Here is a 115,343-nt window from a genome sequence, read left to right on the forward strand (position 1 = left end):
CGTCGCGGGCGGGAATTGTTGGGATAACGCACCAATGGAGCGTTTCTTTAGAAGTTTGAAATCTGAGTGGATCCCCGCCAGTGGTTATGGGAATTTTACAGAAGCAGATAAAGAGATCACAAATTACATCACTGGATATTACAGTGAGACCAGACCCCATCAATATAATGGTGGGTTAACGCCAAATGAGTCAGAACGTTTATATTGGAATGACTCTAAAATCGTGGCCAATTTTACTTGACCACTACAGTTGTATTCGCCATTAACCGCGAGGGTTCGCGGCTACTTATCCATATGTGCATAGTATTTATCGAGTGAAATGGATAAACCGCTATCGAGCACAATTCGGACATGTGAGGGTTTGAGTTGTCTTGGTTCTGTCACTCCGCAAGAGTGCGCAATTAAGGCTAAGTCATGGTGTAAATTATGATTATAGCTAGCAACACGAGCCGATTTATCCCTAGGATCGAGTCCTTGTTGTAGCTTGGGATTGTGCGTTGTGATGCCCGTTGGGCAGGTATCTCTATTGCACTGTAAGGCTTGAATACAACCGAGGGCGAACATATTGCCACGGGCCGATGCGATGAAGTCGGCACCTAATGCCAAAGCCCAAGCGACTCTTGATGGCACAATAAGTTTACCCGAAGCGATGACTTTGATGCGTTTACGCAAGCCTCGTTGGATCAAGACATTAACTAGGATAGGTAAGCTTTCCTTCAGTGGTAATCCGACATAATCCATTAAAGGTTGTGGTGCAGCGCCTGTGCCGCCATCGGCACTGTCTAAGGTAAAGAAGTCGGGGGCAGAGTCTTCGCCACGACGTTCAATTTCATCACATAAATCTTCGAGCCACTGCACGTCACCGAGTACGGCCTTAATGCCCGTTGGTTTACCGGTAACTTCACGTACTCGTTCAACCATATCCAAAATATCGTTCACGGATTTGAATTCAATATGACCATTAGGGCTAATAGAGTCATAACCCTGAGGAATACCGCGAATATGGGCAATTTCAGCTGTGACTTTGATCCCTGGTAAAATGCCGCCTTTGCCCGGTTTAGCTCCTTGACTCATTTTAATTTCAAACATTTTGACTTCGGGATGAATGGCTATCGACTTGAGCTTTTCATCGTCTAAATGTCCGTGCTCATTACGTACACCGTATTTGGCCGTTCCAATTTGAAAGACGATATCGCAGCCACCTTTTAGATGATAAGGGCTCAAGCCGCCTTCACCTGTGTTAAGCCAGCAACCCGCCTGCGCTGCACCGTGGGAAAGGGCGGTAATTGCTGGGCGCGATAGAGCCCCAAAGCTCATGGCTGAAATATGACAAATGGCTTGAGTCGTATAGGGTTGGCGGCAATTGGTGCCAATTGTCAGTGGATGAATGGGTGTGATCTCTTCATCTTGGGTTGGGAAGGCGGTATTCATAAACATAACAGTACCGGCAGTATCCAAGGGGCGAGTCGAACCAAAGGCGATAGTTCTATCGACATTTTTAGCGGCGCGGTACACCCAGCTGCGTTCAGCACGGTTGAAGGGCAGTTCTTCTCTGTCTTGGGCGAAAAAGTATTGTCTGAAAAACTCACCTTGTTTTTCAAACAAATATCGAAAGCGACCAATCACGGGATAGTTATGTCTTACCGCTTGTTTGGTCTGCATTTTATCTGCGATATACATGTAAATAACCGCGAGTACTGCGAGTCCTATTACAATCAAAAACAGCCCTGAAAATAGATCGAGTCCCCACATAAACCAATTGAGTTCACTCATGTTATTTATCCTTATTCTTGTCCGTAACGGGTGGCGATCAAGCTCGCAGGTTGGTCATCATTAAGAGAGAGTAAAAACAGCTGGCTATAGTCATCTTCACTGATCGCTTGGATCTCAGGTCCACCAAGGGCTTTAATGATCTGTGGGACAGTATTTGAATGCCCAACGATGAGTGTATTGCCCTTTACAGCATGCACTTGTTCAACAATGTGTTGGATATGTCCTTCGATAGGTTTGGCAGCTTCTACTATCGTCACAGGTAAATGGCGATCCTCGGCGATGGGCGCGAGTGTTTGCTGGGTTCTTAGGTATTGAGTCGCAATAAGTTGCGACAGCGGCGTGCGGCTCAAGGCAGTGATCAGTGATGCTGCGCGTATTTCTCCCTTGGGTGATAACTGCGGGTTATTGGCTGGCGTGTCGGCTTTCTCGGCATGTCTGACTAAAATAATTAGTCTACTTTCAGCATGAGCTTGGCTAATGGGAGCAAAGCCGAGGCAAGTGAATATGACGAGGCTTGTTAGCAGGCTAAAGCGTTTTATATTGATACCCAGATTATGCTTAAAATAGTGCTTAAGGATTAGTGTAAACCCGTGAAAGCGGAAATGACTCAAACTGCGGCCTGCTGCCATGGTGTAACATCCTTTTCTATTGGCTTATGTCTAAGCTCAGCGATAGTAATGATCTGCATTGCGGTGGGTTGGCGCTTTATGCACCTTATTAAAGAATGAACCCACTTAATTTATGTGGGCCTTATCATGGCCTTGTGGTCAGATGGTACTTCAATTCTAAAAATTACTAAAGCTGGTTAAATTTTGGTCGATAATTAAGTCGACCCGAATTGAATGGATAGTCATCATGGAAATCAATAAACCCCCTCAAGTGCAAAGTACCCCTTTGCCACAGAAAAAATATGCTGAAAACGCGGCGTCTAAGGGCACCGAAGTGAGTGATTCGAAGGACGCGAAAGCCACAGAAGTAACCTCGAAGCAAACTGCGCAGCAAACGAGCAAGCAGCTGATGAATCAAGCGATTTTATCGGCACAGCAAGATGTGAATATCAAGTCAGGCGATCAGTCTATGGCCTTGCTTTATCGCGCAGCGATAGAGTCGATTAATAAAGAGTTAGCGCCCACTATGGGCGAGAACGCGATTCAGACGGCTTATGATAATGGCGTAGATACTTCTCCAGAAGCGACTGCAGATCGTATCGTGAGTTTTGCGACGCAGTTTTTTAGCATTCACCAACAACAAAATTCGGGTATGAGTCTAAGTGATCAACTCGATAGCTTTATGGGGATTATTGGCGGTGCCATTGACAATGGCTTTAAAGAGGCTAAAGATATTCTGTCCGGCCTTAAAGTATTGCAGGGTGATATTGCCGATGGTGTCGATAAAACCTACAGCTTAGTGCAAGAGGGGCTGCAAGCCTTTAGAGATAGCTTTAACAAGAAGACTGATGAGACAGTATCGAGTCCGAGTTAATACCTCAGTATTTTCAGTTCTATATTCAGCGTTATAGTCATAAGCCCCTTATATAAGGGGTTTTTGTTGTGCAGAAAAAAGTCTATGCTGGAAGCCTATTTAACGTTTCGCTTGAGGGCAAGTTATGTGGATTAGGGGACAAGTGATAGAACGTATTGATTGGAGTGATAAGTTATTCTCATTGCGCATTGCTGCCGAGTTAGCTCCATTTATTCCTGGTCAGTTTATCAAGTTAAGTCAAATGCAAGATGATAAGCGTGTGGCTAGAGCCTACTCCTTAGTAAATTCTCCCGATAAACCCTATGCCGAGGTGCTCGCCGTTGCAGTAGAGGATGGCCTGTTATCGCCTCAATTACACAACCTTGCAATAGGCGATGAAATTGAAATTACCTCAACCGCGACCGGTTTTATGACCTTAGCTGAAATTCCTAAGGGTGAACTCCAAGGGAAGCATTTGTGGTTTTTAGCCACAGGAACAGCAGTAGGGCCATTTTTGTCTATGCTCGACACCGATGAACCTTGGGAGCGTTTTGAAAAAGTCGTGCTTGTGTATGGCGTGCGCGAAGCACAGGATTTGGCATATCTTGATAAGCTGCGTAATTTAGAACGCAAATACCCTGAACAATTTACATTAGTCTTGAGTGTGACCCGTAAACCCTTTGCCGATGCTTTGCAGTGTCGCATTCCCGAGGGGATAGTCTCGGGTGAAATCGAAAAAAAGGCAGGATTAACCTTAAACGCAGCTGACTCTCAAGTTATGATCTGCGGCAATCCGGGTATGATTAATGGTGCGCAAGCCCCTTTACTCGATAAAGGGTTAGTGAAGAATTTACGCCGTGCTCCTGGGCAAATTACCGTTGAAAAATACTGGTAATCTCAATTTTACATAGAAGGCGAGAGTAAACTTGTTGCCGTTCTTGCCCCTAAAAAGCCATAGCGTTTAATGCAAACAAAAGGAAATTTTTGATGAAGTTGTTAAGTTCTCAAGCTTCGCCCTATGCCCGTTGTGTAAGAGCCTTAATCCAGTATCTAGGGATTAACAATATTGAAGAGCAGTTAGTTAATCCCTTTGAAAACAGCGCAGAATTACTCGATGCTAACCCGTTAGGACAGATCCCGTGTCTTATTACCAACGATGGTGTTGCACTATTCGATAGTGAAGTGATCATGCGTTACCTAGATACAGAGCTTGGCGATCGTAAGATGTTTGGGATCTCAAATAATAACTGGGTGCTGGAGTGTCAGTATTCTTTAGTCAAAGGCTTAATCGATAGCGCGGTGAAATTACGCCAAGAGCAAATGCGTGAAGAAGAAGGCGTGAGGTCAATATTTTGGACTGCACGTTTTGAACAAGCACTGCTGCGCGGCCTTATGCAGATTGAGCTTCAAACTGTGATCACCCAAACCACGATTCAAGCACCGCAATTAGCCTTGATTTGCTTACTCGATTATGTGGATTTTAGACATCCAGAGCTAGATTGGCGTAAGGTTGCACCTGCGACAGCACTTTGGTTCAGTGAAATGCGTGATTTACCTGCATTTATTCAAACTCGTCCCCAATAATCCGCAGAGGATGCTCAACCGTCGGTTGCGCGTCTTCCTTTTGGCCTATCACGGCGATTTTGTTCACCAAAAGCGCCGAATAACTCACGAGTAACCCCATATTCTACTCTGCGATCATTGCCTAGTTGGCGCCTGTCTTCATGGTGTTGATAGCGGCATTGGCAGTTTGCCATAGTGCATTCTTCCATCGGAATTTCGGGCGCATCTTTTGATAAAAATCGTTTTCCAGAAAGCGCTTCAATCTGCTCACAGCAACTGCCGTTATTCACTATGCTCACACTGTGAAAACTGTGAGTCTTATTAATGCTGGGATCAGCAGCTTGAGAAGAGTGTTTATGTCTTTTGGGACGACTATTGAGTTTGAATAAGCCAAATAGCGCAATTGCGGCTACGCCTAGCAGCAAAACAGTTAACATAACGCCTCCTGAAAGCATTTTTATCAAATTAAGGTTCAGTTTAGTTTGATTTGAGATAATCTCAAATTTTCAGATTAATACCATTAAAAACATGAAGTTAATTAGCTGCTTGCTCTCAAGTTCTGTATCTATTACTCTTGCGAAACTGATAAGCATTATCATTAATGCGTTAGTGTTCAAATTTTACTGAACACGTCATCACTTTGGGGAGAATTCGGTAATGAAATGGGTAACTTGCGCGGCTGTTTTTGGGTTAATGTCGGTTGGGCATTCAGCGAATGCAGATGATAAATTAACCGTTTATTCTTATCGTCAAGCTTTCTTGGTGGAGCCTATACTGACGCGTTTCACCGAAGAAACTGGCATAGGTGTGAATTTGGTATTTGCTAAAGACGGTATTGCCGAGCGTCTCGTCCGTGAAGGCCGTTTATCCCCTGCGGATCTTGTGCTGACGTCTGATTTTTCACGTTTAGTTGAATTAGTGGATAAAGATCTAACCTCTCCAGTCAAAAATCCCCTGCTAGAGAGTAATATTCCTGCGCAGTATCGCGATCCCGACGGCCAGTGGTATGCCCTGACTATGCGGGTGCGAAATCTCTATACAGCCAAGGATCGTTTAGGCCAGCAGCAATTGACCTATGAAGAATTAGCCGATCCCAAATATAAAGGAAAGATTTGTACTCGCAGTGGTAAGCATCCATACAACATAGCGTTAGTCGCATCTATGATTGCTCATCACGGTGAAGCTGAGGCAAAAACTTGGTTACAAGGCGTGAAAACTAATTTAGCCCGCAAACCTCAGGGGAACGACAGGGGGCAAATTGCCGCAGTAAAAGAAGGTGTGTGTGAGATCGCCATTGGTAATAGCTACTATTACGGCAATATGTTGCAGGATCCTGAGCAAAAGGCGATCGCCGAAGCTGTGACGCTCAACTTCCCGAACCAAGCTGACCGCGGTGCCCATGTGAATGTGTCTGGCATGGTATTAACTCGCCATGCGCCTAATAAAGCCAATGCGATTAAATTGATGGAGTTCTTATCCGCCGATGTGGCTCAGAAGGCTTATGCCGATGTGAATATGGAATATCCAGTGAAAGCCGATGTGGCACCTTCATCTTTAGTGGCTTCATGGGGTAAGTTTAAGTCAGATCAATTGCCCATTTTTAAGTTGGCAGAATATCACCAAGCGGCGGTTAAGCTATTAGATGAAGTGCAGTTTGATCTCTAGCTCCAGTGCTAGCGACAAAATGCAGATTTAGGTTATCAGCGCCAGTGATTGGCGCTGTGACGTTTTAAGGATTGACATGATTTTAGGATTAGCCAGAAGCTGGTCGCTTGCTGGTTATGCCGTGGCCGCCTTGCTGGTATTGCCACTATTTGCGTTGATATTTCAAGCTTTTCAGCCTGACGAAGCCGTGTTTGGGCACTTGATGGCAACGGTTCTGCCGACATATATCATTAATAGTTTATTGCTGATTTTCTGGGTGAGTCTGGGGGCGTTATTACTTGCGTTACCCTGCGCTTGGTTGATGGCTCGTTGTGACTTTGTCGGCAGGCGATATTTGCAATGGGCGCTATTATTGCCCCTTGCTATGCCTGCGTATATTGTTGCCTACGTCTATACCGATTTACTCGATTATGCGGGGCCAGTGCAGCGCGGTCTTCGTTCGATATTTGGCTGGGACTCACCGCAGGATTATTTCTTCCCCGATATTCGTACCTTAGGCGGTGCGGCGTGTATGTTGTCGCTGGTATTGTTTCCCTATATTTATCTCTTGGCACGTACCGCTTTTATGGAGCAATCCTTAAGTTTGGCGCATGCTTCGCGCATTATGGGCTGTTCACCGTGGCAAAGTTTTTGGCGTTTATCTTTGCCTATGGCAAGGCCTGCGCTCGCCGTTGGGGTGGCTTTAGTGGCGATGGAGACGGCCGCTGATTTTGCAACGGTTAACTATTTTGCCGTGCCTACCTTAACGACAGCCGTGTACGACACTTGGTTGGGTTATGGCAATTTGACCGCCGCCGCTAAGTTATCGGCGATTATCTTGCTGGTAGTGTTTAGCCTGATTGGATTTGAGCGTTTTGCCCGTCGTAAACAGCAGTTATTCCAAAAACAATCACGTATACAAGTCACTGACTTGTATCGACTCTCGATGACTCAAACCTTGGTCGCACTGAGCTTTTGCGGCATGCTATTGCTATTAGCCTTTCTGTTACCTTTCGGGATTTTATTATCCTATGCGATTGGTTACTTTGAACAAAGCTGGGATAAGAGTTTTTGGCAATTGAGTCTTAACAGCCTCAGTCTTGCGCTGATCACCAGTTTACTCTGTTGCTTAATCGCCTTACTGCTTATGTTCGTTCGCCGGATAAGCCCAAGACAGAGTGATGCTTTGCCCTCACGGTTAGCTTCGACGGGCTACGCCTTACCAGGCACTGTGCTGGCTATTGGGGTATTAGTGCCTTTAACTATGCTAGATTTTGCGATTAACGATCTGGCGGATCTTGTCGGCATAGCAGGTCCTGGTCTTATCCTTACAGGCAGTGTGATTGCATTGATTTTTGCTTTTTGTGTACGTTTCGTGGCAATTGCGATTGGCAGTGTTGAAAGCAGTTATAAACGCATCTCGCCATCGCTAGACATGGTGAGCCTGACCATGGGGCAAACTCCTCGGCAACTTTTGCGGCGGGTGCATTTGCCTTTACTTGCTAAGGGATTGTTTGCGGGCGCTTTATTGGTGTTTATCGAAAGCATGAAGGAACTGCCCGCTGCGTTATTGCTGCGGCCTATCGGCTTTGAGAATCTTGCAACTTATGTATTCCAGTTTGCGTCCGATGAAAAACTCGAGCACGGCGCATTAGCTGCTATTGTGATTGTACTAGTGGGTTTAGTGCCGCTTATTTATTTAAACCGTTCATTGGAGCATCACAGCTGATGACAAGTACGCTCAAGCTTAAGCAAATTCATAGCGATTATCAGGGCCAGCAAGTACTTAAAGGTTTGAGTTTAACGCTCGCCCAAGGGGAAATCCTGGCGTTGTTAGGCCCAAGCGGTTGTGGCAAGACGACCTTATTACGTGCGGTTGCTGGATTACAGGCCATAAGCCAAGGTGAAATCCAGATTAATGGCCGCATAGTGAGTGGCAATAGCCAGTTTGTACCTAGTGAGCAGCGCGGCATCGGCATGATTTTTCAAGACTATGCGCTTTTCCCTCATTTGACTGTGGCGGAAAATATCCTCTTTGGGGTGGCTAGATTGTCGGGCGCAGAACGTCAGGCACGTTTGGATGAAATGCTAGCCTTGGTCAAACTTGAAGGGTTGGCACAGCGTTATCCCCATGAATTATCTGGCGGTCAGCAGCAGCGAGTTTCGATTGCGCGGGCACTTGCCTATGAGCCGCAATTATTGCTGCTCGATGAGCCTTTTTCTAATATTGATGCCCAAGTGCGTTACGAGATGATGGCGGAAATTCGCAGCATCTTAAAACAGCGTAATGTCAGCGCGGTGTTTGTTACTCATAGCAAGGATGAAGCCTTTGTATTTGCAGATACTTTAGCCATCTTTAATCAAGGCATCATAGTGCAGCATGGTAGTGCCGAAGCTTTATATGCCGCCCCAAACAGCCGCTATGTGGCGGACTTTTTAGGTAGCGGTAATTACTTACCTGCAGCAGTGTTTGATGGGCACAGTGTTGTCACTCCCATAGGTCATTTAACGAGCCTCACGCCATTAAATTTGCCGAGCGAGTTCAGCGGAACAGTATTCTTGCGACCACAGCAATTGACGCTCAGCGCCGATGAACAGGGCGTTGGTACTATCACTGAGCGACGTTTCTTAGGCGCCTTTTGTCATTATTGGGTCAAAATTGAGGCCGCTTCCCATGCTTATTATGTGGAGGTGCGTAGCCAAATGATGCAGCTAAGTATCGGTCAAAAGGTTGGGGTAACGACTGAGCCGCATTCGCTTGTGCTGTTTGAATCTTCAGCATATTCAAACTGTGGGGACCCAATCTAAGCGATGAGTATTTATTCAATGCTGATATAGCATAGCCAACTAAAGTACGACATTTTTGCTTACGTTTAACTTGGGTCTATACGGTATTGGTTGGTGATATTTTAGACCATCCTTGCTACTTTTATCCTCCGGTTTTGGAGGAATTATGATAAAAACAATAAATTCAATTTGCACCCTCGTTATTGTAGCAACGGCAATATCGTCTTCAGGAGTGATGGCCATGGATAGGATCACAGGTAAAGCCTTCGCAACGCGATCAGAAGTGTATGCAACCCAAGGGATGGCGGCGACCAGTCAGCCTTTAGCCACGCAAGTCGCTATTGATATACTCAAGCAGGGCGGCAGTGCGGTCGATGCAGCGATTGCCGCTAACGCTATGTTAGGATTAGTCGAGCCAACGGGCTCGGGTGTCGGCGGGGACTTATTTGCTATCGTTTGGAGCGCAAAAGATAAACGCCTCTATGGTCTAAATGCATCGGGGCGCAGTCCCAAATCCTTAAGTTTTGAAAAGCTTAAATCCCTCGGATTAGACTATTTACCGCCGCTTGGACCTTTGCCGGTTTCTGTACCGGGCACTGTGGACGGTTGGTATGAGCTGCATAATAAGTTTGGTAAATTAGCTATGGCTGATAACCTCGCGCCTGCAATTCATTACGCCCGTGATGGTTTCCCAGTGTCAGAGTTGATTGCCTATTACCTTGATGGCAGTGGTAAAAAACTGGCTAAATTCCCCGGTTTTAAAGAAACCTATATGCCTAATGGTAAGATGCCTACCGTAGGGGAAATCTTTAAAAATCTCGCGCTTGCTAACACCTATGAGAAAATTGCCAAGGGCGGCCGCGATGCTTTCTATAAAGGTGATATTGCCAAAAGTATTGATAAGTACATGAAATCCCAAGGTGGTTATTTAAGTTATGATGACTTAGCCAGCCATACTAGCGACTGGATAGATCCCGTTTCGGTGAACTACCGTGGTTACGATGTGTGGGAACTGCCACCTAATGGTCAAGGCATTGCGGCGCTACAAATCTTAAAAACCATGGAGCCCTTTAATGTGGCTGCCATGGGCTTTAATAGTCCTGAATATGTGCATTTATTTGTCGAAGCAAAGAAACTCGCCTTTGCCGACAGAGCTAAGTTTTATGCCGACATGGCCTTTAATAAAGTGCCCGTTACCGAGCTTATCTCACAGAAATATAACTATGATCGCGCTAAGTTGATTGACCCTACAAAAACCGCCAAGAGTGTCGATGCGGGTAATCCAGCGTTGCAACATGGCGATACTGTGTACCTGACTACCGCTGACAAAGATGGCAACATGGTGTCACTCATTCAGAGTAATTACCGTGGTATGGGGTCAGGGATGACACCACCGGATCTCGGCTTTGTGCTGCAAGACCGCGGGCAAATGTTTGATTTAACGGAAGGGCGTTTTAATACCTACGCACCGGGCAAGCGTCCATTCCATACCATTATTCCGGCTTTTGTGACCAAAGACGGTAAACCTTGGCTGAGCTTTGGGGTGATGGGCGGCGCGACTCAGCCACAAATGCACGCGCAGATTGTAATGAATCTGATTGATTTTAAAATGAACTTGCAAGAAGCGGGCGATGCCCCCAGAATTTTGCATATGGGGTCAACCGAGCCCACAGGCGAAGTGATGAAGGATGGCGGCTACGTCAGTTTGGAATCAGGTTTTCCGGTAGAAACCCGTCGTGAGTTGATTAAGAAAGGCCATGTACTGCGTGATGGACTTGGGGAGTTTGGTGGCTATCAAGCCATTGGATTTAATGCCGAAACCGGCGTATATCGTGCGGCTTCTGAGAGTCGCAAGGATGGTCACGCCGCAGGCTATTAACACTAAGATAAATGCTAAGGTAAACTCAACACTGAGTGAACCTGACGTCATTGATTCGATTTAACTGATTGGCGAGACTTTAATGGTCTCGTCAATTTTTATGTTTAAGGGTCTGGGGTGGGATAATGCTCCGCTATTGGCATTATCATAAACAGATCAGAGCAAACTGTGCGTTAGTTAATGTCATTTTTAGGTAAAGTTGCGGATAATATTGCCGAAAATGAATTTAGAAAAAGGGTGATAACCAAATGGATATTCAAAATATGCCGCGTGAACAGTTGGGTGTGTGTGCAGAGGGGAACTTACACAGTGTCTATTTGATGTTTAATGCCAATGACAATGTCGAGTCGCAATTACGTCCCTGTCTTGCCAACGTTGCGCAGTATATTTATGAGCTGACAGATCAATATTCCGACAGTGCATTCAATGGTTTTGTTGGTATTGGTGCTAATTATTGGGATAGCCTCTATCCTACTGCTCGCCCTGAACTGCTTAAACCTTTCCCTGCGATGCAAGTGGGCAGTCGTGAAGCGCCTGCAATTGAATATGATTTATTCGTGCATATTCGCAGTGATCGTTACGACATTCTGCATTTAGTGGCTAATGAAATCAGCCAAATGTTTGAAGACTTAGTGGAGTTAGTTGAAGAAGAGCGTGGCTTTAGATTTATGGATAGCCGTGATTTAACCGGCTTTGTCGATGGCACCGAAAACCCTAAGGGGCGCCACCGCCAGGAAGTGGCACTTGTGGGTGATGAGGATCCTGAGTTTAAGGGTGGCAGCTATATTCATGTGCAAAAATATGCCCATAACTTGAGTAAGTGGCATAGATTACCAGTTAAAAAACAAGAGGATATAATCGGTCGAACTAAGCAAGATAATATCGAGTATGAATCTGAAGATAAGCCACTGACCAGCCATATCAAGCGCGTTAATCTTAAAGATGCCGATGGTAAGTCAATGGAGATCCTGCGTCAGAGTATGCCCTATGGTTCGCTGAAGGAGCAGGGATTAATGTTTATCTCTAACTGCCGCACGCCAGAACATTTTGAAAAGATGCTGCATAGCATGATGTTTGGTGATGGCGCAGGCAATCATGATCACTTGATGCATTTTACTAAGGCGATGACAGGTTCATCTTTCTTTGCCCCTGCATTGGATTTTATGCTGCAGTTCGACGAATAAGCTTTCTATAATCAAGCCGAATTAGTATCAATCGAGACGCACTTAAGCTAACGCCTAAGTGCGTTTTTTTATGCTAATGCGCGGGAACCCATTTTTTGATATCGAGCTGCCATTGCAGGGCGGTGAAATCGATAAAGGCGCGCACTAGATTTTGCTGATAACTGCGGGACAAATATACCGCCCACAGGGTTTGGCCTGGTGTCGTAAATTCGGGTAAGACTTCTTTGAGCTGACCACTGGCAAGGTATTGGTTAGCCAAGTCACAGGGTAACCGCACTATGCCATGTCCACGTAGCGCCGCACTGACCAACACTCCCATATCGTTAGCCTTAAGATTCCCTGTAACTTTGACGTGCTCGGCTTGCAGTTCTTTTAGAAAAGGCCAGTTTTGTTGCGCTGAGTGTATGAGGCAGTTGTGGGCTAGCAGATCAATGGGTTCGAGGAGTGGCGTTGCGCTATCAAGATAGCTCGGCGCCGCGCAAAGTACCGCATCTATGGTCATCAAACGCCGAGCAATGAGATTCTCATCGGGTTGCTCGGTATAGCGTAGCGCCACGTCGACTCTCTCATCTACCAATTGCGCAAAACTGTCCGACATCACCAGTTGAATGTTGACCTTAGGATGAATTTTAATAAAGCGATCAACGACATAAAACAGACTGTGCTGCCCAAGGCCAATAGGCGTAGCGATACGAATACTGCCTACCAGTTCACTGTTATGGCTGTGGGCACGACTCTCCATGGCAGCAACTTCACTTAAGATCCGCTGGCAAAATTGTAGCGCTTCCTCACCCTGCAAAGTCAAGCTGGCGCTGCGCGTGGTGCGGTGTAATAAGCGTAAACTCAACCACTGCTCCACTTCTTGAATATGACGGGAAACCTGCAGGCGGCTGAGGTCTAAATGTTCGGCAGCTTTGGTAAAGCTGCCACAGTTTGCGACTTCGACGAAACTGCGTATAGCGGCAATTTTATCCACATTAGTATCCTATATTGAAACAATCATGCTCAATTATTGATGTTTATTAGGTGAAAAACTGCAAGTAAACTGGATCCAATGTAAATCATCTGAGTGAGACAATGAAATGAAAATCGCAATTTTAGGTGCAACGGGTTGGATCGGTGGTGCAATTTTAAAAGAAGCACAGAGTCGTGGACATCAAGTGACAGCGTTAGTGCGTGATCCAAGTAAGTTATCCGTGGCTGACGTGGCAGTACGTGCCGTGGATTTAGAGCAGCCATTGGTCGCCGATACCTTTGCTGGCGTAGATGTCGTGATTGCCGCCGTTGGTGGCCGCGCCCAACAAAATCATGGTCTAGTGGCGAGTACGGTTCAGCATTTACTGGATGTGCTGCCTAACGCTAACGTGTCACGTTTATTGTGGGTCGGTGGTGCTGGGAGTTTAGAAGTGGCGCCGGGTGTGACGCTGGTCTCTAGTCCAGATTTCCCAGCAGCATATAAAGATGAGGCGTTAGCTCAGGGTGAAGCTTTGCAGGTATTCCGTGCGGCGCAAACGGCAATCAATTGGACCTTTGTGAGCCCAGCCGCTGAGATTTATCCCGGTGAGAGTGAAGGCCCGTACCGTCTTGGTGGCGACAGCTTCTTTACCGATGCTAATGGTCAAAGCCGTATCTCTGTAACCGATTACGCAAAAGCCATGGTAGATGAAGCCGAAAAGGGCACTCACCCAAACCAGCGCATCAGTGTGGCTTACTGATATCGTTATAGTTGAGTTAGATATTGTGAGTTAGATATTGTGCTGGAATGTGTAACGTAATCGGGACAATGGCCAAATAACCAGCGCGGTATTGCACTTCAAAATGTACAGATAAAATAGAACAGGTCAGCTCACTGACCTGTTTTTTTATTCTGCGTAATTGAATAAAGATTTGATGGTTTCTAAGGTATCGGCGATATCTTGGATGCTCGATGGGCAAATAAAGATAGTGTCATCACCGGCAATCGTACCCAAAATGCCTTCTGGTTTACCGATAGAATCCAATAAACGGGCAATCAGCTGCGCGGCACCTGGGCTAGTTCGCACGACGATCATAGCTTGATTGTGATCGACGTCGAGTACCAAATTCTTCAGTGGGCTACCCGCGGTGGGTACGCCTAATTCGGCTGGTAAGCAATACACCATCTCTTGCTTAGCGTTGCGAGTCCGCACTGCGCCGAACTTGCTGAGCATGCGTGACACTTTCGATTGGTTAATATTACCAAAGCCTTCAGCTTGCAAGGCGGTGACGATTTCACTCTGAGAGCCAAAGCGCTCTTCTTTTAAAATCGACTTAAAAATTCTAACAAGGTCATCCTGATTCTTGGTCGTTTGCATAATATTATTATTCGTTATTCAAAAAAACAGGCCCATTTTGAATATTTTTAGAAAAATTGTCAACAAATAACCAGATTGGTTGAATAAAAATTCACTAAGCCCCAGTGGTTAAGCGTTTGTAGGGGGCGTAAAAATCCCAATTTGAGTAATTGTTCTACATTGCTTCTACGTTATTCCGGAATTCTTTTGTCCCACGACTAAGGGATAATTGAAATTGTTGTGACATTCCAGTAATGTGACGCCAACGCAAATTAGATCCATGTCACACATATCCGAGAAATAACGGAGATAACTATGAAAGTTGCTGTACTTGGTGCTGCTGGTGGTATCGGCCAGGCTCTTGCCCTACTGTTAAAAACTCAATTGCCTGCGGGTTCACAATTGTCTCTATATGATATCGCACCGGTAACTCCGGGTGTTGCGGTTGACTTGAGCCACATTCCAACTGCTGTTGAAATCAAAGGTTTTGCTGGTGAAGATCCAACGCCTGCCCTCGTGGGTGCTGACGTTGTTCTAATTTCTGCTGGTGTTGCGCGTAAGCCTGGTATGGATCGTTCTGATCTGTTCAATATCAATGCGGGTATCGTTCGCAACCTGATCGAAAAAGTAGCGGCAACTTGCCCTACGGCTTTGGTTGGCATTATCACTAACCCAGTCAACACGACCGTAGCTATCGCTGCAGAAGTGATGAAAAAAGCGGGTGTTTACGATAAGAACCGTCTGTTCGGTATCACGACATTAGACGTGATCCGCTCTGAAACTTTCATCGCCGAATTAAAAGGCCTGAACGTTGCTGACGTTAAAGTGAATGTGATCGGCGGCCACAGCGGCGTGACTATTCTGCCATTACTGTCTCAAGTTGAAGGCGCGACTTTCACTGACGAAGAAGTGGCAAGTTTGACGACTCGCATCCAAAACGCGGGTACAGAAGTGGTTGAAGCTAAAGCCGGTGGCGGAAGCGCGACTCTGTCTATGGGTCAAGCGGCTTGCCGTTTCGGTCTGTCTCTGGTTCGTGGTCTGCAAGGCGAAGCTAACATCGTTGAATGCGCCTATGTTGACGGCGGCAGCGAGCATGCTGAATTCTTCGCACAACCTGTGCTGTTAGGCAAAAACGGTATTGAAAAAGTACTGCCTTACGGTGAAGTGAGTGCATTCGAAGCTAACGCTCGTGATTCTATGTTAGATACGCTGAAAGGCGATATCAAACTAGGCGTTGATTTCGTTAAATAATCTTTCGGATAATCTTTTTAGATTATGACGAATTAAAAACGGAGCCATTGAGCTCCGTTTTTTTATGCCTGGGTTTTACATTTTACCAGGCGAATTCAGTCGATCAGCGGCGCTTAGTGGGAATTTGGCAGTTATCATCGCAGCGGGCTTTGCCCGTCAGTAAATAAGAGATGCGATATCTGTTTTTTGCGAATCTGAGATAGCACCAATCGGCCACAGTTTTAATCACGGGCAGGCGTAATAGTTGGATCCAAGCGCGTGTTCCTGTCAGTGCCCACGCTTTGCAAGTGACATCTAACCCGAGTAACACTTCGCCCGTTGCGGTTTCGCCATGGAGAATCGTATTAGCGTAGTCTCTATCGATATGGCTGAAGCGCTTACTAAAGTCTGGCGCATTTAAATCCTCAAGCGCAATCAAGTTCTTCGGATCGCGCGCTTTCAGTTGACGCATTTCGGCGCTACATAATGGACAATTTCCATCGTAAAAAATCCGCAGTTCCATCGGTATTACCTCTGATGACTTGATCACAATACTTGAAGTGAGTACTCAAGCTTGGTTTTCTTCTACCCTATACGCAGAATAAAGGGTTTTAGATCGAAGCGATTGTAGAACGGATCAGCATCTCATTGGGCTTTTTGTTAGGTTAAATTCAAATGAGTGCAGTAACATCTTGGTTATTCATCAGTTTAACTTGATTGCTGATTTTTAAGCGAACAAGGTAAAGCCTGACCAATAACGACTCAAAAGGATAGGTATGACATCTCCCATCATAATCACAGGCGTGGGTAAGCGTATCGGTTACGCCTTAGCCAAACATTTTCTCGCCCAAGGTCAGCAGGTGATTGGTACCTATCGCAGCCATTACGCTAGCATAGATGAGCTGAACGCCTTAGGTGCGACTCTGTATCCCTGTGATTTTTATGACGATACTCAAGTGCGATCCTTGATTGATGAGTTAGCTAAGCTGCCGCAAATTCGCGCCATTATTCACAATGCCTCGGACTGGCTGCCGGATCCTGTGCTTACAAAGAATGAGCCTTTCAAGAGTGCCACTTTTGCACCGAGCCAAGTGCTGCAGCGGATGATGCAAGTGCATGTGAGCGTGCCCTATCAGTTGAACTTGGCCTTAGAGGCGCAGCTACGTGCCGCTGCTGGCGATGAAATCGGTGCGAGCGATGTGATTCATATTACTGACTATGTGGCAGAGAAGGGCAGTCAGAAGCATATCGCCTATGCCGCCAGTAAAGCCGCGCTGCACAATATGACGCTATCCTTTGCCGCCAAATTTGCGCCCGAGGTGAAAGTGAATTCGATTGCGCCGGCGATGATCCTATTTAATGCAGGAGATGACGTTGCCTATCAGCAAAAAACCTTAGCCAAAGCGCTGTTGCCGAAAGAGGCGGGGAATGAGGAGATTATCGACTTAGTCGAATATCTGCTGAATAGCCGCTACGTCAGCGGTCGTTGCCATAATGTCGATGGTGGCCGTCATTTAAAATAGTGGATGGTGGCCAATAGTGATTTGATTTTTCGAAAACAACCAATGGCTTAAAATGTCAGTACCCGACTTGGAGTGATGATAAATGGCAAAGGCACATCCCAATACTCGCAGGGTAAACTCGTCACTTGCTGACAGTTGTGGGCGTAACCCATAGGCAAAGGTTTACCTTTAAGCTGCCAGTTTGCCAGCGTCCTATCGTAATAGCCGCCGCCCATGCCCATGCGATTCCCCATTAAATCAAAAGCCACTAAGGGCGTGATAACCACATCTAACTCTGTCACTGGGATAATGGTGCGCACATCTAATTTAGGTTCTAAGATGCCGAATTGATTGGGTTGCATGGGGGTGTCTGCGGTGTAATGCAGGAATAATAATTGTCCGGCATTGAAGGGATGTAACCTAGGCAGATAGGTGTTTATGCCCATTTGCCACAGCGCAGCGATAAGCGGTGGCGTGGCGAGTTCGCCATCATGGGTGAGATATAATGCCACATGTTGCGCTTTGTTGGCCTGCAATGCATCGAGCATTCGCTGGCAGGCGTTTAAACTTGCTTGGGTTTGTTCTATTTCGGAGAGAGATTTACGGGCGGTGCGAATGGCTTTGCGTAACAGATTGCGGCTTTCTTTTGTATGGAGTGCGATATTTGCCGCATAGCTTGCAACATCTACGGCATCAGCGACTTCTACGGCAAGGTTCGCCGTGTCGCTTTGGGCATTCAAATGAGAAAGTTTGGAAGATGTAGACATAGAATTAAGATGCTCCCCAGAATGCCGCTACCGGTGTAGCCCTTGAACCGTAGGTTCAAGGCGGGTAAATGATTACCTCCTAAGGCTTCTCGGTACAAGCCGAGCATGCACAATGTCAGTAAAGCATTCACCCTAATTTCAAAATTATCGGCACAGGGACATTACCAGTTGGCATGCATCCCAGGGAGCAAAACGGTATTGAATCGCTAAAGCATTGGTTTATTTAAATAAGCCAGTTTAGCCATTCACTGTGCGTCAGTTGGTTTAACTCAATGAGTGTTAAATCACTAAGGTGCACAGTTTAAATCTATTTAGTTGAACGCTCAACTAAGGCACTTTCGAGGGTCGACTGCAGCAAGCTGATCCTGTCGTCCATCTGTTGCATGTAGTGCTTATTTTTTTGCTTTTCTTGGAACAACTCGTGTCCAATATTCAGCGCCGCCATAATCGCAATTTCTTCACGGCTTAGGCTATTGGTTCGGGTTTTTAACGCACTGAGTTGTTGTTCAACTCCCAACGCTACCGTACGTAAGGCATCCTCTTGACCTTTCGGGCAAGCGATAGAGTAGGTGCGCCCAAGTAGGGTAATTTCAACAGCACTGTTACTCATGTCGCGGGTGATCCTTTCGTTAGCCTCTTAGGGCGGACTATATAGGGCTGATCTTAAAAGTGCAAGGTAAGCCGCAAATGGATTGGTCTTTGACGGTTTTGTTTGCTGTTTGTGTGAGCAGTTGGATAGTTTTTTATCAGGGCGTGGCCGATTTCGCCATTATTGGGATTCAGTATTGGTTCAAGTCTTTATCTCTGCTAGCATTGCTGCTGGAAAAATCTTATTGGGATCTGATATGGCAACCCCTCCTTCGTTACGTATCGACAGCTTAAAACTCGCCTTAGATGCGGCTGAAATCGGCCAGCATCCGGTAGAAGTTCACGGTGCTTTAGTCGGTTTAATCTGCGGTGGTGTAGAGCAAACTGGCGACACTTGGATCAAGCCTTTATTCGACCTGATGAACGATGGTCAACCTTTGCCAGCGCAGTTGCACCAATTAGTGTGTGATTTGTTTAACGATTCAGTGACGCGTTTAGTGGATTTTGAATTTGGTTTCATGCCGCTGTTGCCCGAAGAAGAAGAGCCGCTCAGCCAACGTGTTGAAGCCTTGTCCCTGTGGACCCAGAGTTTTTTGACTGGCATGGCGATTATTCAGCCGAAACTGAATCAAGCCTCGGCAGAAGTACGTGAAGTGATCAAAGACTTGGCGGAAATTGCCCAAGTGGAATTTGATGTTGCCGACGATGAAGAATCCGAAGCCGCTTACACTGAATTACTCGAGTTTGTACGTATTGCAGCCATCATGTGTTACTCGGAGTTTGGTCCTGAGCTTCCCCATGGCGAGGCTGACGATACTGCGGTGGTGCATTAATTTACCGCGGTTGTTTAATGTTCAATAAGTTAACACAGTAGTGGCTTAATTAGATGTCAAAGGTGGGCAAACCTGCCTTTGAGTCCATAGCACTGGTATTTTTGAGTGCATAGCATTGATGTTTACATCTTTTATGTTTACATGCCTTAGTGTTATGCCAAAGCTTGAATGAGATCCCCATGACGGCCACAAATCACATGGATACTTCAGTTCAACACGTCGACATCGCGATTGTAGGCGGTGCGATGGCGGGGGCGACCCTAGCGTTAGCTCTCGCGCGTCTTTCTTTATCCGCAGCTCGGCCACTTTCTATCGCCTTAATCGAAGCGCACCTTCCCGATAAGCAACACCCCGGATTCGATGCCCGCTCTATTGCTATCGCCCATGGTTCTATTTTCGAATTATCCCGTTTAGGTTTATGGCAAAAGCTCGCCCATTTGGGCACGGCGATTGAAAATATCCATGTGTCGGATCGCGGCCACTTTGGCATGACAGAACTCAATGCGGCGCAGTTTCATTTAGATGCCCTAGGCCAAGTGGTTGAGCTTGAACGGGTTGGCCAAGTGCTGTTTAACGAGTTGAATAAGAGTAGTGTCAAACTCTATTGCCCCGCCAAGCTTGCCCAAGTAGAACCCGCCGTTGAAGGTCACACCTTAGTGCTCGATACGGGCGAGCGAATTCAAGCCAAACTTGTGGTCGCAGCCGATGGTTTGCAATCCAAAGTGCGCAGCAGTTTTAATTTGCCCGTGACTCAAGTGGCCTTCGAACAAACGGCCATTATTGCCAATATTCAAACCGCCGATTTGCCAACCAATAGGCCTCACAAACATTGGGCCTATGAGCGCTTTACCCAAACGGGTCCATTAGCGTTATTGCCTATGGCTGATAGCCAAGGTCAACCTCGCTTTTCTCTCGTGTGGGCGCTCGATGATGTGCGGGCTAAACAGATGCAAGACGCGCCTAAGGCTGAGTTTTTAGCGGCGCTGCAACAGGCCTTTGGTTATCGTGCGGGCACGTTTATCGATGTCAGCGCGCGCCATGCGTATCCGCTTAATTTGTCCTATATGCCAAGGCCAATTCATCACAGATGTGTGTTTATCGGCAATGCGGCGCAGACACTGCATCCGATTGCGGGACAAGGGTTTAACCTAGGGTTGAGGGATGTGGTGAGTTTGCTTGAGGTGATCCAAACGGCGCTAGCTCAGGGCGAAGATATCGGCTCCGCCGCTGTGACCCATGCGTACCTTAATGCCCGCGAGCACGACAGAAACAGCACTATCCGAAATATCGAATTTTTAGTCCGTGGCTTTTCAAACCAATATTGGCCGATGGCGCTGGGGCGTAACTTAGGATTACGGCTTTTGTCTTGGTTTCCGCCACTGAAAACCCCCGTCGCTCAAAAGGCAATGGGCTGGAAATAACTCAGTAATTTACTGGTATCGCAACGCGAAAAGGATGTACCCATGTTAAGTTCACAAGCCTATGACATCGCCATTGTGGGTGGCGGCATGGTGGGACTCGCCACCGCGATTGGATTGGCGCAGGCCGATCTGAATGTTGTCGTTATCGATGCGGGCCACACTGAGGCCGTGAGCGGCGAGCCGCGTTTACGGGTGAGTGCAATCAATAAGGCGAGCCAGCGCTTGTTAGAAAACTTAGGGGCATGGAGTTATTTAGACACCTCCCGCGCCACGCCTTATCAAAAAATGTCGGTATGGGATAAAGATGGTTTCGGTAAAATTGCCTTTGATGCCAACAGCATCAGCGAAACCAGTCTCGGCGCGATTATCGAAAACGATGCCATTAGCTTTGCCCTCGCCAAACGCGCCAGTGAGTTTGACAATATCACCCATATTCAAAACCAACGCATAGAGCGCATTGCTTTTGGTGAGCGCGAAGCTTGGTTGACCCTTGCCAATGGCGGCGATTCTGACATAGAAAGTGTCAGTGCTGCACTTGTGATAGCCGCCGATGGCGCCAACTCTTGGGTGCGCGAGCAATGCAAGATCCCGCTGACATTCTGGGATTACGGCCACCACGCAATCGTCGCAACTATTCGTACCGAAATGCCACACCTTGCCACCGCCCGCCAAGTGTTTTTGCAGGACGGCCCGCTAGCATTTTTACCTCTGTATGAAGACAATCTCTGCTCTATCGTCTGGTCGGTGCCGCCTGAGCGCGCCACTGAATTATTGGCGATGGACAAAGTGCAATTTGAGCGCAACTTAACTGCGGCTTTCGACGGTCGTTTAGGGATTTGCAAGCTGGAAAGCGAGCGCCACGCTTTTCCATTACGGATGCGCTACGCCCGCCATTTTGCCCGTCACCGTTTAGTATTAGCAGGCGATGCTGCCCATACTATTCATCCGCTGGCTGGCCAAGGGGTGAACCTCGGCTTTTTAGATGCGGCCAGCATTATCGAAGTGATCAGCGAATTACAGCAAGCGGGTAAAGATATCGGCGATTATGCGCAGCTGCGTGCACTGGAACGTTGGCGCAAAGCCGATGCAATGGAGATGATCGCGGCGATGGAGGGCTTTAAACGCCTATTCGAAGGTTCAAACCCAGTCAAAAAGGCGATTCGCGATCTGGGATTAAATCTCGTTGATAATGTCGCTGGGCTGAAAACAGTGTTCATACAACAGGCCATGGGCAATAAGTCGGCACTGCCTAAGTTGTGCCGTTAGCCTAGGTTGCGCTAATGTGATCAGAATTGCTGAAAATATCAGCGCATTGGTACTATAGTGCGCAAATCTGGCCTTCGCATGTAAAAAAATTACATGTTGAAGATGAGAAAATCTAATGACAATGGCTTCGGATTAGAAAAATCTCCTGTATACAAATTTGTGACGCAAGGTATAATTTCGCCGCATTTTAGACCCTAGTATCTACACCCTACACTAGGCAGAGACCTGAAAAAGGCCGCAAAAAGGGATAACAATGGCTAACAAAACTATTCTGTTTAACAAGCACTTAGAATCAAACGCTAAGATGGTCGACTTCCACGGTTGGGATATGCCCCTCAACTATGGTTCACAAATCGAAGAACACAACGCTGTGCGTCAAGACGCGGGTATGTTCGACGTATCCCACATGACTGTGGTTGATGTGATAGGTAGCGACGCTGGTGCATTTCTACGTAAGTTGCTGGCGAACGATGTGGCTAGACTTAAAGTGCCAGGTAAAGCCTTATACAGCGGCATGTTAGATGATAATGCCGGTATCATCGACGACCTCATCACTTATTATCTCACTGACACTAACTACCGCGTGGTAGTGAACTCAGCGACCCGCGAAAAAGATCTCGCTTGGATCGCCAAGCAATCCCAAGGTTTTGATGTCACTGTGACTGAGCGTCCTGAGCTGGCGATGATTGCCGTTCAAGGTCCTAACGCAAAAGCGAAAGCCGCTGCCGTGTTCAGTGCCGAGCAAAACGCCGCCATCGAAGGTATGAAACCTTTCTTCGGTAAGCAAGCTGGCTCACTGTTTATTGCGACTACGGGTTACACTGGCGAAGCGGGCTACGAAATTATCGTCCCAGAAGATGAAGCCCAAGCCTTGTGGCAAGCATTGTTAGATCAAGGGGTTAAACCTTGTGGTCTCGGTGCCCGTGACACGCTGCGTCTCGAAGCCGGTATGAACCTTTACGGCTTAGACATGGACGAAACCATCAACCCATTAGCCGCCAACATGGGCTGGACTATTGCATGGGAACCAAACGACCGTGACTTCATCGGCCGTAAAGCCCTCGAAACACTTCGCGATGCCGGAACCAGCAAACTTGTTGGTCTAGTGATGGAAGAAAAGGGCGTGTTACGCCATGATATGCCAGTATTTTTCACCGACGCAGCCGGTGTAGAGCAACAAGGCGTGATCACCAGCGGGACTTTCTCGCCAACATTGGGCTATTCTATTGCGATGGCACGTGTTCCTAGCTCGATTGGGGATACTGCGGAAGTCGAAATGCGTAAAAAACGTGTGGCTGTTAGAGTAGTGGCGCCAAACTTTGTGCGCAACGGTAAACAAGCATTTTAAAAAAACGGAACAAGGAACAAGAACAATGAGCAATATTCCGACAGAACTGAAATACGCCTCTTCACACGAATGGATCCGCAAGGAAGAAGACGGTAGCTACACAGTAGGTATCACTGAGCACGCCCAAGAGCTGTTAGGTGACATGGTTTTCGTTGAACTCCCAGAAGTTGGCGACACTGTGACTGCGGGTGAAGACTGTGCTGTAGCTGAATCAGTAAAAGCGGCGTCTGACATTTATGCCCCCATTTCTGGTGAAGTGATTGCCGTGAACGAAGCGCTGGAAGATTCGCCAGAACTCGTTAACAGCAGTGCTTACGGCGAAGGCTGGTTCTTCCGCGTAATGCCTTCTGACGAATCAGAAGTCGACGCTCTGCTGGATGCTGAAGGCTACCAAGCTGTCATCGACGAAGAATAATCGTCGACGCTAACGAAGCCCTAAGGGGCTTCGTTTGTTTTAGCGCAAGATTGACATAACAACAGTCCGTTAATCAGTACCCTACAGTTCTGAATTTCGGCAAATCTGGAACAAGGTTTATCATGACCAAGCAAACCCTCACTCAGTTAGAACAGCACGATTTATTCCTACGTCGTCATATCGGCCCAGATAGCAGCCAACAGCAAGCCATGCTGAACTATGTTGGTGCTGAGTCTCTGGACGATCTGACCGCGCAAATTGTGCCTGAGTCGATCCGTTTAAGCCAAGATCTGAGCATTGGTGATTCCTGCGGCGAAGCCGAAGGCATTGCTTACATTCGTGGTTTAGCGAAACAAAACCAAGTATTTAAGAGCTATATCGGCATGGGTTACTACGGCACTCAAGTGCCAAACGTGATCCTGCGTAACGTATTTGAAAACCCAGGTTGGTACACGGCTTACACGCCATATCAGCCAGAAATCGCCCAAGGCCGTTTAGAAGCCATTCTAAACTTCCAACAAGTGTCGATGGACTTAACGGGTTTAGATTTGGCTTCTGCTTCTTTATTAGATGAAGCAACTGCTGCTGCCGAAGCAATGGCGCTGGCAAAGCGCGTTTCTAAAGCGAAAAAAGCCAATATTTTCTTCGTTGCTGATGATGTGTTCCCGCAAACCTTAGACGTAGTGAAAACCCGCGCTGAGTGTTTTGGTTTTGAAGTGGTGGTTGGCCCTGCATCTGAGGCCGTTAACCATGAGCTGTTTGGTGCTTTGTTCCAATATACTAACCGTTTCGGTCAAATCACTGACTTCACTGAATTATTCGCAACTCTGCGTGCGAAGAATGTGGTTGTGACTGTCGCCGCCGACATTATGTCTTTGGTATTACTGAAATCACCGGGCGCTATGGGTGCCGATGTGGTATTTGGTAGTGCACAGCGTTTTGGCGTGCCAATGGGCTTTGGTGGTCCACACGCGGCCTTCTTCGTTGCCCGTGACGAGCACAAACGTTCTATGCCTGGCCGTATCATTGGTGTGTCAAAAGACGCCCGTGGTAACCGCGCACTGCGTATGGCAATGCAAACTCGTGAGCAACATATCCGCCGCGAAAAAGCCAACTCAAACATTTGTACTGCACAAATTCTGTTGGCGAATATGGCGTCTTTCTACGCCGTATTCCACGGCCCAGATGGCCTGAAAACTATCGCATCACGCATTCACCGTTTCGCCGACATTTTAGCGGCAGGCTTAAAAGCGAAGGGCGTGAACTTAGTCAACAGCACTTGGTTTGATACTGTTAGCATCAAAGGCTTAGATGTTGCTGCCGTCAATGCACGCGCACTGGCTGCTGAAATGAATCTACGTTTCGATGCCGATGGTATTGTGGGCGTGAGCTTAGACGAAACCACATTACGCACAGATATCGAAGCCCTGTTCGATGTGATCTTAGGTGCTGGCCATGGTTTAGATGTTGCCGCGTTAGACGCGCAAATCGTGAGCCAAGGTAGCCCATCGATTCCGGCGGCACTCGTGCGCCAAGATGCGATTTTAAGTCACCCAACCTTCAATCGCTATCAAAGCGAAACCGAGATGATGCGTTATATCAAACGTCTCGAAAGCAAAGATTTAGCTCTTAACTACTCGATGATTTCACTGGGCTCATGCACCATGAAGTTAAACGCAGCGGTTGAAATGCTCCCTGTGAGCTGGCCTGAATTTGCCAACATGCACCCATTCAGCCCACTGGATCAAGCCAAAGGCTTTACTCAGTTGATTGAAGAGTTGTCGACTTGGTTAGTGAACATTACAGGCTACGACGCTGTGTGTATCCAACCTAACTCTGGCGCTCAAGGTGAATACGCTGGCTTGTTAGCCATCAAGAAATACCATGAGTCACGCGGCGATGCGCACAGAAACATCTGTTTGATCCCGCAATCTGCCCACGGTACTAACCCAGCATCGGCACAATTAGCCGGTATGCAAGTGGTGGTGACGGCCTGTGATAAGCAAGGTAACGTCGATTTAGAAGATCTGAAGACGAAAGCTGCCGAAGTGGCTGAAAACCTGTCTTGCATCATGATCACTTACCCATCGACCCACGGTGTGTATGAAGAATCTATCCGCGAAATCTGCAACATAGTGCATCAGCACGGCGGTCAAGTGTATTTAGATGGCGCCAACATGAACGCTCAGGTCGGCTTAACGTCTCCTGGCTTTATCGGTGCCGACGTATCACACCTTAACCTGCACAAAACCTTCGCGATTCCACACGGCGGTGGTGGTCCAGGTATGGGCCCAATCGGCGTGAAATCACACTTAGCCCCATTCGTTGCGGGTCACGTTGTGGTTAAACCGGGCCGCGTGAGCGACAACAACGGCGCCGTATCGGCTGCACCTTACGGTAGCGCGGGCATTCTGCCGATCAGCTGGATGTACATTAAGCTGCTTGGTTCAAAGGGCCTGAAAAAGTCGACCCAAACTGCGCTGTTAAACGCTAACTATGTGATGAAGAAGCTGTCTGAACACTACCCAGTATTGTTCCGTGGCCGTAACGATCGCGTCGCGCACGAATGTATTATCGACCTACGTCCACTGAAAGAAGCCTCAGGCGTGACCGAAATGGATATCGCTAAGCGTTTGAATGACTACGGTTTCCATGCGCCAACCATGAGCTTCCCCGTTGCGGGAACCCTGATGATTGAGCCAACGGAATCTGAGTCTAAGGTGGAACTCGATCGTTTCATCGACGCTATGGTGTCAATCCGCGCTGAAATCGCCAAAGTGGAATCGGGCGAATGGCCTGCGGACAACAACCCGCTGCACAACGCACCGCACACTATGGCCGATATCATGGATCCAGAGTTCGATACGCGTCCATACAGCCGCGAAGTGGCCGTGTTCCCAAGTGCAGCTGTACGTACTAACAAGTTCTGGCCAACCGTGAATCGTATTGATGATGTGTACGGCGACCGTAATTTGATGTGTTCGTGTGCACCATTATCAGACTACGAGTAATTACTGGTTTGGGCTTGCGACAGCAAGCCCTTGCTAAGAGTTAGCTTCGGCAGCAACGCAATTATGAACGTTAAAAAGCGACCTTGGGGTCGCTTTTTTATTACCTAAAATCTTGTTGTGGATTGTCATAAGGCGCTAATTAACTTTTAAGTCGCTGATAGCACTGTGCTGCTAATTGCCTGCCGCAGGCTCTCGCACTGTTACACCAGTGACTCGCTGTAAATACATCCCTGTAAGCTCTACTAAAACATCCATGTTTTAGAAGGTCACTGGTGTAACAATGCCTGATCTGGTGTAACAGTTGAGGGGAGAGTTATGCCAGTCCTGTCTTTTAGCAAATAATGTTTAGCGAGGCTAACTTTTTTTCATAAAAGCTGAATATATTTTTCTCTCCTTGTGTTACTTCTATCTACTCTGCATTAAATTGACCCGATAAAGGTAGGTTGTGTATCCAAATTGGTTGAAGTAAAATTAAAATGCTCTTTAGCTTAAGACGTATTTCGTCTAGTCGGGTGATTAGCCAGACTCAAATTTATTGAACGGTTTTCGATGCGAGGTCTACGCATCCCAAACTCGTTCCTCCTTTGGGATGCGTAGACCTCGCATACCTTATAGTAAAGAGTTAAGCCCAAGGGTTTTTTACCTTGGGCTTTTTTATGAGGATAAGATGACATTCACTGAACGATTAGCGCAAGAACTTGGAAGCTCTAGGAGTGAGGTTGAGAGCTTTTTATACTCAGCTCCAGAGCGGTATAAGGTTTACCGTATTCCAAAGCGAAAGCATGGTTTTCGGGTTATAGCGCAGCCTTCCAAAGAATTAAAAGAATATCAACGACAGTTTGAGTCACTTTTACCCCTACCAGTGCACGATAGTGCAACGGCATACAGAAGAGGAAAAAGTATTAAAGATAATGCTTTAGCTCATCGAAAGCACTCTTACTTATTAAAGCTTGATTTAGAAAATTTTTTTAATAGTATTACACCATCATTATTTTGGAATGTTTGTTCAAAAGCAGGTGATTTACCTTGTAAAACAGATCAAATATGGATTGAAAAGCTACTTTTTTGGAATTTAAAAGGCAGGTTAGTACTCAGTGTTGGGGCTCCAACTTCACCTCTGGTATCTAATTTTTGCATGTTCTATTTTGATGAAGCTCTTACTAAATACTGTAAAGGGGAAAGAATTTCTTATACCAGGTATGCCGACGATTTAACTTTCTCTACTAATTCGAAAGATATTCTGTTCTCGCTTCCCTCAAAAGTCGAACATTTACTACAAGAGCATTTCTCTGGCGATTTTTCAATTAATCAAAGTAAGACTGCATTTTCTTCAAAAGCTCATAATCGTCATGTTACGGGTATAACTATCACTAATAATGGAACTTTATCTCTCGGACGTGAGCGTAAAAGGTATATCAAACATAAAGTTCACCAATTTAAGCTTAAAAAATTGGATGATGACGAGATAAAGCATTTACAAGGCCTTCTGTCATTTGCAAAACATGTAGAGCCACTTTTTTTAGATTCATTAAGTAAAAAATATTCAAACTCTGTGATGAAAGAAATTTTCGAGGCGAAAAATGAACAAAGAAGCTAAAGAAGCTAAAGAAGTCAGAGATAATAAAGTTAATAAAAGTAAGAAAGATATTACTGATTTGGAAAGAAGATTTAATAAGGGCGATGTCTCAGCTGGTTATAAGTTATATTTATTGTTTGAGAATGGAGTCAGTGAAAAGAGTGCTGATGGGAGTTTAGATTATATAATCGAAAATAATCCGGAATTAGCTAGTAAATATTTGTTAGAGTGTGAGCGTGAGATTAATAAGTCATCCTCACTTGGTAATAGTAGGTCTGTAGATAATAAAGTTCATTTAGCAAATTTAACATTTTCTGACTTTAGGAAATTTAAACATTTAAAAGTTAAATTTGATAATAAGTTAACCGTAATCATTGGTGACAATGGCTCTGGTAAAACAACAATAATTGATGGAATATCAAAAGCTATTAGTTGGGTTGCTAGTAATATTGTTAAAAAAGGTGGTCGAGGAAAACTCGTCACTGATCTCGATGTTAATATTAGTTCACGGACATATTCTGAGGTTAACGTTCAAATTAAAATTGGTGAACATTCAGAATATATAGCTTCTCTGTGTAAGACAGCGAAGGGCGCAAAGGACTCTAAAAACAGTGAGTTAGAAGCACTAGAAGAATTAGGTGGGTTGTATAGAATTATAAACGATTACAATCTAACTCATAATAAATCGGAGCAAAATCTTCCAATTTTAGTTAGCTACTCTGTAAATAGAACTAATATTAAGTCTAATAAAACATTTGCTCCCGAAAAAATATCTTCTGTTTCTACAGGCTCTAGGTTTGATGCATATGAAAACTCTATAGATGGAACAGGGAATTTTAGCGATTTTTCTGAATGGTTTATGATGCTTAATAACCTTGCCGGAGACGGTTTGAAGGCGTTACTAGAAACAGCTAAAAAGAGGCTTGATGCATTAACTGTAGCGGGAGCAGATAAAGAAGATAGTGATCTTTTAGATATATTCCTTACTGCAAAATTAGAATATGAAAAGCACTATTCTGACTTCCTGAATAGGGAAGTTCATATCAAAAATTTAGATGTAGTAAAAAGTGCAATAATTTCAACTATTCCAGGGTTTACGGATATATTTGTGGACAAAAGTTCTGGTAGAGTAGAACTAAAAGTTGAAACTGATGGGGTCGTCGTAAATATATTCCAAACATCTCAAGGGCAACATGTTCTACTCTCTGTTATCGCTGATATAGCTCGTCGACTGATTATGTTAAATCCTTCCTTAGAGGATCCTTTGTTGGGGCAGGGTATAGTATTGATAGATGAAGTGGAATTACATCTTCACCCCAAGTGGCAACAGGAAATAATTATTTCTCTTACGAAGACGTTTCCAAATATTCAATTTATTTTAACAACTCATAGCCCGCAAATTTTGTCAACTGTGGATAAATCATGTATCAGACAATTTATCCAGGATGAATACGGGAACATACAATCTGTACCGCCTAAATTTCAAACTAAGGGGGTCAGAAGTGCGGATATCTTAGGTAACATCATGGGGACTGACTCTGTACCTGATATAGAAGAAGCTCGTCAAGTTGACCATTTTGCTGAACTCTTATTGTTAGGTCGAAAAAGCGAAGCAGAATTGTTATTAATAAAACTAAACTCTCATTTTGGAGAGGAGCATCCAGTTATTCTTGATTGCGTGAATAAAATAAAAATCTTTGAAATGAAAGAACGAGTTCAACTAAAGAAGAATGAAAGGAAGGGTACATGAAGAGACTCGATCGCTCTTTAGCAAGCTCTCCTGTTTGTTTAACCACCCTTTCACCTACCATTCATACATGGGAGGATATGAATAAGAAGAGACGAAAAGCTCAAGTCTGGACAGAAATTTATAAGTTTCAAGACAAGTTCTGTGCGTATTGTGAATCAGATGCATTTCAAGGAGAAGCCTCTGGTCATATTGAGCACTTTTACCACAAAGGAGAGCCTAGATATAGGGGGTTAACATTTACATGGAGCAACTTATTTGGATGCTGCTCTTCAACAACTCACTGCGGGCATTATAAAGATCAAATTTTAGAAGGAGGGATAGCACGCCAATATGATCCAAATTTGATTTTAAAACCAGATATTGATGACCCAGAGGAGTACTTCCAATTTTTACCTAGTGGTAAAATAAAAACTAAAGATGGTCTCGATGACGTTAAGATTAATAGGGCTGAAGAGACTATTCGAGCCTTGAACCTAAATGCTTCGGAACTTAAGCTTGCTAGGGAAACCCAAATTAACTTGTTTCAAGCACGTATAATGCCATTCTTAGAGCTATTAGATACTCTTGATGAAGATGTATTAGAAGAATATTACTATGTTAAAGATGAGGCGAGGACAGTGGCACATAGAACGGCGGTTAAGCAAGCTATTATCTGGCTTTAGATGTTGTGGTTTATAGTCGCGTAAATCATGCCACCCATTAACCCGCTCTATACGGTTTAATCAATGCGCTTTATCACAAAAACGTATTTTAAATAACAACTTGTATACAAGTTACTCTGGGGAAAAGATCTGATAGGCATCATTTCTCGCGTCGCATTTTTAGATGCTGCTCTTTTTACTTACTAAACTTGCAGATCTACACAAGTGTTAAACAAGATTAATCACTTAATGTAAATAACTGCCCGTAGTAAGGATATTTTATACTTCCTCATCGGACCAGTTTTAAGTGTCAACATACTAATTATAATATTTTTTTGAGTTTTTTATCATTATTCTCCCATACTTAATATTTATTCTGATATTGGCTGTGAAAAAACTTATTAGTCTGTTGAATGACTAGGTTTCTCAATTTTAACTTTATGGCCAATTTATATGTGTTGATTTTATTTTTGTTAAGGAAATGTATGAATAAGGCTTTATTATTTTTTTCATTAACCCTACCTTTTTCAGCTGCTTGGGCTGCTAATGAAACGTTTAAGGATGATATGGAGAGCCAAACTAGCATATTGGAAACGCTTAGATCTGCGGATATCGATGAGATAGATGATATAGATGAGACAGATGGTCCAGATAACCATTTGGAAGCTGGTCACAGTCATACTTATATTCGTTGTTGGTATAGATTAGATCAAACGCATAATAATCCTGCAACTGAACATAGATGGGCAAAGCAAAAGGACAGTGATGAATATTATTCTATTCAAGGCGCTTGGAGACATAAGCTTTCGGGTAAAAATATGTTTTATACAGAGACGTCACAAGATGAAATCATGCAACGGTGTGTCGATACATTAGGCGTTTCAAGCAACGAAGTCGCAGACATTACCTTCTTTGCTGCTAATGAAAAATTGTCATTTAATCAGACTATCTGGACGCAAGATAAGGCGGATCAAGGGAATAAAATTAACAAAATTATCGCATTTGGGGATAGTTTGTCTGATACGGGAAATCTATTTAATGGTTCTGAGTGGCGATTTCCAAATCCTAACTCTTGGTTTTTAGGTCATTTTTCTAATGGATTTGTATGGCCGGAATATTTAGCTAAATCGCAGAATATTCCTCTGTATAATTGGTCTGTTGGCGGGGCAGCAGGTATTGATGAATATAAGATTATTCCCGGTTTAGGTCATCAAATACAATCCTATTTTCATTATTTAAAAAAGGCTGAAAATTACCAGCCTGCAAATACGTTATTTACACTTGAAATTGGACTTAATGATTTTATGAATTATGATCGTGAGGTTAAAGATGTGAGTCAGAATTTAAGTGATGGGTTAAAACGTTTAGTTGATGAAGGCGGAGCTCTGCATATTATTTTATTCACGTTGCCCGATGCTACGCGCGCACCACAGTTCAAGTATTCTACTCAAGAAAACATTGTAAAAATAAAATCAAAAATTGAAGAGTTCAATGGTTTTATTAAACAGCAGGCTCTGTTGTATCAAGCAAAAGGTATAGATCTAGTGTTGTTTGATGCTCATTCTATCTTCGATGAAATTATTCAAAATCCTAAAGAGTATGGTTTTGTTAATGTCACAGATGCTTGCTTAGATATCAATAGAGATAGTAGTAAGGATTATTTGTTGTCACACAGCTTAACAAAAGATTGTGCCTACTATGGCTCTGATAAGTATCTGTTTTGGGGGATCACTCATCCAACGACTGCCGTGCATAAAGTTTTTGCGGATAAGATTATTGAAACAGGTTTTTTTAATCGTCATTAACAGGCGAATAGTCGGCGAGTAAGATATTTTGGTTAAATATATCTCTAAATAATCAATAATATGGAGGTAAGCCAGTCAAAGCTGCTTTACCTCCATGAGTAAATTGAGTCAGTTATAATTTAAGCCAGTAAAGCCACATCTTTTTGCATTTTTTAGCACCGCTTTTAAATTGCCCGAATAATGCTGATACTTTGAACTGTGGTGAAATCATGTTACTTGACGTGTTGCTCGCCGAGTAGAATGAGCTGCTAAGTAGTATTAGCTAGCTTATGCTTTGTTTTATTGAAGGAATTGCTCACAAGGCCAATCGTTAAGACAAGTATTAAAGGTGCGTTTGGGGAAGGCCGCTTTAAATCTCAAGCGCTGTTAGACGAGTAAGCGCTGCCCGCTTACATGATGTACATGAATTCAAAAAGCAGCATAAGGGTAAAAAATCGAGTCAAGCTTAACATCCTCAAACTCAGGATGTGTAGTGTTCATGGATTTAGTTTATGTTTAGTCCGCGGTCAGTATGATTGGCGACTCTTCAGCTGCGTGAGTTTTTGCTGGTAAGGCTGCATGTATAGTGCTGCGAATAAGCTCTAGCTGATAGCTGCGTTTGGCATTGAAGCGGATTAATGGCAGTTTGGCGCTTTCGCAGGCTTGCTCGATGAGGAGGTCGCGTTGCTGATTACGTGTTTGCTTATGGCTTTTATCGTCGAGTTCGATGGCGGCGATAACTTCAAGTGTATTTTTGTCGCAGAGTAAGTAATCGAAGTGCTTGGCTGAAATTCTATTAAAGGCAATTTGCCAGTGTTTGCGGTTCATGCCTTTTTCTGGGGTGATAACGTCGGCGATACGTACTTTGCCCAAAACTCGGAATTGTTCGCCTACAGCTTGATCTAATATCCCGAGAAAGGAGCGTTCAGCACTGGAAAATAGGGCGTCTTGTTTACGGTAGCGATAGTTATTATCTGAAGATGGGATAAGCAGATTAGTGAAAATGCGTAAGAGTAGCGGCACGAAAATGATAATCGCCAAACCCAGCCCGATAAGTATTAATTGATTCGAATTCATCATTACATCCTTGTTTAGTATTGTCATTGTAACTTGCTAAGTACATATCCGTTAGCTGCTAGTACTTTTATGCCAAAAATAATGAGTCTCTGAGTGTAGTGATCACATCTTGTTAGCCACTACATCAACAGTCGTACCGATATTATCAGTACGCATACATCTTAACGATAAAACGTTTCAACTGTACCTTTTACTGCGAGTAAAAGAGGTTGGCCGCGACGGTCTAAGGATTCATTATGGATGGCCATTTATTTTAATGTTTTATGCACTTTAGTTTTCGATTTTTTGAGTTATGCTAAATGCAACATATAAATTTGCGGGTATCTCTATGTATTTTAAAAGTATCCTTGTTTCGTTGCCTTCTGTTTACGCAATTTTGTGTGTACTTGGTTGTGGTTTTTTTGCGGGCATCATTGTCGCCGCTGAGGTGCAATCGGCTACTTTTTCTAACGTGTTGCGTGCCGATTTTCGGCATCGTCCTCCTGAGATGGTGCTTGATGAGCGAACTAATACTATGACGAGTCCGTTAAAGGATATTCTTGAGGAAGCGGCGGCTAAGGTCGGTTATCGCGTCGAATGGAGCGCGCGTCCTTTTGCTCGCAGCATTCATGAGTTGCGGGTAGGCACGGTCGACATTGTGCCGCGCACGATACGAGACGAAGAGCGAGAGGCATTTGTACGGTTTCTTGGTCCTATCGGCACTCAGACTCGCGATATTTTGTTTCTCGTAAAAGCCGGCGAGGAAGGACGGATTAAGTCCTATGAGGATTTGTATCAGCTTACTGTAGGGGTTAAACGGGGCACAGTTTATTTTGAGCGTTTTAATACGGATCCCGCGCTACGTAAAATTGAGTCTACCGATGATGAAAACATGGCTCGCATGTTTATCATGGGGCGTTTTGACACTATGGTGGTGCTCGATCGTGCCGCCATTGAGAATGCCTTCAAGCAGCTCGGTTACGATCGTTTTAGCTATGCCGATTACCGTCAGTCGAATCGGATCGAACATTATTTTGGTATGTCCCGTAACTCTACCCATGCTGCTATTTTCGATGAACTTAATCGGGCGCTGCTTGATATGGCTGCATCGGGCCGTGTAAAACAGATTTACCAGGCCTATGGTTTAGCCGCAGAAGTAGAATAGGCAAACAAAAACGGCCAATATTAATTGGCCGTTGTTATGATCCCGCTCTTTGCGCTACAGCTTAACGATAAAAGGCTTCAACTGTGCCTTTTACTGTGAGCAAAAGAGGTTGGCCGCGACGGTCTAATAATTCATTATGGATGGCCATTTATTTTGTCTTTATTTTGTCTGCCATTTATTTTTTTATAAACAAAATGCTTGCTGCGATAGGGATGATTTGTTATTACTGGCGCATGAAAAAAATATACGTAAGCGCAATTAACACCACCACTACCACCACGAGAATTCTCGGGGGGTAGTTTTTTGCGTCTTTAAAAAAACCCTCTGAGCGAAATCGCCAGAGGGTTTTTTTATACCTTGGTTTTGTATTTCGCTCAGATTTTACTCAGATTTTACTCAGGAGAGAATGATGAAAACACATCGCGAAATTGCAGAACAACTTGACCTATTTCACTCTGAACCACAGGCGCCGGGCATGATTTTTTGGCACCCTAATGGCTGGGCATTATTTCGAGATATTCAAGAGCACATGAGGCGCGTGTACCGTAGAAATGGTTTTGAAGAGGTGAACACGCCTGTTTTTATGAAGAAGGAGTTATGGCAAACGTCTGGGCATATGGACATGTTTGCAGAGAACATGTTTTTCGGTGGCGGAAAGGAAAACATCGATGAATATGTTTTAAAACCCATGTCTTGTCCTGCCCATATTTTGCTGTTTAAGCGCGGAGTACATAGCCATAGAGATTTGCCTCTGCGGCTATTTGAGTTTGGCTTGGTGCACCGTAATGAATCCTCCGGTTCGTTAAATGGTTGCCTGCGCGCACGCCAGTTCACTCAGGATGATGCCCATGTTTTTTGCTGTTGGTCTCAGGCAGAGGAGGAGATACGTGGTTTTCTCCAGCGTGCAAAGCAGGTTTATGGTGATTACGGCTACCATAATTTAGACGTAAAAATATCGACTAAACCTGAGAAGGCATTAGGCAGCGATGAGCAATGGTGCCGAGCACAAAAGCTATTGGATTCAGCCTGCCAGATTGAGGGCTTTGATGCTGAGTATCAAGCTGGTGAAGGGGCTTTTTATGGTCCCAAAATTGAACTGTCACTGACAGATTCTATGGGAAGACGCTGGCAGTGTGGCACTATCCAGTTTGATTTTAATTTGCCTGAAAGATTCGATGTTCAGTACACAAATGAGCAAGGTGAATTCGAACGGCCAGTGATTATGCACCAAGCTATGTATGGCTCTATCGAGCGTTGGTTGGGGATTCTCTTGGAAGTCTCACAGGGTAACCTTCCTGTTTGGTTACATCCTGTACCTGTTGCTATTGCCTCTGTAAATGAGTCAAACAGCCAATTTGTCCGTCAGTTAGCCGCACTATGTTTAGCACGAGACATGCGAGTGTTGGTTGATATCAGTCAAAACTCAGTTGCCCGCAAAATGAAACGCTTTCACAAGCAAAAAGTGCCTTATATCTTAACGGTTGGGGATAAAGAAGAGGCCGAGAAGTGTGTGTCAGTTAAGTGCCGCAAAGACGGTGTGATGACTCATATCCCTCTTGCTGAATTAGCTGACTATCTTGCGGATAAACTAGTGCGCAAACAATAACCTAAGGAAGACTGTGTTTGTTATCTAAGGCTAGCTAGGGTTCCCACGGCTAGCCTTTACTCATTTTATGATCCGGCTCTTTGCGCTAAGGCTTAACGATAAAAGGCTTCAACTGTGCCTTTTACTGTGAGTAGCAGTGGTTGGCCGTGGCGGTCCATGATTTATTGCGGATGACCATTTATTTTTTGTTTAAATTTTTTCAAAGGTAACATTTTTAGGAGGGAAACTATTAGGTAATGATCCTGATCTTATTTTTCTTAACAATAAACCAGTCAATAGAGAGGTTATATTTTCATCAAAATATTCTACATCTGGCGATCTAGATGCGATTATTGCAGTGCCCCATGTCTCACTGTCTTTTAGATCGGAAACAACCCAAAATATGCAATCACCATTATCCGTTACGCCTATTGGTAAAAGGCCATTAATTTCTGGATAGAGGTTATATTTAAAATACTCTGGGTCTTCATTATTAAGGTAATTGAAATCCTCAATGATTGATTTCTTCTGCTCAAAAAAATCAAGGTCACAATTCGTAGTAAATGGATTGAATATCGCTATAAAATCGGCAATTCTTCCTGTGCCATAACGATTAATAAACGCAATGTAATCCCTGGGAAAACTAAGACCTTCATCTATAGAAGGCCAAACTTTACCAATCCCAGATTCATTAGGGAAGTTAGGGGGAGTTAAAATGCTATTTAATACTGATAGGGTCATGATCTACATTCCACGAGGATTAAGAAGAGCAATGCTTTCAAAGAAACCATCACTATCTTGAGCATTTACTGTTATACCTGCCGATATTCTGGAAGGACCTTTATATATTGGAGTTACCGAGACATCAACTATTTCTCCTCTCTCTAACGCTTTCTCTAGCGAATCCCCAAATAAACTTGATGATATTCAAATAAGTAGGCATGCATAATGCTATTTGATTTAATCCATTTCGCCAAAAATCGACTAAATAGCTGTTCCGAATAGTAGGCCAGTACACTGGTGCAGTTTCAGCAAGTAGTATTGAGTTAGTATCACTTGCTGCTGGGCAAACAAAAACGGCCAATTAGATTGGCCGTTGTTATGATCCTGCTCTTTGCGCTAAAGCTTAACGATAAAAGGCTTCAACTGTGCCTTTTACTGTGAGCAAAAGAGGTTGGCCGCGACGGTCTAAGGATTTGCTTGGCACTTTTACCCAACCTTCACTGATGCAATATTCTTCGACATCAAAACGCTCTTTGCCGTTGAGCTTAATACCGATATCGTGCTCGAAAATTTCTGCCACATGGTGTGGGCTGCGTGGGTTAACGGAAAGGCGATCCGGTAAAGCAGGTAATGATGTTGTGTCGGTCATGGTCGTGATCTGTCGTTGTCTATAGTGAAAAAGCGTGCGCTATTGTAGGCAATCCCAGCGCAACGCTCAAGACTTTAACAGTGACTGATTACGCGCCTTGCGTTACAAGGTTAGGTTGTCCTGTTAGGACACTGCTGTTAGGACACTGCTGTTAAGACACTGTGCCGCAGCTGGAAAAGGCTTTCAGCACTCGGCCGTTTTCTCTGCCCATGACTGAGCGCAAATAAACCTTGGCTAATATGTCGGCATTGATTGCACTAAAACCGGGAAAATAGTCCTGATAGCTCGCTAATGACTCGCTTAATACCGTTGGGCTGACAATGTTTATCCGCTGCTGCGCAGGTAATTCACCCGCGACGGCGGTAACAAAATGCTCAAGTGCGCCATTGATTGTGGCGGCACTGATGCCATCTTTTACTGGGACATCGGCAATAATGCCACTGGTCAGTGTAAAACTGCCCCCAGCGTTGAGGTATTGGCTACCTATTTGCACTAACTGTATTTGCCCCAATAACTTACTTTGGAGCCCTGTATACCAGTCTGCTTGAGTCATAGCGTTAAAGGGTTTAAACACGACATCACCCATGGCCGAAATCATTGCATCGACTTTACCGATTTTTTCTAGCCCTTGATGGAGTGAATGTTCATCCCGAATGTCTATCAGGACATCCCCCGTTGTTCGCCCTACCTGAATAACTTCATGCTGAGTTGAATGAAATAAGCGGACTATGGCTTGTCCGATTGTGCCTGATGCACCCACTACGACTATTTTCATGACATGCTCCTAAATTGAATACGAATTGAGGATAGTCTGGTTAATTAAATAGAAAAAGCGCATATAATCACTACATTGTTTCGTTAATAGGCTTAATTGATGAATCTCACTCATCTGCAGTCATTTATGCTGGTTGCCAAAATGCACAGTTTTAGCGCTGCGTCTGAACAACTCGGCGCATCTAAAGGCTTAGTGTCGCGCCATGTTAAATCCCTTGAAGATGAAATGGGTTGTCAATTACTCCACCGAACCACGCGGCGAGTATCAATGACCGAAGCAGGGCAAGCGTTATATGGTAAAGCCTGCGAAATCGAGAGGCTGGCCAATGAAGCTGGACGTTTAGTGCAGGATTTAACGCAGGACTCCTGTGGCACTTTAAAATTCACAGCTCCAACGGAACTGGGCAAAAAATTGCTGAGTCCTATGCTGCTTCAGTTTATTGCTGCGTATCCTCAAGTGAAACTCGAACTGTGTTTTGAGCAGAATGTTCAAGATGTTGAGTTCGGTAAGTTTGATCTCGCCTTAAGAACAAGCATTGCGCACAGCGATAATCTGATCGCCAGATATCTTGGCAGAATTCGTCATGTCTTAGTGGTTTCGCCCGCACATTCCGCAGCCGCAGAAGTTCGTCACCCTGATGATTTACGCCATTATCGTCTATTGTCTTCGGGCGAAACACAGTGGGTGTTTGAACCACTCGCGGGGGACAGTCTCACGCTCACTTTTGAGCCTGCACTGTGCAGTTCAAACTATGCCACTACACATCTTCTTACTTTGAGTGGTACAGGTATCGCTAGCCTGCCTTATTATTTGGTAGAGGAGGATATCGCTCAGCACAAACTCACTTTGCTCGTTCCCCAATGGCAATGCTATCCACATGAGTTGTATATGGTTTATGCCAAGCAGAGCCATTACCCAAAGAAGCTGCGCGATTTACAACATAAGCTACAAACTTGGTGCGAAACTCACTCAAAATATGTGGGTTAATGAGTCATACCAATCACATTAAATATCTAATCAGTTCAGAGCCTCACAGGCATTTCAATCCAAGGCGCATTGACGCAGAAATGGTCATTCCCTTTTAAGTCAATGCAACACGGGAGTGGGATGCCTGTGAGGCTCCCGAAGGGCGGGTTTCAACACGCTTTATACTGCGTTTAAGGCTTTCGACAGAGCACCACTATGCCTTCAAGCCTTCGCCTTGTCTAAAGCGCGTTGAACTCCCGCTGAATGAACAGATATTTAATACGATTGGTATCAAAGCGTCATCGCATCAAATCTTATCCGGCAGGGGGCGGAGCTTTTAGAATAAAGTGAGTCAGAGTACACTGCCGTGCATTGAATTTTTGTATTTGAATGTAAAGTCGAGCAGGCTTTTCCCATGCAGGCATAAAAGAGCGGCGATGAACCAAGCGTTATGAACGACGACATTAGTATCTCGCTGCCCTCGCTGATTCATCGAATTGGGCGGGAGGCGGTTAAACAAGCTCAAGCGATTGCAGCTCAATATGATTGCGAGCTTAAGCGTGTGCGGCGTTCGAGAAATTGGTGCATGGTTGGCGCGGCGATCAAGATCCAATCCTGCTGTGCGCATTTACAAAGTGAGCCATTGCTGGCGCAGCAGTTAACAGCTAAAGATGGCCAGTTTGGTTATCTTATCAAAAAGTTGGAGTCAGCCTTGCTGCAACATGCGGACAAACTTGAACCATTAGACGCTAAGCTGATTCGGCTTATCACAGACAATCCTGCGATTACCTTAGGTGAGTTGATGCAATTGACTCAATGCACAGTCACAGAGGCCAGATTGGCACGTTTTCAAGCTGACTCTTGGTAGTTTGTCTGCTGAGTGTTTTTGCTTTGAAGGTTTATTTATGGCTTGTTGTTTCTAACACTTTTATTTGATTTTCGATTTGCTCGGCTTCAGCGGTCAGCATTGAGTAGGATCTAATATCGCCTTTTCTCTGGGCATGCATAGCTTGTTCAAGCTTGGCGTTATATTGCTGAGTTAATTTTTTTAAGGGATTTTTCTTAAATATTGAGAACATGGCCATTTCTATTGGATTGGGTATTTGGGCTTATATACGTAGGCAATGGGATTTAGGTTTTACTTTTTGAAATTAAAAGCTGTGCCTTCAACTTCCAATCCACAATCCTTCAATTCCACTGCCATCCGGCCTCAGCAAGGCTGAGACCTTATCTTACATTTTCAGCAAACCAATGGGTTGCGATGTCTTATTTAGCTTGCAACCCATTGAAAATATTTTTAAATCTTAAACTGACCGACGAGCTTACCTAAGTTAATTCCTTCCTGCGACACGGTCTGGCTGACTCTGGCAGCATCTTCGCTGGAATGGAGTAACTCATTCACAATCTCTTGGATGGCGAACACATTACGGTTGATTTCTTCGGTTACAGAGCTTTGTTCCGTGGCAGCAGTCGCAATTTGGGTGCTCATGTCGTTAATTGCCGTGACCGCCGATGTCACTGAGCCTAGGCTTTCAGAAATTGCACGGGAAGAGTCTACCGAGCGTACGCAGCTTTGCTGACTTTCTTCCATCGTTTTCACCGCTAGCGCCACAAGCTTGTGCAGTTCAGTTAGCATCTCGTTGATTTCTAAAGTGCTTGATTGCGTTCGGCTCGCTAAGTTACGCACTTCATCGGCCACCACGGCAAAGCCTCGGCCCTGTTCTCCGGCGCGGGCAGCTTCGATGGCGGCATTTAATGCCAATAGGTTAGTTTGCTCAGCAATACCGCCAATCACTGACAGCACGTTGTTGATTTTTTTAGACTGTTCGCTCAAGGATTGAATACTGCCCGCCGCATTGTTGATTTGCGCCATGAGTGCCGAAATTTCTTCTAAAGAAGCATCGACGCAGCGCTGAGCATTGGCTACATCGCCAGTGGCAGCGTGAGTCGCTTCAGCCACTTGCGTGGTATTTTGCGCTACTTCGCTGGCGGTGGCTGACATTTCAGTAATAGCGGTAACCACTTGATCAGTTTCATTGTTATGGCTGATGAGTTGGCTCGACATGACTTTGGTTTGATCGTGAATCGCGTTGGCGGCGGTTTTAACTTTAGCCGTCGCGTTTGCCACATCGCCTATGATGGTTTGGAGTTTATCGACAAACAGGTTAAAGGATTGACCTAATTGTGCAATTTCATCTTCACCTTTAACAATAAGACGTTTGGTTAAATCGCCTTCGCCTTTAGCGATATCGTTTAAGTTATTCGCCATATTTTTAATGGGCGCGACCATACGTTGGGCAGTGATCAGAATAACAGCGACAGTAATCGCGGCGAGTAACAGCGCAATTAACAGAATGGCATAGGATTTTTCGATCATCTGCTCAGTGACCGTCGCACGATAATCCTCAACGACAGTGTCGATATCATCGATATAGACTCCCGTGCCTAGCATCCAGTCTGTGCCAGGGATCATCATGGAGTAACCGATTTTTTCAATTTGCTCATTGGTATTGGGTTTTTGAAAGTAGAACGAGAAGTTACCGTCCCCTTTTTTAGCGGCATCGAGTAAACCGACAATGATTTTAGTGCCGCGGGGATCTGTCATATCAATTTTATTTTGCCCTTCGAGGTTGGGCATGACGGCATGGAACAGGTTTTTACCTTGGGAGTCGTAAATAAAGAAGTAACCAGAACTGCCAAAACGGATATCACGTAGCGCTTGGTTTACATTGCCATTTTCTTTTAAAGACAATTGATACTGCACTATTCCTGCGGCAATTTCGGTGGCTTCTTTTATTTGTGTTTTACGTTCACCGATGAGCTTAGTTCTAAAGGTCGTCACCTCATCTGCAAGGGCGTCTTTTTCGACATAGTAAGAAACTGTCATGAGTACGAACAAAGTAAAAATTAAAGGGAATAACGACAACAGCAGTAATTTATTACGTAGGCTGAAATTAGACATGCTTGACGACTCCATGATGAACATCTCTTTTATTGCAGGGCAGTATAGCTAATTTCCCGCATTCTTAAGTGTTTAAGTTAACAAAAATGTAATGGAAATCGATAAAATGCGCGCTGTTGATTTATTCCAAAGTCGTTAACTATGCTGTGAATCTAGGCCTTTCTTTTGATCTTTATCAACACTATACGGGCCCAATGAGTTCACTATATTAGCTTAAATTGATGCAAAATTAGCTAGAGTTGGTGCAGGCTGATGTGCTGGTGGAGATAGTGGCGAACAGTAAGGGCAGGGTTGTGACGAATGAAAAGTTGATCCTAACGCTGAAAATCTGCATTACTGTAGGCATTTGTCTTATTGCGTTGGGCATCTACTTACATAACTTTAATGAAACTGTTGAGGCGATGGGCGTGCAAGGGATTATTATCAGCGCTATGTGTGTCGCCTTTGGCATGGCCTTGTCATTACCGACTAAGATGTATTTAACCTTTCTGTTGGTTAAGCGAGAAACTGAAAAACATCCATAATGTGTTTTTGCACAGAGTGTTACTCTGCGACTCATTGGTTTCCTCGCCTTCTTGAGACTCAATCTAAGTACTCGCTTAACCCTGCTATTCAAACCGTCAAGCTCAGCCGTAAATGCCCTGATTATGGTTTTTAACATAATTAACCCAAGACTAATGGGCCAAAAACACCGATAATTCACCCTTAATGACTCATTACCAATGACGCGACTTGGTCGATGGGCTGCTACAGACTCGCATATTTAGTGGAAATCATATTCAATGGAAATCAAAGTTAATTTTCTCGACAATCTTAGACTTGAAGCCAAGTTTGATGATTTTACCGTGACCGCCGATCAGCCAATCCGCTACAAAGGTGATGGTTCTGCCCCTAGTCCGTTTGACTATTTCTTAGCGTCGTCAGCCCTGTGTGCGGCCTATTTCGTGAAGGTATATTGCAAAGCCCGTGATATTCCAACGGATAACATTAGACTGTCGCAGAACAATATTGTCGATCCAGAAGATCGCTACAACCAGATTTTCCAAATTCAAGTTGAGTTACCCGAAGATATTTCGGAGAAAGATCGCGAAGGTATTTTGCGCTCGATTGACCGTTGTACCGTTAAAAAAGTGGTGCAAACTGGCCCAGAATTTAAAATTGAAACCGTTGAGAACCTAGATTCAGACGCCAATGCCATGTTGATGGGTCAGCCTAATGGCGCATCGAGCACCTTTATTCTGGGTAAAGATCTGCCGCTGGAGCAAACCATTGCCAATATGACGGGCATGCTCGCCGATCTTGGAATGAAGATAGAGATCTCATCATGGCGTAACATAGTGCCGAACGTGTGGTCACTGCACATTCGTGACGCCGCTTCGCCAATGTGTTTCACCAATGGTAAAGGCGCGACCAAAGAAAGCGCGCTGTGCTCGGCACTCGGCGAGTTTATTGAGCGTCTGAATAACAACTTTTTCTATAATGATCAATTCTTTGGTACCGAAATCGCCAATAGCGAATTTGTGCATTATCCCAATGAAAAGTGGTTTGCGTTAGAGGAAGACGATGCGCTGCCAGCGGGTATTCTCGATGACTATTGCTTAGAGATTTATAACCCAGACGACGAGCTGTGCGGCTCGCACTTGATTGATACTAATTCGGGCAATATTAAGCGCGGTATCTGTGCGATTCCTTATACTCGTAAATCTGACGGTGAAACGGTTTACTTCCCGTCGAACCTGATTGAAAACTTGTTCTTAAGCAATGGCATGAGTGCGGGTAATAACCTGCAAGAAGCCCATGTGCAGTGCTTATCAGAGATTTTTGAGCGCGCTGTAAAACGCCAAATCATTGAGCAAGAAATTGTCCTGCCCGATGTGCCCATGTCTGTACTAGAAAAGTACCCAAGCATCCTCGCAGGCATTAACGGCTTAGAAGAGCAAGGTTTCCCGGTTGTGGTCAAAGATGCCTCACTCGGCGGCCAGTTCCCTGTGATGTGCGTCACCCTGATGAACCCGAAAACGGGTGGCGTATTTGCCTCCTTTGGCGCGCACCCAAGCTTTGAAGTGGCGTTAGAGCGCAGCCTAACTGAATTGCTGCAAGGCCGTAGCTTTGAAGGCTTAAACGATGTGCCAAAACCGACCTTTAACAGCATGGCGGTCAGCGAGCCAGAAAACTTTGTTGAGCACTTTATTGATTCAACAGGAGTGATTTCATGGCGCTTCTTTAGCAGTAAATTTGATTATGAATTCTGCGAATGGGATTTTTCTGGCACCAGCGAAGAAGAAGCCGACGGCCTGTTTGGGATCTTAGAAGCGTTAGGTAAAGAGGTGTATATCGCCGAGTTTACCGATTTAGGCGCATCGGCGTGTCGTATTTTAGTTCCTGATTATTCTGAGATTTATCCAGTTGATGACTTGATTTGGGATAACACCAATAAGGCGCTGGCGTACCGTGAAGATATCTTAAATCTACATTCGTTAAGCACTAAGCAATTGGCTAATTTGGTCAACCGTTTAGAAGAAAGCCAACTCGATAACTACACGGATATTCGCACCTTAATCGGCATTGTATTTGATGAAAATACCGTGTGGGGAAAACTGACGATTATTGAGCTTAAGATCCTGATTTATTTGGCACTCGGTGCACACGAAGACGCGATTGAGCTGGTCGGTGAGTTCCTACAGTTTAACGACAATACCGTTAAACGTGGCCTGTTCTACCAAGCCATGAATGCTGTGCTGGAAGTGACCTTAGATGAAGAGTTAGAACTTGATGATTTTATCCATAACTTCAACCGTATGTTCGGTAAAGAAGTGATGGACAACGTCGTTGGCTCAATCACAGGTAAAGTGCGTTTTTATGGTTTAACTAAGACCAGCATGCAGCTCGAAGGCATTGAGCCGCATTTAAGATTGATTGAAAGCTATAAGAAGCTGCATCAAGCCCGTAAAGCTGCGAAAAACCTGAATTAATTCTGTTATTTGGCATTAGCTTAATGTGTTTAAAAGCGAACCTTTTGGTTCGCTTTTTTGTTTGTTGCTCTTTTGATTCTCGCTTCTTATGAGCACTTGTGGCTATCACTTATTAAGGACGCTTGTTATTGCTATGTGTGGTTTGAAATGTTCAGCCCGCTTAGGCTGTATTTGATATAACTCGATTTTTGCCGTTACGTTTAGCTTGATACAAGGCGGCATCAGCCCGCTTAAGCGTTTCTTCATAGGACTTATCCAATGGTTCGATAGAAGCGACTCCAATGCTTACGGTAGCAAACAAGCCATTGACCGCATATTTTTGCAGCTCAGTGTAAAAGCAATCGCAGAGGTATTCTGCAAATTCAACCGCTTGCGAATGCTCTACCCCAGGTAGGGCAATCACAAATTCATCGCCACCAAAACGATACGCGCTATCGGTTTTTCTAAATTGAGTTCGGCAGGTTTCGGCAACCGCGATGATGATTTGATCGCCAGCATAATGACCCAACTGATCATTGATGGACTTTAAATGGTCTAAATCGAGGATCAAGATTGAGGTGGGAATACGGTGGCGCTGAAATATATCGAATTGAAAGGTTAAATCACGTTCTAAGCGGCGACGGTTATACAGCCCTGTCAGCTGATCGGTATCGCTTAGCTGACGTAGTTGCAGTTCAAGCTCATGCCGTTTGGAAATATTACTGGCGACCCAAAGCACCACAGGCTCATTATCAACCAGAAAGTCTAGTGCTTGAATGCGTCCCTCAAACCAAATGGGTTGTTCAGGGCCTATATCGGGTAAGCCTTTGACATCTTTATTGCTCAATTCATATTCTTCGATCAGTAATTTTCGGCTGGTTAATGCACTTTCGATAACCTGTAAAAAGTAATTGAGTTTGTCAGCCTTTAACACATCGCTAAGATACAAGCCGATTAGACCACTACCATCGTGGTAATAACGGTCATCTTTACCACCGAAGACGGCAATGTATTTACCACTTTTTGACAGAACAAAAGTAGGATCAGGAAGTGCATCAAGGACTAAAGCCATTTCTTCTATTTTGATCATCGATTAAAATCCCTGTGGAAAATCACCCAACCTTAAGTCCGCGTGTCCAAGTTATCATAGATAAACTACTCTTTGGCGCTTTAGCCGCGAATGCATCCTGCGAACTCATTACAATTTAGCCGCTTTTGTGGGTAACAACAAACCATAACAATATGCCGTACAATTTATTTGTCGTCGCGATTTTACCAAGGCATCAGAGCGTTCGATGGCGCAGAGTTGTATCCCTGTTGAGGCTTAAAACCTAAGTCCTGCGATCGTATCGAGTCAGTCGTGATGTCTTGAACTTTAGCGTTTGTGCTTATGTTCAAAAAGCTTCATTGCGGTGTTTAGTGGACAGATGATTTTCGAGTAGAATCTAGGGCCTTAATTGTGGTTTTAATTTTACACAGGGATTTATAATGCATACTGCAGATGATTTTATTGAACATTTAGCGCTAGAGCAGCATGTTGAAGGCGGTTATTACCGCTCATCCTATCGTTCAGAAACGGTATTTGATCAGACTCGGGCATTATGGAGCAGTATCTATTTTTTGCTGCGTACGGGAGAGGTTTCCCATTTCCATCGTCTGACAGCTGATGAAATGTGGTATTTCCATGCGGGGCAATCGCTGACGATTTACATGATTGATCCTGATGGGGTGCTCACGACGGCGCAATTAGGGCTTAATTTAGCTGCGGGCGAGCGGCCACAGTTTTTAGTCCCTAAGGGCTGTATCTTTGGTTCAGCCATGAATCAAGATGGTTTTTCATTAGTGGGCTGCATGGTATCGCCTGGTTTTACCTTTGATGATTTTGAGCTGTTTAGCCAACAAACTTTGTTAGCCCAATATCCACAGCATAGTGACATCATCCAACGTCTGAGCCGTTAGGGGGGGGCTAAAGTCAGTTAAATTTAGCTAGTTGATTTGTTAAATGGTAACTTGGTTGGCATTGCCTCATTCGGCAAAACCAAGGTCGCTCTGAGTCATTAAATTTGACTCAATAGTAAGATATCCCCGCGACAAGGCTTGTCTATTGGCGTTTAACCACGTAAAACATGCTTTTTGGCGTACCTCTATGTACCAAGTGTTATGGAGTAATTGAATTTGGAACACTTAGTGTGGGAGCTCGATCCTGTATTAATCTCGTTTATGGGACTAAAAATACATTGGTATGGAGTCCTGTTTGCTCTTGCTATTACTGCTGGTTTTCAGGTGATGAAGCGGATTTATATCAAGGAAAATCTCGATCTTGAGTCCCTTGATAATTTACTGATTTATTGTGTGGTTGGCATTATTGTGGGCGCGCGTTTGGCCCATTGTATGTTCTACGATCCGACTTATTACTTTGCTCATCCGCTTAAGATCTTGGCGATTTGGGAAGGCGGACTTGCCAGCCACGGTGGTGGTTTAGGCGCGATTCTGGCCTTGTATTATTACCAACGTAAAGTGAAGCTACCCTTCCTGTTTTTGTTGGACAGACTCGCTATCGCCACCGCCATTTTTGGCTTTTTTGTGCGTATGGCAAACTTTGCCAACTCAGAAATTTTAGGCGATCCTACGGCTCAACCTTGGGGCATTATATTTGCCCGTGTCGACATGTTGCCAAGACATCCAGCACAGCTCTATGAGGCTTTCGCTTATTTAGCTATCTTTATTGGTCTGTATGCTTTGTATCAATACACGCAGATTAAACAAAGACATGGGGCTATTTTCGGCCTGTTTCTGGTATCGGTGTTTAGTGCGCGAATTGCGATTGAGTCGATTAAAGTTAGCCAAGCGGCTTACTCTGAAACTTTCTTAAGTGCGGGACAACTTCTGAGCTTACCGTTTTTAGCCGTAGGTATAGTCTTGTTGTTCTTGGCGTATCGAAAGAAAACCGTTTAAATTTAAATATCAAACGGTTAAAAAAGGCTTTCTATCTTGATAGAAAGCCTTTTTTATGAATGAATTAATCATCAAGTATGACGTTAGGCTCTCTTCACTATATTAGTCACCTGCACCATGGCATCCCGAGCGGAACGGCTCACGCCCGAGAGTTGGAAGAAACCATGGATGACGCCAAGATAACGACGGCAGTGGGCATTGACGCCAGCCTCTAATAGATTCCTAAATAGCTGTTCACCTTCATCGACGAGCGGATCGAATTCGGCGGTGATGATATGGGTTTCGGGTAAGCCTGCTAAGTCATCACGGCGTAGTGGACTGGCTTCTGCATCGGTTCTGGGGTGCCAATCTAAATACAGATCGAAACCTGTGAGCAAGGTGTCGCGGGTGATGATGTATTTCTCGCCATTGTCGCTATAGCTTTGGCTCTTCGCGGTGGCATCGAGCATAGGATAGATAAGCACTTGTTTGTGTGGCAACCATTGCCCTTTGGCTTTTAAACGCAGGCAAGTGACTAGGGCTAAATGGCCGCCGGCGCTGTCGCCCATTAGGGTGATTTTGGTGTTATCACCGCCCCATTGGTGGCAATGTTGATAGATGACTTCTGCGGCATGGCAGGCATCGTCGTGGGCTGCGGGATAAACATGTTCTGGGGCGAGGCGATAGCGAACGGCGATCACCAGTGCGCCAGAATCATTGGCGAGTTTTCGCAGTTGTTGATTGTGGGTTTCAACGCCGCCACTGATAAAACAGCCACCATGGTAGTAAATGACGATAGGTAAATTGTCTGCCGCCGAGGGTTTAAACAGAGTTAATTCTGCCCCCTCGATGGAAATAGATCTAACCTCGAACACCTCTTCAGGCTCACCTGCGAGTACAGTGCTGGCGATATAACCTTGCCTACGTTGCTCAATGGTTTGCTCTCGCACCGATGGGCAACCCGCCGCGATAAACTCGCTAACCAATTGTTTAATTCCCTCTTCTAAATAGAGTTGGCTCATTTAATACTCCCTCAATTTTTAGTGCGCTCGGCTGTTCTGCAATGGGCTGAGTTTATCGGCAGCTTAATTGAATTGGTAGCCTAGATTCACACTCAGCCATGAGCTCTATCATGATTGCGGAAATTAACTTTGGTATTAACTCAGTAATGAATACGGTTGCAGTCGGCATCTTTTTCACTATTACAGATTGAGTTGTAGGGTGTCTTGTAAGAAAATTACCAACTTAATTGACTGTCAGGCTTAATGCGCTTAAATGTCCGCCTGATTGTGCGTTCGATAGCACTTTGATGTCTATTTGTGAAAGTGGGTTTCAGTCTCTTGGCTAAAATATAGGTTGCCAAGATGCTGTTTGAGCGACACATTGAGCCAGCGACCACACTCGTTATTCGTTCTCTATTTGCAGGAATCTTTCGTGGCAAAAGCACCCAAAACATTGCAACAGCGTATGGGCATAGTTGCCCTGACGTGGCCGATTTTTATCGAGACCTTGCTGCAATCTCTGCTTGGGATCAGCGATATCTTTATGCTGAGCCATTATTCCGATAATGCGGTTGCCGCAGTGGGACTCACGACTCAGTTGATGTTCTTCATGATGGTCATGTCCATGATGGTGAGTACGGGCGCAAGTATTTTGATTAGCCAAAGCAATGGGGCAGGCCAACCGCAGCAGGCTGTCGATATCGGGGTGGCGAGTGTCGTATTGAGTTTGGTATTAGCCTTGGTCATGGGCGCATCTATGTTCTTTGGTGCTAAGGGCATTATCGGCTTATTTGCACTTGAGCACGATGTGGCTGGTTTTGGATATGACTATTTGGTGATTTGCGGCAGCTTGAGCATAGGGCTAGTGATGAACATTGCCTTCGCCGCTATTTTGCGTAGTTACGGTTTTACCCGCTCGGCCATGTTAGTGACCTCGAGCACGGGCTTAATGAACGTGATCGGTAATTATATTGCCCTGTATTCACCCTTTGGTTTACCTGTTTATGGGGTAACAGGAGTGGCGATATCGACAGTGACCAGCCAGATCATCGGTGCGTTTATCATGCTGATGGTGATCCGGCATAAGCAAATCCCGCTGCCACTGCAAAGACTTAAGCTCTTACCGCGCAGCACTTATTGGAGTGTGATGCGTATTGGCCTGCTCAATGCTGGCGAGATGCTGTCTTACAATGTGGCTCAGATGACCATCATCTACTTTATCAGCCAGATGGGCACTTTATCGCTCACGGCCTACACCTATGGCTTGAACATTAGCCGTTTTATCTATTGTTTTGCAGTCGCACTTGGGCAGGCGACGCAAATCCAGACCGGATATTATGTGGGTAAACAATGGTTCGATGAAATCACCACTCGGGTGCAGCGTTACTGTTTGGTGGGCTTTATGGTTTCCCTTGGTATCGTCTTAGTATTCTACTGGCAGCGATTCACTATTGTTGGCTGGCTAAGTGAAAACGAAGAAGTCATCCAACTAACAGCGTTATTGCTGGCAGGTTCAATCGCGCTCGAAACAGGGCGAGTATTTAATCTGGTGATAATTTCGGCATTAAAAGGCGCGGGTGATGTGGCGTTCCCTGTGCGGGTTGGCCTCTTTAGCATGTGGGGCATTGGCGTGCTATTGGCATGGTTCTTTGGCTTGCATTTAGGTTACGGCGTGCTTGCAGCATGGCTTGCCGTTGCGGCAGATGAATGGATCCGCGGCCTGATTATGGTGTATCGCTGGCGCTCGTGCCGCTGGCAGCGTTTTACGCGTATTCCGCCAGTAACCCCAGCTTAAACTGTTCTGATATCAAAAGATCAACGCTTATTGTTTGCCCCATTTACCCGATTTCAGCAGTTCATTTTTAAATTGTAGATACCTTGGGTGCCCTTCATAGGTTTCGATTTCCATAGTGCTATAAGGGGCAAAAATAGCCCCTGGAATTTGGCATCCTCTAGTAAGAACGTCTTCTAATGAGGGCATAAAACATTCTTTAATCGGGTCAAAATGGATTTTATAACTGGCATAGCCGCGCGCAACAAATCTATCGGTTATGGTTTTGAATAGCTGTCCAAAAGGTGTATCGAGCGTCTCTGGCGTGGAGTAATAAAAGCCTTGTCCGTACCAGTAGAGTAATAAGGCGGTACCTGCGTCGCAGAGTGGATGTTCGATAATCGCCCTGACCATGTCGGGATCATCGTTATCCCAATTCAAGTTGGCCGCGACAAAATGCAATTCCTCCATACTTTGTAAGTCACTGATACAGGTGATTTGTGTCGCCGCTTTGCCAAAGTAGGTACTGTCTTGATGTAAAAAGTCGTAATCGGGATTGGCGAGTAATTTGGCGAGTTGTTGTTGATTGGCAAAACAGCCAAATTCTGCGCATTCATAGGCGCGAATAAATTGTTCCTGGGAGAGTAATTTAGCCAAGGGAATCCTTTCTTTTATAGAAAATACAGTTTATAAAAAATACAACGCCAGCCTTTACGTAGTAAAAGGCTGACATAGAATAAAAGGAGCGTAAAACGTTACGCTTGCTGTTGCAGCAGGGTACGGCACAGCTTAATAAAGTCGGATGAAGTGACGATACCGAGTACCTTTTTATCAACATCGACAACGGGCAAGCAGCCGAGTTTGTTTTCGATAAAATATTCCACCACCACAGTTAAGGGCTCGTCGGCGGTAAGATGCTGAAAGTCTTGGTCCATCACGGTTTTGATCGGCGTGTATCGCTCCTTACGATCGAGCGCGCCTTGGCCGTATTTATTCAACATAGTCATCACGCTGGCGATCATCTTTTTATGGGTGAGTACGCCAACGAGGGTGCCATCCATTTCAGATATCACAGGTAAGTGGCGTACGCCACGGGTTTGCATCAGATGGTGGGCATCTTTCAAGCTGGCGCCATCGCTGATGCAAATGACTTGATCACTCATAATATCGCTGACTTTCATTGTTAAATTCCTTTTCTTGCCATTCTTAGGCGTGCATTTAACACGCTGCGTTAGCCTGCACCGATGTTAGCAGCTTCCTTGTTCGCTGCGCTAGCCCTGCTTAAATAAAGTACGCCATTCAGTATAAGTATTTGAATTGATAGAAATCATAAAAGGCTGACAAAGGTGTCACAAATGTGTAACAGTGATGTCTCACAATCGGGGTCTCATTAGACCTCATACCAGTGAAGCCTTTTCTAACAAGGAATAATAATAATGAATCGTACCGTAACTCGTCGTGACTTTTTGGCTATGTCGGCCAAAGGTGTTGGCGTTGCTGTGATCTCTTACGGCTTGATGGGCTGTAGTGATAGTAATGATGATAATTCTGTACCCGCGCAATTTTTACATGGGATTGCCAGTGGCGATCCGGCAGTCGATGCCGTGATCCTCTGGACTCGTGTCACGCCTGAGTCTGAGAGCGATGTAAAAGTGAGTTGGCAAGTGGCAAGCGATGCGGCCTTTAGTCAATTAGTGACTACAGGTGAGACTGTCACTAATGCAAGCCGTGACTACACGGTTAAGATTGATGCCCGTGGTTTACGTGCCGGGCAAACCTACTTTTATCGCTTTATGACGGGTGATAAAACCTCAGTTGTGGGTAAAACCCGCACTCTGCCTGAGGGTGACGTTAGCTCAGTCAAATTAGCCGTGATGTCCTGTGCTAACTTTCCTGCCGGTTATTTTAACGTCTATGAGTTAGCGGCGGCGCAGGATGATTTAGATGCTGTGGTGCATTTAGGCGATTACATCTATGAATATGCCCGCGGTGGTTATGCCAGTGAGCATGCTGCCGAATTGGGCCGTGAAGTGTTACCCGCCAATGAGTTGCTGACGTTGAGTGATTACCGCACTCGCCATGGTCAGTACCATACCGATGCGAGTCTGCAAAAGTTACACGCAAAAGTGCCTTTTATCACAGTGTGGGATGACCATGAAGTGGCCAATGATACTTGGCGTGATAGTGCCGAGAATCACAACGAAGGCGAAGGGGATTTTGCCGTTCGTAAAGAAGCGGCACTACAAGCTTATTTCGAGTGGTTACCGATTCGCCCATGGCGTGAAGGGAACCATGAAGAGATTTACCGCAGCTTCAGTTACGGCAATCTCGTCGATCTGCATATGTTGGATACTCGCGTATTAGCCCGTGATAAACAGCTCGATTATGCCGATTATATGGATCCTACCACGGGTTCGTTTGCGGGAGAGCGTTTCCTTGCTGATGTCACTTCGACCACTCGCACTATGCTGGGGCTGACGCAATTATTATGGCTGCAGGGCACATTGCTACAGTCGACAGGCAAGTGGCAAGTACTGGGACAGCAGGTATTAATGGGTAAGATGTCATTGCCTGCTGCGATTGCCACTCAGCAGATGAGCATTCCTCAATTTGCTATGTTAGGGGCTTTAGCTAAGTTAGCGGCCCGTGCGGCGGCAAATGATCCCACGCTTACTGCCCAAGAGCTGCAATATCTTCAAGCCAATCAAGCCTTACTCACGCCAGAAGTTATCGGACTGCTGCAATTACCTGCAATCCCGTACAACTTAGATGCTTGGGATGGTTATGCCTATGAGCGTGAAGTGATTTTAGGTACGGCTAAATCGAAAAATCTTAACCTAGTTGTGATCGCGGGTGACACCCATAATGCATGGGCAAACGAGCTTAAAGACGTGCAAGGCGATACTGTGGGTGTTGAGTTTGCGACTAGCTCAGTATCATCGCCAGGCCTTGAATATTACTTGAATCTGCCAGCGGAACAGATCCCCGCGACCGAGGCGGCAATCGTCGAGTTAGTGCCAGATCTTAAGTACGCTAACTTAAAAGACCGAGGCTTTATGACGCTCACCTTTACCGCTGATGAGGTGCGCAGCGACTGGCATTATGTGGATACCATTTTGTCGAAGGATTTCCAAGTCGCAACGGCCCGTGGTTATAGCGCTAAGGTAAAAGTAGGCGAGCATGTGATTACGCCTATCGTTTAATGCGGTATTGTTCGCTTGTTTATCGGCCACCTTAGGGTGGCCTTTTTGTTGCTTTTGGCTTTAAAAGGCAAAATAAATGTCTGTTGTCACGCAAGTTCTTACTATTACTGCAGCACATCGCATTTTTTTGGTATAAAATTCGCTCCCAAAATTCGGCGGCTGCCTACACTTGCTAAGGCAAAGCTGTTCTAGTGTTTTGGGAACCTTTACCCGCCGAACAGACCTTACAGGGGTCATAAGCTTTAACGACCTAAGAATAAAATCAATGTGATGGGGACTGTGTCATGTCAGAAAAGTATTTTGTTACCGCGCAGCAATTGCTGGAAGATTCATTTTTATTAGCTTCGCAAGTGTATGAGAGTGGCTTTCGTCCGCAATTTATCGTGGGTATTTGGCGTGGCGGTGCTCCAATCGGGATCGCGGTACAGGAGTTTTTCGATTTTAAACAAGTTGAAACCGATCACATTGCCGTGCGTACCTCTTCTTATTATGGGATTGGCACCGACAAACAAAGCAAAGAAATCAAAGTTCATGGTCTGCATTACATCGTTGAAAATGCGAACGCGAGTGACGGTTTGTTGATTGTGGATGACGTGTTTGACTCTGGCCGTAGTATTCATGCATTAAAAGAAAAACTCAGCCAACTGATGCGCCTAAATATGCCAACCGATATCCGTATCGCTTGCCCTTATTACAAGCCAAAAAATACCGCAGTGCCTTTAAAACCCGACTATTACATTCATGCCTCTGAAGACTGGTTAGTTTTCCCGCACGAAGTCACAGGTTTAACGCCTGAAGAAATTGCCGAAGGTAAGGGCGATTTAAAGAATATCCAGCACCTGTTTAAATAGCTCGCGGCGAGATATAGATTATTTTCGCAATAAAAAAAATGCGTTAACGATTAATCGTTAACGCATTTTTTGTTTTCTATATCGATGACTTATAAATCCATACAGTTAGCATAGTAAGTCACAGTGGCGGGCCAGTCGGAGAACACTCCAATCACGCCGACATCTTTCGCAAGTACATCAAGTAATTCAAAGGTATCGCCTTCATTATCTATCGCTTCGGTAATGCTTTGAAAGTAAAAGCCGCCGCCATTTTTTAATAAACCAGATCGCTCCAGCGACCAAGTGATGATCTTAAGCCCAGCGCCTTTAGCGGCCTTAGCGTATTCCGAAGGAATGATTTTCTTATCCGCATCTAAGGCGACTAATACCCAGAGTGGCGGCGCAATAATTTCGACGCCTTGGGTCTTTAAATCCGCCATTGATGGTGACCAAGTGGCAGAATTCTGCGGATCAAAGGCGCTGTTATAATCGTATCTGTCATCGAGAAACACGGCTTGCTTCGCAAATTCAGGGGCGTTGGCGACCCAATATTTGATGTCATCCAAAATAAATGACTGGGGGAATACCTGCGAAACATCGACGCCCGCCGCCGTGTATTCATCTAACATTTTTTGCGCGTAATCCTGCTGAGTAAAACCATCGAAGGGCATAGATACGCTGGCGGCTTTTAGCTCAGGCGTCATCTTTACACCAGCTTTTTTAAACATTTCAATACTTTCAGCGTGGGTCATCAAGGTGCCATTGTCAGCATAAAGATCGGTGCGCCAGCTTGGGGTACCATTGATGAATTCGGCCGCAGTGGTCGCTTTCGGATTGTTGCCTTCCATCTTACCCTTGAGAGTTTTAAATTCGGCGAGGGTGATATCGCTAGTGCAACAGGTTGCCGATGCGCTGATACCATTGGCGGCATCAGCGGGAGTGAATGGGCTCGAACATTTATTGGCAAGTTCGGGTATGGCTAAAATGTTGGTCGTGCTGGCAAGATCGCACTGTGAGTGGCGGCAAACTAAAGCTTTATCGGCGGTGAAGGTGACATCACATTCGACTATGCCTGCGCCCGAATCGATAGCCGCTTGGTAGGATTCCTTTGTATGCTCAGGGAATTTCATTGGCGCGCCACGGTGACCTATGGAAAATTCGCTGCGATAAAAACTGTCAGTGGTGCATTGTTCTAAGCGGGTTTTAAGTGTGCTGTCTTGCATCTGACGTACGAGGAATAAGGGTCTTTCTCCCACTTGAGCAGGAACGGGTTTGCTGGTGGGTGGCGTGATAGCGGCGTTATCATCGTCATTATTGCAACCAGCTAATAAAGCGCTCGTGGCAATTAATAGGCCGAGTGAGAGCAACGAAATAGGGTGTAGTTTCATCAGATTTACCTATGAGTAATGATGTAAATTATTAATATTAATCAGAAACTCTAAAGTGTTAATGTGACTGAAAAAGCCTATTTGTATGACATAAACAAGAATATATACCGTTTGCACGACGATTATCTAAGGCACGCTAGCTTGCGATAAACTGCCTTCGACAGAGGACGGTCGGGATATATGCACAGTGTTGCTTTAGATGTGAGCATTGACTCCACTGAGCGAGTCGATGAAACTGGCATGAATATTTTCATCTGGGCGATCTTTCTGGGCCGAAATCAAGTACACTGCGCTCCTTTTGTTTTATGATGAGCGTTTGGTTCGCTTGATAAGACAAACGTGACAAGCATCATTTAGGAAATAGAGCAGAATGAGCAAGGGCAAAAAATACGATTTTCGCGTGACACAGGGCGACAACGGTTGGAAAACTGAAATCACTCGTCGCATGACATCAACTAAAACAGTTGTGTCTAAGAGCCACGATGGCTTTGCGACTGAAGCCGAAGCGCAAGCTTGGGGCTTAACTGAATTACAAGTGTTTTTAGGCACGTTAACTGAGCGCAATAAACGTCGCTCAGAGAAACAAGCTAAAGCAAAATTAGCCGCAGCATTAGCGGCTGAAGCGGCAACTGATGCCGAAGATCTTGATGAAGATGATTTCGACGAAGAGTAACACTCATTCGTTTAACCTTGTCTTATCAAGCCTGTGTGACTGTTAGGGCGCGCATAACGGGTTCTGAAACGTCACTCTGGCGATGAACAGCAGAAGGCAGATCTTAAGATCTGCCTTTTGTGTTTTTGTCGCTCGCGAAACTGCGCATATCAATTCATTTCATTCTATTTCCTCGTTTATCTTCATACACACTGTTCGGCTGGACTGATCTGTTGATGCTGTCATTAGCTTGTTTTTATCGTATTTAGCCGGGATTACGTACTCTATACCATTAATAATTAACGATAACTATTATCATTTGATTTACTTAGATGCTGCTCTGTGCTCATATGTAAGGAATTCGAACGCACGTTTAACTTTATCAAGGTAAGGGAACTCCTATGAAACTACTTCAATCCAGTTTATTGCTGTGTTTGTCGGCTTCGGCAACCCTGAGTTATGGCCAAGCCTTAGATGGAGAGGCGTTACGCTTACTACAAGCGTCGCTAAAGGATTCGACTTTGGATGCACAAGCGCAGTTAACCAATACTAAACGGGCATTGGCGTTAGATTTAAGCCATCAATATGCGCAGCTCGCGCCTATCTTACAGACTGAAATAAACCAGTATCAGTTGGCAGTAAATGCCGATGACATTCTGTCCCAACATAGGCTCAATGATCATGTGATCACCAAAGCCGATGCATCAATTCGCCGAGTGAAGGGCTTAAGTGCTAAAGCGGATTCTCTGGTGCAAGTGCGTCTGGCGGATGAAACCATGTTAACCCCATGGCAGCAAGGTGAGTCTCCTTTATTTGCCTATGAGCCCGATGGTGACGAGAGTCAGTGGGATTATATTGAAGCCTTTGATATTCATGGGCAAGTGCATCAATTAGACGTGTATAACCTGCCGCAGCAGCCAGTGTTTGTGGTCGGTATCGATAGCAAAAAAGCCTTTGTGGCTGGCTTAGAGGTGATGCGGGCGACATTTGCCGAGGCGCAGTCAGCGAAAAAAGAGGGCGCGCTACTGAGCCGTGCGCAAACACAGGCGGTGGCAGACAAGCCGATTTCAACCACAGTGATCAAACAAATATCCTTGAAGGATGACCATGAGCCGTGGATTTCTGGTCGTGCCGAAATTTACGGTATAGTGACAGGGGTTGCCCCGAGCCGTGAAGAGCCTGTGCTCGATATCGTCGAAATGCCCTATTTAGATTATGCGGATACGACCTATTATCCGAATCAAATCATCATCCATTGGGAGCGTTATCGTTGGGCGGCTGCGGACATGATCTTAATGGAGCATGACGATGGTACTAACTATAAAGTGTTGGCCACTAAGCTGTTGGAAGCGGCGGAGCAGATCTTAAAGTCGATCCCCGATCCTGAAGCTCAGGGTTATGCGCTGATCCCGCAAATCACCAATGGTATTTTAAGTGTGATGCCGGATGCTTGGTTCACCAATGACGATGACTTTGTCGACGTGTATTACACCTTACAGGAAGGGGTTGAATATCCTAACTTGAACGGAGCTAACGGCAATGCGATGACGAGCTTTGCGCCATTAGTCATCCAACCAAGACCATGATGGATTAGTGCGGCTAAATGCAATGGCTGAAATGTAAAAGCGGATCCTAAGATCCGCTTTTTATTGGCTAACTTAAGGTGAGGCTAAGCCATTCCTTTAAGCTTTTAACTTGAAACTGCCTTGCATAATCGCCCAGTGACCTGGGAAGCTGCAGAAGAATTGGTAGGCTTCGGTGGCGCTCATACCGGCAGTGCTAAAGGTGATCGACGTTGATTCGCCACCGCCCACTAAATCTGTGTGTGCGATAACGCGCGTATCACCGGCTTTGACATAGGCTGCATCAGGACCGGCACTCATGCCTTCAGTTGCTACTGCTGACATATCGGCTGCCTTAGTTAATACCCAGTTATGGCCCATGGCTGCTTTTGGCAAGGTGCCTGAGTGGGTTAAGGTTAAGGTCACTTCTTTACAGCTTGCAGGTACAGACAGCTCTTTAGTGTCAAATTGCATTGCATCAGTGGCGGCAATTTTCAGTTCACATTCGTTGGCACTCGCTTGGCTAGCGAATAATAATCCTAGGCCGATTAGGCTAGTGCTGGTCACGTTACGTAAAGCTGTGCTTTTTGCTTTCATCTGGTACTTCCTTATTTGAACAAGGGTAGCCGAGCCGTTTTGACTCGGACATGCACCTGCTAGCATAAGCAATCTTCATTAAATGGGAATGAAATCAGCGTGTAAATTATGTATATGCAACTTTAGGTTGAAAGCTTGCATCGTTATTGGCGGCAAAATTGTTAGCGGTAAACATAGGTGAGTACTTATTTGGAGTGAACTAAGTACTCAGGAACTATTATTTATGTGTTTGATTTATAAATTATAATTTTTTGTTCTAACGCAGGGCGTCTACTTCAGAACGTCTTACGTTTTTAGTACGAAAGCTCCTGTCGATAGGGAATCGCACGTTGTGCGCCTGGGCGAGTGACAGTAATGGCACTGGCTGCATTGGCAAATCCCACGGCTGCAGCAATCGACATGCCCTCGCTTAAGCCCACAACTAAGGCGCCATTGAAGGTATCCCCTGCGGCGACTGTGTCTATGGCCTGCACTTCAAACGCAGGTATTAGCCCATTAAAACCTGGGCTGCTGATAAATGCGCCACGGCTACCTAAGGTAATGACCACAATCTTTACTCCCTGCTGGTGGAGAAGTTGCGCTGCCATGTGTGCATCATCAATATGGTTGATCTCAACTCCCGTTAAGGCTTCTGCTTCGGTTTCATTGGGGGTAATAATATCTACCCACTTGAGTACATCTTGGCCAAGTGCCGTCGCTGGAGCAGGATTTAGTACAGTCGTCACGCCAAGATTCTTGGCTATTTGCAGCGCCTTTGCCACTGTGGCAGCGGGCGTTTCCAATTGTGTTAACAAGTACTCCGCATTAGCAAACAGGGCGTAATGAGCTTCTAAGTCATCGGGTGAAAGGCTGGCGTTGGCACCTGCGGCAACGCCAATCGTATTCTCACCGTTATCACCGATAAAAATCATGGCAGTGCCAGTGCTCAGTCCGGTTATTTGGCGGATCCCTTCTGCACTGATGCCATCTTTCATCCAGCTTTGACGCATATCATCGCCGATACTGTCTTGGCCGAGATGGCAGATAAAATCAGTGCGTGAACCTGATTTGGCTAAGCGCGCGCAGGCGACGGCTTGATTGGCCCCTTTGCCGCCCTGTTCGAGGCGGTAATCTCGGCTCATTAAGGTTTGCCCTGCAGCGGGCAGGTACTCAAATTTCATCACATGGTCGGCATTTGCACTGCCGATAACGAGTATCTGGCTCATAGAAGACTCACTGTCATTTTTATCTGCGATTGAGATAAGTTGCATCATAGACGCGTAAACTGTCTACCAGTAAATCGACAAAGCCTTGCCTATCGATCCCAAACAGCACAGTCGCATTGGCGGCTTTACCTGTTAGCTGATAGCGATCAACCACTGTCATGCCTAAGGTCAACTCACTTTGGGTTTCAATGCTTACCCAGCAATCTTGCGCCTCAAATAGCTCAGGTTTAAGCAACCAAGCGATCGTGCAGGGGTCGTGCAATGGCGCACCAATAAAGCCCCATTTAGGATCTCTGTGGTAAATCATAAAGAAATCCAATAATTCGGCGACGCACTGAGCAATTGGATTTTGAATCGCGCGAATGCGTTCTATGTCTTCATCCATGATTTGCGCCTGATGAGTCACATCGAGCCCACACATAGTGATGGGAATACCGGATTTAAAGACGATATCGGCAGCTTCCGGGTCGACAAAAATATTAAACTCGGCGGCTGGTGTCCAATTGCCGACACCGGCTGCACCGCCCATTAGCACTATGCGTTCGATCTTGGCGTGTAATTCGTGGTGGCTGGCGAGCAAAAGCGCGATATTGGTGAGTGGTCCTGTGGGAATTAAGGTTACTGGCTGATGACTTTGGCGAATTTGCTGCGCCATTAATTCAACTGCGGTAATGGCTTGAGGACTAAAACTTGGATTAGGCAATGCAGGGCCGTCGAGTCCGGTTTCACCATGGACATTGTCGGCAATGATTAATTCGCGAGCTAATGGCTTGACGGCGCCGCCAGCGACAGGAATATCACTGCGATTTAATAAGGTTAAGATCCGCAGGGTATTATTGAGCGTTTTATCCGGCGTTTGGTTACCGGCGCTGGTGGTGACGGCCAGTGGAACCAGCTCTGGATGGGCGAGAGCTAAAATGAGCGCAATAGCGTCGTCATGGCCGGGATCGCAATCCAGAATAATAGGGCGAGTCATACTGTTACTCCTTTAAACAGCGGTGATGGGGGCTTAGAATAGCATGCCATCAGTTAGGCGCTAGCCTGTGTAGGGGACTTGCAGAGTAAACTGTGAGCATTTTCGTCTTTTTATCAACAAGCTGCTAGAATTCTGCCCATTTTTGACATTAGGCGATGTTAGGTAAATCCATTCTCGCTCTGTCCGCTGCACAACATTGAATGACATCTCCAAGCAAATATAAGGAAATAAGTAATGCTCACTCATCGAATCACTTGGCCTAAGGTTTTACTCGTGGGCATGGTTGCCATGCAGATCTCTGGCTGTAGCGATCCTCAACCTATGGCCGTTGTGGAAAGTAATAACGAGTCATTGCTACAGTTTGATAACGGTAAACTCATCCAATTTAAGGAAAATCCGAGTCCACAGTATCGCCATATTCCCTGTGATTTACCCGCAGTCGAGACTGTGGTCACCAACAGTTCGGCCTTTGCGGCGTTAACACAATCTGGTGAGGTGATCACTTGGGGTGGCAGTTATGCTGGCGGTGATAGCAGGGAGGTGACGGAGCAGCTTAAGCAAGTTAAGCAAATCGTCCCAGTTAAGGACGGGTTTGCCGCGCTACGTCAAGATGGCACTGTGGTTTACTGGGGTAATGTAGGGAAATTGAGCCTCGACAAAGCCCTGCAAAACCGCATGACCAATATTACCAAGTTGTTCGCTAATCAAGAGGCCATTGCGGCCCTTGATGCTAATGGCAAGGTACACACTTGGGGTTATGGCCCCTACGGCGGCAATAGCTTACATGTGCAGGATCAATTAGTTGATGTTGTCGATATCTTTGCCAGAGGACGCAGTTTTGTCGCCCTCAAAAAAGAAGGTAGCGCGGTGATTTGGGGGCAGGTTGAAGAGTCGACCAATATGAAAAAGTTACTCCCGCAGCTTACGGATGTGGCGAAGATCGAATATTTTCAACACACCTATGCCGCCTTGAAAAAGGACGGCACTGTGGTGAGTTGGGGTTGGCGCAGTGATGCTTACTCGATCCGCAGCGCCTTAAAGGATGTGGCGAGTATGACGGCAAACAATTGTGCCTTTGCGATTTTAAGTCCTACGGGGGATGCGCATTTTTGGGGCGATGGGATTAACTGTGGTGTCGATTGGATTAAAAAAACCAATATCACAGGGGTAAAAGAGATTATCAGCATTGGCTCAGGCTTTTTATTACTGCGGGATAAGGCCGTGCCGCAAATAGTGGCCGACGATACTGATTACGCTCATATGTTTGGGTTTCACTATGCCCAAGAGATTCTTGATAAATATTGGCAGGAAGGCAGCATCATTACCCAAGGGCCTGCCTCCTTTGTGTTTACGCGTCCCGATGGCAAAGTGGTGCCTGTTGGTTATCGCGCCAACCGTGAAAATGTGGAGAAGTTGATTGCACGTATTCCGCGCCTTACTTGGTTAGATGGCGCAAATGACGGTTATGTTGGCATCAGCGAAAAGGGGGAGCTGGTCTCTTGGTCGATGAATTTGCCAATGTTCGACAAGTCGCCAGTGCAACCTGCTGACTCGTTAGTGATTAAACCGCTGGATTTTACTCCCGTTGCCCAATGCGAAACCCCTGAGCAGCGTCAGGCGATTTTGAGCAAAGACAGACCAAAACCTGCGGCAAAAAACTGGGATGGTGTTTTCTAGCTCATGTGAGTTTTCTCGCTAACTTGAGATTAATGGACTTTCATCCGTATAGACGTCTATAATGCGCGCGCTCAGGTCTGATATGCTCTGAGCCTTGTTGGGCGTTAACAGATTGTACGCCCTTTGAACCTAATTTTGAGTCAACCTTCTGTGGTGCTTACGATGATAGTGTCGTGAGATAATCGGGAAGCCAGTGAAATTCTGGCACTGCCCCCGCAACGGTAAAAGGTGAGAGAAGACCGCGTTTGATTGGTGTGTTCAAGAGTGAACCCGAAAGTCAGAATGTGAAAGGTCAGTCTCGCGTTAATCTAACTTTAATGGATTAACATAGCCTAAGTCCGGAGACCGGCCCTAAAGGTGTTTTTGAGATTTCGGTGGGCAGATCTCAAAATGCGATAATCACCGTCAGTATTTACGACTGAATTAACGGTATCGTGGCGTCAATGCCCCGTTTTCCTTGCAGGAGTTAAAGGTAAAATGGGAACAAATCCAACAAAAATCGCGCTGCTGATTGGCAGCCTTTGCAGTTTTTCAATTATCGCGCCCGTTATGGCGGCTGACGATACCAGCACAGCTAAAGTTGACGAGCATCTTGTCGTGATCGGCCGCTCTGATAAGACCCCCTTAAATATTGCCGCCAATGTGAATGTGATTGATGCAGCCGCGATTGAAATGAGTGGCGCGACTAATTTGACCGACGTCTTACGCGGTCAAAGCGGTATTCAAATTTCGGATAACAATATTGGAACTAGCTTTGCGATGCGTGGTTTTAGCGCCAGCACTGCCGTTAATAACACGCTGATTTTACTTGATGGTCGTCGTCTCAATAATATCGATATCGCCGCACCTAGCCTTAATGCCATTCCGCTTAATCAAGTGGATCGTATTGAAATTTTATCGGGTAGTGCAGGTGTACTTTATGGCGATCAAGCCGTGGGCGGGGTGATTAATATTGTCACTAAGTCCCCTGAAAATACTGGCGGCAGCGTGCAGTTATCCGGCGGCAGTTTTGATACCTATGAAGGTCGTGGTGATGTGTCTGGCGCGATCAACAAAGATTGGCGTTACTTTTTCACCGGTAGTTACAACCAAGGTGACAACTATCGCCAGCATAATGCCAACGAAACCGGCTCTATTCTTGGCCGCATTCAATATAAAACAGCCACAGACTCGTTCTTTGTTGAAACCAGCTACTACGATAACGATCGTGAAAATCCGGGCTCGCTTACTGAAAAGCAATTTAAAGACGATCCCCGTGCTTCATCAAATAAGGTAGAGTATGCCCACGAGATGACCACTGCGGCGCGAACGGGTTACCAGCATCAGCTTAATCAAAACTGGGCGCTGGCGGCGGATTTAGATTACAGCGATACCTTAGTGTCTTCTCTTAATTGGGGGGCGAACAGCCATAACACACGCTCACTGTTAATGTTTAGCCCTAAAGCGTTAGCGAATTACAGTACGCGTCAAGGCGAGCTAAACCTAGTCACAGGTTTAGACATCAGCCGTGGCAAGGCTGATTTTGACACTATGGCGCGCAGTAATGTGCAGCAAATGCAAAGCGCCTATCTACAAGCTACAGTGCCTTTAAGCCATACTTTAAGTTACGTTGTGGGTGGTCGTTATTCGCGTGTGACCGACGAGTTAGTCGATGGCAATGTCTATCCTAATGGCATGGATTTAGATGAAAATGCCCATGCATTCGAACTGGGTTTAAATTACCGACCAACTGCGGAGCACAGACTCTATGTGCGCGCTGATGATAACTTCCGTTTTGCTAAAGTGGATGAGCAAGCTTATACATCGCCGGGCGTATTTGGCTTAAAGCCGCAAACAGGCCGTTCCTATGAGGCGGGTTGGGATTGGGCTGTCGCTAGTCAAACCCTACGAGTCAGCCTATATCGTCTCGATTTAGAGGATGAAATTGTTTATGACTCGAGTGCAGTTAAACCCATAGGTGGAAATTTCAACGGTGCAAACGTCAATGCCGACGCTTCTCGTCGTTATGGCGCGGGTGCCGATTGGGATTGGCAGATCACTAAAGCGCTGCAGTTAGGGCTGGAATATAACTATACCGACGCCGAATTTACCGATGGTGCTAACGATGGCAAAGAGCTGTCTTGGGTGGCAAAACACACGGGACGCGGTTATGTCAGCATGGATTTTGCTGAGCATTTCCAAGTATTTGCCGAAGCTATCTACACGGGTGATCGTTTTATCGAAGGCGATAACGCTAATCAAGGTGATAAGCTAGCAAGTTACGTGCTTGGTAATTTAGCCTTGAATTATAATCGTGATGCTTGGCTTGCCAGTCTGCGTATCGATAATGTATTCGATAAAGATTATGTTAGCGCAGGCTATTATGGTGGTGGAACATATAATGGTTATTACTCAGGTCGAGGCCGTGATATTCGTTTCACTGTGGGCTACCGCTTCTAAATATTAATGAGCTATCTAATAACAAAGCCAGACTCAGTCTGGCTTTTTAGTTTTTACGCTGAGTTCAAAGAATAAATCTTAAAATAGGTATAGTCTTGAATATCGTTTTAGTAGAGTGGTTTAATTGTCGTTATCTATAGTGTTAGCGGGCAGTCATCACTAAATAGGAGTAATTTATATTTTACTCTGCTGTTTATGGCTGAAATTCTTAGTATTTTAGGTATGATGTGAGCTGTAACCGAATCATCTTATTGTTAATAAACAGGTGTAAAGTGTCTTATGACTGATCTTGAGCAACAGGTTTTTACTCAAGTTAGAGCTATCATAGCGAACGAAGAGCAAGTGATTGGCCGCCGAGGGATTCTAATTCCACTCAAAAAAGCGATCCTTGCTGAAGGCGACATTCGTAATGTGATTGACATTATCTCGAGCGATCCCGCATTGGCAGCGCACATGCTTATGCGCAGTAATTCCGCACAGGCTGCTGTAGTGGAAAATCACAAAACTCGTTCGTTGAAAGAAGCTTTGATCCGCTTAGGTCAAGTTAATATCTATCGCTACGCCTTTACGTTCTATTTAAAAGAACGCCTCGATGAACTGCCACAGCCCTATAAAAAGTTGGTCCAAGGTTATTGGAAGCTGACTGAAGATATTGCAACGGATGCGGTAGATAGCTTAGCGGATATGGAAGGTGTGGAGGTTGATGCTGACGAAGTACAAACCTTAGCTCTGTTCAGTGTGTTCGGCCAAATTATCGCACTGACCGCATTTGCCTATTTAAATGCTAATGCCGAACAGTCATTTCCTTTAAGTGTGATTAAGTCATTGATTGATAATCAACAACAGACCTTAACCATCGAAGCGTTCGAGGCGTTAGATCTCGATCAGGATCTGCGTCAAGAGTTTATGATCGCCCATAATTTGCGTCAGACCCGTAATCCTAATTCATCAGGGTTGATACTGCGCCGTGTCTTGTCTATGCGTGGATTGTTGATGAATCCGCTGTAATTTGTCGATGCTATGAAATAGTCATTTGACTCAATAAACAAGCCTGCATTCGCAGGCTTTTTACTCTATGTCACCCGCATTAATTCGTCTTCTGCTGGCGGGATAAACCTTCCCTTGCCACTAGTTGTAACCAATTTTGGATCAATGCAGAGTTAGCACTGTGGCGGCGATAGGCACCAAATAGCGGTCGTTTTAGACCTTCTTGGCCGAGTTTCACCGTAGCGAGACTCAGTCCATGTCCTTCATTAATCGACCAACTTGGCAGTGCGGCTATGCCGTCTTTACAGGCGATGCGTTGCAATAACATCATTGTTAAATCACAGGTTTTTTGCTCGCCCGCCTCTATGCCCGCAGGCTCTAAAAAGTGGCGATAAATGTCTAAACGCGTCAACGGCACTGGATAACTGATAATAGGCAAGTGTGCTAATTGCTTAGGGGTGACATAGGCTTCTTTCGCTAAAGGATGATCCTTAGCAACCACTAACTTCACTTCAAAATCAAACAAATGCTGGTAGGCGAGTGAATGCCCAGGCACAGGATCTGAGGTTAATACAATATCCAGTTCACCCATTTCTAAGGCATTGAGCGAGTCGAACAGATGACGGCTCGACAAGTCTAACTCGGCTGCCGGATGATCTTGCCTAAATTGCTCCATTACAGGCATTAACCAGCGAAAACAGCTATGGCACTCAATGCCGACACGCAACTGATTGGTTTCGGTTTCCAGCCCATTCTTCAAATCTGTCTCGGTTTCTAACACCTTAGGCAAAATTTCTTCGGCCAGATGCAGCAGGCGTGCACCTTCTTGGGTGAATGACAGTGGCTTACTCTTACGCACAAAAATGGGCGAGTTAATCCTTTGCTCCAGCTCCTTAATCTGGTGGGAGAGGGCGGATTGAGTGACAAAACGTTTTTTGGCTGCGCCCGCCAAACTGCCGCTTTCTTTCAGGGCCATTAAGGTTCGCAGGTGTCTTAGTTCGATCATGTTCACTCCAAGTGAATTTCGCTCATGTTGTGCTTGAAATCAATTCGGTTGCTGGAATAGAGACTAACACAATAAACTTCTAGACGTCCAGACGCCCATTGTTATTTATCAGGCTGAAGTGCTGAAAAGTGCCAAGAGAAAATAATCTGGTGGGTGTAAGTGCCGAATATGGCTTATCTCAAATAAAGGAAGATAGAGTATGCAATTAAATAGTCTTGGGTTTCCCCGTATTGGGCGTCGTCGTGAATTGAAATTTGCCTTAGAAAAATACTGGCGTGGTGAGAGCACTCAGGCACAATTACGTGAAGTGGCGAGTGAACTTCGCCGCACCCATTGGCAGTGGCAAGCTGCTGCTGGCATTGAGCAAGTTCCCGTAGGTGATTTTGCCTTTTATGATCAAGTGCTGACCTTAAGCGCGACTTTAAATGCCATTCCTGATCGTCATCGTGGTGAAGGGGCAATCGATCTCGATACTTTATTCCGTGTTGCCCGCGGCAGAGCGCCAACGGGCCAAGATGCGCCAGCCTCTGAAATGACCAAGTATTTCAATACTAACTATCACTATCTGGTACCTGAGCTCAGCCAAAACCAAGAGTTTTCGATTGCCTATGAGCAGTTCTTTGATGAAGTTAGCGAAGCGCAGTCCTTAGGTTATAAAGCAAAACCTGTGCTACTCGGCCCTGTTAGCTACTTGTTCCTTGCTAAAACCGTGGGCCAAGAGTTTGATAAGTTAAGCTTATTACCCAATTTATTAGCTGCTTATGCTGACATTTTGGTGCGTTTTGCTGCTCTGGGAGTGCAATGGGTACAGCTCGATGAGCCCATTCTCGCATTGGAATTGGATGGCGAATGGCAAGCGGCGATGACTGAGGCGTATCAAGCCCTCAGCACTGCGAAGGTGAAGATCCTTCTTACCAGTTATTACGGCGGTATCGCACACCATCAAGCGCTGGTATCGGCCTTGCCGGTCGCGGGGTTGCATGTCGATTTAGTCACAGCGCCGGATCAATTGGCAGTCTTTGCCCATGCGCTTGGTCGAGATCAAATTTTGTCGGTGGGTGTGGTCAATGGTCGCAACGTGTGGGCGGCAGAGGCGGATTTGATTGCCGAACGCATAGGCGCGGTTGCCCGTGATCTCGGAGATCGCTTGTGGATCGGTACTTCTTGCTCACTCCTGCACAGCCCTGTGGATTTAGATGTGGAAGCCACGCTTGAGCCCGCGCTGCGTCAACAACTCGCGTTTGCGAAGCAAAAATTACTTGAACTGGCCAATGTGCGCCAATTGCTACTGGCACCTGAATCTATCGCGGCAAAAGAGATTGTGCAAACCAGTTTGGCGCGCCGCGAGGCGAAAGCGCAGGCTGCCGACAGTCAAGTGATTGCCCGCGTTGCCGCGTTGACATCTGCCGATTATGAGCGCGTCAGTGATTTCACCGTACGCCAAGCAGTGCAGCAGCAGAAATACCGTTTACCTCTGTTGCCGACCACCACCATTGGCTCCTTCCCACAAACACCTGCAATCCGTGGACTACGCAGTCGTTGGCGCAAGGGCGATCTGAGTGATGCACAATATACAGAGCAATTACAACAAGTCACCCGCGATACTATCGACCGCCAGCTTAAACTCGGTATCGATGTGCTGGTTCATGGTGAGGCCGAGCGCAACGATATGGTGGAATACTTTGGTGAGCAGCTTGCGGGCGTTGGCTTTACCAAAAATGGTTGGGTGCAAAGCTATGGTTCACGCTGTGTTAAGCCGCCGTTGATCTATGGTGATGTTAGTCGTCCAAAGGCGATGACGGTTGATTGGGCCGAGTTTGCCCAAAGTCTCACCGACAAGCCTGTAAAAGGCATGCTGACTGGCCCTGTGACGATTCTGCATTGGTCATTCGCCCGTGAAGATATCGGCCGCGATGTGATTGCGACTCAGCTGGCGCTGGCGATTCGTGATGAAGTGGTGGATTTACAAAATGCCGGCATTGGCATTATACAAATCGATGAGCCCGCCTTCCGTGAAGGTCTGCCATTGAAACAAAGTGAGTGGCAAGCCTATTTAGATTGGGCGGTGAATGCCTTTAAACTCAGCGCTGCTGGGGTGATTGATGAGACTCAAATCCACACCCACATGTGTTACAGCGAGTTTAACGACACTATTGCCGCGATTGCCGCCATGGATGCCGATGTGATTACTATCGAGACTTCGCGTTCACGGATGGAGTTACTCAACGCCTTTGAAGATTTTGAATATCCCAATGAAATCGGCCCAGGTGTGTATGACATTCACTCGCCAAACACCCCAAGTGTGGAGGCCATGGTGCACTTAATCGAGAAAGCGGCGCAAAAAGTGCCCGTACGTCAGCTGTGGGTCAATCCAGATTGTGGCCTAAAAACCCGTACTTGGGATGAAGTCGAACCCGCACTGAAAAACATGGTCGATGCCACGCGAGAACTACGTCGCCGCCTTGGTTAATATTATGCTTGAGTGAAATATTTTTTTACTGAGCTTATTGAGTTTGTTGAATTAGTAACAGCGGATGCTTATGCATCCGTTGTCTTTTATTTATTGCCGACTGACTTAAGCATCTCGCGGTAAGCCTTTTTCGATAATGCGCACCATACGTTCGGTTTTGCGGCGGGCTTTTTGTTGTTCAGTTGCAGCGCTTTCAGCAAGGCGCGATTGCTGGGCATTAAGCGCCCATTCAATATGCTCACGCACTATCTCATCGATATCTTCGCTGTGATTGCGGGCGTTAAGTGCGGCAACAATGCTTGGGCTTGCGGGAGCGTTACCCAGTGCTACTGCAATATTACGTAGCCAACGTTTATGTCCAATGCGACGAATGGCGCTGCCTTCAGTTTGTTTAAGAAACTCGGCCTCGCTCCAAGCAAAAAGGCTGAGAAGGTCAGGTTGCTTTAACTGCGGACGAATATGAAAGTCAGTTTCTTCAGTCAGCGGCGCTTGGCGATTGATGGGACACGCGAGTTGGCAATCATCGCAGCCATAGATGCGATTGCCCATGAGTGGCCTAAATTCTTCAGGAATAGCGCCCTGCAGTTCAATGGTGAGATAGGAAATACAGCGTCTGCCATCGACTACATAAGGTTCTACGATTGCACCCGTTGGGCAGGAGGTAATGCAGGCGACACAAGTGTTACAGCCTTCTTGAATGGGAATATCCACTGGTAGCGGCAAATTGATCAGTAGCTCACCTAAAAAGAACCAACTGCCAGCTTCATGGTTGAGTATGAGTGAGTGTTTACCTGTCCAGCCTATACCGGCTTTTTCGGCTAAGGGGCGCTCAAGTACTGGTGCTGAGTCAACAAAGGGGCGAAAGTCAGCGGCATCGAAACCGAGAGAAACTAGCTCTGCACTGATTTGATCTCCCAGCTTTTTAAGTCGAGCGCGGATCAACTTGTGGTAGTCGCGACCTCCTGCATAACGGGAAATATAACCTAAGTTGGGATCGGTGAGATTCGTTGCAAAGCCAGCTTCGGGTGGTAAATAGTCCATCCGTACGGAGATCACCCGCACTGTGCCCGGATGCAGTTCTTGCGGGCGAGCGCGCATCATGCCATGGGTAGCCATATAGGCCATTTCGCCATGAAAACCTTTGTCTAGCCATGCTTGGAGTTTGGCTTCTTCAGCGGTTAAATCCGTATCGCAAATGCCAACCTGCGCAAATCCGAGTGCTTTTCCCCACGTTTTAATTTGAAGAGCGAGCCGCGACAGCATGCTGGCATAGGATTGGCTTGGGGTTTGATTGGCTAAAGTTGACATGAATTGATTGCAGCGAGGCTCTTGGCTAGGTGGCAATATGATAGCAGTTTTCACTTATTGAGGACGAGTTTACTCAGAAGGGGGCGTGAGGCGATATTTTCTTTGGGGTATTTGTTTATTTGCAGTTGGGATTGAGTCTATGATTAGGTCTAATGTTTATCGTTTGGTATTCGTATGCTGAGTGCGTTTCCCCTTAGGGCGTGTTTTCTTGCGATGAGCTTATTAGGCCTGATGCCTAATCTTGTTTTTGCGGCGCCTGACAAGTTGAAATTGGTGACCGAAGCTTGGCCTCCCATGAGTTACGAGCAAAATGGTGTGCCGCAAGGTTTTGCGGTGGACTTAGTCAATACCTTGCAATCAAGACTGGGTCAGAGTGAAAAAATCGATGTGTTACCTTGGGCTCGGGCGTATTCAATTGCCAATACCTCTGCGAACGTTTTACTTTTTGCTACGTCAATTAATGATGAGCGAGCTGAGCAGTTCGATTTTATCGGTCCTATTGCGACCAGCAAAATTGCATTGTACGCAAGGGCGGCAGATCCCATCGCTCTCGATCAACTTGCTGAACTTCAATCGACAGATATTGTGGGGGTTTATCGGGAATCGGCGGGTGCGCAGTTGCTACAACAAGCGGGCGTGGATAATTTGCTGGTGGCGAGTTTTCCGCAGCAATCGGCGAAACAGTTGCTGTTTTCTCGAATTCGTTTTTGGTGCCAAGCGGATCTTGCGGTAAAGCAGATACTCGAAGAGGTTGGCGCGAGTGAGACAGATATCCGCCAAGTGTTTGTGGTATCGGAGATTAATCTCTATTTAGCTTTTTCTAAAGGGACGTCGGCGGAAACCGTTATCAGTTGGCAAACAGAGCTTGAGAAAATGAAAGACTCAGGTGAATTTAGTCGTCTGTATCAGACATGGTTTGGCACTTTGCCACCGCCATTACAACATCAAGTGTTTTGGCATAAGGCCGTTTAATTCTCTCTTAAAGCCTCATTCTTGGCTGATTTCAAACAATTTCTGCCCGCATTTTTAGCCTCATAAAGAGCATTGTCGGCCCGCTTTAGCAGGGTGGCAAAATCTTTATCTTGATATGCATCTTCCGTATTATTTTGTGGTTCTAAAGTGGCGACACCAGCACTAACGGTTAATTTGAGTTCTGCTGGTAAATTCTGTGCGCTAAGGCGGCTAATATGGTTCTGCAATTGATGCGCCAGCGCTAACGCACCTGTGGCATCAGTGTTAGGCAATAGGATTAAAAACTCTTCACCACCGATGCGGCCAACGAGATCTTTATTACCCGATAAGGCTCGGCCTGCATTTGCAATGGTCATAAGGGCGCGATCGCCTAATTCATGGCCGAAGTTATCGTTGATTTTTTTGAAGTGATCCGCATCAAAAATAATCACTGAAAAAGGGCTTTGATGTTTTAAGGCTTGCTGAAAATATTTCGCGGCTTGGGCATAAATATGCCGACGATTAGGGAGTTTGGTAAGGTAATCTGTGAGGGCAATAACTTGCAGTTGGCGATTTCTATGTACTTGTTTATAAGCGAATATAGACACTATCGTCAGGATAAAGCCCGCTAGTAATAGGATAATGTGTTGCAGTGATTTGTTCTTTTCGAGTAGCGCGAGCTCTTGTTCTTTAAGGTTTTGGTTTTCAATCAAGCGTTGATTTTCAGATTCAATCCGACTGGTATCAAACTTGACCTTTAATTCTGTCGTATGATGGGAGAGAGAATTGCCATCGACTTTTTTTGTTAGGGTAACAAATTCTTGCAGCGCTCCGTAGGCGGCAGATAAATCATTCATAGCCACATATATGTTACTTTTAAGCTGCAGCAGTTGAGTGAGTCCCCGATTATTCTGCAGAGTGCGAAAGGCTTTTTCCCCTTGCTCAAGTTCGGTAAGCGCCTCTTTATAGCGAGCTTGTTGAAACTTTATATCGGCCATAAAAAGCTTCATGAAGCTGTAATCGGTCAGATCTTTTTCATTAATAACAGTATCGGCTTCGATTAAATACTTTTCGGCTTCGTTTAGACGATTGAGTTTGATTAAGCTGTAGGCAATATTCGTTGCCATAGTTGCTGCCACTTTTTCCTGCTGATGTTCCTTGAAGTATTGATAACTTACTAAGAAATTATCTACGGCCTGTTGATGTTCACCGAGTTCATCTAAGGCAAGGCCAATGTCCGAGTTGACATACATTGCCTGTTCTTGGTTATTGTTTTTTAGATAGAGAGCTTTGAGTTTGGTGTAATAGCGGATTGCACTTTGGGGATCGCCATAACGTCTAAAACTGGTAGCAACATCGGCAAGGTTAATGTTAGCCCAACCGCTTAAATTGAGTGATTCATAGAGATCTTGCGCTGTGACGAGATCGTCTAATGCCGCAGAAAAATCGCCAATATAAGAGTAAAGTGCGCCGCGAATGCTGCGCGAGTCGGCTATTAGCTTAAGGTCTTCATGCTCATAGGCACGTTTAACACTGAGATTATAGCCTTCCATCGCGCCATCCATATCACCACTTAATTGCAGAAACCAAGAGTGGCAGAGCGTGAGGTCGGTAATGAAATGGGGGGAGGCGGTTGGCGGAATATTGCTCAGTGCTTGGTTAGTATTTTTAAGTGCCAGTGCAATAGCTGTGTCGTTTTCTGTATTCTGATCCCAGCATTTGAGCAGTTGTAGCTTTTCATGACGGGTGACATCGTCAGTCGAAATTAGTTTGCTTAATAACGCTAGATTGCTTTCGATTTCTTCACGGGTCATAGGGACGCCGCTTTCAAATCTTGCAAATATTTTATCAACCTGAGTCTTTTCTTCTGCCATAGCGTTGCTGAGCGGCAGTAGAAGCAGCAATAAGGAGAATGATAAATACCTAAGTTGATGTAGCAAAAAAGATTCCTGTTCGAATTAAAATCAATAGCTAATTATTAGCTTAGCATAACTTGTTTGTTCATTTTTAATATAGATGTATAGCAATTTTGCATTCGGTTAATGATCAAGGTATAAACTCCGCCTTGGTTATTATCCCACAAAGGAATCACCCTTGAAGAAATTACTCTGTGCTGCATTATTCATGATGAGTGGCACTAGTTGGGCAGGCTCAGATTTAGAAACCTCTGGCGATGTATTGCATTTATTATTACCCGCTACTGCGATGGGTGCGACCTTGTTTTATGAAGAGGGTTATGATGGTAGTTGGCAGTTAATTCAGGCAGCGGTGTCGAGTCGGTTAATTGTTGAAGGTCTTAAGTATAGTGTGAGTAAAGACAGGCCAGACGATAGTGGCGATGATTCGTTTCCATCGGGTCATACCTCAGACAGCTTTATGGCGGCGACGTTTATTCAGCAGCGCTATGGTTGGCAATATGGTTTACCTGCCTATGTTGCCGCATCTTATGTGGGCTACACCCGAGTGGCGAGCGACCAACATTACCTCGAGGATGTGTTAGCTGGCGCGGCGATTGGCGCGCTAGCGGGTTGGTATTTTACTCAGCCCTATGAAGGTATTACTGTCACGCCGATAGCGGGTAACGGCGTTTATGGTTTATATGTGAGTGGTCAGTTTTAAGTCTATTTTTTGAATGAATGTTAATCGAGATTTTTTATGAGCGAATTATCAGCTGTTTACCGTGAAACTGCCGAGCAGATTTCTTACAATGTTGCGAATAAAGTGTTACCAATGGCTAAATTACCGGGTGACTTATTAGCAGCGTACCAAGGTTTGTGTGCCGAACTGTTGGAAGACAGGGAAGGTAAATTTAGCCAAGCTTGGGCATCTTTACCTGCCAGTGCACGTAATCTAATGGAACAAGCCGCATTCCACGGTTTCTATATTGCTAATGCTTGGTTGCAATTGAGTCGTGTCGCCCAAGAAATTTCTGAGCAAGCCGATACTGATAGTGCAATCCAAGAGCAAGAATATAACGGTATTTTTACGCGCTTAGCCGATGAATCGCTCAAAGAAAGCCTACGTAAGTTGAAGAAAGCGCGTACCGATCGCGCTTTGCTCAATAGCTTTAAACAGGTGATGGCACCTTAGTGTTCTATTGAAATGAAAAACTGTGCCTGAAATGAAAAAGCCCGTTACTGCAAAGTAACGGGCTTTTTGCTGGCTAGCACAAACGCTCAACTAAGCTGCTCTACTGCAACTTGAGTCGCGGCAACGCTATGCTTAGAACGAAGTGCGTTTGTAGCGGCGATATTCTGGACTCCAGAAATTGCCTTCAATCGACTGCTGTAAGATCTCATCGCTCATTGGCAGCGTTAACCCTTGTTCAACTGCGACTTTACCTACGGCGAAAGCAATATGCTTACTCACAGCATGGATATCTTCGAGTTTAGGCAGTAGTGGACCTGTACCATCGATTGCCAGTGGCGAACATTCGGCAAGTGCGCGACTTGAAGCCATCAACATGGCATCGGATACATGACGTGCGCCTGAAGCTAATACGCCTAAGCCAATACCTGGGAAGATAAAGCTGTTGTTGCACTGGGCTATTTCATAGGTTTCACCATCGACAACCACAGGCTCGAATGGGCTGCCCGTAGCGACGAGTGCTTGACCTGAGGTCCAATGCAAAATGTCCTTCGGTGTCGCTTCTACGCGGCTGGTGGGGTTCGACATAGGGAAAATAATCGGGCGAGCACAATGGCTGTGCATAGCACGGATGATTTCTTCGGTGAAGAGACCCGGAACGCCAGATACCCCAATCAACACTGTCGGCTTGGCGTTGTTAACCACATCGAGCAGTGAAATATTGTCGCTGAAATTGCTCCAATTTTGGATGTTGGTGCATTTCTGCGCCAATTTTTGCTGGAATGGCAACAAGTTAGGCATGTTGTCTAGCAATAAGCCCCAACGGTCAACCATACACACTTGGGTACGAGCTTGCTCGTCGCTGATCCCTTCAGACACCATTTGTGCCACGATAGCTTCGGCAATACCGCAACCGGCACTACCAGCACCGAGGAAGGCGATACGTTGTTGATTCAATTCAGTGCCCGCAGCCTTACACGCGGCGAGCAAGCAACCAACGGCAACCGCAGCAGTACCTTGAATATCATCGTTAAAGCAGCAATAGCGATCCTTATAACGCTCTAGGATCGGCATGGCATTCTTTTGGGCAAAGTCTTCGAACTGAATTAAAGTGTCTGGCCAACGCACATGTACAGCTTGCATAAAGGCTTCGATAAACTCGGCATATTCTTCGCCACCGATGCGTGGATGGCGCCAACCCATATACATAGGATCTTCTAACAACTGCGGATTATCTGTGCCTACATCTAAGGTAATAGGCAGGGTATAAGCCGGACTGATACCGCCACAGCTAGTGTAGAGTGACAGCTTACCGATAGGGATCCCCATGCCGCCAATACCTTGATCGCCAAGGCCTAAAATACGTTCACCATCAGTGACTACGATAATTTTAACTTTTTGACGAGTCGAGTTATTGAGGATGTCATCGATCCTATCTTTGTTTGGATAGGAGATAAACAAACCACGGTTGCGGCGATAGTTTTTCGAGAAACGTTCACAAGCTAAACCTACCGTCGGCGTATAGATGATGGGCATCATCTCGCTGATGTTATTTTGCACTAAACGATAAAATAAGGTCTCGTTTGTGTCTTGGATATTACGTAGGTAAATATGCTTGTCTAAGTCGTTATTGAAACTTCTAAATTGATCGTAGGCGCGAGAAGCCTGCTCCTCAATCGTTTCAATGGCATAGGGGACTAAGCCTTCGAGGTTAAAGAAAATACGCTCTTCTTCAGAAAATGCACTGCCCTTGTTAATCAGTGGGGCTTCAAGAATGGCAGGTCCTGCAAACGGAAGATAGAGGGGGCGTTTATTATCGTCCATGGGTAACCTTTTGAGTTATTGTTTAAGTGGTCAATACGTGCTGTAAGTCACGTAAGGTTATCATGAAATGTGATCTTTGTTGTCCGTGGAACGAGGTATTTGTGGTTTTTTTTGCAGCAGTAAAAAAGTCAGCTGTTTTAAACAGGATTTCTGAGGTTGTTGAGATGGAATTGTTAAGGTCTTGTTTATATCCAAACAAGCTCAGGTGTAGATAAAAACGGATATAAAAAAACGCAGCCTAAGCTGCGTTTTATGTCATAAGTTTAGCGTTATACGCCGCGATACTTAAGTGATAAGCCGCGGATAAAGTTACGCAGTATTTGATCGCCACACTCTTTAAAATTCTTGTGGTCTGGATTGCGGAACAGGGCGCTTAGCTCTGATTTTGACATTTGCACTTCGGCTAAAGCCAAAGCTGCTACTATGTCTTCTTCACGCATTTCGAGGGCAACTCTCAGCTTTTTAAAGATGAGGTTGTTGTTTAAACGTGAAACGGGCGCTGGAATTTCTGCACCTTCACGTAAACCGCGCTTCTCTATGATAAGACCATCTAAAAACTGACATAAGGTCGTGTCGTTACAAGCTTTATAACCTTCTTCCTCTTCTTTACGTAGAAGATCAATCATCTCTTCGACAGGCACTTCTCTTCCAGCTTTAGCAAAAATTTTAATCATTTTTGCATTGCTAAAATCAAACACGAAGCGCAAACGGCGCAAAATATCATTATTAATCATGGTCATCTCTTGGCGCGGCTGCGCTATCTGGTTTAAGAGCCCGCATTATATACCCAAACCACCTTAATTGCAGAATTCAGCGGGAATTTAATGGTAGTTAGTTAAGGCCATTTATTGCTCCGGCATAAACATTCTGGGCAATTAACCTTTAATGATGTTGTACCAATAGATAAACAGTGCCGCGAAAATCAGTAGATAAATCAGGCCAAACCAAGAGAGGAGTTTCATCTTAGTGCCGTATCTATCGGCCTCGGGGAGCTGTTTGCTGGTCATTAAGCGGTAATTTAACCAAGCAAAAATGACTGTGGTCATAAAGGCCAAGATCATCACAAACTCGAGTAACGGTAAGAGTGCACCTTTAAAGAAGAGGATCAGCAATAAGCCAAAGGCACTGATGGCGAGCATAATCCCAGTGAGGCGTTTGTCTGAACTGGTCTTTGAGGTGAGTAACTGCCAGCCCATATCTAAGGTACGGCTATAGCCATCGATCACTGTTACTGTTGTGCTGAAAATACACAGAAATGCCACAATACCAATAAGATAACGACTCTCGCCGCCCATCACTTGGCTGTAAAGATTAATCAATTGATTAGCAAACTGTGCGCCGGAATCTGAAAAGTGTTCGCCACTGCCGTGCATCACTAAAGCGCCCAAGGACAAAAACACGATCGCGAGGATCGCAGTGATGATGTAGCCTAAGTTAAAGTCGAGCAGTGCCTGCGCTTTCGTGACCGTCTGGCTTTTTTGTTTTTCGAGCAACCAGAGAGAATTCCAAGCGCTGACTTCAATCGGTGCTGGCATCCAACCCATCATGGCGACCAAAAATCCCACATGGGCCCATTGCCAAGGTGAAGGAGATACAAAATTGCTCGCTAATGGTTGAGCGTGATCCCAAGCTAAGGCCACGGCAATTAAGGTGGTTAAGGTTAGGGCGAACATGATGATCTTAGTGAGTCTATCAAGGAGTTGATAATGGCCTAAAATCAGTAAAGCCAAAGAACTCAGCAATACCAGCAGGGCTAACCAATCGATGGGCAGCGGAATAAATTGGGTCAACATAGCGGCGGTTAACATGCATACCCCTGCTGTACTGGCAATGGCGGCGATCACATTGAGCCCAGTAAACAGCAGTAAGTAACCTCGGCCCTGTTTTTGGTAGCCGTGCAGTAGACTCTCCCCTGTGGCAGCTGTGTAGCGTGCGCCAGCTGCAAAGAAGGGATACTTAAGTAAATTCACCCCAAGAATAACCCAAGCCAGTTGCCAACCAAATTCGGCGCCCGCCCGAGTCGAGGCGACTAAATGGGATGCGCCAATCGCCGCTGCGGCCATAAGAACACCTGGGCCCATGGCTTTAATGCCGAGAGTTAGGTGTGTCATCCAAGAGGATGAAGGAGAAGTTACTGAAGATTCTGTCATGTCGTTATTAAAAATGCCTGTTGAAAATTAATCTGGGGAATCGAATAAGCCCTCATGCTAAGGCTGCGCTCATGTTAAAGCCGCGCTAACGCTAAGTGAGTGGCTCAACATTAAAGGTAAAGTGATTGAACTAAAAGTCGTTTTATTCAATTTATCTGTTTAATTTTTGGCTGAGTAAAGTTTCAATGCGTTTTAAGCTTGCAGCCATTTCGACTACGATTTGTAACAGCGTATTATCTGGCTGTGCCGATGGGCTTATTGGGTGCAAGGGTTGGGTAAGCCGTTCTTTTTGTTCTAATACGCGGGCTCTAAATCGAGGCGCATCGATTATGCCGACTAAGCTTATCAATGCGCCTGCGCCCGATTGCCCTGCGGTTTCTACCGTGAGTTTATGCAGACCAAATAGGCGCATAATTGGGCCTTGGATCAATGCCATATCGGTAATTTTTTCCAAAGGCACTGTGTTTTCAGTACGAGTTAATATGCCCCTCCTGACAATAAGTTTATTGCTGGTGAGCTCGGCACTCATGTTGTTAATATAGCGGCGAGTCCCCCATAGCCCGATTGGAAACCAAAGTAATAACAAGGGAATACCTATTATGCTCAGGCTGAAATAGGCGGCCCCTGAAATCAACCAATACCAACCTAAATGGGGTTCAAACTCTGCTTGATAAATAATCTTGTCTTCCATATTTCTTCCTTTAATTCTGATATTCAAATACTGCGACTTGTCTTGTAGGTTGAATTTTTAGTGCCTAGACGTTCTTTGATTCTCGTATGAGGAAAATACACCGCCTCAAATGTAACAAAAGTTTAACTTTTATTTCTCTGCCATTGACTTTGGTTTGTAACTCATTACCTTATATGTTGTTAATTTAGGGTTTTATTGTTGTTAAAATAATTTTAATGAGATAAATAAAACAAGGGAAATGTATGAACAGACCTCAGATTCTACCCAGTGCTTGTGCAATCGCAATTGCTATGGCATATGCGCCAACAGTGGCCCATGCTGCCGATAAAGGTGCAGAAAAAGTTGAACGTATTGAAGTAACGGGTTCCCGTATTAAACGTACCGATATTGAAGGCCCTTCCCCTATTCAATCGATCAGTAAAGACGATATTGCCAATATGGGATTTGATAACCTGCAGCAATTACTTGAACGCATGCCTGCCAATGGTGCTGGCGCGTTTTCTACCCGAGGAAACAGCCAAGATTCAACCGCCAACGGCGGCGCATCTATCAGTCTACGTGGTTTAGGCCCAGACGCGACCTTAGTGTTAATTAACGGTCGTCGTGTTGCGGCGAGTGCTTTTGCCGAAGGTATCACTAATTCCTTTGTTGATATCAATAATATTCCGGTATCAGCTATTGAACGTATCGACATACTGAAGGACGGTGCATCGGCTATTTATGGTTCTGATGCGATCGCGGGTGTGGTTAACATTGTTCTGAAAAAAGATATTGAAGGCATTGAGGTCAATCTTGGCTACGGTGATGCTTCAGGCACTGGCTACGATGAAACTACAGCGAATATGGTGTGGGGGATGAAGTCCGATAAGGGTAGCGCATCGGTTATCCTCGACTATTTCAAAAATGATACTTTAGCTGCGACTGATTTAGGACGTTTTGGTGTTTCAAATCAATCACCTTATGGTGGTGAAGATTTTCGTTCTTCCCGTGGCTTTCCTGGGTATTTCTATGTTGATGGTGTTAAAACTATCGACCCTGCTTGTCCTGCTGATAGTGCAACCGCGAGTGGAAGTTGTTTATTTGAGTACGGCTCATACAATTTTGTTGCGCCGGCTGCGGAGCGCGTAGGGGCTATTGGCCAATTTGACTATCATTTTAATGATGATTTAACAGCATTTTTAGAGTTAGCGGCGCAGCACAATACCTCAATCGCAGGGGGAGCACCGACACCACTTGACGAGGATGCTGGTTTAACTGTACCTGGATCTCACCCGAATAATCCTTGGGGGAAAGATATTGAAATTGGTCGCTTCCGTACGGTTGATGCGGGCGCACGACGTTGGGATATTGAATCCGATAGTTTACGTTTAGTTGCTGGTTTACGCGGTGTAGTAAAAGAGTGGGATTGGGAAGCTTCTGTTCAAAAAGGTCGCAGTGAGTCGACTCAAACGGGTGATCGCAGCCAAGGCTGGGTAAGAACAGATTATTTGCAACGTGAAATTGATGCGGGTCGTTACAATCCTTTCGGCGGCACGATGAACTCACAAGAGGTCATTGACGCTATTACCACCAGTTTAGTACGCCAAGGTTTGTCAAACATGACATCTTATGCGGCTAACATATCTGGTCAAGCATTTACCTTGGCCGGTCGTGACATCATGATGGCAGCGGGAGCTGAATATCGCGAAGAAGATGTCAGTGATGTGCCCGATGAGCAATTCCAACGTGGATTGATTTTTGGTACTGAAGCTGTCTCTGCGGCGGCATCCCGTGAGCAATATGCCGCTTATATGGAATTATCTATTCCAGTCACGGATAACTTCGAGTTGCAACTCGCTGGTCGATATGATCATTACAGCGATTTTGGTTCAACGACTAACCCTAAAGTCGCCTTTCAATGGGGAGTGACCGACGAGTTAACAGCGCGCGCGTCTTGGTCTACGGGCTTCCGTGCACCCTCGTTAGCGCAGATAGGTCTTGGTCCATCTCGCGAAAGTAGTTTCTTTGTCGATACTTACCGTTGCGCTGCCGATAATGTTGATTGTGAAGCCTTAGATTACAACACTGAATTTGAAGGTAACTCTGAGCTGGATGCTGAAGAATCCGAAACTTGGAACGTCGGTATGATCTGGGCGCCGAGTCAGACGTTTGATGTGGGTTTTGATATCTTTAGCATCACGCAAGACAACAAAATTGATAAACAGCCATTAGGCGATATCTATACTGCAAATTGTAACGATCAAAATAGCACAGTGTGCGAGCGCTTAGCGCCACAGCTAGGTCAAACTTTAGGTCCGATCAGTATTATCCATTCAAGCTTTATCAACTTAAGCTCTCAAGATGTACAAGGGATGGATGTCTCTAGTCATTATGGTTTTGAGTTAGATAGCTATGGGGATTTGAAGTTTGGCTTAGAGTACAGCTACTTACATAATTTTGAGAAAGATGGTCTGGATTACACGGGTGAGTATAAGTTTCCTCAACATCGCTGGTTACTCACCACTAACTGGACTATGGATAATTTTGCCGCCAATATTAATTTGAGTTACATCGGTGAATTTGAAGATACTCCAGATATCAATTTCGATGGTGTACTTGATTTTGAAAGTAATAAGTCTCGTATGATCGACTCTCAATTATTGGTCGACATGTCTGGTACTTATCGCTTCAATGAAATGTTCAAGCTGACACTAGGCGTGAACAACGTATTTGATGAAGAGCCACCATTTGCTATCGGTGACGGTGATACGGATCTCTACGGCTATGTTATTTCCGTACATAATCCTATGGGCCGCTACATTTACACTAAATTCACGATGAACTTCTAACTACCGCTTAGTGTCATTTCATTCGGAATGGCGCGTCATTTATGATGGGTGGCGTGATCTCTAATAAAAAAGGCCAATAATGATATTGGCCTTTATTTTTATAGGGTTAAACTTGTGACGGTTGAGTTTATAACTGAGTCGCTGCCCACTTTGCGCGACTTTCGCGGCTTTCACTCATTTTGGTTGGTTCACGGAAGGCTTTGTAGGCCTCCACGTCGAGAGCCACTAGGCTGACGTCGACTTCTAGGACCAGTTTGCACTCTTTCTTAATGCGCCAAGCGGCCGTGTTGTACAGCTCAGTAAAAGGCAATGAACTTAAGAATTCGGGGTTGTATTGTGTGTAAACCGCTTGAGTGGGGTAGACCACGAAGGCTAAGTGACGTTTAGGTTCTTTCTTAAATAGTTCTTCGATACCATCGCAGGTGTTGAGCACTTGCATCTCAATGATGTCATCAATATCAAGCAGTTTCTTTTGCGCCAGCTCAGGTGCCAGTTGTTCACCGCTTTCCCAGGCGAGTACATCGGCTTCGCTATGGTTAGTCAGAGCACCAACTTGAGCCGCGCTTAAGCTGAGTGACTGGCGTAAGTAGCTCATTTCGATGGCATTCAAGCCAATGTTCTTAGACATAATCGTGTTCTCAATGCAATAAAAGTAAAATTAGTATTTGATCTTTAACCAGATTTCTTCAACCCATTCCCAAAACGACTCCCAATAGATATCGGTAAAGTCGCCGTTTTTCCAGAAATGTACTTGACCATCTTGGTCGATACAGTAAAAAGCATCACCTTGCTGACAAATGGCAATCATGTCCCTTGGCATACCGATGGACCATGCATAGCAAGTCACTTCGGGTAGGTAGGTGTGCGAGTAGGGATCTGATGCTGTTACTGGCTCTATCGTGCCGTAAATCACATCACTGGCATACAGCAGGTATTCTTTTAGCTCCCTTGGCAATGAAATCAGGATTTGCTCTTCGACTTCGACGAGCTGCTCAAATGTGGGTAATTCGAGTGGTACAGGAACAGTTTCGCTGCGTTCTTGGAGTTGCTCAATAATGTCGTGCATGGCATTTCCTGCTGATAGGGCTATGGCGCGGGATTATATACTCAAATGGCACTTTGATGCGAGAGAGTGCTTTTTTCAGCTTATTTTTAATATGGTTTTTCAGGCGCTGTAAAATATAAAAAAGGCGCTGGTACCTTTACAGATAACCAGCGCAAGAGTGGAAGCTTTTTAGTTAAGCGACTGAGGCTCTTAATAAACTGGCTTCATCAACCCGTTTATAGTTAAGCCATGCCTTATGGTACAACTTATGTGATTCTTGGCGTAATTGGGCAATCTGCGCGAGTTCAAACTCACTTAGTGAACGTTGTTGTTTACGAGCATTGGCCTCAATCCTCTGTACTTTTTCATATACCTTGTGTTCAGGACCATTTTTAATATCGGCGATATCCTGTAGGTGTAATTGCACTTCAGCAATCATGCCTGATTGGGGTAAGCGTACCAGTAGATTGAGATCGCGATAGCCGGAGGCTTTAGGTTCGGCAAAGCGGTTTTTTTGTTTCACAACTTGGGTGTGCTCATTCAAAGTTTGGTAGGCCTGCATCAGATCTTGAATGCTGTCGGTCACAATACTTGCCCTTGCAAGGTCGGTAATTTGGCTGGCATCACCGTTAAATTTTGTGGCCACTTTATCGGCTGCTCTTTGGTAACTCTTTACTGGCGGAACAATCACTTGTGCCTGTGAATAATGGGCAATTTTGGTGAGTAATTGGGCGAGCTCAGCTTGTGCATCATAGGCTTGGTGATGGAGCACGGATAAGTCATTCGAGGATTGATGAGGCGCATCGAAGGTCTGACTGCTGAGTGCATATAGACCTTGTAGGTCATGGCTTGATGCCTGTCTTGCACTGTAATTACCACGTTCTGCTTTACTGTCACTGATGTCGAGAGGATTTGCTACACCAGCGCGGCTCGATAATAAGAGTAGAAAAATAAAAAAAGTACGAAATAACTTAGTCATGCGGCCTACTTCCTTATGGGTGAGTTATTCAGGTCACGCATCCACCATAGGCTTCTATTGCTTAATTAAAGCTGAACCAACCATGAAGACTTGTTCATCTTGCGCATGGGGCTCAGTAGTTTAAGGAAATAAAAATGGCGCCACCTGTAACAGTGAGCGCCATTGTTGGCCAGCTTATGCCGCTGAACAGTGATTTAAATTTGGCTTACCAAATTTTTACGCGTTTCTCTGGTGCGATATACATGGCATCGCCAGGTTTTACATCATACGTAGTGTAGAACTCAGGCATGTTAGAAAGTGCACCCAGTGCGCGGAATTCCGCAGGTGAGTGTGGATCGGTCGCTACGCGGTTACGCATGGCTTCTTCTTTGGCTTTTGCGCGCCAAATTTGCGTGAAGCCGATGAAGAAACGTTGATCGCCCGTTAAGCCATCGATAACGGGTGCATCTTTACCGTTAAGCGATTTCTTATAAGCACGATAAGCGATAGTCACACCTGACAAGTCACCAATGTTTTCGCCTAAGGTTAAGCTGCCGTTGACATGCAGATCATCAAACACTGCGTAACCATCGTACTGTGCGATTAGCGCTTTGCCGCGAGCAGAGAACTCTTTCAAGTCTTGCTCTGTCCACCAATCACGCATGTTGCCTTCGCCATCGAATTTAGCGCCTTGGTCGTCAAAACCATGGCCCATTTCGTGGCCGATTACCGCACCAATACCACCGTAGTTGACTGCATCGTCAGCTGCCAAATTGAAGAATGGTGGTTGCAGAATAGCTGCAGGGAACACGATTTCATTCATGGTTGGGTTGTAGTAAGCGTTAACCGTTTGTGGCGTCATGTGCCATTCGTCTTTATCGATTGGCGCGCCCAGTTTGGCTAGTGATTTAGCATGTTCAACTTCGCTGGCACGCATAGCGTTACCGACTAAGTCGTCTGCCTTGATGGTCAGCTTACTGTAATCTTCCCATTTGTTCGGGTAACCGATTTTCGGGTTGAATTTTGCTAATTTATCCGCAGCAGCCACTTTAGTGCTGTCGCTCATCCAAGTTAATTCTTTGATGCTGTCGCCGTAAGCACCACGCAGGTTTTCAACCAGTGCTTGCATACGGTCTTTGGCTTCTGGAGTGAAGTGACGTTTGACATACACTTTACCCACAACTTCACCAAGAACGCCATTGACGGCTGCAACGCCACGCTTCCAACGAGGTTCTTGTTCTTCTTGGCCATTCAAGGTTTTAGAGAAGAAAGCGAAGTTTTCATTGTCTAACGCTTCACTCAGATTGCTCGCCGCGTGCGTCAGCACTTGCCATTGCATATAGGTTTTCCAAGTGGCTAACTCAGTTGTTTTTAAAACTTCGTTTAACCCTTGGATATAGCTAGGTTGGTTAACGATGATATCGGTTTGCTTGTCAGCGCCAAGAGTGGCTAAGTAGCCAGCCCAATCGATATCCGGTGCCAGTGTTGGTAGATCTTTGACTTGATATAGATTGTAGGTCTTAGTGCTGTCGCGGTTTTCAACCACATCCCAGTGCTTGGCAGCAATGGCCGTTTCTAAGGCTAAAATAGCTTCAGCACTGGCTTTAGGGTTAGCAAGACCCGCAAGGGTAAACATTTTTTCGATATGGGCGACATATGCCTTACGGATATTAACGAAGCGTTCTGATTCGTTAAAGTAGTAGTCTTTCTCTGGCAGGCTTAGGCCATATTGATAGAGATGCGTTGCGTAACGGCTAGAGTTTTTCGCATCGATATCGATATAAAATGCTATTGGGGTACCCGCGCCAGCGATTTGGCTGTGGGCGAAGTACTTCACTAATTCATTCTTATCTTTTAAGGCATTAATAGCATCAAATTCGCCTTGGATTGGTGTGACTCCCAGTTTATTGAGTGTCTCAGTATCCATAAATGAACGATATAAATCGGCCACTTTTTGCTCATCTGTACCAACGGCGAGGTTGGGTGTTGCAGCCACTTCTTCGATAATGGCTTTTACGTCGTCACGTGATTTTTCACGTAAATCGTAGAAAGCGCCAATGCTAGTGCGATCGGCTGGGATCTCAGTGTTTTTTAGCCAAGTGCCGTTAACGTATTTATAGAAATCGTCTTGTGGACGAATCGCTTTATCAAAATTAGCAAATTCAATTCCAGAACCTAGTGCTTGAGTCACTGCCGCTGCGGTGGCTGTTTTAGCAGTTTCAGGGGCTTTAACTTCGGCAGCCTTGTCATTACAGGCAGTCAGGCCTGCGATAAGTGAGGCACACAGTCCCCCAATGAGTACTTTTCTCATGTTGTTTCCTTCGAGTTTATTATTGTGCCCATTATTGGGGCTGTTATTTTGGCAAAATGGGATTGCTTCAGGCGCAATGAACTATGTTAATGCCTTACTAGGAATCGAAACAAGGTCATTACACTGTTTATCGTGGATTTATCTTGAGTGATATGTAACTAAAGGTTACCAGTTAGCATATTTAAGTCAGTAGCTGCAAAGTTACCGTATGCAGGCCTTTTCAGGTAAGTGAGCACTTCGATTTATCATTTTAAAATAGGGTTAATTCAGTTGCCTAATTAGTTTTGCAGGGTTACCTGCAACCACTGTTTTGGCTGCGACATTTTTAGTCACTACGGCGCCAGCACCGATGACGGCATCATCACCAATATTGATTCCTGGCATTATGATTGCGCCGCCGCCAATCCATACCCGTTTACCGATGTGAATCGCTTTAGCGGTTTCCAAACCTGAGCAACGTAGCTCGGCATCAAGTGGGTGACTTGAGGTATAAAACTGTACATTGGGGCCGACCATAGTCTGTTCATCAATAAAAATGGGGGCATTATCCTGCAAGGTGACATTGACATTGATGAACACTCTGTCAGCAAGAGTGAGATTGATGCCATAACTGATAAAAATCGGCGTGGAGATAGTTGCGACTGGCGATTTAAGGGGCAGAAGTTGTTGGCAGAGTTGGGTGTACTCAGTGCTATTTTGAGCAATCGTTTGATTTAATTGTCGATTCAGTCGCTGCTGTTGTGTTCTTAAACTTAAGAGTTCGCTGTCAAGACAATCATATTCTTGGCCTGTGATCATCTTTTGGAATTCAGTCATAGCATCTTTCCCTATGGTGATTACTGTCAATGCGTAAGGGCTAATATAGAAACACAGGTCGCGTTGAGCAGCAATTCTTTGCCCTTTGAACTGGTCGGCTTCATAATACGGCAGTTTTCTTTATTGAAGTTGAGTATTAACGTGCGTTTAGACAAATTTATCTGTGAGAGTACCTCACTGACTCGCTCATTAGCGAAAAAAGCCCTGCATCGCGGTGATATTACTTGTGATGGCTTAGTCGTTAAAGACTCGGGTTTTAAAGTGACTGAAGGTATGTGTGTTTGCCTTGAAGGCGAGCCGATTGTCTTAGTGGGCGAGCATTATTTAATGCTTAACAAACCGGTAGACACTATTTGCTCGACGATAGATGAAACCTACCCTTCGGTATTGAGCTTAGTGGATGTGCCTAAGCCAGAAACTCTGCACATTGCTGGTCGTTTAGATGCCGATACTACAGGGCTAGTGTTGATTACCAGTGATGGTCAATGGTCGCATAAGATCACCTCACCGAAGAAAGAATGTGGCAAACGCTATTTAGTGCAACTCGCTGAGCCTGTGGATGCTCGTTTGATTGCGGTATTTGCCGCTGGCGTTGAATTGCGCGGTGAAGATGGTCTAACTAAGCCGGCGTTACTGGAGATTATTGATCCACAATTAGTGCGATTAACCATCACCGAAGGTAAGTATCATCAAGTGAAGCGTATGTTTGCCGCTGTGGGCAATCATGTGCAAGGGTTGCATCGTGAAAGTGTAGGGCAAATTGAATTAGACCCCACCTTAGCGCTGGGTGAATGGCGATATTTGACGGCTGAAGAGATAGCTTCAGTCTAACGAGTTTGATATAAAAAATGCCGCCCGAGTTTTGCTTTGGCGGCATTTTTATTTGTGCTAAATAGCTTTTATTACTGTTTCTTTAAAATCAGATTACCGCTGATGGTATTCATCTTCACGTTGGCTGCACCAGAGCCTGTTTGGAATGATAACTCTGTGCTTGGTACATATTTTTGTTTTTGCGGTACATCTTGGGTTAAACCGTTGTTGATTTTTCCACCAGGACCACCATCTAAGTTGAAGCTGGCATCGGGAACATCATTAAAGATCACGGTAATATCGCCACTCACACTTTCAAAATTCGCTTTGTTGAAGTTTTTAGCGAGTGACACTTGTGAATCTCCGCTGACGGTTCTGAGCTCGATTTCTTTGGTGACACTAAAGTTAGCATTCACTTCACCTGAGACTTGTTCAATCGTGACTTTTTCTGCTTGAGTGTGGCTTTTTAAGTCACCGCTAACGAGGCGATAATTCATTTCTCCTTTACTGTCAGTGTCCTGAATCGTGCCGGATACGGTTTCTAATTTGATTTTTCCATCAAGTGCTTTGGTCGTGATATCACCAGAGACTGTATGTAACTCAGGTTTACCACTTAAGTTGTTGGCGTTGATATTGCCGCTTACCGTATTCAAATCTAGTTCACCTTGAGTTTCGGCAACTTGCAGATTGGCAGAGATGGTATCTGCACTGAGTTTAACCGTTTTTGGGACTTTAATGGTGAGCTGTGATCCTTTGTCATTATTGCCATTATAGTGGCGAGGCATCTTGTCTTCGATATTGAGACTATTTCCCTGTTGCTCAAACACAAAGCCTTCGCTCAATTCATCTAATGTGCCAGTGACACTCACTTCACTCTTATCCCATGTTTGAATGGTCACATCACCGCGTTGGACTTTGATCTGCAGTTGAGTGTCGCTGCTGACACTTAACTGTTTATCAACGCTTTGTGCTGCTAACACATTGCCCATTAAGCCTAAACAGAGTGTCGAAACCAATAGGCTAGCTTTAGTGAGATTGCGGTTGCTCATAGGGTGTTTCCTTGTGTCGAGTTTCTAATGGGTAATTTTTGGCCCTGTTGTAATAGGTCGAGCTCACGCTGCTGCACCCAAAGCCAGAGTTGCCAAAGTTGTTTATCGGTTGGATTCGCTTGTAAAGCTTGGTAAATCTGTGTTGCCGCGAGCCTTAGCTCAGTTAAACCTTGCTCAACGGGTGCGCTGAAACTGCTCGTTTGCCACATTAGCGCATTTGGCGCCTGTTCTAGGTTGTCCACTTGCGCTTGGTGTGATGTTGCAATTTGGGTGAGTAATAAATGTAAGGCCGCATCCTCTGGTTGCTCTGGCATAGCTTGGTTCTGGGCAAGCTCTGTCTGCTGCATTATGAATGAGTTGAAATAGGGCAATTGGGTATATCCCAATGCCGCTAGAATAATAAACGAAGCCGCTATCGCCCAAGCGTGACTCTTCTGGGATTTGTACGTTTGGGCTATCAGCGTTTTATCCATGCGTTTTTCAATGCCTTGCCACAGATCATGTGTAGGCGACATCTCTTTGGGCGCGCTATTGATCAATTGCTCAAGCTGTTGTTCACGGGAAAGCGGCGTTAACGTCATTACAGCATCTCCTGTAGTAGTTGCTTAGCTCTATGGTATTGGGTCTTGCTGGTGCCGACGGCAATGCCAAGTAAGTCAGCGATTTCATCATGTTGATAACCTTCGATTGCACAGAGTACGAAAACCATGCGAGCGCGTTCTGGCAGTTTGAAAATTAACTTATCTAATCCGCTATAGCTGCTATCAGAGCTTAAGGGCTCAGTTTCATGTTCCAGCGGAATAAATCGTGACCAAAAGGACTTTTGTTTACGAATGCTGCTCAATGCTTGATTGACACAAATACTGTGTAACCAAGTGGAAAACTGACTCTCACCTCGAAATTGTGGCAACTTCTGCCACACTAAAATAAAACACTCTTGGGTAATTTCTTCGGCCATAGCGCTATGGCCGCAAAGGCGCAGTGATAGGGCGTAAATACGTTGGTAATGGCTTTGATACAGCAACTTGAAGGCAGTTTTGTCTCCTTGGCTCGCTAAGGTGACCAGTTCAAAGTCAGACATTGAGCCATTGAGTGGGAGGATCCCTGCTGTCACTGTAATTTCCTGCCATAATGATTGAGTGTTGTAGTTTTGACGCAGTGGGCGCTACAAAAGGTTTGGAACCTTAAAAAATATATTTTATTTAGATCAATTATCCAGCGTAACATTTTTGTAATTTGTAGTAGAATTCGCCCGAAAAAGTACTGCTAAGCTAATGAAGTAATTCATTTTATATCAATTGATATTATGACACTTACATCTGCTTTGAGACGGTATATTTAACGTAATTAAAACGAAATACTTTGTAGTAACGGTAGGGTATCACCTTGAAGAACTAAGTTAAAAATAATGCGGTACTCACAGTATGGGAGCTTAAATCGACAAGCTATCAAAGTATTTGATGTGAACTTTTATGTATTGCTATGTTTGCGCTGTTAAAGGCTTAATTTCCAGCTATCTTTTTAAGATAGATTATATATTCGGGGACTTTCTATGCTAATCCGCTCAAAGTTGTTACTCAGTGCTGCAGTGTCTATTTCGGCACTAATTGCCATGTTTGGATTACAACTCTATTCAAATTCGGTGAAATCGGAACTTTCTAACGCGGCTCAAAGTGTGCTTGATTTAGAGCGCGACGTCTTAATTTTGCGTAAAAATGAAAAGGACTTTTTCGCTCGCAAGGATTTGAAATATGTCGAGCTGCATAAGCAAAGCCACATGGCAATCGACAGTATTGTCCCTGAGTTAGAGAAAGTCTTTAAAGAATATGGGGTGTCGACTGCCTCACTTGAAAGTTTTGACCGTAATTTAAATCAGTATCAAGCCGCTTTTTCTGAAGTGGTGCAGCTACAACAAGAGATTGGCTTAACACCTAAAACAGGTTTGTACGGTACGTTACGAGCTGCGGTGCATAACGTTGAAACGCTACTCAAGGAATTTGATCAGCCCGCACTCGAAGCCGCAATGCTGCAACTTAGGCGTAACGAAAAGGATTTTATGCTGCGTCGTGAGCTAAGTTATGTCGAAACCTTCGATACTAATATTAGTAAGTTTAATGACAAGCTTCATGCCTCGAGTATCGATATTGATACTCAACGAAAAATTGAAGAGCTTATTACTCAATATCAAAAGGATTTCAAAAGCTTAATTAATAAAGAACAGCAGCTTGGTTTGACCGAAAATGACGGTACTATGGCGCGAGTTTTAGCTGCAAACCAGCAAACAGAGAGCAGTACGAGTGACTTGAAAAATTTGGCTCTTAAGGCCATTGATGATGCTGAGAGTAGTAGCATTAATGTCGGGATTACTGTGTTTATCTTTATTGCGTTACTACTATCAATCATTACCTACTTGATTATCCGCAGTATTATCGCGCCGGTTGAGCGTATCACGCAGATCATTTCTCGCATCGAGGAGAGTAAAGATCTGACATTGAGGTGCGATGCCTCCACCCAAGATGAACTCGGTGAAATTGCACAGCATTTCAATAGCATGGTGAGTAGCTTCCAACAGCTGATTGAGCAAGTGATTGAGTCGGTCGCAACGATTAACACTTCCTGTAAACGTGTTTCAGAAAATGCCATGCTCGCCTCCGAAGGTGTGGGCCAACAACTTAATGAGACCGACATGGTCGCAACAGCAATCACTGAGATGGGCGCAACGATTGAGGAAATTGCTAAAACAACCGAATTAGCTGCATCAAAAGCGGGTCAGACCCACGATAATGCCCAAAGTGGTCAATTAGAGGTTGAGCAAACGATACATAAAATCCAGTCACTTGCTGAGCAGTTGAATAGCTCAGCAGCGGTCGTTAACGAATTGGAACGTGACAGCGAGACTATCGGTAGCGTGTTAGATGTGATCCGCGGCATTGCTGAGCAGACTAACCTTTTAGCCTTGAATGCCGCGATTGAAGCGGCGCGTGCGGGTGAGCAGGGCCGTGGTTTTGCTGTGGTTGCCGATGAAGTGCGTAACTTAGCGATGCGGACGCAATCGTCAACCCAAGAGATTGCTAACATCATTCAAACGCTGCAGACGCGTACCCGATCGATTGTGCAATTGATGGAATCTAGCCAAAAACAAGGCGTTGAAAGCGCTGAACAAGCGGCAAGTGCTGGCGCTTTATTGAAGCTTATCAATAACGACGTGCGTAATATTATGGACATGAGCACTCAAATTGCGGCGGCTATTGAAGAGCAAAGTATGGTGGCGGCTGAAGTGAACAAGAACGTGGTGGTGATCCGCGATATCGCTGAGGAGTCATCCCATGCGGCAGATGCAAATGCGTCCGCATCGGATGAGCTTAAGGCGCAGGCTGAGTTCTTATTCCGTGCGGTGAGTAATTTTAAAATCTAATGCGTAGAAGCCAGTTTACATCTGATGATCAGAAGCTGGCTTAAAAAATACACTAACAAAAACGCACTCCGAGGAGTGCGTTTTTATGTCTGAGTAATTAGCTCTGCAAGCTTAGTGATTCGTTAAAACAGTAAGCTGTGCATCGGAACCACTCAGATTAGTCAGAACGTTCAGTAACAGAACTATTAGTGACGGAACATGGCAGAAATAGACTCTTCGTTGCTTACGCGACGAATTGCCTCAGCCAGTACCGCAGACATAGTTAACTGAGTTACTTTAGCCACTTTCAACATTTCTGGGCTTAAAGGAACAGTGTCAGTCACAATCACTTCATCAATCACTGAGTTAGCGATATTTTCAGCCGCTTTGCCAGAGAACACTGGGTGAGTTGCGTAAGCAAATACGCGGTTCGCACCATGTTCTTTTAAGGCTTCAGCCGCTTTACACAGAGTGCCGCCTGTGTCGATCATATCGTCAACGATAATGCAGTCACGACCTTGAACATCACCAATGATGTGCATAACTTGCGCAACGTTCGCTTGTGGGCGACGTTTATCAATGATCGCTAAATCAGAATCATCCAACAGTTTTGCTACTGCGCGAGCGCGAACAACACCACCGATGTCTGGAGAAACAACGACTGGATTATCTAAGTTCTTCGCTAACATATCTTCTAGTAGCACTGGGCTACCAAATACGTTATCAACAGGAACGTCGAAGAAACCTTGGATTTGCTCAGCGTGCAGGTCACAGGTCAGAACGCGGTCAACACCCACGCTAGACAGGAAATCGGCAACCACTTTTGCAGTAATAGGTACACGGGCGCTACGAACGCGACGGTCTTGACGAGCATAACCAAAGTAAGGAATAACAGCTGTGATACGGCCAGCAGATGCACGGCGCAGCGCGTCAACCATCACGATGAGTTCCATCAGGTTGTCGTTTGTCGGCGCACAAGTGGATTGGATGATGAACACATCGGCCCCACGTACATTTTCGTTAATTTGGACACTGATTTCACCATCGCTGAAACGACCAACCACTGCGTCTCCGAGTTTGCAAAATAGACGATCGGCTATCTTTTTAGCGAGACTGGGGGTGGCGTTCCCAGCAAAGAGCTTGATGTCGGGCACTGTATGAACCTCAGGCGTTTGCTTTATATTTTAGTGGCTAGAGTAACGACGATGTAGGGACGGGAGGAACCCGAGGCGTTATCGTTAAGTGGTTACTCTAGAAGAAAGTAGTTTAAGGGTGACTGAGTCGCGTGATGAGCGGCGAAAGATTCATCCCTTGTGCAACAAATCCTTGCATTTCAGACGGTAATTTCGCCAAGGCTGCGAGAGCTTGTTGCTTTTGTGTGAATTCCCCGAACACGCATGCGCCTGTTCCTGTCATTCTCGACGGCGCATATTCTAGCAGCCAGCCTAATGCCTTGGCAACTTGAGGGTATTTAGAAACGACTAGTTTTTGACAATCATTTGCCCAAGGTTGGTTCATTAAGGTATCTATGGCCAGTTTCGGGGTATCACGTGGTAAAAGTGGATCTTGGAATACTTCAGCGGTGGAAACATGGGCATCGGGTGCGATGATTAAGTACCAAGGCTCACTCGGATTTACCCCTTGTAAGCGTTCACCTACACCTTCGGCAAAAGCGGCGAAACCATGAATAAAAACAGGAGTATCGGCACCAAGTTTAAGGCCGATTTTAGCCAGTTCTTCGGTCGATAATTGGGTGTTCCATAACGTGTTCAGTGCCACTAAGGTGGTGGCTGCATCTGACGAGCCGCCACCTAAACCTCCACCCATGGGTAGACGTTTATCCAACCAGATTTCGGCGCCGCCAGTAAAGCCTGTAGTTTGTTGTAATGATTTTGCGGCTCGCAGAATTAAGTTATCGCTATCGGCGACAACATTAGAGATATTGGAGTGCAAAATCAGTTCTGCGCTTTCAGTGACCTTAAAATCGAGCATGTCACAGTAATCAATAAACTGAAACAAGGTTTGCAGTTCATGATAACCATCTGCGCGGCGACCATTCACGTGTAAGAATAAGTTAAGCTTGGCTGGTGCTGGCCAATGGCGTGAAATTGCTGCGGGCATGCTAAGGTTTCTCTTCGAGTATGATTGCAGGCTTGCCGAGGGCCTGCCATTGATTCAATTGTAGTTTGAGTTGTAAGTCACCACGCTCAAGCTTTAATTGATGGGGCACGTTGGCGCCGCTCTGGGATTGCCAACTTAAAAATGTGACCTGCCAAGGCGGTGGGGTTTGAGTGTTCGTGAGCTGTTTGGGGTTGCCTTGGCTATCGCTTTCCAGTACTTGGTCATTCGGGCCAACTTGGCCGGTGATCCATAAAGGTAAATCGGCCAAGGGGATGGACCAACCGCTGACGCGCTCGAGTAAACGCTGGGCATTATCGTCGCGAAAATCTTTGCCATCGATATGTAAATGGGCAGAGTTTGAGGTTGAATTAAGCGTCAACACCGTTGTACCTAGCATAGTCGTGAGTGTGAGTTCATCGCGATCTTCACTGTGGCGCCAGTAGATATTGGCACTGAGTTTATCGTCGGGAGTTTTTATCGCTAGTTTTCCCTGTAATTCCCAAGCTTTGGCTTGGCGCGCATCATTGACTGTGATTGGGCTTAAGTCAGTCATCGGCGGCAAAGTTTCACACCCCGCCAGTAAGAGTAGGGCGCTTAAGGTAAAACAAGAGAAAATGGTTTTTGTGAGGCGCTTCAAATTATTCATCTATGACTGATATACCAAAGTCCTTATGATACGAGGGCTTGGAAAGAATACCAATGCCAAACGTAAAATTTCCATCGGCGGTCACTTAGATTTGCTCCCTTGGGGCAAATTTTGCCTTACCTATTATTGATAGAAAATTTAGGTAAGAAGTTAGACCTTTATTCGGTTTTGTTAAGCGTATTCTGTTTTTAGTTGGGCCAATTCAGTAGAATGCCCTTATTAAGAGAGTCGCCAAGAATCTAGAAAGAGTCAGATGAGCCTTGTAGCAATCGGTATTAACCATAAAACAGCCACGGTAGACCTGCGTGAGAAAGTCGCCTTCTCTCCGGACAAAATTCATGACGCTATGAAGAGTCTGGCCAGTCGTACACGCTCGGGTGAAGCCGTTATTGTCTCGACCTGTAATCGCACTGAGTTGTATTGCAACAATGGCGATGAGGCCGACATTATTGCGTGGCTTGAAGAGTATCACGGCCTAGATCATGAGGATGTAGCACCTTGTCTCTATAACTATCACGGTCAAGATGCCGTCAGGCATTTGATGCGCGTAGCCTCTGGGCTCGATTCTTTGATCCTTGGTGAGCCGCAGATTCTCGGTCAAGTAAAGCAAGCGTTCGTTAAGGCTAAAGAGGCTGGTACGGTTGCACTAACCATAGATAGACTCTTTCAGAATACTTTTTCAGTCGCTAAGAAAGTCCGCACTGACACTGAAATTGGCGCCGCCGCAGTTTCTGTGGCATTTGCCGCGGTAAGCATGGCGAAACATATTTTCTCATCGATATCGACCACTAAAGTACTGTTGATTGGTGCAGGTGAAACCATAGAATTGGTTGCGAAGCATCTTAAAGACAACGGCGTGGCTTCAATGGTCGTAGCAAATCGGACGTTAGAACGTGCCCAAGGCATGTGCGAGGAGTTTGGCGCAACAGCAATTACACTGGCGCAGATACCAGATTATCTCCCAAAAGCCGATATCGTGATATCCTCTACCGCCAGCCCTCTGCCTATCCTAGGTAAAGGCATGGTCGAAAAAGCGCTAAAGCAGCGTCGCCATCAACCTATGTTATTGGTTGATATAGCAGTTCCCCGGGATATTGAGCCGGAAGTCGCCGATTTGGATGACGCGTTTCTGTATACAGTGGACGACCTGCATAGCATTATTGAACAGAATATGGCTTCTCGAAAAGAAGCCGCCGAGCAAGCTGAAGTAATTACTGAAGAACAATCTTTCCTATTTATGGATTGGATCCGTTCTTTAGAGTCGGTCGACAGTATTCGCGAGTATCGCAGCCAGAGCATGGCGGTAAAAGATGAGTTAGTGGAACGCGCCTTGAATAAATTAGCTCAGGGCTCAGACACTGAGCAGGTATTGATTGAACTAGCCAATCGCCTGACCAACAAACTTATCCACGCACCGACACAGGCCCTCACGGCAGCGAGTCGTCAGGGCGATTTGAATACTCTCGGTCAGTTAAGATCAGCGCTTGGATTAGATAAAAACTAAGGTTAGCGAGTTAAATGAAGGAATCCGTTATCCGCAAGCTGGAAGGCTTGCTCGAGCGCAATGAAGAAGTCATGGCTTTGCTGGGTGATGCTAGCGTCATTTCTGATCAAGACAGGTTTCGTGCGTTATCGAAAGAATATGCCCAGTTAGAAGACGTTGTTGCTGGCTTTAAAGCCTATCAGCAAGCGCAGGCCGATCTCGATTCTGCCAAAGAAATGCTGGAAGAAGACGATGCTGAAATGCGTGAAATGGCACAGGAAGAGATGAAAGCCGCTAAGGCCAAACTCGAGCAGCTCGAAGACGAATTGCAAATTCTATTATTGCCAAAAGATCCTGACGACGATAAAAATGCCTTCGTTGAGATCCGCGCTGGTGCAGGCGGTGACGAAGCGGCTATTTTTGCCGGTGATTTATTCCGCATGTACAGCCGTTATGCTGAAGCGAATCGCTGGCAGATTGAAATTATGAGCTGTAACGAAGGTGAACATGGTGGCTTTAAAGAAGTGATCATGAAGGTCAGCGGTGACGGCGTATACGGCAAACTTAAGTTTGAATCCGGCGGCCACCGTGTACAGCGTGTGCCAGAAACCGAATCCCAAGGACGTGTGCATACTTCAGCGGTTACTGTAGTGGTACTTCACGAAGTGCCTGAAGCGGAAGCGATTTCAATCAACCCAGCCGATCTGAAAGTCGATACTTATCGTTCATCAGGTGCGGGTGGTCAGCACGTTAACAAAACTGACTCAGCTATTCGAATCACCCATATTCCAACTGGGATCGTGGTGGAATGCCAAGATCAGCGTTCGCAACACAAGAACCGTGCTCAAGCCATGAGTGTACTGGCTGCACGTATTCAAGCTGTTGAAGACGAAAAACGCCGTAGCGCCGAAGAATCGACCCGTCGTAGTCTGGTTGCCAGTGGCGATCGCTCCGAACGTGTACGTACTTACAACTTCCCGCAAGGCCGCGTGAGCGAACACCGCATCAACTTGACCTTATATCGCTTGAACGAAGTGATGGAAGGCGATCTCGATGCTATTTTATTGCCTCTGATGCAAGAGCATCAAGCCGATCAGTTAGCCGCACTGGCTGACGAGCAGGGGTAATTTTGTCAGATCAATCTAGCATAGCCGAAGCCCTGCAATGGGCTTATGTGCAGTTAGCATCAACCTCTGAATCCGCTCATCTGGATGCAGAGGTTTTGTTGTTATATTGCCTCAATAAAAGTCGCAGCTATTTATACACTTGGCCTGAAAAATCCTTGACGGTTGAGCAGTGGAAACGCTTCCAGCAAATGGTGCAGAAACGCCAAAAGGGCGTGCCTGTGGCACATATTGTCGGTGAGCGCGAATTTTGGTCGTTGCCTTTTATCGTGAACGACACCACTTTGATCCCGCGTCCTGATACGGAAATTCTGGTCGAAACTGCATTGAACATGCCGCTTTCCACCTACGCCAAAGTGCTCGATTTAGGCACTGGTACTGGGGCAATTGCGCTGGCGTTGGCGTCTGAGCGTGAGTCATGGCAAATCACCGCGGTCGATAAAGTCGATGATGCCGTGGCTTTGGCTATCGCGAATCGTGAGAACTTAAAGCTGCCACAGGTCGAAATTCTCCAGAGTGACTGGTTCAGTGCCGTAAAGTCGCGGGACTTTGATTTAATCGTCTCAAATCCGCCCTATATTGATGAAGCTGACGAACACTTGCACCAAGGTGACGTGCGTTTCGAGCCCCAAAGCGCGTTAACCGCCGCCGAGGAAGGCTTTGCCGATCTTTACTATATTGCCAACACAGCTCGAGATTACTTAAAGCCTAACGGCTATATCCTGCTCGAACATGGTTTTGAGCAGGCTGTAAAACTCAGAGCTAAGCTTATCGAACTGGGCTATGAGAATGTCGCCACAGTGCGAGACTTTGGCAGTAATGACAGATGCACTATGGGTAAATGGGCGGAGTAATAACTCTGCTTTAAGTGAAGATATTTACCTAGTTATGCCGATTTATCGAACGCCATTGGTTATTGCCAATGGCGTTTTTGTCTTCTATAGGGCGACCTTAAGTTGGTGTAAGGTGAAGATCCCAAACCTTAAACATCACAACACTTTTACCATAAAAAATTTACTGCCGGTTTCTGGGTAGGCTTGTTGTACCCATTGCACGCGATAGTCGTGGCGCTCATAAAAAGGCTTAGCTTGAAAATCTAAGGTATCGAGTAGGGCAAATTGGCAGCCGCGCTCCTTTGCTTGGCTTTCTGCGGCTAATAATAAGCGCGTGCCGATACTTTGGTATCTTAAAGAATCATCGACCCACAGATAATCGATTAACAACCAATTGCCGAAGGTTTTACCGCTGATCCCTGCTAACAGTTTACCTTCGGAGTCCTGTAGTTTGAGTCCGAGATTTTTACGGCTAAACCCCTGCCATTGGACTTGGTTGAACTCGACAATTTTTTGTTTTACAGCGTCGGCGAACTCGGTTGATTCATCGTTAATTAAGCTTAAATTCATCGTCACTTCTCGTTTGATTTTTTATGATGTTAGCTCTGAATATCTAGGCTGATAGGCATTGGTATGCCGCCAAGGATTAGGGTAAACTAGCGCCTTTGTCACTGGCCATAAGTATCGTAATGGAAACTTTTTACAGTCTATATCCTGCGGTTAAACATCTGCATTTTACCTTTATCGCGTTGAGCGTGTTACTGCTTACCGTTCGCTTTGTCCTGCATCTGCGCCAATCGGCTCTGATGGAGAAGAAGCTGCTCAAGATAGCGCCCCATGTTATCGACACTTTCCTACTGCTGTCGGGCTTAACTTTGTGTTTTATGATCCAGCAATTTCCTTTTGTTGATCCTTGGATGACCGAAAAAATCGGTGCTGTAGTTGCTTACATTGTCCTAGGCGCCATTGCCATAAAAGCGAACAGAAACAAATTGTTCAAAGTGTTTGCTTACTTAGGCGCGATTGGTTGGTTGGTTTATGCTGCTAAATTGGCTCATTTTAAACAAGCGGTATTATTGGGTTAATGGGTAACTACACTCTGCAAGATGGCATTTCATTGCCCGAGTCGGCATTGGATGTAGGTGCGCACCTTGGATTTTCTAAACTTGAAGCCGCTAAATGGGCTTGGTTTGAAATGGCGGGAGCCGTATTAAGTCATTACTTGGTTGATCAACAACAGCGTTTTAATGCGCTGTTGCATTGGTTTTACGAGGATTTAGGTTTTTGTGTTCGTGAGAACTACTTCAGTACAGAGGCGGCAGATTTAGGTACTTGCTTAATTAGTCGCCAAGGTAATAGTACAACGCTGGCGACGGTATTGATGTTGCTGGCGAAGCAGTTAGATCTTGAATTCGAACCCATATTGCTACCTGGCAATACGGTGCTGCGTTGTAAGATTGGCGGTGAAGTGAGTTATTTGGATCCTTTAACGGGCAAGGAACTCACCCGTCACCAGTTGCACGTGTTAGTGCGCGGCGAGTTAGGTAATGCTGCTGAGCTTAAGGCAAGTTACTTAAAGCCTGCAACGGTGAAAAAACTGCTGACGCGTATGCTGCATGAGCTTAAGGCGGGTTGCATAGTGTCGCATCAATTTGAGGCAGCGATGGAGTGTTGCAGTCTGCTGTTGCAATGGCATGTTGACGATGTGCATTTGAATCGTGAGCGGGCGTTTATTGCACAGCAGTTGGGTTGTATTAATGTGGCCGCCGCCGATCTGCAGCATTTTGTTGATAATAGTCCTCACGATCCCGTGATCGAGATAGTGAAGATGCAGCTCAAAGAATTAAACGAACACGCCGAGGTTTATCACTAAAGCAGAGCCTTTCGGGGCTCTTCTTATTTATTCAACTTTTATTAACGAATTCAATCCGCAAAAATAATAACACTGGGCAGATGAAAGTTTGACCCAGGGACTTAAAAGTTAAGTCTCTAATAAAAATAATAACTGTATCGACAGGGAGAAATTAGCATGACAAGCACGGCTTTAGTGACGAACGATGCCACGGCGTTAGGAATACTCGCGACAATTCTAGGTTTTGTATTTTATACCAGTAGCAGTAGTCATCCTTTTTGGCAGAAGTTTTATCGTTTTATTCCCGCCCTTTTATTGTGCTATTTCTTGCCATCGTTATTGAACACCTTTGGGGTAATCGATGGTAATACCTCACAACTGTATTTTGTTGCATCCCGTTATTTGCTGCCAGCTTGTTTAGTCTTATTGATTTTAAGCGTTGATTTAAAAGCTATTTTAAGTTTAGGTCCGAAAGCTTTGATCATGTTTTTAACCGGCACTGTCGGTATCGTTATCGGCGGCCCTATCGCCTTGTTGCTGGTGTCGGTTATTGAACCTTCTTTAATTGGGGTCGATGGCCCCGATGCGGTATGGCGTGGTATGACGACCTTAGCGGGGAGCTGGATTGGTGGGGGCGCAAACCAAGCTGCAATGAAAGAGATTTATGACGTGGGCGGTAATATTTTCTCTGTGATGGTGACAGTCGATGTGATAGTCGCCAATATTTGGATGGCAGTGTTACTGTTCCTAGCCTCAAAAGCGAAAGAGATCGATGCTAAAACCGGTGCGGATACTTCTGCTATTGAAGCGTTAAAAGATAAAGTTGAAAAGTATCACGCTGAAAATGCACGCATTCCTAATCTGCGCGATCTTATGCTGATTGTCGCTGTAGGCTTTGGTATCACAGGTATTGCTCATATCGCCGCTGATTTTCTGGGGCCATTTTTTGAAGTGAACTATCCTTGGACCGCAGATTACAGTTTAACCTCTAAATTCTTCTGGTTAGTGGTGATAGTCACAACGATTGGTTTGGCGATGTCATTCAGCCCAGTGCGTCATTTAGAGGCGGCGGGGGCATCAAAAGTGGCTTCAGCCTTCCTTTACATCTTAGTTGCGACCATTGGTCTACATATGGATGTGAGTAAGGTGCTCGATACGCCATTGTACTTTTTAATTGGTATTGTGTGGATGATAGTTCACGCAAGCTTTATGTTATTGGTGGCTAAGCTGATTAAAGCCCCGTTATTTTATATGGCCGTAGGCAGCCAAGCGAATGTGGGCGGTGCTGCGTCGGCCCCTGTAGTTGCGGCGGCATTTCACCCCGCTTTAGCACCAGTGGGCGTACTGTTAGCCGTATTAGGTTATGCGTTAGGAACCTATATGGCATGGATTTGTGGTCAAATTTTACAGTTAGTTGCGGTATAACCGCCTTAGCTCCTATTCACCGCTGGGAAAGGTTCCAGCATTTTAGAGAGAAGTTGCGATGAGTAATAAAATCATAAACCTAGGTTCAATCGAGATTGCCAACGATAAACCTTTCGTGTTGTTTGGTGGCATGAACGTGCTTGAGTCTCGCGATCTCGCGATGTCGATTGCTGAAACCTATGCCGAAGTGACTCAAAAGCTGGGGATCCCTTATATATTTAAGGCGTCTTTTGATAAGGCGAATCGTTCTTCGATTAACTCTTACCGCGGTCCAGGTATGGAGGAAGGCTTAAAGATTTTTGAAGAGATTAAAAAGACCTTTAATTTACCTTTGATCACCGATGTGCATGAAGTGCATCAGTGTGCGCCAGTGGCAGAAGTAGTTGATATTATTCAGTTACCTGCATTTCTAGCACGCCAGACTGATTTGGTTGTCGCTATGGCAAAAACTGGCGCTATCATCAATGTGAAAAAGCCACAGTTTTTAGCACCACATGAAATGCGCCATATCATCACTAAGTTTAACGAAGCGGGTAATGACGAGATCATCCTGTGTGAACGTGGTTCAAGCTTTGGATATAACAACTTAGTCGTTGATATGTTGGGTATGGACGAGATGAAGCAATCTGGCTATCCGGTGATTTTCGATGCGACCCATGCGCTGCAACGCCCTGGTGGTCGTGCAGATTCCGCGGGTGGACGTCGCGCACAGGCGACCGAGTTAGCGCGCAGTGGTATGGCGCTGGGTTTAGCGGGTCTATTCATTGAGGCGCACCCTGATCCTGATAACGCTAAGTGTGATGGCCCATGTGCGCTGCCTTTGCATCAGTTAGAAAATTATCTGAAGCAAATGAAAGCGATCGACGATTTGGTTAAATCCTTCGAGCCAATCGATACCAGTAAGTAATCGCAAGCTAAGACTTAATGAATTAGTGACTTAATCCTAAAGCCTCGACTCGTTCGGGGCTTTTGTTTTTCAGTCGAGGAATGTGATTGGTATAGCCCCGTAGCTATCTGAAACATTAATGTTTTATGATGGGCTTTGCCTAACAATCTTGTTTTTATAGCCGACCAGATTCTTTACGGAATACCTTTATGTGGATCTTACTCACTTTGCTGGCGGCATTTATGCAGGCTTGGCGTAATGCGTTTCAAAGCCAGCTGAGTAAAGAAGTGAGTGTTGCGGGCGTGACCTTAGCGCGTTTTATTTGGGCTGGGCCGATTGCCGCCGTGTATTTGGCGAGCTTATATCTTTGGCAGGATGTCGGAATCCCCGATTTTAGCGACCGTTTTATCGGTTTTATTCTCGGAGCATCGGCGATGCAAATTCTCGCGACGGGCTTGATGGTGAAATTGTTCAAGCAACAGAACTTTGCCGTTGGTGCTGGGCTAGCCAAGAGTGAAGCTGTGGTCGCGGCGATCTTAGGCACAGTGTTTTTTGGGACGCATTTATCCCTTTTAGGTTGGTCGGGAGTGTTGTTGGGTGGTGTGGCAATTTTTCTCATGAGTGCCAAACAAGGCCTGCGAAGTCTGTCGCTCAATACGGTATTGATTGGTTTAGCCTGTGGTACTTCGTTTGCGCTGACATCGCTTTGGGTACGAGAAGCGAGTTTATGTTTGACCCCCATAGCGCAGCTTGGGTGTTGCTATTTGTGATAGGCCTACAAACTTTGCTGTTAGTCAGTTATTTGTTGCTTAAGGATAAATTTACGCTGATAGCATTATGGCAACGACCTAAGTTGACTTTACTGACAAGCATCGCCAGTTGTTTAGGTTCTATCGGTTGGTTTAGTGCTATGTCGTTGCAGGCTGTGCCCTATGTTAAAACCTTAGGTCAAGTTGAAGTTTTCTTTATGATCTTGATTGCCACCTTTTGGCTGAAGGAAAAAGTAAAGATAAAAGATATGCTAGGGTTAGTCTTGATCGCTATCGCCGCTATTTTGGTGATGTGGGAATAGACTAAATTAATAGAAGGTGTGATGGTTTTTTAGACTAAAATAGAACTCGATTCAGTGTGTTTATATCAAGCAAACATTCGCTGAGATACAAATATACACACGTCTTGCTCCATAGATTTTGATACCATTTTTAACCGAGCGCTGTGCGAGTTAAGGATATATGCGAAAAAAGTTAGCAAAATTAAATCTGTCATTATGGCAATGGCTGGCAGTCATATTGTTTCCAATTGGAATTGCTGCTGTCGCAAGTTATCTCTCTGCACAGTATTTTGTTGAAGATAAAGTCAAAGGTGTGGGGGCTATTTATGTGAGTCATATTGATACTTTGGTGTCCCATGCTAATGAAATCAGCCATTATGCATTGGCATTGAAGGATTCTGAGTGTCAAGAGTTATACAACTATATGTTGTTCCAACCCTACTTTCGCTCGGCTTTAATATATGATTCACAACATGTTTATTGCTCTTCTAAAACCGGTGATATTGATACTCCCCTGAGCATTGTTAGTGCTACCGAAAATCTTGAAATATCTAACCAGTTTATTATTACGGGCACGCCTTTTATGCCTGAGGTGCCCGCGATAGTGTCATCTAAATGGGACCCTAAATCTAAACACGGCGCTGCTGTCATTATTGAAGGACAATATTTATTAGATTCCTTTGTACAGCCCGATGTGTTTCCTAGCGCAGTTATCAATGTCGCTTTATCCATCAATGGTAAAACGATTCCTGAATCACTCGAGTTTATCAAAAATGAGGTAATGACTTTAGATTCTGAGGATCATCGTTTTTCGGTGTTACTAGAAATGTCACCTGCTTTTTTTAGGCATTTTTTTTGGATATTTTTTGCCATCTCATTACCCTTTAGCATTATTTTGATTACGGGTTCTATCTTGTTTGTGCTCTATTCACGGTTATCTCGTCACTCCCTTGCTGATGATATTCGTAGCGGGATAGAGAACGAAGAGTTCTTTTTGGTTTATCAGCCTGTGATCTGTGCTGAGGACGGTAAGGCCAAAGGAGTCGAGGCATTAGTGCGTTGGCAGCACCCACAAATGGGCTTAGTGCGGCCTGATTTGTTTATTCCTATCGCCGAAGAGAGCAAGTTGATTGTTCCATTGACCAATTATATCTTCGAAAAGGCATTAAAAGATTTTGCTAATATGAAGGTTGAATCGGGCTTTAGAGTCGCGTTTAACGTGGCGCCAGAGCATTTTACCCAAGATGATATAGAGTCGAAATTTATTCATCTGCGGGATTCTTTGGATCGTATTGGCGTTAAGCCTTTAATCGAAATCACCGAACGGCAATTATTAACGCCGGATATTTGCCAGCGCATTGAAAGCTTACGCCAGTTGGGGATTTTAGTGGCTATCGATGACTTTGGTACTGGGCAAACAACCTTATCTTTGTTACAAACCATGCCATTAGATTACTTGAAAATCGATAAATGCTTCATCGATACCATAGGGCAGGATTCCGTGACTTCCCACGTGCTCGATACCATTATTGAGCTCTCTCATAAGATGAATTATGTGGTGGTGGCTGAAGGGGTTGAAACCCAGGAGCAGGCAGATTATTTGACCAGTCGCCAAGTCCATTTTTTACAAGGTTATCTCTTTGCTAAGCCGATGAAGTTGGGGGATTTAAAGTTATGGTTAGTCGAACATTTCAAAAAGTAGCATCATGATGTAAGTCAGCCATAAGGGCGCCTTGGTACCCTTATGGCTATTCAACTGTCTTAACTAAAGGTTCTGGCTAGAGGTTCTGATTAAAGGCTATAACCCGTTTCTTCGTGTTCCGATAAATCTAAGCCGTTAACTTCTTGTTCTGTGCTGACGCGAAGGCCGCCAAGTAGCTTACGGATGATCACAAACAGCAACCAAGTGACCACCGCAGTATAAGTGAATGTCGCCGCAACCCCGATAATCTGTACCCCAAGTTGGTCTATCATAGTGTTATTCATAGTCGCAAAACCGTAGCCGCTAAAAACGCCTAATTGGGTCGAGCTAAAGACTCCTGCCAAAAGAGTACCAAGAATACCGCCGACACCGTGCACGGGGAAAACGTCTAAGGAGTCATCGATTTTAAGTTTCTGTTTGATATAAACCGTTGAGTAAAAACACACGATTCCACCGAGTAAACCTATGACTAAGGCGCCTGCTGGGCCAACATAACCAGACGCCGGAGTGATAGTGCCTAAGCCCGCTACCATGCCTGTGACTATGCCAAGGGCGCTGGGTTTACCAAACTTAATCCACTCAATTGCCGCCCATGTCATCGCGCCCATAGAAGCGGCGAGATGAGTGGCTAGAATCGCCATGGCTGCGGTGCCGTTAGCGCCTAGCGCACTGCCGCCGTTAAAACCGAACCAACCCACCCACAGCATGCCCGCACCTGTGACAGTCATCGTCAGGTTGTGCGGCATAATGGCCGAGTTTAAAAATCCTTTGCGTGGACCTAGCACTTTAGCGGCCACGAGCGCAGCAACCCCTGCGGTGATATGCACCACGGTTCCGCCTGCGAAATCATACAGTCCTAGCTGTGCTAACCAGCCACCGCCCCAAACCCAGTGGGTGATCGGCGCATAAACCAGTAATAACCAAGCACCTGAAAAGATAAGCACAGCTGAAAACTTCATTCGCTCGGCAAAACCACCGATGATTAAAGCTGGCGTTATGATGGCAAAGGTCATTTGAAATAGCATAAACAGCGGCTCGGGAATATCCCCGCTAAGACTATCGCGACCAATACCTGACAGTAGTGCTTTGTCTAAGCCACCGATGAGACTGTTACCTGTGTCGAATGCGAGTGAATAACCTAGCCCGAACCATAAAACTGACACTAGGGCGGCAATAGAGAAGCATTGCATCAATATTGAAAGCACGTTTTTACTGCGAACTAAACCGCCGTAAAATAAGGCTAATCCTGGCAGGGTCATCAACAACACTAATGCGGATGAGCTTAAGATCCACGCCGTATTTGCAGCGCTAAATTGACCATCATCGGCGACGGCGTTCGTCGTCAATACACTGAATAATATCAATAGGTATTTAATACTGAGTCTGAAGCTCACTAGCATCATAGGGCATCAACTCCTTCTTCCGAAGTGCGAATGCGCACCACTTGTTCTAACGAAGTCACAAAGATTTTGCCATCACCCACTTTGCCCGTATGGGCTGCAGCAATAATGGCATCAATAACGGCATCTTCTTGATCGGAATGAATGGCAACTTCGAGTTTAATCTTAGGTAAAAAGTCCACTGCATATTCAGCACCACGATACAATTCCGTATGGCCCTTTTGGCGGCCAAAACCACGTACTTCAGTGACTGTCATGCCATGGACGCTGAGCTGGGTTAAAGCTTCACGTACATCGTCTAATTTGAACGGTTTAATGATTGCGGTGACCAGTTTCAATTTTCTCTCCAACAAGCTGCAGACTCAATTGATTGGAATAAAGCAGGAATTAGGCCATATAGACAAAGCATTTATTATCATTGCGTTAACATTAAAATGCACCGAAATAGCTTAAAATTTTGATGCAAAACGGTGCAAAGCAAAGTTAATCTGCCCTGATTTGGTGCGCATTATTGGTGCAAGTTAAATTTGCTTGACTAGCATGAGTGCGGTAAAAGCCGAGTGAGTATGGCGCTAGGGTGATTCGCGTTTTAATGCGGTAAGTAAAAAGTGGGGATTTAGCAAAAAATTAAAAATTATATCAATTAAACATAATGTTATATTTAGTTTTGTTATGTGAGTTTTCTTGCTTAAGCTTCTAGCTGTTTGACGCGCGCCCAGAGGTCAGCATTAACTGGTGCACTTAAACCGTGCGCTTGTGCACGCTCACAGATATAACCATTAATTTGGTCTATTTCAGTTCGTCTTTGGTGTGCAATATCTTGGTGCATCGATGAGAAATTCCCCGCAGTGAGGCGGATCACCTGATAGACCCTGTCGTGTAACAATTGTTTATCGAGAGGCACGCCCTCGAGTGTGGCAACCGTGACTAACTCGTCGAGAATGCCTTTAATCATGTCACTAAAATCTGGCTCGGCGAGTGTGCCATTAGGACATTGATATAGTGCTGTAAGCGGATTAATCGCGGCATTAACGGCGAGTTTCTGCCATAGACAAGGCACAATGGCATCCACCCATTCACTGTTGGGGATAGCCGTCAGTAAAGCATTGCGATAATGCTCAGTGAGCTCTGTACCTGCAAAATGCCCAAATTGAGTTAGCCCTTGTCCAGTTTGCCTAATTTGCCAACTGGCTTGACGTAACACTCCTTGGGAAGTTGTCCCTAGGCTTAGCCCTCTGTCATCAGCTTGCGCATCAATTAGCGGCGCTAGGGCTAAATGAGGTCCCATTCCATTGTGTAACAACAAAATGTGGCATTGTCTGGGCAGTTGGTTAAGTAAGGGCAAAAGTGCATCGAGCACTTGATAGGCTTTGACGCAGACAATCACGAGGCGGATATTATCGAGCGCATTGGCCGCTAAGATAGGCACAGAATACTGGAGTGCTTGTGTTTTCTGTTGATTATCATTGGCCAGCGCTAATGGAGTGACGCTAAGTGTCTGCTGTATAGATGCAATTGAATCGCGGCCGATAAGACCAACACTCATGCCCGCTGTAGTCAGTTGGTGGCAAATAAGCTGCCCAACGGCACCAGCACCTAAAATCGCAATATCCACCACGCGATTTATGTTCACAGCAAGAGTCATATGTGTAGCCTTAAGGTATCTGTTATCAGTACCAGTTTGAAGCACCTGAGTTAATCTTCTCGCAATTGCGCTGCGCGGAAGTATTTGCCATAGGCCCAATTGCAAAAGTAAAACAGTGCAATACCCGAAAAGTCGGCAATAACATCCCCCACAGAAGCGCTACGGTAGGGCAAACGTGATTGCACCAACTCAATTAAAATGGCGTAGCTTGCCAGTGTGAGAGATAACCAATACCACTTAGGTTTGAAAGCAAGATAGGTGAGATAGGAGAGGCAAAAAAAGCTCCCAAGATGGCCTACCTTGTCGATATTCGGAATACTTTGCGAATAGGTTGGTCTGGAAAATACCAGATAACTGATCACGACAAAGGCTACGGCTAAAGCCAGCTTAAATAGGGTGTTTTTAGTTATCACAAATATGTTTGTATTAGCTTAGAGTGGGGCAATGATAGGAAAATGTGTGGCTAAAGTCACCCATGATTACGCTTTTATTCTAGGCTTTACCTTCAACTTAGGCCTGTGTGTGGGTAAACTAGCTGCATATTAATTTGATATGGGACATAAAAACTATGCCTTCAATGGATATTGTGTCAGAAGTGAATGAAGTTGAACTGCGTAATGCGGTTGATAATACTAAGCGTGAGCTGGCGACACGTTTCGATTTTCGCGGTAAAACGGCTGACGTGGAATATAAGGACCATGTGGTCACGTTAACCGCTGAAGATGACTTCCAATGCCAACAATTAGTGGACATTTTACGTATGCAACTGAGCAAACGTAATGTGGATCCGTCTTCGATGGAAGTCGATGAGAAAGCCATCCACAGCGGTAAAACCTTCTCCCTAAAAGTGAAGTTTAAAGAAGGTATAGAAACCTTAATTGCTAAAAAACTGGTCAAGCTAATTAAAGACAGCAAACTTAAAGTGCAAGCGTCTATTCAGGGCGAGAAAGTACGAGTTACAGGTAAAAAACGTGACGATTTACAAGCTGTCATGGCGTTGGCACGTGAGTCTGAGTTAGGCCAGCCTTTCCAATTTGATAACTTTAAAGATTAATCGAGCAGAATTGGTTTAACGTGATGCAGTATCGCGTTTGCCATTTCGTCTTTAAATGTAAAAGCCCTCACACTAAGGTGTGAGGGCTTTTTTATATTGATGACATAAGTGCTATGAGACCTTAATCCGATTTTGTTGGTGCACTTTTTGACGAATCATCCATTAATGATGTGCTTGGATGCGGCGCATACTTGTTGACTAAGACAACCAAAAACAACACTGGAAAGCCAATAACACTGGCAGCGACAAAGAAGTTCACATAGCCAAATGCGTCGACATAAGCGCCCGAGAAGCCCGCGATAAATTTAGGGAAAAGCAACATAATCGAAGATAGTAAGGCATATTGCGTTGCACTGTAGCCGTTGCTAGTGAGACTCGAGAGATAGGCAATAAATGCCGCCGTGGCTATCCCAGCGCTGAAGTTATCCACGGAAATAGCAAAGGTTAAAAAGGGCACGTTGTAGCCAATCACTGCCTGCCACGCGAATAGCAGATTGGTTACGGCAACCAGTAAGGCACCGAGGAAAAGGATCTTCATAGTTCCGAAGCGAGCTAACAGAACGCCGCCAAAGGCTGCGCCGACTAAGGTCATGATCAGACCATAGATTTTACTCAAATAGGCAATTTCTTCCTTAGTGAATCCCATGTCCACATAAAAGACGTTCGCCATAATCCCCATCACAATATCCGAGATCCGGTAGCAAGAAATCAGTAATAAGATGAGGATAGCGCTGCGGCCATAGCGTTTGAAAAAGTCGATAAAGGGTAAAATACTGGCCGTATATACCCAAGATATGCCCGCTGCGATAATTCTAGGATAACGTGCACTTAAGCGTTGTTTTAGCACTAATTCAGTGGCATCGGCGGCGCGGGTATCGACTTCGGGTTCGCGGCTAAAAAGCGTGGTCAAAATCCCAACAGACATCAATCCTGCCATAATCAGGTAAGAAGTTTGCCATGCCACTAAGTTGTATGCCGTGTTACCGGGTTCAACCCAAGCCGCTATCGTGAGAGCACCTGCGGTGGCGATAATCATGGCGCTGCGATAACCCACTTGATAGGCCGCTGCTAGTGCGGCTTGCATCTTTTCTGGGGCTGATTCAATCCGAAAGGCATCAATAACAATATCTTGAGTGGCTGAGGCAAAGGCGACCATTAATGCGAACAGTGCCAAGCGCTCGAGATCTTTGAGAGGGTCACTAAAAGACATGCCTAAGATGGCACCAACCAATAACAACTGAGCGAACAGCATCCAGCTACGGCGGCGGCCTAGAAATCGAGTTAGCAGCGGCAATGAAAGCCGATCGACTAAGGGTGACCAAGCCCATTTAAACGCATAGGCTAAGGCTATCCAGCTGAAATAACCGATTGAAGTGCGATCAACACCAGCTTCACGCAACCAAAAGGATAACGTTGAAAATACCAGCATTAATGGTAGACCAGCAGAAAAACCCAGTAATAACAGGATCAAAACCCGCTTGTGATAATAGACACTGAGGGCATCGAGTGTACGTTGAATAAAACCTGTTGCGGACATAGGCATGAGTCTAAGTGTTTAATCCGCTTAGCTTACGGGTAAGGTGCCATAGGGTTCAAGGGCTAATGGTATTCCTTTTACTTTGGAGTCCCGTTTAGCACTATAAGATGGTTGAATATGGCTCGAGAGTTAACTGCTTGTAGCTAAAAGTTTACCGCTTATCTTTATCGCTAGCATAGATCTTGATAGTAAGGAGAGCGTAATAATGTACACACGAGGAATTGGTTTACGAAATAAAAAAGGCCCTATTACAGGCCATTTTTTATCGATAGGAATGCTGAACTTAAGGTCTTATCCCGATGCATCCCTGCGGCACTCGGCCGCCTAAACTCAGGTAGTCACAGCAATCATTTACTTGCTTACGCAGATATTGATTACCGCGGATCACACAGTCAGGCCACCTGTTAAAGCTGTGGAGCAAGTGCCAAAACACTTTTTCAGTTTCAGTTTGCGCTTCGCCAGTCGAATTCAGTTGCTGCCATTCTTCTAACGTGTCCCATAAGTAAAGTTGCACTTCATGGAAGTCGAGTTCTTCACTCAAAAACGCTTTTCCATAGAAGGCGAGTTGGGGCGCTTTATTATCGATGAACTCAGTTGCTGTCATCGTTTGCCTCCTTTCTGTTTACTATCACAGTATAGATGCAAAATTAGCGCTTTTGCTCGAAATTATATTTTGATTACTGTTTTGGTAATAATTTGGCTTTTTTCAATATGATAGGGGTAACAGGAACATCGGGCCAATTGAGCTTAGTGTTAGTTCCTGTCTCAACGACAGCCATAGCTTCGAGGACGGTTTTACCTTCAATCACTTCACCAAATACGGCATAACCCCAACGACGTTTAGAGGGATCGAGTTTAGTGTTGTCGGCTACGTTAAAGTAGAACTGACGAGTGGCTGAGTGCGGCTCGTTTTCACGTGCCATGGCGATAGTGCCCATGCTATTTGTTAGGCCATTTCCCGATTCGTTGACTATCGGCTTACCCTCGGGTAGCTCTTCATACTTGGGGGTGATTCCGCCGCCTTGCACCACAAAGTCACTGATCACGCGGTGAAATATTGTGTTGTCGTATTCGCCTTTAACGACATGAGTTAAAAAGTTATCGACAGTGATTGGTGCACGAGTTCTATCTAGCTCGACCACTATTTTGCCTAAGCTAGTATCAAATTCGACTCTGGGATACAAGGTATCGGCCTGAATGTCGAGTGCGAGGCTATGATGACTTATAAAGATGAGTAAGAGGGCTGATATCCAACGGAGCATATTGATTTCCTTATAATAAACTGACGCTGTTATTTTTGTAGAAACTGATTAAGCTCAGGATCGTTTAGAATCTCGCCGGTAAGTTGGCCGAGTAATTTGTTCATATCCAGTTCTAAAGTTGCAAAATCGGGCGTTAAAGGACCTTTTAAAGTGCCTTTGGCTTTATAGCGTTTAACCAGCTCTTGGGTGGAGTTTTTGGCTTGAACTGCGATTAACACACTGTGTTTTGCCTCATAGCCGAAGGTCTTTTTAGTGATATCCATTTGCAATTCTTCTAATTGAATTTGCACTGAATTAGTTGCGCTTGGGTCGATTTGGTAGCCCGCTTGAGCAAAACCTGCGCGGAATACTTCATCGAGTAACAGTTTAGGCGGTTCGCTCGGGCCAACTAAACGTGTTTTTGTCCCTTCTTCAATAAAACGAGCAACATAATCGACTGTGCGTGTATCTACCGTTTCAAGAGCGATAGGTACAAGTTGCGCCGTTTGTTGGCTGATATTGGGCACTTGAGGGCTGAAAGCCATATGAGTCGGATTTTGGCTGGCACAGCCCGCGAACAGCAGGGGGAAAGTCAAGGTCAGTAATAGCCGTTTCATGGGATCTCTCGTACAAGTAAAAGTGGCTACAGCATACCAGAAATCACTTTTGATGCCACAGAACACCGTGATTCAGTTGAGGTACAGCTTTTATTGCTAATATCTTGTGCTCATTATTCACATCCGTGTTTTCTGTGCATTCACATCATTTATTCGCATAGTTACAAGGCATGGAAGGCAGGTTAAATATGGAAAAAATATCATTCACTTCGTTATTTGTTGGCCTGATGCTGGCGTCAGGCCTGATGAGCTCCAATGCGCTCGCGGGCGATTCTGCCCATATACTGGGTGGTAGTTTAGGTTACGGTACCCAAGAATTTGAAACTAAGAACGGTAAATATGATGCGGGTGACACCTTAACCAGCAACTTATATTACCGCTATATGCTCAACGAGCATTTTGGGTTTGAGGCGGGTTATTTAGCGGGTTCAGGTGGGGTGGCGAGTGCGCTTGTTAGCGTCATCAGTGAGATAAAAGATTTACGTTACCAAGGTGTTAGAACCGCCGCTTACGCTGAATATGCTTTGTCTCGTGGTAACAGCCTGTATGCCAAATTAGGCGCTGCTTACACTCAAGTCAGCTATGAGATAGATAAACAAGATATGGACTCGGATGATGTCGGTTTTTATGGCGCTGCAGGCTGGCAATATCGATTTAAGTCAGGATTTGGTTTGAATTTGGAATACCAATATATCCCGATGAAAGAGCTTGAATTACAGGGGATCAACTTTGGTATTAGTTACCGATTCTAATCTCTCCTTATCCAACGATTAAAGCGCCTTTAGGCGCTTTAATCGTTTTACAAACAAGGAATTTAAAACATTAAACCGAACACTGGCTGGCAACAAAATGACAACATTTTGTCCTTGCACTCTTTTAATGCAATGGGGGACAGGTTAGAGTAAAAATTCGATGTTTAGAATGAGAGAGCATAGATGCTCCCGCGTCTTTTTTGTAAGGCTTAGTCATGTTAACGATAGCAACGCAAATCGCCCCAGATAACCTGATCAATCAGAAGGGCTTACCCCATTTCGGTCATTTCGATGGCATAGTCAAAACCTTAGGTTTAGCGGACTTTGCCTATTTCGATACCATGGATAAACCTGCTTCAGCGTGGGCTAAGCATTTCGATTATAAACAATTTCAGTTTGTCTCTTTGGTCACGCCGCGTTATGTCCTAGGCATCGCGCTTGCCGATATTGCCTACGTCGGCAGTGCTTTTTGTTATTTATACGACAT

105 protein-coding genes, 1 other RNA gene, 2 pseudogenes and 1 riboswitch (1 of these 109 running past the window's edge) are annotated in these 115,343 nt (G+C 45.3%); of the genes and pseudogenes, 57 read left to right on the plus strand and 51 right to left on the minus strand.

Going from position 1 to position 115,343, the window contains the following annotated elements; genetic code table 11:
* Positions 1 to 241 (plus strand): integrase core domain-containing protein (locus tag L5L77_RS10720; protein ID WP_263222700.1); only part of this gene is annotated, 241 nt, incomplete at its 5' end.
* A 41-nt stretch (positions 242 to 282) separates the two neighbouring features.
* Here L5L77_RS10720 and L5L77_RS10725 read toward each other — a convergent pair.
* Together L5L77_RS10725 and L5L77_RS10730 are read right to left on the minus strand one after the other, a co-directional pair.
* Positions 283 to 1,773 (minus strand): FMN-binding glutamate synthase family protein, encoded by a 1,491-nt coding sequence (locus tag L5L77_RS10725; RefSeq protein WP_263184470.1) that lies wholly within the window; start codon positions 1,771 to 1,773, stop codon positions 283 to 285.
* An 11-nt stretch (positions 1,774 to 1,784) separates the two neighbouring features.
* A complete protein-coding gene (locus L5L77_RS10730) occupies positions 1,785 to 2,402 on the minus strand; it encodes a SixA phosphatase family protein (RefSeq protein WP_173496713.1) in 618 nt (205 codons plus the stop codon).
* Positions 2,403 to 2,628: 226 nt separating this feature from the next.
* Here L5L77_RS10730 and L5L77_RS10735 point away from each other — a divergent pair, with 226 nt between their 5' ends.
* The 3 genes from L5L77_RS10735 to L5L77_RS10745 all read left to right on the plus strand — a co-directional run bounded on the left by L5L77_RS10735 (position 2,629) and on the right by L5L77_RS10745 (position 4,818).
* On the plus strand, positions 2,629 to 3,255 hold the full coding sequence (locus L5L77_RS10735) for a DUF5610 domain-containing protein (protein ID WP_105250221.1): 627 nt from the start codon (positions 2,629 to 2,631) through the stop codon (positions 3,253 to 3,255).
* A 124-nt stretch (positions 3,256 to 3,379) separates the two neighbouring features.
* Entirely contained in the window at positions 3,380 to 4,129 is a 750-nt protein-coding gene (locus L5L77_RS10740) for a ferredoxin--NADP reductase (protein ID WP_263222701.1), read from the plus strand.
* 92 nt (positions 4,130 to 4,221) lie between these two features.
* Positions 4,222 to 4,818, plus strand: a complete 597-nt coding sequence (locus L5L77_RS10745) for a glutathione S-transferase N-terminal domain-containing protein (RefSeq protein ID WP_105250219.1) — start codon at positions 4,222 to 4,224, stop codon at positions 4,816 to 4,818.
* Positions 4,819 to 4,832: 14 nt separating this feature from the next.
* Here the strand turns inward: L5L77_RS10745 and L5L77_RS10750 are convergent, their stop codons facing one another.
* Entirely contained in the window at positions 4,833 to 5,234 is a 402-nt protein-coding gene (locus tag L5L77_RS10750; protein WP_105250218.1) for a hypothetical protein, read from the minus strand.
* 220 nt (positions 5,235 to 5,454) lie between these two features.
* On the opposite strand from L5L77_RS10750, the gene L5L77_RS10755 reads away from it, so the two are divergent.
* From L5L77_RS10755 to L5L77_RS10775, 5 genes are all read left to right on the plus strand, one after another.
* Positions 5,455 to 6,462 carry a Fe(3+) ABC transporter substrate-binding protein gene (locus L5L77_RS10755; RefSeq protein WP_113939101.1) on the plus strand — a complete coding sequence of 336 codons (1,008 nt, stop codon included), beginning with the start codon at positions 5,455 to 5,457 and terminating at the stop codon, positions 6,460 to 6,462.
* 76 nt (positions 6,463 to 6,538) lie between these two features.
* The gene (locus L5L77_RS10760; RefSeq protein WP_263181899.1) at positions 6,539 to 8,170 is read left to right on the plus strand and encodes an ABC transporter permease; all 1,632 of its coding nucleotides are present in this window, start codon (positions 6,539 to 6,541) and stop codon (positions 8,168 to 8,170) included.
* Positions 8,170 to 9,249: an ABC transporter ATP-binding protein gene (locus L5L77_RS10765; protein ID WP_173496716.1), complete on the plus strand. Its 1,080-nt coding sequence runs from the start codon at positions 8,170 to 8,172 to the stop codon at positions 9,247 to 9,249. Before L5L77_RS10760 ends, L5L77_RS10765 begins: the two co-directional genes overlap by 1 nt.
* A 145-nt stretch (positions 9,250 to 9,394) precedes the next feature.
* The gene (gene ggt, locus L5L77_RS10770; RefSeq protein WP_263222702.1) at positions 9,395 to 11,107 is read left to right on the plus strand and encodes a gamma-glutamyltransferase; all 1,713 of its coding nucleotides are present in this window, start codon (positions 9,395 to 9,397) and stop codon (positions 11,105 to 11,107) included.
* A gap of 248 nt (positions 11,108 to 11,355) precedes the next feature.
* Positions 11,356 to 12,291 carry a Dyp-type peroxidase gene (locus tag L5L77_RS10775; RefSeq protein ID WP_173496718.1) on the plus strand — a complete coding sequence of 312 codons (936 nt, stop codon included), beginning with the start codon at positions 11,356 to 11,358 and terminating at the stop codon, positions 12,289 to 12,291.
* A 73-nt stretch (positions 12,292 to 12,364) separates the two neighbouring features.
* On the opposite strand, the gene L5L77_RS10780 is transcribed toward L5L77_RS10775, so the two are convergent.
* The gene (locus tag L5L77_RS10780) at positions 12,365 to 13,267 is read right to left on the minus strand and encodes a LysR family transcriptional regulator (protein ID WP_263181902.1); all 903 of its coding nucleotides are present in this window, start codon (positions 13,265 to 13,267) and stop codon (positions 12,365 to 12,367) included.
* 106 nt (positions 13,268 to 13,373) lie between these two features.
* Between L5L77_RS10780 and L5L77_RS10785 the strand changes: the two genes are divergently transcribed.
* Positions 13,374 to 14,006: an NAD(P)-dependent oxidoreductase gene (locus tag L5L77_RS10785; RefSeq protein WP_219233867.1), complete on the plus strand. Its 633-nt coding sequence runs from the start codon at positions 13,374 to 13,376 to the stop codon at positions 14,004 to 14,006.
* Between the two features lie 147 nt (positions 14,007 to 14,153).
* On the opposite strand, the gene argR is transcribed toward L5L77_RS10785, so the two are convergent.
* Complete coding sequence (gene argR, locus L5L77_RS10790; protein ID WP_006080175.1) at positions 14,154 to 14,624, minus strand: transcriptional regulator ArgR; 471 nt, start codon at positions 14,622 to 14,624, stop codon at positions 14,154 to 14,156.
* Between the two features lie 294 nt (positions 14,625 to 14,918).
* Here argR and mdh point away from each other — a divergent pair, with 294 nt between their 5' ends.
* A complete protein-coding gene (mdh, locus tag L5L77_RS10795; RefSeq protein WP_105250210.1) occupies positions 14,919 to 15,854 on the plus strand; it encodes a malate dehydrogenase in 936 nt (311 codons plus the stop codon).
* A gap of 103 nt (positions 15,855 to 15,957) precedes the next feature.
* On the opposite strand, the gene L5L77_RS10800 is transcribed toward mdh, so the two are convergent.
* Entirely contained in the window at positions 15,958 to 16,356 is a 399-nt protein-coding gene (locus L5L77_RS10800; RefSeq protein WP_263139676.1) for a thiol-disulfide oxidoreductase DCC family protein, read from the minus strand.
* Between the two features lie 253 nt (positions 16,357 to 16,609).
* Here L5L77_RS10800 and folM point away from each other — a divergent pair, with 253 nt between their 5' ends.
* The gene (gene folM / locus L5L77_RS10805; RefSeq protein ID WP_263181903.1) at positions 16,610 to 17,356 is read left to right on the plus strand and encodes a dihydromonapterin reductase; all 747 of its coding nucleotides are present in this window, start codon (positions 16,610 to 16,612) and stop codon (positions 17,354 to 17,356) included.
* A 47-nt stretch (positions 17,357 to 17,403) separates the two neighbouring features.
* Here folM and L5L77_RS10810 read toward each other — a convergent pair whose 3' ends face one another.
* The 3 genes from L5L77_RS10810 to L5L77_RS10820 form a co-directional block, all read right to left on the minus strand.
* On the minus strand, positions 17,404 to 18,102 hold the full coding sequence (locus L5L77_RS10810) for a 5-formyltetrahydrofolate cyclo-ligase (protein ID WP_263181904.1): 699 nt from the start codon (positions 18,100 to 18,102) through the stop codon (positions 17,404 to 17,406).
* A 9-nt stretch (positions 18,103 to 18,111) separates the two neighbouring features.
* Positions 18,112 to 18,292: non-coding RNA, 6S RNA (ssrS, locus tag L5L77_RS10815), on the minus strand.
* A 117-nt stretch (positions 18,293 to 18,409) separates the two neighbouring features.
* On the minus strand, positions 18,410 to 18,712 hold the full coding sequence (locus L5L77_RS10820) for a cell division protein ZapA (protein ID WP_105250206.1): 303 nt from the start codon (positions 18,710 to 18,712) through the stop codon (positions 18,410 to 18,412).
* Positions 18,713 to 18,947: 235 nt separating this feature from the next.
* On the opposite strand from L5L77_RS10820, the gene L5L77_RS10825 reads away from it, so the two are divergent.
* From L5L77_RS10825 to L5L77_RS10870, 10 genes are all read left to right on the plus strand, one after another.
* Complete coding sequence (locus L5L77_RS10825; protein ID WP_105252998.1) at positions 18,948 to 19,523, plus strand: UPF0149 family protein; 576 nt, start codon at positions 18,948 to 18,950, stop codon at positions 19,521 to 19,523.
* Positions 19,524 to 19,702: 179 nt separating this feature from the next.
* Positions 19,703 to 20,944: a 2-octaprenyl-6-methoxyphenyl hydroxylase gene (ubiH, locus tag L5L77_RS10830; protein ID WP_263181905.1), complete on the plus strand. Its 1,242-nt coding sequence runs from the start codon at positions 19,703 to 19,705 to the stop codon at positions 20,942 to 20,944.
* A gap of 42 nt (positions 20,945 to 20,986) precedes the next feature.
* On the plus strand, positions 20,987 to 22,210 hold the full coding sequence (locus L5L77_RS10835; protein WP_263222703.1) for an FAD-dependent monooxygenase: 1,224 nt from the start codon (positions 20,987 to 20,989) through the stop codon (positions 22,208 to 22,210).
* Between the two features lie 253 nt (positions 22,211 to 22,463).
* The gene (gcvT, locus tag L5L77_RS10840; protein WP_263163559.1) at positions 22,464 to 23,558 is read left to right on the plus strand and encodes a glycine cleavage system aminomethyltransferase GcvT; all 1,095 of its coding nucleotides are present in this window, start codon (positions 22,464 to 22,466) and stop codon (positions 23,556 to 23,558) included.
* A gap of 25 nt (positions 23,559 to 23,583) precedes the next feature.
* Entirely contained in the window at positions 23,584 to 23,973 is a 390-nt protein-coding gene (gcvH, locus tag L5L77_RS10845) for a glycine cleavage system protein GcvH (protein ID WP_011845766.1), read from the plus strand.
* A gap of 122 nt (positions 23,974 to 24,095) precedes the next feature.
* On the plus strand, positions 24,096 to 26,984 hold the full coding sequence (gene gcvP / locus L5L77_RS10850; RefSeq protein WP_263222704.1) for an aminomethyl-transferring glycine dehydrogenase: 2,889 nt from the start codon (positions 24,096 to 24,098) through the stop codon (positions 26,982 to 26,984).
* A gap of 667 nt (positions 26,985 to 27,651) precedes the next feature.
* Positions 27,652 to 28,581: a retron St85 family RNA-directed DNA polymerase gene (locus L5L77_RS10855; protein ID WP_263222705.1), complete on the plus strand. Its 930-nt coding sequence runs from the start codon at positions 27,652 to 27,654 to the stop codon at positions 28,579 to 28,581.
* Entirely contained in the window at positions 28,565 to 30,310 is a 1,746-nt protein-coding gene (ptuA, locus tag L5L77_RS10860; RefSeq protein ID WP_263222707.1) for a retron Ec78 anti-phage system effector ATPase PtuA, read from the plus strand. The genes L5L77_RS10855 and ptuA overlap by 17 nt, the downstream gene beginning before the upstream one ends.
* Positions 30,307 to 30,972 (plus strand): retron Ec78 anti-phage system effector HNH endonuclease PtuB, encoded by a 666-nt coding sequence (gene ptuB, locus L5L77_RS10865; protein WP_263222709.1) that lies wholly within the window; start codon positions 30,307 to 30,309, stop codon positions 30,970 to 30,972. The genes ptuA and ptuB overlap by 4 nt, the downstream gene beginning before the upstream one ends.
* A gap of 464 nt (positions 30,973 to 31,436) precedes the next feature.
* Positions 31,437 to 32,756, plus strand: coding sequence for an SGNH/GDSL hydrolase family protein (locus tag L5L77_RS10870; protein ID WP_263222711.1), 1,320 nt, complete (start codon positions 31,437 to 31,439; stop codon positions 32,754 to 32,756).
* Between the two features lie 495 nt (positions 32,757 to 33,251).
* Here the strand turns inward: L5L77_RS10870 and L5L77_RS10875 are convergent, their stop codons facing one another.
* Positions 33,252 to 33,812, minus strand: a complete 561-nt coding sequence (locus L5L77_RS10875; RefSeq protein WP_263161444.1) for a DUF2726 domain-containing protein — start codon at positions 33,810 to 33,812, stop codon at positions 33,252 to 33,254.
* 328 nt (positions 33,813 to 34,140) lie between these two features.
* Here L5L77_RS10875 and L5L77_RS10880 point away from each other — a divergent pair, with 328 nt between their 5' ends.
* Complete coding sequence (locus L5L77_RS10880) at positions 34,141 to 34,956, plus strand: substrate-binding periplasmic protein (protein ID WP_251073360.1); 816 nt, start codon at positions 34,141 to 34,143, stop codon at positions 34,954 to 34,956.
* 61 nt (positions 34,957 to 35,017) lie between these two features.
* Here the strand turns inward: L5L77_RS10880 and L5L77_RS10885 are convergent.
* Positions 35,018 to 35,086 (minus strand): annotated as a pseudogene (locus L5L77_RS10885) (DUF3297 domain-containing protein); the annotation flags it as partial.
* 237 nt (positions 35,087 to 35,323) lie between these two features.
* Here L5L77_RS10885 and thrS point away from each other — a divergent pair.
* Entirely contained in the window at positions 35,324 to 36,562 is a 1,239-nt protein-coding gene (thrS, locus tag L5L77_RS10890) for a threonine--tRNA ligase (protein ID WP_263182007.1), read from the plus strand.
* 189 nt (positions 36,563 to 36,751) lie between these two features.
* On the opposite strand, the gene L5L77_RS10895 is transcribed toward thrS, so the two are convergent.
* The 3 genes from L5L77_RS10895 to L5L77_RS10905 form a co-directional block, all read right to left on the minus strand.
* Entirely contained in the window at positions 36,752 to 37,282 is a 531-nt protein-coding gene (locus tag L5L77_RS10895) for an SMI1/KNR4 family protein (protein WP_173496734.1), read from the minus strand.
* A 385-nt stretch (positions 37,283 to 37,667) separates the two neighbouring features.
* Positions 37,668 to 37,913, minus strand: coding sequence for a DUF3297 family protein (locus L5L77_RS10900; RefSeq protein ID WP_006080205.1), 246 nt, complete (start codon positions 37,911 to 37,913; stop codon positions 37,668 to 37,670).
* A gap of 151 nt (positions 37,914 to 38,064) precedes the next feature.
* Entirely contained in the window at positions 38,065 to 38,688 is a 624-nt protein-coding gene (locus L5L77_RS10905; protein WP_212599698.1) for a short chain dehydrogenase, read from the minus strand.
* 99 nt (positions 38,689 to 38,787) lie between these two features.
* On the opposite strand from L5L77_RS10905, the gene L5L77_RS10910 reads away from it, so the two are divergent.
* The gene (locus L5L77_RS10910) at positions 38,788 to 39,675 is read left to right on the plus strand and encodes a LysR family transcriptional regulator (protein WP_263181921.1); all 888 of its coding nucleotides are present in this window, start codon (positions 38,788 to 38,790) and stop codon (positions 39,673 to 39,675) included.
* A 430-nt stretch (positions 39,676 to 40,105) separates the two neighbouring features.
* Entirely contained in the window at positions 40,106 to 40,522 is a 417-nt protein-coding gene (locus L5L77_RS10915) for a ribosome recycling factor family protein (RefSeq protein ID WP_173496738.1), read from the plus strand.
* Between the two features lie 31 nt (positions 40,523 to 40,553).
* Here the strand turns inward: L5L77_RS10915 and L5L77_RS10920 are convergent, their stop codons facing one another.
* Entirely contained in the window at positions 40,554 to 40,733 is a 180-nt protein-coding gene (locus L5L77_RS10920; protein ID WP_028759324.1) for a DUF6435 family protein, read from the minus strand.
* 218 nt (positions 40,734 to 40,951) lie between these two features.
* Positions 40,952 to 42,616, minus strand: a complete 1,665-nt coding sequence (locus tag L5L77_RS10925) for a methyl-accepting chemotaxis protein (protein WP_212599701.1) — start codon at positions 42,614 to 42,616, stop codon at positions 40,952 to 40,954.
* Between the two features lie 293 nt (positions 42,617 to 42,909).
* On the opposite strand from L5L77_RS10925, the gene L5L77_RS10930 reads away from it, so the two are divergent.
* Entirely contained in the window at positions 42,910 to 43,140 is a 231-nt protein-coding gene (locus L5L77_RS10930; RefSeq protein WP_113939077.1) for a hypothetical protein, read from the plus strand.
* A 258-nt stretch (positions 43,141 to 43,398) separates the two neighbouring features.
* Complete coding sequence (locus L5L77_RS10935) at positions 43,399 to 45,588, plus strand: OsmC domain/YcaO domain-containing protein (RefSeq protein WP_263181925.1); 2,190 nt, start codon at positions 43,399 to 43,401, stop codon at positions 45,586 to 45,588.
* 160 nt (positions 45,589 to 45,748) lie between these two features.
* Here the strand turns inward: L5L77_RS10935 and L5L77_RS10940 are convergent, their stop codons facing one another.
* Positions 45,749 to 46,657, minus strand: a complete 909-nt coding sequence (locus L5L77_RS10940) for a GGDEF domain-containing protein (RefSeq protein WP_263181927.1) — start codon at positions 46,655 to 46,657, stop codon at positions 45,749 to 45,751.
* 398 nt (positions 46,658 to 47,055) lie between these two features.
* Between L5L77_RS10940 and L5L77_RS10945 the strand changes: the two genes are divergently transcribed.
* Entirely contained in the window at positions 47,056 to 47,526 is a 471-nt protein-coding gene (locus tag L5L77_RS10945) for a cupin domain-containing protein (RefSeq protein ID WP_113939074.1), read from the plus strand.
* A 216-nt stretch (positions 47,527 to 47,742) separates the two neighbouring features.
* Positions 47,743 to 48,522 (plus strand): prolipoprotein diacylglyceryl transferase, encoded by a 780-nt coding sequence (gene lgt, locus L5L77_RS10950; RefSeq protein WP_263182009.1) that lies wholly within the window; start codon positions 47,743 to 47,745, stop codon positions 48,520 to 48,522.
* Between the two features lie 83 nt (positions 48,523 to 48,605).
* Here lgt and L5L77_RS10955 read toward each other — a convergent pair whose 3' ends face one another.
* Positions 48,606 to 49,523, minus strand: a complete 918-nt coding sequence (locus L5L77_RS10955; protein WP_263169455.1) for an alpha/beta hydrolase — start codon at positions 49,521 to 49,523, stop codon at positions 48,606 to 48,608.
* 412 nt (positions 49,524 to 49,935) lie between these two features.
* Between L5L77_RS10955 and L5L77_RS10960 the strand changes: the two genes are divergently transcribed.
* A complete protein-coding gene (locus tag L5L77_RS10960) occupies positions 49,936 to 51,297 on the plus strand; it encodes an MATE family efflux transporter (RefSeq protein WP_263181928.1) in 1,362 nt (453 codons plus the stop codon).
* A gap of 27 nt (positions 51,298 to 51,324) precedes the next feature.
* Here L5L77_RS10960 and L5L77_RS10965 read toward each other — a convergent pair whose 3' ends face one another.
* Positions 51,325 to 51,930 carry a DUF4274 domain-containing protein gene (locus L5L77_RS10965; RefSeq protein ID WP_263181930.1) on the minus strand — a complete coding sequence of 202 codons (606 nt, stop codon included), beginning with the start codon at positions 51,928 to 51,930 and terminating at the stop codon, positions 51,325 to 51,327.
* A gap of 98 nt (positions 51,931 to 52,028) precedes the next feature.
* Positions 52,029 to 52,454 (minus strand): HPP family protein, encoded by a 426-nt coding sequence (locus L5L77_RS10970; RefSeq protein WP_263192683.1) that lies wholly within the window; start codon positions 52,452 to 52,454, stop codon positions 52,029 to 52,031.
* A 255-nt stretch (positions 52,455 to 52,709) separates the two neighbouring features.
* Between L5L77_RS10970 and L5L77_RS10975 the strand changes: the two genes are divergently transcribed.
* Entirely contained in the window at positions 52,710 to 54,476 is a 1,767-nt protein-coding gene (locus L5L77_RS10975; RefSeq protein WP_263222712.1) for an alkaline phosphatase D family protein, read from the plus strand.
* Between the two features lie 284 nt (positions 54,477 to 54,760).
* Positions 54,761 to 55,327 carry a phosphoribosyltransferase gene (locus tag L5L77_RS10980; protein ID WP_028759331.1) on the plus strand — a complete coding sequence of 189 codons (567 nt, stop codon included), beginning with the start codon at positions 54,761 to 54,763 and terminating at the stop codon, positions 55,325 to 55,327.
* Positions 55,328 to 55,416: 89 nt separating this feature from the next.
* Here L5L77_RS10980 and L5L77_RS10985 read toward each other — a convergent pair whose 3' ends face one another.
* Complete coding sequence (locus tag L5L77_RS10985; RefSeq protein ID WP_263222713.1) at positions 55,417 to 56,694, minus strand: glycerophosphodiester phosphodiesterase family protein; 1,278 nt, start codon at positions 56,692 to 56,694, stop codon at positions 55,417 to 55,419.
* A 370-nt stretch (positions 56,695 to 57,064) separates the two neighbouring features.
* Here L5L77_RS10985 and L5L77_RS10990 point away from each other — a divergent pair, with 370 nt between their 5' ends.
* Both L5L77_RS10990 and L5L77_RS10995 read left to right on the plus strand, forming a co-directional pair.
* A complete protein-coding gene (locus L5L77_RS10990; protein WP_105250177.1) occupies positions 57,065 to 57,367 on the plus strand; it encodes a DUF3622 domain-containing protein in 303 nt (100 codons plus the stop codon).
* A 380-nt stretch (positions 57,368 to 57,747) separates the two neighbouring features.
* Entirely contained in the window at positions 57,748 to 58,932 is a 1,185-nt protein-coding gene (locus tag L5L77_RS10995) for a DUF3103 domain-containing protein (RefSeq protein WP_263222714.1), read from the plus strand.
* 96 nt (positions 58,933 to 59,028) lie between these two features.
* Here the strand turns inward: L5L77_RS10995 and azu are convergent, their stop codons facing one another.
* The 3 genes from azu to rihA all read right to left on the minus strand — a co-directional run bounded on the left by azu (position 59,029) and on the right by rihA (position 61,686).
* Positions 59,029 to 59,505: an azurin gene (gene azu, locus L5L77_RS11000; protein WP_028759449.1), complete on the minus strand. Its 477-nt coding sequence runs from the start codon at positions 59,503 to 59,505 to the stop codon at positions 59,029 to 59,031.
* Positions 59,506 to 59,798: 293 nt separating this feature from the next.
* A complete protein-coding gene (gene rbsK, locus L5L77_RS11005; protein WP_106651895.1) occupies positions 59,799 to 60,710 on the minus strand; it encodes a ribokinase in 912 nt (303 codons plus the stop codon).
* Positions 60,711 to 60,729: 19 nt separating this feature from the next.
* Positions 60,730 to 61,686, minus strand: coding sequence for a pyrimidine-specific ribonucleoside hydrolase RihA (rihA, locus tag L5L77_RS11010; protein ID WP_263177109.1), 957 nt, complete (start codon positions 61,684 to 61,686; stop codon positions 60,730 to 60,732).
* A gap of 234 nt (positions 61,687 to 61,920) precedes the next feature.
* Between rihA and L5L77_RS11015 the strand changes: the two genes are divergently transcribed.
* From L5L77_RS11015 to L5L77_RS11025, 3 genes are all read left to right on the plus strand, one after another.
* Positions 61,921 to 63,363 (plus strand): hypothetical protein, encoded by a 1,443-nt coding sequence (locus L5L77_RS11015; protein ID WP_263139614.1) that lies wholly within the window; start codon positions 61,921 to 61,923, stop codon positions 63,361 to 63,363.
* A gap of 134 nt (positions 63,364 to 63,497) precedes the next feature.
* Positions 63,498 to 63,732, plus strand: a riboswitch (cobalamin riboswitch).
* 108 nt (positions 63,733 to 63,840) lie between these two features.
* Positions 63,841 to 65,802 carry a TonB-dependent receptor gene (locus L5L77_RS11020; RefSeq protein WP_263139612.1) on the plus strand — a complete coding sequence of 654 codons (1,962 nt, stop codon included), beginning with the start codon at positions 63,841 to 63,843 and terminating at the stop codon, positions 65,800 to 65,802.
* A 279-nt stretch (positions 65,803 to 66,081) separates the two neighbouring features.
* Positions 66,082 to 66,810, plus strand: a complete 729-nt coding sequence (locus L5L77_RS11025; RefSeq protein ID WP_105250172.1) for an HDOD domain-containing protein — start codon at positions 66,082 to 66,084, stop codon at positions 66,808 to 66,810.
* Between the two features lie 79 nt (positions 66,811 to 66,889).
* Here the strand turns inward: L5L77_RS11025 and L5L77_RS11030 are convergent, their stop codons facing one another.
* Positions 66,890 to 67,795 carry a LysR family transcriptional regulator gene (locus L5L77_RS11030; RefSeq protein ID WP_105250171.1) on the minus strand — a complete coding sequence of 302 codons (906 nt, stop codon included), beginning with the start codon at positions 67,793 to 67,795 and terminating at the stop codon, positions 66,890 to 66,892.
* A gap of 199 nt (positions 67,796 to 67,994) precedes the next feature.
* Between L5L77_RS11030 and metE the strand changes: the two genes are divergently transcribed.
* Complete coding sequence (metE, locus tag L5L77_RS11035) at positions 67,995 to 70,265, plus strand: 5-methyltetrahydropteroyltriglutamate--homocysteine S-methyltransferase (protein ID WP_263181945.1); 2,271 nt, start codon at positions 67,995 to 67,997, stop codon at positions 70,263 to 70,265.
* A gap of 105 nt (positions 70,266 to 70,370) precedes the next feature.
* Here metE and queG read toward each other — a convergent pair whose 3' ends face one another.
* Positions 70,371 to 71,573, minus strand: a complete 1,203-nt coding sequence (gene queG, locus L5L77_RS11040; protein WP_263181946.1) for a tRNA epoxyqueuosine(34) reductase QueG — start codon at positions 71,571 to 71,573, stop codon at positions 70,371 to 70,373.
* A gap of 174 nt (positions 71,574 to 71,747) precedes the next feature.
* Between queG and L5L77_RS11045 the strand changes: the two genes are divergently transcribed.
* Positions 71,748 to 72,545 carry a substrate-binding periplasmic protein gene (locus L5L77_RS11045; protein WP_263181947.1) on the plus strand — a complete coding sequence of 266 codons (798 nt, stop codon included), beginning with the start codon at positions 71,748 to 71,750 and terminating at the stop codon, positions 72,543 to 72,545.
* Here L5L77_RS11045 and L5L77_RS11050 read toward each other — a convergent pair.
* Positions 72,542 to 74,398: a diguanylate cyclase gene (locus tag L5L77_RS11050; protein WP_372832218.1), complete on the minus strand. Its 1,857-nt coding sequence runs from the start codon at positions 74,396 to 74,398 to the stop codon at positions 72,542 to 72,544. The genes L5L77_RS11045 and L5L77_RS11050 overlap by 4 nt on opposite strands.
* A gap of 220 nt (positions 74,399 to 74,618) precedes the next feature.
* Between L5L77_RS11050 and L5L77_RS11055 the strand changes: the two genes are divergently transcribed.
* On the plus strand, positions 74,619 to 75,143 hold the full coding sequence (locus tag L5L77_RS11055; RefSeq protein WP_105250166.1) for a phosphatase PAP2 family protein: 525 nt from the start codon (positions 74,619 to 74,621) through the stop codon (positions 75,141 to 75,143).
* Positions 75,144 to 75,179: 36 nt separating this feature from the next.
* On the plus strand, positions 75,180 to 75,614 hold the full coding sequence (locus tag L5L77_RS11060) for a DUF3069 domain-containing protein (RefSeq protein ID WP_105250165.1): 435 nt from the start codon (positions 75,180 to 75,182) through the stop codon (positions 75,612 to 75,614).
* A gap of 132 nt (positions 75,615 to 75,746) precedes the next feature.
* Here the strand turns inward: L5L77_RS11060 and L5L77_RS11065 are convergent, their stop codons facing one another.
* From L5L77_RS11065 to L5L77_RS11080, 4 genes are all read right to left on the minus strand, one after another.
* Complete coding sequence (locus L5L77_RS11065) at positions 75,747 to 77,435, minus strand: NAD-dependent malic enzyme (RefSeq protein WP_105250164.1); 1,689 nt, start codon at positions 77,433 to 77,435, stop codon at positions 75,747 to 75,749.
* A 269-nt stretch (positions 77,436 to 77,704) separates the two neighbouring features.
* The gene (locus L5L77_RS11070) at positions 77,705 to 78,169 is read right to left on the minus strand and encodes a DUF1456 family protein (RefSeq protein ID WP_168824742.1); all 465 of its coding nucleotides are present in this window, start codon (positions 78,167 to 78,169) and stop codon (positions 77,705 to 77,707) included.
* Between the two features lie 141 nt (positions 78,170 to 78,310).
* A complete protein-coding gene (locus L5L77_RS11075) occupies positions 78,311 to 79,585 on the minus strand; it encodes an Nramp family divalent metal transporter (protein WP_105250162.1) in 1,275 nt (424 codons plus the stop codon).
* Between the two features lie 151 nt (positions 79,586 to 79,736).
* Positions 79,737 to 80,276, minus strand: coding sequence for a PH domain-containing protein (locus L5L77_RS11080; protein WP_263222715.1), 540 nt, complete (start codon positions 80,274 to 80,276; stop codon positions 79,737 to 79,739).
* Between the two features lie 242 nt (positions 80,277 to 80,518).
* On the opposite strand from L5L77_RS11080, the gene L5L77_RS11085 reads away from it, so the two are divergent.
* A complete protein-coding gene (locus tag L5L77_RS11085) occupies positions 80,519 to 83,104 on the plus strand; it encodes a TonB-dependent receptor (protein WP_113939055.1) in 2,586 nt (861 codons plus the stop codon).
* A 127-nt stretch (positions 83,105 to 83,231) separates the two neighbouring features.
* On the opposite strand, the gene L5L77_RS11090 is transcribed toward L5L77_RS11085, so the two are convergent.
* The 5 genes from L5L77_RS11090 to L5L77_RS11110 form a co-directional block, all read right to left on the minus strand.
* On the minus strand, positions 83,232 to 83,732 hold the full coding sequence (locus L5L77_RS11090) for a DUF4447 family protein (protein WP_198571879.1): 501 nt from the start codon (positions 83,730 to 83,732) through the stop codon (positions 83,232 to 83,234).
* Positions 83,733 to 83,762: 30 nt separating this feature from the next.
* Entirely contained in the window at positions 83,763 to 84,170 is a 408-nt protein-coding gene (locus L5L77_RS11095; protein WP_113939053.1) for an SMI1/KNR4 family protein, read from the minus strand.
* Between the two features lie 172 nt (positions 84,171 to 84,342).
* The gene (locus L5L77_RS11100) at positions 84,343 to 85,128 is read right to left on the minus strand and encodes a RelA/SpoT domain-containing protein (protein ID WP_131523742.1); all 786 of its coding nucleotides are present in this window, start codon (positions 85,126 to 85,128) and stop codon (positions 84,343 to 84,345) included.
* A gap of 205 nt (positions 85,129 to 85,333) precedes the next feature.
* Positions 85,334 to 87,418, minus strand: a complete 2,085-nt coding sequence (locus L5L77_RS11105) for a M13 family metallopeptidase (protein WP_263146526.1) — start codon at positions 87,416 to 87,418, stop codon at positions 85,334 to 85,336.
* Between the two features lie 261 nt (positions 87,419 to 87,679).
* A complete protein-coding gene (locus L5L77_RS11110; protein WP_198571876.1) occupies positions 87,680 to 88,234 on the minus strand; it encodes a sugar O-acetyltransferase in 555 nt (184 codons plus the stop codon).
* A gap of 78 nt (positions 88,235 to 88,312) precedes the next feature.
* Between L5L77_RS11110 and rsuA the strand changes: the two genes are divergently transcribed.
* Entirely contained in the window at positions 88,313 to 89,065 is a 753-nt protein-coding gene (rsuA, locus tag L5L77_RS11115; protein WP_263222717.1) for a 16S rRNA pseudouridine(516) synthase RsuA, read from the plus strand.
* Positions 89,066 to 89,136: 71 nt separating this feature from the next.
* Here rsuA and L5L77_RS11120 read toward each other — a convergent pair whose 3' ends face one another.
* From L5L77_RS11120 to L5L77_RS11130, 3 genes are read right to left on the minus strand one after another with little or no spacing between them, the layout of a single operon-like run.
* Positions 89,137 to 90,093, minus strand: coding sequence for a DUF4097 family beta strand repeat-containing protein (locus L5L77_RS11120; RefSeq protein ID WP_263222719.1), 957 nt, complete (start codon positions 90,091 to 90,093; stop codon positions 89,137 to 89,139).
* Positions 90,090 to 90,674, minus strand: a complete 585-nt coding sequence (locus tag L5L77_RS11125; protein WP_263222721.1) for an anti-sigma factor — start codon at positions 90,672 to 90,674, stop codon at positions 90,090 to 90,092. The genes L5L77_RS11120 and L5L77_RS11125 overlap by 4 nt, the downstream gene beginning before the upstream one ends.
* Complete coding sequence (locus tag L5L77_RS11130) at positions 90,674 to 91,207, minus strand: RNA polymerase sigma factor (protein WP_105250152.1); 534 nt, start codon at positions 91,205 to 91,207, stop codon at positions 90,674 to 90,676. The genes L5L77_RS11125 and L5L77_RS11130 overlap by 1 nt, the downstream gene beginning before the upstream one ends.
* A 438-nt stretch (positions 91,208 to 91,645) precedes the next feature.
* Here L5L77_RS11130 and L5L77_RS11135 point away from each other — a divergent pair, with 438 nt between their 5' ends.
* Positions 91,646 to 93,508, plus strand: coding sequence for a methyl-accepting chemotaxis protein (locus tag L5L77_RS11135; RefSeq protein ID WP_263222724.1), 1,863 nt, complete (start codon positions 91,646 to 91,648; stop codon positions 93,506 to 93,508).
* 185 nt (positions 93,509 to 93,693) lie between these two features.
* Here the strand turns inward: L5L77_RS11135 and L5L77_RS11140 are convergent, their stop codons facing one another.
* From L5L77_RS11140 to lolB, 3 genes are all read right to left on the minus strand, one after another.
* A complete protein-coding gene (locus L5L77_RS11140) occupies positions 93,694 to 94,641 on the minus strand; it encodes a ribose-phosphate pyrophosphokinase (RefSeq protein ID WP_006080255.1) in 948 nt (315 codons plus the stop codon).
* Positions 94,642 to 94,753: 112 nt separating this feature from the next.
* The gene (ispE, locus tag L5L77_RS11145; protein WP_263222726.1) at positions 94,754 to 95,608 is read right to left on the minus strand and encodes a 4-(cytidine 5'-diphospho)-2-C-methyl-D-erythritol kinase; all 855 of its coding nucleotides are present in this window, start codon (positions 95,606 to 95,608) and stop codon (positions 94,754 to 94,756) included.
* Between the two features lies 1 nt (position 95,609).
* A complete protein-coding gene (gene lolB / locus L5L77_RS11150; RefSeq protein WP_263222729.1) occupies positions 95,610 to 96,254 on the minus strand; it encodes a lipoprotein insertase outer membrane protein LolB in 645 nt (214 codons plus the stop codon).
* Between the two features lie 253 nt (positions 96,255 to 96,507).
* Between lolB and hemA the strand changes: the two genes are divergently transcribed.
* Genes hemA through prmC form a run of 3 tightly spaced genes read left to right on the plus strand, consistent with a single transcriptional unit; the run spans position 96,508 to position 99,715 of the window.
* Positions 96,508 to 97,758 (plus strand): glutamyl-tRNA reductase, encoded by a 1,251-nt coding sequence (gene hemA, locus L5L77_RS11155; RefSeq protein WP_028761678.1) that lies wholly within the window; start codon positions 96,508 to 96,510, stop codon positions 97,756 to 97,758.
* A 14-nt stretch (positions 97,759 to 97,772) separates the two neighbouring features.
* Entirely contained in the window at positions 97,773 to 98,864 is a 1,092-nt protein-coding gene (prfA, locus tag L5L77_RS11160; RefSeq protein ID WP_131523734.1) for a peptide chain release factor 1, read from the plus strand.
* 2 nt (positions 98,865 to 98,866) lie between these two features.
* Positions 98,867 to 99,715, plus strand: coding sequence for a peptide chain release factor N(5)-glutamine methyltransferase (gene prmC, locus L5L77_RS11165; protein ID WP_113939044.1), 849 nt, complete (start codon positions 98,867 to 98,869; stop codon positions 99,713 to 99,715).
* A gap of 135 nt (positions 99,716 to 99,850) precedes the next feature.
* Here the strand turns inward: prmC and L5L77_RS11170 are convergent, their stop codons facing one another.
* Positions 99,851 to 100,264: a GNAT family N-acetyltransferase gene (locus L5L77_RS11170; protein WP_263184426.1), complete on the minus strand. Its 414-nt coding sequence runs from the start codon at positions 100,262 to 100,264 to the stop codon at positions 99,851 to 99,853.
* A 119-nt stretch (positions 100,265 to 100,383) separates the two neighbouring features.
* On the opposite strand from L5L77_RS11170, the gene L5L77_RS11175 reads away from it, so the two are divergent.
* The 6 genes and pseudogenes from L5L77_RS11175 (at position 100,384) to L5L77_RS11200 (ending at position 106,610) form a co-directional block, all read left to right on the plus strand.
* Positions 100,384 to 100,779 (plus strand): SirB2 family protein, encoded by a 396-nt coding sequence (locus L5L77_RS11175; protein ID WP_006080263.1) that lies wholly within the window; start codon positions 100,384 to 100,386, stop codon positions 100,777 to 100,779.
* Positions 100,779 to 101,567: a SirB1 family protein gene (locus tag L5L77_RS11180; protein ID WP_263184425.1), complete on the plus strand. Its 789-nt coding sequence runs from the start codon at positions 100,779 to 100,781 to the stop codon at positions 101,565 to 101,567. Before L5L77_RS11175 ends, L5L77_RS11180 begins: the two co-directional genes overlap by 1 nt.
* A gap of 156 nt (positions 101,568 to 101,723) precedes the next feature.
* Positions 101,724 to 102,971, plus strand: a complete 1,248-nt coding sequence (locus L5L77_RS11185; RefSeq protein ID WP_105250145.1) for a DUF819 domain-containing protein — start codon at positions 101,724 to 101,726, stop codon at positions 102,969 to 102,971.
* A gap of 58 nt (positions 102,972 to 103,029) precedes the next feature.
* A complete protein-coding gene (gene kdsA, locus L5L77_RS11190; RefSeq protein WP_105250144.1) occupies positions 103,030 to 103,878 on the plus strand; it encodes a 3-deoxy-8-phosphooctulonate synthase in 849 nt (282 codons plus the stop codon).
* Between the two features lie 188 nt (positions 103,879 to 104,066).
* A pseudogene (locus L5L77_RS11195) lies at positions 104,067 to 104,929 on the plus strand (EamA family transporter).
* A 160-nt stretch (positions 104,930 to 105,089) separates the two neighbouring features.
* Complete coding sequence (locus tag L5L77_RS11200) at positions 105,090 to 106,610, plus strand: EAL domain-containing protein (protein ID WP_263184422.1); 1,521 nt, start codon at positions 105,090 to 105,092, stop codon at positions 106,608 to 106,610.
* 89 nt (positions 106,611 to 106,699) lie between these two features.
* Here the strand turns inward: L5L77_RS11200 and L5L77_RS11205 are convergent, their stop codons facing one another.
* From L5L77_RS11205 to L5L77_RS11220, 4 genes are all read right to left on the minus strand, one after another.
* The gene (locus L5L77_RS11205) at positions 106,700 to 108,013 is read right to left on the minus strand and encodes an ammonium transporter (protein WP_263192626.1); all 1,314 of its coding nucleotides are present in this window, start codon (positions 108,011 to 108,013) and stop codon (positions 106,700 to 106,702) included.
* Positions 108,010 to 108,348 (minus strand): P-II family nitrogen regulator, encoded by a 339-nt coding sequence (locus L5L77_RS11210; protein ID WP_105250140.1) that lies wholly within the window; start codon positions 108,346 to 108,348, stop codon positions 108,010 to 108,012. Before L5L77_RS11210 ends, L5L77_RS11205 begins: the two co-directional genes overlap by 4 nt.
* Positions 108,349 to 108,698: 350 nt before the next feature.
* On the minus strand, positions 108,699 to 109,655 hold the full coding sequence (locus L5L77_RS11215) for a ketopantoate reductase family protein (RefSeq protein WP_411569231.1): 957 nt from the start codon (positions 109,653 to 109,655) through the stop codon (positions 108,699 to 108,701).
* A 50-nt stretch (positions 109,656 to 109,705) separates the two neighbouring features.
* On the minus strand, positions 109,706 to 110,068 hold the full coding sequence (locus tag L5L77_RS11220; RefSeq protein ID WP_105250138.1) for a VanZ family protein: 363 nt from the start codon (positions 110,066 to 110,068) through the stop codon (positions 109,706 to 109,708).
* A 155-nt stretch (positions 110,069 to 110,223) separates the two neighbouring features.
* Here L5L77_RS11220 and L5L77_RS11225 point away from each other — a divergent pair, with 155 nt between their 5' ends.
* Positions 110,224 to 110,709, plus strand: a complete 486-nt coding sequence (locus L5L77_RS11225; protein WP_006080274.1) for a YajQ family cyclic di-GMP-binding protein — start codon at positions 110,224 to 110,226, stop codon at positions 110,707 to 110,709.
* 121 nt (positions 110,710 to 110,830) lie between these two features.
* Here the strand turns inward: L5L77_RS11225 and L5L77_RS11230 are convergent, their stop codons facing one another.
* The 4 genes from L5L77_RS11230 to L5L77_RS11245 form a co-directional block, all read right to left on the minus strand.
* A complete protein-coding gene (locus tag L5L77_RS11230) occupies positions 110,831 to 112,246 on the minus strand; it encodes an AmpG family muropeptide MFS transporter (RefSeq protein ID WP_219250383.1) in 1,416 nt (471 codons plus the stop codon).
* A gap of 283 nt (positions 112,247 to 112,529) precedes the next feature.
* Positions 112,530 to 112,850 carry a hypothetical protein gene (locus tag L5L77_RS11235; RefSeq protein WP_028761869.1) on the minus strand — a complete coding sequence of 107 codons (321 nt, stop codon included), beginning with the start codon at positions 112,848 to 112,850 and terminating at the stop codon, positions 112,530 to 112,532.
* Between the two features lie 73 nt (positions 112,851 to 112,923).
* Positions 112,924 to 113,508 carry a peptidylprolyl isomerase gene (locus L5L77_RS11240; protein ID WP_263222730.1) on the minus strand — a complete coding sequence of 195 codons (585 nt, stop codon included), beginning with the start codon at positions 113,506 to 113,508 and terminating at the stop codon, positions 112,924 to 112,926.
* A gap of 29 nt (positions 113,509 to 113,537) precedes the next feature.
* On the minus strand, positions 113,538 to 114,104 hold the full coding sequence (locus L5L77_RS11245; protein ID WP_105250136.1) for a YajG family lipoprotein: 567 nt from the start codon (positions 114,102 to 114,104) through the stop codon (positions 113,538 to 113,540).
* Positions 114,105 to 114,331: 227 nt separating this feature from the next.
* On the opposite strand from L5L77_RS11245, the gene L5L77_RS11250 reads away from it, so the two are divergent.
* Both L5L77_RS11250 and L5L77_RS11255 read left to right on the plus strand, forming a co-directional pair.
* Entirely contained in the window at positions 114,332 to 114,856 is a 525-nt protein-coding gene (locus tag L5L77_RS11250; protein WP_411569232.1) for a porin family protein, read from the plus strand.
* 215 nt (positions 114,857 to 115,071) lie between these two features.
* Positions 115,072 to 115,343: the beginning of a DUF2804 domain-containing protein gene (locus L5L77_RS11255; RefSeq protein ID WP_263222733.1), read on the plus strand. Its footprint extends 760 nt past the window's final position; 272 of the gene's 1,032 nt are visible here — the first part of the coding sequence; the start codon lies at positions 115,072 to 115,074; the stop codon falls past the right edge of the window.

Origin of the sequence: Shewanella sp. SM29 (genome assembly GCF_025654245.1) — a bacterium.
GTDB classification, from domain to species: Bacteria; Pseudomonadota; Gammaproteobacteria; order Enterobacterales; family Shewanellaceae; genus Shewanella; species Shewanella oncorhynchi.

Coding starts and splice junctions, on each gene's coding strand:
- L5L77_RS10725 (WP_263184470.1), bottom strand. CDS start 1,773: ATGAGTGAACTCAATTGGTTTATGTGGGGACTCGATCTATTTTCAGGG.
- L5L77_RS10730 (WP_173496713.1), bottom strand. CDS start 2,402: ATGGCAGCAGGCCGCAGTTTGAGTCATTTCCGCTTTCACGGGTTTACA.
- L5L77_RS10735 (WP_105250221.1), top strand. CDS start 2,629: ATGGAAATCAATAAACCCCCTCAAGTGCAAAGTACCCCTTTGCCACAG.
- L5L77_RS10740 (WP_263222701.1), top strand. CDS start 3,380: ATGTGGATTAGGGGACAAGTGATAGAACGTATTGATTGGAGTGATAAG.
- L5L77_RS10745 (WP_105250219.1), top strand. CDS start 4,222: ATGAAGTTGTTAAGTTCTCAAGCTTCGCCCTATGCCCGTTGTGTAAGA.
- L5L77_RS10750 (WP_105250218.1), bottom strand. CDS start 5,234: ATGTTAACTGTTTTGCTGCTAGGCGTAGCCGCAATTGCGCTATTTGGC.
- L5L77_RS10755 (WP_113939101.1), top strand. CDS start 5,455: ATGAAATGGGTAACTTGCGCGGCTGTTTTTGGGTTAATGTCGGTTGGG.
- L5L77_RS10760 (WP_263181899.1), top strand. CDS start 6,539: ATGATTTTAGGATTAGCCAGAAGCTGGTCGCTTGCTGGTTATGCCGTG.
- L5L77_RS10765 (WP_173496716.1), top strand. CDS start 8,170: ATGACAAGTACGCTCAAGCTTAAGCAAATTCATAGCGATTATCAGGGC.
- ggt (WP_263222702.1), top strand. CDS start 9,395: ATGATAAAAACAATAAATTCAATTTGCACCCTCGTTATTGTAGCAACG.
- L5L77_RS10775 (WP_173496718.1), top strand. CDS start 11,356: ATGGATATTCAAAATATGCCGCGTGAACAGTTGGGTGTGTGTGCAGAG.
- L5L77_RS10785 (WP_219233867.1), top strand. CDS start 13,374: ATGAAAATCGCAATTTTAGGTGCAACGGGTTGGATCGGTGGTGCAATT.
- argR (WP_006080175.1), bottom strand. CDS start 14,624: ATGCAAACGACCAAGAATCAGGATGACCTTGTTAGAATTTTTAAGTCG.
- mdh (WP_105250210.1), top strand. CDS start 14,919: ATGAAAGTTGCTGTACTTGGTGCTGCTGGTGGTATCGGCCAGGCTCTT.
- L5L77_RS10800 (WP_263139676.1), bottom strand. CDS start 16,356: ATGGAACTGCGGATTTTTTACGATGGAAATTGTCCATTATGTAGCGCC.
- folM (WP_263181903.1), top strand. CDS start 16,610: ATGACATCTCCCATCATAATCACAGGCGTGGGTAAGCGTATCGGTTAC.
- L5L77_RS10810 (WP_263181904.1), bottom strand. CDS start 18,102: ATGTCTACATCTTCCAAACTTTCTCATTTGAATGCCCAAAGCGACACG.
- L5L77_RS10820 (WP_105250206.1), bottom strand. CDS start 18,712: ATGAGTAACAGTGCTGTTGAAATTACCCTACTTGGGCGCACCTACTCT.
- L5L77_RS10825 (WP_105252998.1), top strand. CDS start 18,948: ATGGCAACCCCTCCTTCGTTACGTATCGACAGCTTAAAACTCGCCTTA.
- ubiH (WP_263181905.1), top strand. CDS start 19,703: ATGACGGCCACAAATCACATGGATACTTCAGTTCAACACGTCGACATC.
- L5L77_RS10835 (WP_263222703.1), top strand. CDS start 20,987: ATGTTAAGTTCACAAGCCTATGACATCGCCATTGTGGGTGGCGGCATG.
- gcvT (WP_263163559.1), top strand. CDS start 22,464: ATGGCTAACAAAACTATTCTGTTTAACAAGCACTTAGAATCAAACGCT.
- gcvH (WP_011845766.1), top strand. CDS start 23,584: ATGAGCAATATTCCGACAGAACTGAAATACGCCTCTTCACACGAATGG.
- gcvP (WP_263222704.1), top strand. CDS start 24,096: ATGACCAAGCAAACCCTCACTCAGTTAGAACAGCACGATTTATTCCTA.
- L5L77_RS10855 (WP_263222705.1), top strand. CDS start 27,652: ATGACATTCACTGAACGATTAGCGCAAGAACTTGGAAGCTCTAGGAGT.
- ptuA (WP_263222707.1), top strand. CDS start 28,565: ATGAACAAAGAAGCTAAAGAAGCTAAAGAAGTCAGAGATAATAAAGTT.
- ptuB (WP_263222709.1), top strand. CDS start 30,307: ATGAAGAGACTCGATCGCTCTTTAGCAAGCTCTCCTGTTTGTTTAACC.
- L5L77_RS10870 (WP_263222711.1), top strand. CDS start 31,437: ATGAATAAGGCTTTATTATTTTTTTCATTAACCCTACCTTTTTCAGCT.
- L5L77_RS10875 (WP_263161444.1), bottom strand. CDS start 33,812: ATGAATTCGAATCAATTAATACTTATCGGGCTGGGTTTGGCGATTATC.
- L5L77_RS10880 (WP_251073360.1), top strand. CDS start 34,141: ATGTATTTTAAAAGTATCCTTGTTTCGTTGCCTTCTGTTTACGCAATT.
- L5L77_RS10895 (WP_173496734.1), bottom strand. CDS start 37,282: ATGACCCTATCAGTATTAAATAGCATTTTAACTCCCCCTAACTTCCCT.
- L5L77_RS10900 (WP_006080205.1), bottom strand. CDS start 37,913: ATGACCGACACAACATCATTACCTGCTTTACCGGATCGCCTTTCCGTT.
- L5L77_RS10905 (WP_212599698.1), bottom strand. CDS start 38,688: ATGAAAATAGTCGTAGTGGGTGCATCAGGCACAATCGGACAAGCCATA.
- L5L77_RS10910 (WP_263181921.1), top strand. CDS start 38,788: ATGAATCTCACTCATCTGCAGTCATTTATGCTGGTTGCCAAAATGCAC.
- L5L77_RS10915 (WP_173496738.1), top strand. CDS start 40,106: ATGAACGACGACATTAGTATCTCGCTGCCCTCGCTGATTCATCGAATT.
- L5L77_RS10920 (WP_028759324.1), bottom strand. CDS start 40,733: ATGTTCTCAATATTTAAGAAAAATCCCTTAAAAAAATTAACTCAGCAA.
- L5L77_RS10925 (WP_212599701.1), bottom strand. CDS start 42,616: ATGTCTAATTTCAGCCTACGTAATAAATTACTGCTGTTGTCGTTATTC.
- L5L77_RS10935 (WP_263181925.1), top strand. CDS start 43,399: ATGGAAATCAAAGTTAATTTTCTCGACAATCTTAGACTTGAAGCCAAG.
- L5L77_RS10940 (WP_263181927.1), bottom strand. CDS start 46,657: ATGATCAAAATAGAAGAAATGGCTTTAGTCCTTGATGCACTTCCTGAT.
- L5L77_RS10945 (WP_113939074.1), top strand. CDS start 47,056: ATGCATACTGCAGATGATTTTATTGAACATTTAGCGCTAGAGCAGCAT.
- L5L77_RS10955 (WP_263169455.1), bottom strand. CDS start 49,523: ATGAGCCAACTCTATTTAGAAGAGGGAATTAAACAATTGGTTAGCGAG.
- L5L77_RS10970 (WP_263192683.1), bottom strand. CDS start 52,454: ATGAAAGTCAGCGATATTATGAGTGATCAAGTCATTTGCATCAGCGAT.
- L5L77_RS10975 (WP_263222712.1), top strand. CDS start 52,710: ATGAATCGTACCGTAACTCGTCGTGACTTTTTGGCTATGTCGGCCAAA.
- L5L77_RS10980 (WP_028759331.1), top strand. CDS start 54,761: ATGTCAGAAAAGTATTTTGTTACCGCGCAGCAATTGCTGGAAGATTCA.
- L5L77_RS10985 (WP_263222713.1), bottom strand. CDS start 56,694: ATGAAACTACACCCTATTTCGTTGCTCTCACTCGGCCTATTAATTGCC.
- L5L77_RS10990 (WP_105250177.1), top strand. CDS start 57,065: ATGAGCAAGGGCAAAAAATACGATTTTCGCGTGACACAGGGCGACAAC.
- L5L77_RS10995 (WP_263222714.1), top strand. CDS start 57,748: ATGAAACTACTTCAATCCAGTTTATTGCTGTGTTTGTCGGCTTCGGCA.
- azu (WP_028759449.1), bottom strand. CDS start 59,505: ATGAAAGCAAAAAGCACAGCTTTACGTAACGTGACCAGCACTAGCCTA.
- rbsK (WP_106651895.1), bottom strand. CDS start 60,710: ATGAGCCAGATACTCGTTATCGGCAGTGCAAATGCCGACCATGTGATG.
- rihA (WP_263177109.1), bottom strand. CDS start 61,686: ATGACTCGCCCTATTATTCTGGATTGCGATCCCGGCCATGACGACGCT.
- L5L77_RS11015 (WP_263139614.1), top strand. CDS start 61,921: ATGCTCACTCATCGAATCACTTGGCCTAAGGTTTTACTCGTGGGCATG.
- L5L77_RS11020 (WP_263139612.1), top strand. CDS start 63,841: ATGGGAACAAATCCAACAAAAATCGCGCTGCTGATTGGCAGCCTTTGC.
- L5L77_RS11025 (WP_105250172.1), top strand. CDS start 66,082: ATGACTGATCTTGAGCAACAGGTTTTTACTCAAGTTAGAGCTATCATA.
- L5L77_RS11030 (WP_105250171.1), bottom strand. CDS start 67,795: ATGATCGAACTAAGACACCTGCGAACCTTAATGGCCCTGAAAGAAAGC.
- metE (WP_263181945.1), top strand. CDS start 67,995: ATGCAATTAAATAGTCTTGGGTTTCCCCGTATTGGGCGTCGTCGTGAA.
- queG (WP_263181946.1), bottom strand. CDS start 71,573: ATGTCAACTTTAGCCAATCAAACCCCAAGCCAATCCTATGCCAGCATG.
- L5L77_RS11045 (WP_263181947.1), top strand. CDS start 71,748: ATGCTGAGTGCGTTTCCCCTTAGGGCGTGTTTTCTTGCGATGAGCTTA.
- L5L77_RS11050 (WP_372832218.1), bottom strand. CDS start 74,398: ATGGCAGAAGAAAAGACTCAGGTTGATAAAATATTTGCAAGATTTGAA.
- L5L77_RS11060 (WP_105250165.1), top strand. CDS start 75,180: ATGAGCGAATTATCAGCTGTTTACCGTGAAACTGCCGAGCAGATTTCT.
- L5L77_RS11065 (WP_105250164.1), bottom strand. CDS start 77,435: ATGGACGATAATAAACGCCCCCTCTATCTTCCGTTTGCAGGACCTGCC.
- L5L77_RS11070 (WP_168824742.1), bottom strand. CDS start 78,169: ATGATTAATAATGATATTTTGCGCCGTTTGCGCTTCGTGTTTGATTTT.
- L5L77_RS11075 (WP_105250162.1), bottom strand. CDS start 79,585: ATGACAGAATCTTCAGTAACTTCTCCTTCATCCTCTTGGATGACACAC.
- L5L77_RS11080 (WP_263222715.1), bottom strand. CDS start 80,276: ATGGAAGACAAGATTATTTATCAAGCAGAGTTTGAACCCCATTTAGGT.
- L5L77_RS11085 (WP_113939055.1), top strand. CDS start 80,519: ATGAACAGACCTCAGATTCTACCCAGTGCTTGTGCAATCGCAATTGCT.
- L5L77_RS11090 (WP_198571879.1), bottom strand. CDS start 83,732: ATGTCTAAGAACATTGGCTTGAATGCCATCGAAATGAGCTACTTACGC.
- L5L77_RS11095 (WP_113939053.1), bottom strand. CDS start 84,170: ATGCACGACATTATTGAGCAACTCCAAGAACGCAGCGAAACTGTTCCT.
- L5L77_RS11100 (WP_131523742.1), bottom strand. CDS start 85,128: ATGACTAAGTTATTTCGTACTTTTTTTATTTTTCTACTCTTATTATCG.
- L5L77_RS11105 (WP_263146526.1), bottom strand. CDS start 87,418: ATGAGAAAAGTACTCATTGGGGGACTGTGTGCCTCACTTATCGCAGGC.
- L5L77_RS11110 (WP_198571876.1), bottom strand. CDS start 88,234: ATGACTGAATTCCAAAAGATGATCACAGGCCAAGAATATGATTGTCTT.
- L5L77_RS11120 (WP_263222719.1), bottom strand. CDS start 90,093: ATGAGCAACCGCAATCTCACTAAAGCTAGCCTATTGGTTTCGACACTC.
- L5L77_RS11125 (WP_263222721.1), bottom strand. CDS start 90,674: ATGACGTTAACGCCGCTTTCCCGTGAACAACAGCTTGAGCAATTGATC.
- L5L77_RS11135 (WP_263222724.1), top strand. CDS start 91,646: ATGCTAATCCGCTCAAAGTTGTTACTCAGTGCTGCAGTGTCTATTTCG.
- ispE (WP_263222726.1), bottom strand. CDS start 95,608: ATGCCCGCAGCAATTTCACGCCATTGGCCAGCACCAGCCAAGCTTAAC.
- lolB (WP_263222729.1), bottom strand. CDS start 96,254: ATGAATAATTTGAAGCGCCTCACAAAAACCATTTTCTCTTGTTTTACC.
- hemA (WP_028761678.1), top strand. CDS start 96,508: ATGAGCCTTGTAGCAATCGGTATTAACCATAAAACAGCCACGGTAGAC.
- prfA (WP_131523734.1), top strand. CDS start 97,773: ATGAAGGAATCCGTTATCCGCAAGCTGGAAGGCTTGCTCGAGCGCAAT.
- L5L77_RS11170 (WP_263184426.1), bottom strand. CDS start 100,264: ATGAATTTAAGCTTAATTAACGATGAATCAACCGAGTTCGCCGACGCT.
- L5L77_RS11175 (WP_006080263.1), top strand. CDS start 100,384: ATGGAAACTTTTTACAGTCTATATCCTGCGGTTAAACATCTGCATTTT.
- L5L77_RS11180 (WP_263184425.1), top strand. CDS start 100,779: ATGGGTAACTACACTCTGCAAGATGGCATTTCATTGCCCGAGTCGGCA.
- L5L77_RS11185 (WP_105250145.1), top strand. CDS start 101,724: ATGACAAGCACGGCTTTAGTGACGAACGATGCCACGGCGTTAGGAATA.
- kdsA (WP_105250144.1), top strand. CDS start 103,030: ATGAGTAATAAAATCATAAACCTAGGTTCAATCGAGATTGCCAACGAT.
- L5L77_RS11200 (WP_263184422.1), top strand. CDS start 105,090: ATGCGAAAAAAGTTAGCAAAATTAAATCTGTCATTATGGCAATGGCTG.
- L5L77_RS11205 (WP_263192626.1), bottom strand. CDS start 108,013: ATGATGCTAGTGAGCTTCAGACTCAGTATTAAATACCTATTGATATTA.
- L5L77_RS11215 (WP_411569231.1), bottom strand. CDS start 109,655: ATGACTCTTGCTGTGAACATAAATCGCGTGGTGGATATTGCGATTTTA.
- L5L77_RS11225 (WP_006080274.1), top strand. CDS start 110,224: ATGCCTTCAATGGATATTGTGTCAGAAGTGAATGAAGTTGAACTGCGT.
- L5L77_RS11230 (WP_219250383.1), bottom strand. CDS start 112,246: ATGTCCGCAACAGGTTTTATTCAACGTACACTCGATGCCCTCAGTGTC.
- L5L77_RS11235 (WP_028761869.1), bottom strand. CDS start 112,850: ATGACAGCAACTGAGTTCATCGATAATAAAGCGCCCCAACTCGCCTTC.
- L5L77_RS11240 (WP_263222730.1), bottom strand. CDS start 113,508: ATGCTCCGTTGGATATCAGCCCTCTTACTCATCTTTATAAGTCATCAT.
- L5L77_RS11245 (WP_105250136.1), bottom strand. CDS start 114,104: ATGAAACGGCTATTACTGACCTTGACTTTCCCCCTGCTGTTCGCGGGC.
- L5L77_RS11250 (WP_411569232.1), top strand. CDS start 114,332: ATGCTGGCGTCAGGCCTGATGAGCTCCAATGCGCTCGCGGGCGATTCT.